The sequence below is a fragment of the Mycobacterium sp. ML4 genome (genome assembly GCF_054515735.1).
Genome location: NZ_JBTNSY010000004.1, coordinates 57,672 through 172,319, shown reverse-complemented (window position 1 = coordinate 172,319; position 114,648 = coordinate 57,672). Strand labels below are relative to the sequence as shown.

At 66.9% G+C, this 114,648-nt stretch carries 101 protein-coding genes, 1 tRNA gene and 1 pseudogene (2 of these 103 running past the window's edge); 56 read left to right on the top strand and 47 right to left on the bottom strand.

All coding sequences use genetic code 11. The features are described from left to right. The 4 genes and pseudogenes from ACX9NE_RS05975 to ACX9NE_RS05960 form a co-directional block, all read right to left on the bottom strand. Positions 1 to 59, bottom strand: the 5' portion of a protein-coding gene (locus ACX9NE_RS05975) for an acyl-CoA dehydrogenase family protein (protein WP_459360721.1). Its footprint begins 1,099 nt before the window's first position; the window shows 59 of its 1,158 coding nt (coding positions 1-59); the start codon lies at positions 57 to 59; its stop codon lies beyond the left edge, outside the window. A 39-nt stretch (positions 60 to 98) separates the two neighbouring features. Then, positions 99 to 410 (bottom strand): DUF3618 domain-containing protein, encoded by a 312-nt coding sequence (locus ACX9NE_RS05970; protein ID WP_459360722.1) that lies wholly within the window; start codon positions 408 to 410, stop codon positions 99 to 101. Continuing rightward, positions 397 to 755: pseudogene (locus tag ACX9NE_RS05965) on the bottom strand (phage holin family protein). Before ACX9NE_RS05965 ends, ACX9NE_RS05970 begins: the two are co-directional and overlap by 14 nt. Before the next feature lie 72 nt (positions 756 to 827). Then, the gene (locus ACX9NE_RS05960; protein WP_459360863.1) at positions 828 to 1,607 is read right to left on the bottom strand and encodes an SDR family NAD(P)-dependent oxidoreductase; all 780 of its coding nucleotides are present in this window, start codon (positions 1,605 to 1,607) and stop codon (positions 828 to 830) included. 141 nt (positions 1,608 to 1,748) lie between these two features. On the opposite strand from ACX9NE_RS05960, the gene ACX9NE_RS05955 reads away from it, so the two are divergent. Genes ACX9NE_RS05955 through holA form a run of 3 tightly spaced genes read left to right on the top strand, consistent with a single transcriptional unit; the run spans position 1,749 to position 5,143 of the window. After that, positions 1,749 to 2,597, top strand: a complete 849-nt coding sequence (locus tag ACX9NE_RS05955; RefSeq protein WP_459360723.1) for a helix-hairpin-helix domain-containing protein — start codon at positions 1,749 to 1,751, stop codon at positions 2,595 to 2,597. A 44-nt stretch (positions 2,598 to 2,641) separates the two neighbouring features. Further along, positions 2,642 to 4,153: a ComEC/Rec2 family competence protein gene (locus ACX9NE_RS05950; protein WP_459360864.1), complete on the top strand. Its 1,512-nt coding sequence runs from the start codon at positions 2,642 to 2,644 to the stop codon at positions 4,151 to 4,153. A gap of 12 nt (positions 4,154 to 4,165) precedes the next feature. Then, entirely contained in the window at positions 4,166 to 5,143 is a 978-nt protein-coding gene (holA, locus tag ACX9NE_RS05945) for a DNA polymerase III subunit delta (protein ID WP_459360724.1), read from the top strand. A 28-nt stretch (positions 5,144 to 5,171) separates the two neighbouring features. Here the strand turns inward: holA and rpsT are convergent, their stop codons facing one another. Next, entirely contained in the window at positions 5,172 to 5,435 is a 264-nt protein-coding gene (gene rpsT / locus ACX9NE_RS05940; protein ID WP_459360725.1) for a 30S ribosomal protein S20, read from the bottom strand. A gap of 150 nt (positions 5,436 to 5,585) precedes the next feature. Between rpsT and ACX9NE_RS05935 the strand changes: the two genes are divergently transcribed. The 3 genes from ACX9NE_RS05935 to ACX9NE_RS05925 are packed head-to-tail and all read left to right on the top strand — an operon-like array spanning position 5,586 to position 9,102. Next, complete coding sequence (locus tag ACX9NE_RS05935) at positions 5,586 to 7,277, top strand: circularly permuted type 2 ATP-grasp protein (RefSeq protein WP_459360726.1); 1,692 nt, start codon at positions 5,586 to 5,588, stop codon at positions 7,275 to 7,277. Continuing rightward, complete coding sequence (locus tag ACX9NE_RS05930) at positions 7,277 to 8,263, top strand: alpha-E domain-containing protein (protein WP_459360727.1); 987 nt, start codon at positions 7,277 to 7,279, stop codon at positions 8,261 to 8,263. Before ACX9NE_RS05935 ends, ACX9NE_RS05930 begins: the two co-directional genes overlap by 1 nt. Then, a complete protein-coding gene (locus ACX9NE_RS05925) occupies positions 8,263 to 9,102 on the top strand; it encodes a transglutaminase family protein (protein ID WP_459360728.1) in 840 nt (279 codons plus the stop codon). The genes ACX9NE_RS05930 and ACX9NE_RS05925 overlap by 1 nt, the downstream gene beginning before the upstream one ends. Here ACX9NE_RS05925 and ACX9NE_RS05920 read toward each other — a convergent pair. After that, positions 9,099 to 10,499, bottom strand: a complete 1,401-nt coding sequence (locus ACX9NE_RS05920) for a PE family protein (RefSeq protein WP_459360729.1) — start codon at positions 10,497 to 10,499, stop codon at positions 9,099 to 9,101. The two genes, ACX9NE_RS05925 and ACX9NE_RS05920, sit on opposite strands and share 4 nt — an antisense overlap. 142 nt (positions 10,500 to 10,641) lie before the next feature. Then, the gene (locus ACX9NE_RS05915; RefSeq protein WP_459360730.1) at positions 10,642 to 11,484 is read right to left on the bottom strand and encodes a ribonuclease Z; all 843 of its coding nucleotides are present in this window, start codon (positions 11,482 to 11,484) and stop codon (positions 10,642 to 10,644) included. 186 nt (positions 11,485 to 11,670) lie between these two features. On the opposite strand from ACX9NE_RS05915, the gene ACX9NE_RS05910 reads away from it, so the two are divergent. Together ACX9NE_RS05910 and ACX9NE_RS05905 are read left to right on the top strand one after the other, a co-directional pair. Further along, on the top strand, positions 11,671 to 12,099 hold the full coding sequence (locus ACX9NE_RS05910; protein WP_459360731.1) for a CBS domain-containing protein: 429 nt from the start codon (positions 11,671 to 11,673) through the stop codon (positions 12,097 to 12,099). A 217-nt stretch (positions 12,100 to 12,316) separates the two neighbouring features. After that, positions 12,317 to 13,822, top strand: coding sequence for a PE family protein (locus ACX9NE_RS05905; protein WP_459370703.1), 1,506 nt, complete (start codon positions 12,317 to 12,319; stop codon positions 13,820 to 13,822). Between the two features lie 108 nt (positions 13,823 to 13,930). Here ACX9NE_RS05905 and ACX9NE_RS05900 read toward each other — a convergent pair whose 3' ends face one another. Then, positions 13,931 to 14,542 carry a type II toxin-antitoxin system PemK/MazF family toxin gene (locus tag ACX9NE_RS05900; RefSeq protein ID WP_459360733.1) on the bottom strand — a complete coding sequence of 204 codons (612 nt, stop codon included), beginning with the start codon at positions 14,540 to 14,542 and terminating at the stop codon, positions 13,931 to 13,933. Here ACX9NE_RS05900 and lepA point away from each other — a divergent pair. The 3 genes from lepA to ACX9NE_RS05885 are packed head-to-tail and all read left to right on the top strand — an operon-like array spanning position 14,509 to position 17,983. After that, a complete protein-coding gene (lepA, locus tag ACX9NE_RS05895) occupies positions 14,509 to 16,473 on the top strand; it encodes a translation elongation factor 4 (RefSeq protein ID WP_459360734.1) in 1,965 nt (654 codons plus the stop codon). The genes ACX9NE_RS05900 and lepA overlap by 34 nt on opposite strands. A gap of 2 nt (positions 16,474 to 16,475) precedes the next feature. Next, positions 16,476 to 17,216, top strand: coding sequence for a sensor domain-containing protein (locus ACX9NE_RS05890; protein ID WP_459360735.1), 741 nt, complete (start codon positions 16,476 to 16,478; stop codon positions 17,214 to 17,216). A 20-nt stretch (positions 17,217 to 17,236) separates the two neighbouring features. After that, positions 17,237 to 17,983, top strand: coding sequence for a sensor domain-containing protein (locus ACX9NE_RS05885; RefSeq protein ID WP_459360736.1), 747 nt, complete (start codon positions 17,237 to 17,239; stop codon positions 17,981 to 17,983). Positions 17,984 to 17,985: 2 nt separating this feature from the next. Here the strand turns inward: ACX9NE_RS05885 and ACX9NE_RS05880 are convergent, their stop codons facing one another. Next, entirely contained in the window at positions 17,986 to 19,938 is a 1,953-nt protein-coding gene (locus ACX9NE_RS05880; protein WP_459360865.1) for a glycoside hydrolase family 15 protein, read from the bottom strand. A 317-nt stretch (positions 19,939 to 20,255) separates the two neighbouring features. Between ACX9NE_RS05880 and ACX9NE_RS05875 the strand changes: the two genes are divergently transcribed. From ACX9NE_RS05875 to ACX9NE_RS05855, 5 genes are all read left to right on the top strand, one after another. Beyond that, positions 20,256 to 20,459, top strand: coding sequence for a hypothetical protein (locus ACX9NE_RS05875; protein ID WP_459360737.1), 204 nt, complete (start codon positions 20,256 to 20,258; stop codon positions 20,457 to 20,459). A 349-nt stretch (positions 20,460 to 20,808) separates the two neighbouring features. Continuing rightward, entirely contained in the window at positions 20,809 to 21,843 is a 1,035-nt protein-coding gene (locus ACX9NE_RS05870) for a sulfate ABC transporter substrate-binding protein (protein WP_459360738.1), read from the top strand. Continuing rightward, the gene (gene cysT, locus ACX9NE_RS05865) at positions 21,840 to 22,721 is read left to right on the top strand and encodes a sulfate ABC transporter permease subunit CysT (protein ID WP_459360739.1); all 882 of its coding nucleotides are present in this window, start codon (positions 21,840 to 21,842) and stop codon (positions 22,719 to 22,721) included. The genes ACX9NE_RS05870 and cysT overlap by 4 nt, the downstream gene beginning before the upstream one ends. Then, on the top strand, positions 22,718 to 23,530 hold the full coding sequence (gene cysW, locus ACX9NE_RS05860) for a sulfate ABC transporter permease subunit CysW (protein WP_459360740.1): 813 nt from the start codon (positions 22,718 to 22,720) through the stop codon (positions 23,528 to 23,530). Before cysT ends, cysW begins: the two co-directional genes overlap by 4 nt. A 19-nt stretch (positions 23,531 to 23,549) precedes the next feature. Then, the gene (locus tag ACX9NE_RS05855) at positions 23,550 to 24,608 is read left to right on the top strand and encodes a sulfate/molybdate ABC transporter ATP-binding protein (protein WP_459360741.1); all 1,059 of its coding nucleotides are present in this window, start codon (positions 23,550 to 23,552) and stop codon (positions 24,606 to 24,608) included. Between the two features lie 183 nt (positions 24,609 to 24,791). Here the strand turns inward: ACX9NE_RS05855 and ACX9NE_RS05850 are convergent, their stop codons facing one another. The 4 genes from ACX9NE_RS05850 to ACX9NE_RS05835 all read right to left on the bottom strand — a co-directional run bounded on the left by ACX9NE_RS05850 (position 24,792) and on the right by ACX9NE_RS05835 (position 28,121). Further along, positions 24,792 to 25,502, bottom strand: a complete 711-nt coding sequence (locus tag ACX9NE_RS05850) for a sirohydrochlorin chelatase (protein ID WP_459360742.1) — start codon at positions 25,500 to 25,502, stop codon at positions 24,792 to 24,794. Beyond that, entirely contained in the window at positions 25,499 to 26,239 is a 741-nt protein-coding gene (locus ACX9NE_RS05845) for a phosphoadenylyl-sulfate reductase (protein WP_459360743.1), read from the bottom strand. The genes ACX9NE_RS05850 and ACX9NE_RS05845 overlap by 4 nt, the downstream gene beginning before the upstream one ends. Then, on the bottom strand, positions 26,236 to 27,906 hold the full coding sequence (locus ACX9NE_RS05840; RefSeq protein ID WP_459360744.1) for a nitrite/sulfite reductase: 1,671 nt from the start codon (positions 27,904 to 27,906) through the stop codon (positions 26,236 to 26,238). The genes ACX9NE_RS05845 and ACX9NE_RS05840 overlap by 4 nt, the downstream gene beginning before the upstream one ends. A gap of 113 nt (positions 27,907 to 28,019) precedes the next feature. Further along, positions 28,020 to 28,121 carry an Ms4527A family Cys-rich leader peptide gene (locus ACX9NE_RS05835; protein WP_459370698.1) on the bottom strand — a complete coding sequence of 34 codons (102 nt, stop codon included), beginning with the start codon at positions 28,119 to 28,121 and terminating at the stop codon, positions 28,020 to 28,022. Between the two features lie 148 nt (positions 28,122 to 28,269). Here ACX9NE_RS05835 and hemW point away from each other — a divergent pair, with 148 nt between their 5' ends. After that, positions 28,270 to 29,442, top strand: a complete 1,173-nt coding sequence (hemW, locus tag ACX9NE_RS05830) for a radical SAM family heme chaperone HemW (protein ID WP_459360746.1) — start codon at positions 28,270 to 28,272, stop codon at positions 29,440 to 29,442. A 6-nt stretch (positions 29,443 to 29,448) separates the two neighbouring features. On the opposite strand, the gene ACX9NE_RS05825 is transcribed toward hemW, so the two are convergent. Continuing rightward, on the bottom strand, positions 29,449 to 30,702 hold the full coding sequence (locus ACX9NE_RS05825) for a sodium-dependent bicarbonate transport family permease (RefSeq protein WP_459360866.1): 1,254 nt from the start codon (positions 30,700 to 30,702) through the stop codon (positions 29,449 to 29,451). A 297-nt stretch (positions 30,703 to 30,999) separates the two neighbouring features. Then, a complete protein-coding gene (locus ACX9NE_RS05820; RefSeq protein WP_459360747.1) occupies positions 31,000 to 31,215 on the bottom strand; it encodes a hypothetical protein in 216 nt (71 codons plus the stop codon). Between the two features lie 352 nt (positions 31,216 to 31,567). Here ACX9NE_RS05820 and ACX9NE_RS05815 point away from each other — a divergent pair, with 352 nt between their 5' ends. Beyond that, a complete protein-coding gene (locus ACX9NE_RS05815; RefSeq protein ID WP_459360748.1) occupies positions 31,568 to 32,938 on the top strand; it encodes a salicylate synthase in 1,371 nt (456 codons plus the stop codon). Positions 32,939 to 32,948: 10 nt separating this feature from the next. Here ACX9NE_RS05815 and ACX9NE_RS05810 read toward each other — a convergent pair whose 3' ends face one another. After that, entirely contained in the window at positions 32,949 to 34,589 is a 1,641-nt protein-coding gene (locus ACX9NE_RS05810) for a (2,3-dihydroxybenzoyl)adenylate synthase (protein WP_459360749.1), read from the bottom strand. A gap of 99 nt (positions 34,590 to 34,688) precedes the next feature. Between ACX9NE_RS05810 and ACX9NE_RS05805 the strand changes: the two genes are divergently transcribed. From ACX9NE_RS05805 to ACX9NE_RS05795, 3 genes are all read left to right on the top strand, one after another. Next, positions 34,689 to 38,189, top strand: a complete 3,501-nt coding sequence (locus ACX9NE_RS05805; protein ID WP_459360750.1) for a non-ribosomal peptide synthetase — start codon at positions 34,689 to 34,691, stop codon at positions 38,187 to 38,189. A 167-nt stretch (positions 38,190 to 38,356) separates the two neighbouring features. Next, complete coding sequence (locus ACX9NE_RS05800; RefSeq protein ID WP_459360751.1) at positions 38,357 to 39,127, top strand: sigma 54 modulation/S30EA ribosomal C-terminal domain-containing protein; 771 nt, start codon at positions 38,357 to 38,359, stop codon at positions 39,125 to 39,127. 14 nt (positions 39,128 to 39,141) lie between these two features. Beyond that, complete coding sequence (locus ACX9NE_RS05795) at positions 39,142 to 40,158, top strand: acyl-ACP desaturase (RefSeq protein ID WP_459360752.1); 1,017 nt, start codon at positions 39,142 to 39,144, stop codon at positions 40,156 to 40,158. Here the strand turns inward: ACX9NE_RS05795 and ACX9NE_RS05790 are convergent. The 11 genes from ACX9NE_RS05790 to ACX9NE_RS05740 all read right to left on the bottom strand — a co-directional run bounded on the left by ACX9NE_RS05790 (position 40,145) and on the right by ACX9NE_RS05740 (position 52,387). After that, positions 40,145 to 41,056 (bottom strand): MerR family transcriptional regulator, encoded by a 912-nt coding sequence (locus tag ACX9NE_RS05790; protein ID WP_459360753.1) that lies wholly within the window; start codon positions 41,054 to 41,056, stop codon positions 40,145 to 40,147. The genes ACX9NE_RS05795 and ACX9NE_RS05790 overlap by 14 nt on opposite strands. Continuing rightward, positions 41,053 to 42,534: a flavin-containing monooxygenase gene (locus ACX9NE_RS05785; protein WP_459360754.1), complete on the bottom strand. Its 1,482-nt coding sequence runs from the start codon at positions 42,532 to 42,534 to the stop codon at positions 41,053 to 41,055. Before ACX9NE_RS05785 ends, ACX9NE_RS05790 begins: the two co-directional genes overlap by 4 nt. A 2-nt stretch (positions 42,535 to 42,536) precedes the next feature. Beyond that, a complete protein-coding gene (locus ACX9NE_RS05780; protein ID WP_459360755.1) occupies positions 42,537 to 43,457 on the bottom strand; it encodes a ferritin-like domain-containing protein in 921 nt (306 codons plus the stop codon). Between the two features lie 29 nt (positions 43,458 to 43,486). Next, positions 43,487 to 44,356 (bottom strand): SDR family NAD(P)-dependent oxidoreductase, encoded by an 870-nt coding sequence (locus ACX9NE_RS05775; protein ID WP_459360756.1) that lies wholly within the window; start codon positions 44,354 to 44,356, stop codon positions 43,487 to 43,489. Beyond that, positions 44,356 to 45,348: an alpha/beta hydrolase gene (locus tag ACX9NE_RS05770; protein ID WP_459360757.1), complete on the bottom strand. Its 993-nt coding sequence runs from the start codon at positions 45,346 to 45,348 to the stop codon at positions 44,356 to 44,358. Before ACX9NE_RS05770 ends, ACX9NE_RS05775 begins: the two co-directional genes overlap by 1 nt. Positions 45,349 to 45,419: 71 nt before the next feature. Next, positions 45,420 to 47,171 (bottom strand): PE family protein, encoded by a 1,752-nt coding sequence (locus ACX9NE_RS05765; protein WP_459360758.1) that lies wholly within the window; start codon positions 47,169 to 47,171, stop codon positions 45,420 to 45,422. A 367-nt stretch (positions 47,172 to 47,538) separates the two neighbouring features. Next, on the bottom strand, positions 47,539 to 47,823 hold the full coding sequence (gene usfY, locus ACX9NE_RS05760) for a protein UsfY (protein ID WP_459360759.1): 285 nt from the start codon (positions 47,821 to 47,823) through the stop codon (positions 47,539 to 47,541). A 134-nt stretch (positions 47,824 to 47,957) separates the two neighbouring features. Beyond that, complete coding sequence (locus ACX9NE_RS05755) at positions 47,958 to 48,335, bottom strand: hypothetical protein (protein WP_459360760.1); 378 nt, start codon at positions 48,333 to 48,335, stop codon at positions 47,958 to 47,960. Between the two features lie 298 nt (positions 48,336 to 48,633). After that, entirely contained in the window at positions 48,634 to 51,444 is a 2,811-nt protein-coding gene (locus ACX9NE_RS05750) for an MMPL/RND family transporter (RefSeq protein WP_459360867.1), read from the bottom strand. A gap of 59 nt (positions 51,445 to 51,503) precedes the next feature. Continuing rightward, positions 51,504 to 51,947 (bottom strand): MmpS family transport accessory protein, encoded by a 444-nt coding sequence (locus ACX9NE_RS05745; protein ID WP_459360761.1) that lies wholly within the window; start codon positions 51,945 to 51,947, stop codon positions 51,504 to 51,506. Further along, entirely contained in the window at positions 51,944 to 52,387 is a 444-nt protein-coding gene (locus ACX9NE_RS05740; RefSeq protein ID WP_459360762.1) for a hypothetical protein, read from the bottom strand. The genes ACX9NE_RS05745 and ACX9NE_RS05740 overlap by 4 nt, the downstream gene beginning before the upstream one ends. 353 nt (positions 52,388 to 52,740) lie before the next feature. Between ACX9NE_RS05740 and ACX9NE_RS05735 the strand changes: the two genes are divergently transcribed. Genes ACX9NE_RS05735 through mbtM form a run of 9 tightly spaced genes read left to right on the top strand, consistent with a single transcriptional unit; the run spans position 52,741 to position 71,017 of the window. Next, positions 52,741 to 53,844, top strand: a complete 1,104-nt coding sequence (locus ACX9NE_RS05735; RefSeq protein WP_459360763.1) for a thioesterase II family protein — start codon at positions 52,741 to 52,743, stop codon at positions 53,842 to 53,844. Next, entirely contained in the window at positions 53,834 to 55,156 is a 1,323-nt protein-coding gene (locus ACX9NE_RS05730) for a beta-ketoacyl [acyl carrier protein] synthase domain-containing protein (protein ID WP_459360764.1), read from the top strand. The genes ACX9NE_RS05735 and ACX9NE_RS05730 overlap by 11 nt, the downstream gene beginning before the upstream one ends. Beyond that, complete coding sequence (gene mbtD, locus ACX9NE_RS05725; RefSeq protein WP_459360765.1) at positions 55,156 to 58,158, top strand: mycobactin polyketide synthase MbtD; 3,003 nt, start codon at positions 55,156 to 55,158, stop codon at positions 58,156 to 58,158. Before ACX9NE_RS05730 ends, mbtD begins: the two co-directional genes overlap by 1 nt. Next, positions 58,151 to 63,322, top strand: a complete 5,172-nt coding sequence (locus ACX9NE_RS05720) for an amino acid adenylation domain-containing protein (protein WP_459360766.1) — start codon at positions 58,151 to 58,153, stop codon at positions 63,320 to 63,322. Before mbtD ends, ACX9NE_RS05720 begins: the two co-directional genes overlap by 8 nt. Further along, positions 63,319 to 67,680, top strand: coding sequence for an amino acid adenylation domain-containing protein (locus tag ACX9NE_RS05715; RefSeq protein WP_459360767.1), 4,362 nt, complete (start codon positions 63,319 to 63,321; stop codon positions 67,678 to 67,680). The genes ACX9NE_RS05720 and ACX9NE_RS05715 overlap by 4 nt, the downstream gene beginning before the upstream one ends. Then, positions 67,677 to 68,981 carry an NADPH-dependent L-lysine N(6)-monooxygenase MbtG gene (gene mbtG, locus ACX9NE_RS05710; RefSeq protein WP_459360768.1) on the top strand — a complete coding sequence of 435 codons (1,305 nt, stop codon included), beginning with the start codon at positions 67,677 to 67,679 and terminating at the stop codon, positions 68,979 to 68,981. Before ACX9NE_RS05715 ends, mbtG begins: the two co-directional genes overlap by 4 nt. Continuing rightward, the gene (locus tag ACX9NE_RS05705) at positions 68,962 to 69,177 is read left to right on the top strand and encodes an MbtH family protein (RefSeq protein ID WP_459360769.1); all 216 of its coding nucleotides are present in this window, start codon (positions 68,962 to 68,964) and stop codon (positions 69,175 to 69,177) included. Before mbtG ends, ACX9NE_RS05705 begins: the two co-directional genes overlap by 20 nt. Positions 69,178 to 69,179: 2 nt before the next feature. After that, positions 69,180 to 69,440: an acyl carrier protein gene (locus ACX9NE_RS05700; protein ID WP_459360770.1), complete on the top strand. Its 261-nt coding sequence runs from the start codon at positions 69,180 to 69,182 to the stop codon at positions 69,438 to 69,440. Continuing rightward, positions 69,437 to 71,017, top strand: coding sequence for a long-chain-fatty acid--ACP ligase MbtM (gene mbtM, locus ACX9NE_RS05695; RefSeq protein WP_459360771.1), 1,581 nt, complete (start codon positions 69,437 to 69,439; stop codon positions 71,015 to 71,017). The genes ACX9NE_RS05700 and mbtM overlap by 4 nt, the downstream gene beginning before the upstream one ends. 10 nt (positions 71,018 to 71,027) lie before the next feature. Here mbtM and ACX9NE_RS05690 read toward each other — a convergent pair whose 3' ends face one another. Next, positions 71,028 to 71,648 (bottom strand): GNAT family N-acetyltransferase, encoded by a 621-nt coding sequence (locus ACX9NE_RS05690; RefSeq protein ID WP_459360772.1) that lies wholly within the window; start codon positions 71,646 to 71,648, stop codon positions 71,028 to 71,030. Between the two features lie 211 nt (positions 71,649 to 71,859). Here ACX9NE_RS05690 and ACX9NE_RS05685 point away from each other — a divergent pair, with 211 nt between their 5' ends. Continuing rightward, positions 71,860 to 72,348, top strand: a complete 489-nt coding sequence (locus ACX9NE_RS05685) for a hypothetical protein (RefSeq protein ID WP_459360773.1) — start codon at positions 71,860 to 71,862, stop codon at positions 72,346 to 72,348. Here the strand turns inward: ACX9NE_RS05685 and ACX9NE_RS05680 are convergent. From ACX9NE_RS05680 to ACX9NE_RS05670, 3 genes are all read right to left on the bottom strand, one after another. Next, positions 72,345 to 73,220: a sigma-70 family RNA polymerase sigma factor gene (locus tag ACX9NE_RS05680; RefSeq protein ID WP_459360774.1), complete on the bottom strand. Its 876-nt coding sequence runs from the start codon at positions 73,218 to 73,220 to the stop codon at positions 72,345 to 72,347. The genes ACX9NE_RS05685 and ACX9NE_RS05680 overlap by 4 nt on opposite strands. Beyond that, complete coding sequence (locus ACX9NE_RS05675) at positions 73,213 to 73,812, bottom strand: carboxymuconolactone decarboxylase family protein (protein ID WP_459360775.1); 600 nt, start codon at positions 73,810 to 73,812, stop codon at positions 73,213 to 73,215. Before ACX9NE_RS05675 ends, ACX9NE_RS05680 begins: the two co-directional genes overlap by 8 nt. A 68-nt stretch (positions 73,813 to 73,880) precedes the next feature. Continuing rightward, positions 73,881 to 74,189, bottom strand: a complete 309-nt coding sequence (locus tag ACX9NE_RS05670) for a type II toxin-antitoxin system VapB family antitoxin (protein ID WP_459360776.1) — start codon at positions 74,187 to 74,189, stop codon at positions 73,881 to 73,883. Positions 74,190 to 74,385: 196 nt separating this feature from the next. Here ACX9NE_RS05670 and hrcA point away from each other — a divergent pair, with 196 nt between their 5' ends. From hrcA to era, 7 genes are all read left to right on the top strand, one after another. Beyond that, positions 74,386 to 75,417, top strand: a complete 1,032-nt coding sequence (gene hrcA, locus ACX9NE_RS05665; RefSeq protein ID WP_459360777.1) for a heat-inducible transcriptional repressor HrcA — start codon at positions 74,386 to 74,388, stop codon at positions 75,415 to 75,417. 71 nt (positions 75,418 to 75,488) lie between these two features. Next, positions 75,489 to 76,637: a molecular chaperone DnaJ gene (dnaJ, locus tag ACX9NE_RS05660; protein ID WP_459360778.1), complete on the top strand. Its 1,149-nt coding sequence runs from the start codon at positions 75,489 to 75,491 to the stop codon at positions 76,635 to 76,637. Between the two features lie 15 nt (positions 76,638 to 76,652). Continuing rightward, positions 76,653 to 77,438 (top strand): 16S rRNA (uracil(1498)-N(3))-methyltransferase, encoded by a 786-nt coding sequence (locus tag ACX9NE_RS05655; protein ID WP_459360779.1) that lies wholly within the window; start codon positions 76,653 to 76,655, stop codon positions 77,436 to 77,438. A 304-nt stretch (positions 77,439 to 77,742) separates the two neighbouring features. Further along, the gene (locus tag ACX9NE_RS05650) at positions 77,743 to 78,801 is read left to right on the top strand and encodes a PhoH family protein (protein ID WP_459360780.1); all 1,059 of its coding nucleotides are present in this window, start codon (positions 77,743 to 77,745) and stop codon (positions 78,799 to 78,801) included. Between the two features lie 18 nt (positions 78,802 to 78,819). Next, a complete protein-coding gene (gene ybeY, locus ACX9NE_RS05645) occupies positions 78,820 to 79,356 on the top strand; it encodes an rRNA maturation RNase YbeY (protein WP_459360781.1) in 537 nt (178 codons plus the stop codon). Beyond that, complete coding sequence (locus ACX9NE_RS05640; protein WP_459360782.1) at positions 79,353 to 80,636, top strand: hemolysin family protein; 1,284 nt, start codon at positions 79,353 to 79,355, stop codon at positions 80,634 to 80,636. The genes ybeY and ACX9NE_RS05640 overlap by 4 nt, the downstream gene beginning before the upstream one ends. Positions 80,637 to 80,709: 73 nt before the next feature. Then, on the top strand, positions 80,710 to 81,609 hold the full coding sequence (gene era / locus ACX9NE_RS05635; protein ID WP_459360783.1) for a GTPase Era: 900 nt from the start codon (positions 80,710 to 80,712) through the stop codon (positions 81,607 to 81,609). Positions 81,610 to 81,868: 259 nt separating this feature from the next. Here the strand turns inward: era and ACX9NE_RS05630 are convergent, their stop codons facing one another. Next, entirely contained in the window at positions 81,869 to 83,368 is a 1,500-nt protein-coding gene (locus tag ACX9NE_RS05630) for an amidase (protein WP_459360784.1), read from the bottom strand. 61 nt (positions 83,369 to 83,429) lie between these two features. Here ACX9NE_RS05630 and recO point away from each other — a divergent pair, with 61 nt between their 5' ends. Genes recO through ACX9NE_RS05615 form a run of 3 tightly spaced genes read left to right on the top strand, consistent with a single transcriptional unit; the run spans position 83,430 to position 85,518 of the window. Then, positions 83,430 to 84,227 (top strand): DNA repair protein RecO, encoded by a 798-nt coding sequence (gene recO, locus ACX9NE_RS05625; protein WP_459360785.1) that lies wholly within the window; start codon positions 83,430 to 83,432, stop codon positions 84,225 to 84,227. Positions 84,228 to 84,229: 2 nt separating this feature from the next. Next, positions 84,230 to 85,120 (top strand): decaprenyl diphosphate synthase, encoded by an 891-nt coding sequence (locus ACX9NE_RS05620; protein WP_459360868.1) that lies wholly within the window; start codon positions 84,230 to 84,232, stop codon positions 85,118 to 85,120. Then, complete coding sequence (locus tag ACX9NE_RS05615; protein WP_459360786.1) at positions 85,120 to 85,518, top strand: hypothetical protein; 399 nt, start codon at positions 85,120 to 85,122, stop codon at positions 85,516 to 85,518. The genes ACX9NE_RS05620 and ACX9NE_RS05615 overlap by 1 nt, the downstream gene beginning before the upstream one ends. A gap of 82 nt (positions 85,519 to 85,600) precedes the next feature. Here ACX9NE_RS05615 and ACX9NE_RS05610 read toward each other — a convergent pair whose 3' ends face one another. The 3 genes from ACX9NE_RS05610 to ACX9NE_RS05600 are packed head-to-tail and all read right to left on the bottom strand — an operon-like array spanning position 85,601 to position 86,473. Further along, positions 85,601 to 85,990 carry a Fur family transcriptional regulator gene (locus ACX9NE_RS05610; RefSeq protein ID WP_459360787.1) on the bottom strand — a complete coding sequence of 130 codons (390 nt, stop codon included), beginning with the start codon at positions 85,988 to 85,990 and terminating at the stop codon, positions 85,601 to 85,603. Then, on the bottom strand, positions 85,990 to 86,376 hold the full coding sequence (locus ACX9NE_RS05605; protein ID WP_459360788.1) for an ArsR/SmtB family transcription factor: 387 nt from the start codon (positions 86,374 to 86,376) through the stop codon (positions 85,990 to 85,992). Before ACX9NE_RS05605 ends, ACX9NE_RS05610 begins: the two co-directional genes overlap by 1 nt. Next, positions 86,345 to 86,473 (bottom strand): hypothetical protein, encoded by a 129-nt coding sequence (locus tag ACX9NE_RS05600; protein WP_459370697.1) that lies wholly within the window; start codon positions 86,471 to 86,473, stop codon positions 86,345 to 86,347. The genes ACX9NE_RS05605 and ACX9NE_RS05600 overlap by 32 nt, the downstream gene beginning before the upstream one ends. A gap of 112 nt (positions 86,474 to 86,585) precedes the next feature. Here ACX9NE_RS05600 and ACX9NE_RS05595 point away from each other — a divergent pair, with 112 nt between their 5' ends. The 7 genes from ACX9NE_RS05595 to ACX9NE_RS05565 all read left to right on the top strand — a co-directional run bounded on the left by ACX9NE_RS05595 (position 86,586) and on the right by ACX9NE_RS05565 (position 95,389). After that, positions 86,586 to 87,983 (top strand): glycine--tRNA ligase, encoded by a 1,398-nt coding sequence (locus ACX9NE_RS05595; protein WP_459360790.1) that lies wholly within the window; start codon positions 86,586 to 86,588, stop codon positions 87,981 to 87,983. A gap of 95 nt (positions 87,984 to 88,078) precedes the next feature. Continuing rightward, complete coding sequence (locus ACX9NE_RS05590; RefSeq protein ID WP_459360791.1) at positions 88,079 to 89,896, top strand: PPE domain-containing protein; 1,818 nt, start codon at positions 88,079 to 88,081, stop codon at positions 89,894 to 89,896. Between the two features lie 25 nt (positions 89,897 to 89,921). Continuing rightward, a complete protein-coding gene (locus tag ACX9NE_RS05585; RefSeq protein ID WP_459370696.1) occupies positions 89,922 to 91,814 on the top strand; it encodes a PPE family protein in 1,893 nt (630 codons plus the stop codon). Between the two features lie 276 nt (positions 91,815 to 92,090). Then, a complete protein-coding gene (locus tag ACX9NE_RS05580) occupies positions 92,091 to 93,272 on the top strand; it encodes a PPE family protein (protein WP_459360792.1) in 1,182 nt (393 codons plus the stop codon). Positions 93,273 to 93,324: 52 nt separating this feature from the next. Next, entirely contained in the window at positions 93,325 to 93,621 is a 297-nt protein-coding gene (locus tag ACX9NE_RS05575; protein ID WP_459360793.1) for a WXG100 family type VII secretion target, read from the top strand. Between the two features lie 14 nt (positions 93,622 to 93,635). Continuing rightward, a complete protein-coding gene (locus ACX9NE_RS05570) occupies positions 93,636 to 93,920 on the top strand; it encodes a WXG100 family type VII secretion target (RefSeq protein ID WP_459360794.1) in 285 nt (94 codons plus the stop codon). Positions 93,921 to 94,210: 290 nt separating this feature from the next. Beyond that, entirely contained in the window at positions 94,211 to 95,389 is a 1,179-nt protein-coding gene (locus tag ACX9NE_RS05565; protein ID WP_459360795.1) for a PPE family protein, read from the top strand. Between the two features lie 108 nt (positions 95,390 to 95,497). Here ACX9NE_RS05565 and ACX9NE_RS05560 read toward each other — a convergent pair whose 3' ends face one another. After that, positions 95,498 to 96,214, bottom strand: coding sequence for a GAP family protein (locus tag ACX9NE_RS05560; RefSeq protein ID WP_459360796.1), 717 nt, complete (start codon positions 96,212 to 96,214; stop codon positions 95,498 to 95,500). Here ACX9NE_RS05560 and ACX9NE_RS05555 point away from each other — a divergent pair. The 5 genes from ACX9NE_RS05555 to ACX9NE_RS05535 all read left to right on the top strand — a co-directional run bounded on the left by ACX9NE_RS05555 (position 96,213) and on the right by ACX9NE_RS05535 (position 99,898). After that, the gene (locus tag ACX9NE_RS05555; RefSeq protein ID WP_459360797.1) at positions 96,213 to 96,431 is read left to right on the top strand and encodes a hypothetical protein; all 219 of its coding nucleotides are present in this window, start codon (positions 96,213 to 96,215) and stop codon (positions 96,429 to 96,431) included. The two genes, ACX9NE_RS05560 and ACX9NE_RS05555, sit on opposite strands and share 2 nt — an antisense overlap. 462 nt (positions 96,432 to 96,893) lie before the next feature. Continuing rightward, positions 96,894 to 98,435 (top strand): phospholipase C, encoded by a 1,542-nt coding sequence (locus ACX9NE_RS05550; protein WP_459360869.1) that lies wholly within the window; start codon positions 96,894 to 96,896, stop codon positions 98,433 to 98,435. A 362-nt stretch (positions 98,436 to 98,797) separates the two neighbouring features. Then, the gene (locus ACX9NE_RS05545) at positions 98,798 to 99,127 is read left to right on the top strand and encodes a hypothetical protein (RefSeq protein WP_459360798.1); all 330 of its coding nucleotides are present in this window, start codon (positions 98,798 to 98,800) and stop codon (positions 99,125 to 99,127) included. A gap of 128 nt (positions 99,128 to 99,255) precedes the next feature. Then, entirely contained in the window at positions 99,256 to 99,552 is a 297-nt protein-coding gene (locus ACX9NE_RS05540) for a WXG100 family type VII secretion target (RefSeq protein WP_459360799.1), read from the top strand. A 61-nt stretch (positions 99,553 to 99,613) separates the two neighbouring features. Next, positions 99,614 to 99,898 carry a WXG100 family type VII secretion target gene (locus ACX9NE_RS05535; RefSeq protein WP_055579135.1) on the top strand — a complete coding sequence of 95 codons (285 nt, stop codon included), beginning with the start codon at positions 99,614 to 99,616 and terminating at the stop codon, positions 99,896 to 99,898. 129 nt (positions 99,899 to 100,027) lie between these two features. Here the strand turns inward: ACX9NE_RS05535 and ACX9NE_RS05530 are convergent, their stop codons facing one another. Together ACX9NE_RS05530 and ACX9NE_RS05525 are read right to left on the bottom strand one after the other, a co-directional pair. Continuing rightward, entirely contained in the window at positions 100,028 to 102,025 is a 1,998-nt protein-coding gene (locus tag ACX9NE_RS05530) for a TPM domain-containing protein (RefSeq protein WP_459360800.1), read from the bottom strand. Positions 102,026 to 102,083: 58 nt separating this feature from the next. Further along, positions 102,084 to 103,034, bottom strand: a complete 951-nt coding sequence (locus ACX9NE_RS05525; RefSeq protein WP_459360801.1) for an esterase family protein — start codon at positions 103,032 to 103,034, stop codon at positions 102,084 to 102,086. Between the two features lie 232 nt (positions 103,035 to 103,266). Between ACX9NE_RS05525 and ACX9NE_RS05520 the strand changes: the two genes are divergently transcribed. Both ACX9NE_RS05520 and dnaG read left to right on the top strand, forming a co-directional pair. Further along, positions 103,267 to 104,541, top strand: coding sequence for a deoxyguanosinetriphosphate triphosphohydrolase (locus ACX9NE_RS05520; protein ID WP_459360802.1), 1,275 nt, complete (start codon positions 103,267 to 103,269; stop codon positions 104,539 to 104,541). A 9-nt stretch (positions 104,542 to 104,550) separates the two neighbouring features. Then, positions 104,551 to 106,470, top strand: coding sequence for a DNA primase (dnaG, locus tag ACX9NE_RS05515; protein ID WP_459360803.1), 1,920 nt, complete (start codon positions 104,551 to 104,553; stop codon positions 106,468 to 106,470). A gap of 6 nt (positions 106,471 to 106,476) precedes the next feature. Here the strand turns inward: dnaG and ACX9NE_RS05510 are convergent, their stop codons facing one another. Beyond that, positions 106,477 to 106,770, bottom strand: coding sequence for a hypothetical protein (locus ACX9NE_RS05510; protein WP_459360870.1), 294 nt, complete (start codon positions 106,768 to 106,770; stop codon positions 106,477 to 106,479). Between the two features lie 175 nt (positions 106,771 to 106,945). Here ACX9NE_RS05510 and ACX9NE_RS05505 point away from each other — a divergent pair. Then, positions 106,946 to 107,018, top strand: a tRNA-Asn gene (locus ACX9NE_RS05505). A gap of 23 nt (positions 107,019 to 107,041) precedes the next feature. On the opposite strand, the gene ACX9NE_RS05500 is transcribed toward ACX9NE_RS05505, so the two are convergent. The 8 genes from ACX9NE_RS05500 to ACX9NE_RS05465 form a co-directional block, all read right to left on the bottom strand. Continuing rightward, positions 107,042 to 107,320, bottom strand: coding sequence for an ANTAR domain-containing protein (locus ACX9NE_RS05500; RefSeq protein WP_459360804.1), 279 nt, complete (start codon positions 107,318 to 107,320; stop codon positions 107,042 to 107,044). Between the two features lie 275 nt (positions 107,321 to 107,595). Beyond that, entirely contained in the window at positions 107,596 to 108,048 is a 453-nt protein-coding gene (locus ACX9NE_RS05495) for a DUF4395 domain-containing protein (RefSeq protein ID WP_459360805.1), read from the bottom strand. A gap of 17 nt (positions 108,049 to 108,065) precedes the next feature. Then, complete coding sequence (locus tag ACX9NE_RS05490; protein WP_459360806.1) at positions 108,066 to 108,485, bottom strand: thioredoxin family protein; 420 nt, start codon at positions 108,483 to 108,485, stop codon at positions 108,066 to 108,068. A 32-nt stretch (positions 108,486 to 108,517) separates the two neighbouring features. Next, the gene (gene cysE / locus ACX9NE_RS05485) at positions 108,518 to 109,222 is read right to left on the bottom strand and encodes a serine O-acetyltransferase (RefSeq protein ID WP_459360807.1); all 705 of its coding nucleotides are present in this window, start codon (positions 109,220 to 109,222) and stop codon (positions 108,518 to 108,520) included. A 2-nt stretch (positions 109,223 to 109,224) separates the two neighbouring features. Beyond that, entirely contained in the window at positions 109,225 to 110,157 is a 933-nt protein-coding gene (cysK, locus tag ACX9NE_RS05480) for a cysteine synthase A (RefSeq protein WP_459360808.1), read from the bottom strand. 559 nt (positions 110,158 to 110,716) lie between these two features. Beyond that, positions 110,717 to 112,363: an NAD-dependent malic enzyme gene (locus tag ACX9NE_RS05475; RefSeq protein WP_459360809.1), complete on the bottom strand. Its 1,647-nt coding sequence runs from the start codon at positions 112,361 to 112,363 to the stop codon at positions 110,717 to 110,719. A 65-nt stretch (positions 112,364 to 112,428) separates the two neighbouring features. Further along, entirely contained in the window at positions 112,429 to 112,725 is a 297-nt protein-coding gene (locus ACX9NE_RS05470; protein ID WP_459360810.1) for a hypothetical protein, read from the bottom strand. A 112-nt stretch (positions 112,726 to 112,837) separates the two neighbouring features. Further along, positions 112,838 to 114,648, bottom strand: the 3' portion of a protein-coding gene (locus ACX9NE_RS05465) for a molybdopterin-dependent oxidoreductase (RefSeq protein ID WP_459360811.1). The gene runs 2,332 nt beyond the window's last position; only the last 1,811 of its 4,143 coding nucleotides appear in the window; its start codon lies beyond the right edge, outside the window — the gene reads right to left on this strand; it ends in the stop codon at positions 112,838 to 112,840.

Sequence of the window (114,648 nt, the reverse complement as noted above, 5' to 3'; positions counted from 1 at the left end):
AAGAAGGTTCGCAGCTCGTCGCGGAACGCGGCTTCGTCGGGCGTGAGCGCCAGCTTCATCGGCAGCCTCCTGTATCCGGGTCACCGCCGACACCGGGGTTACGGCGGTCCTGCACTGCACGTTAGGCGCTGTGCGGCAGCATTCGGCAACCGGGTCGTGCACCGAGACCTCACCGCCGCCGGCGTCGCCACCACAGCAGCGCCACCAGGGCCACGCCGGCGGCCGAGGCCGCCACTATCAGCATTGGTTGTGCAGCGCGCGGTTTCCTTCGCCCGCGCCGGGACGTCCATCTTGGCCGAGAGAGCTGCGACCGTCTGGCCGAGCTCGGCCCGAGTGCGTTCGATATCGTCTCGGATGTCGTCAACGCCGGCGTCGGGGCCGGGCTCGGGCGTGCCTTCAGCTCCGGTCATGGCGGGCGGTCACTTCCTGGAGGTCCTTTTTCACACTTTCGACCGTCTGCGGGGCGGCAGGCGTCACCTCTTCGACTTGTCGCCGGCTGACCAGCGCCGCCACGCCGGCGGCGGCCAGCAGCACCGCACCCACGATCAGCCCCGCGGCCCAGGTCGGCAGCACCAACGCCAGCGCGGCGACGGCGGCGGTGATGAGGCTCGCTGCACCGAAAAACGCCAGTAGACGGCCGCGCCGAACAGGCCGGCGCCCGCGCCCGCGCGCTTGGCCGATTGCACAATCTCCCTTTGCGCCAACCGCATCTCGTCTCGGACGAGTCGTGCGGTTTGCGAAGACAGTTGGGACATCAGCTCGCCGAACGTCGCGTCGGCGTTGGGTCCCGAGTTGGTCCCTGTGTTCGTGCTCACCGGTGACCTCCGTCAGTTCCGCGCCGGCACCGAGATCACCCGGTTGGCCGCGGCCTTGACCGAATCGGGCAGCAGCCGGTTGCCGATGCTCATCGCCTTCGTCAGCAGAGATTCCGCGACGACTTTGCGGTCGCCGTCCATCAGGGCCTCGAAGCCGTGCCTGGCGACCTCGGCGGGGTCGTCTTTGAGGCTCATGCGGCCAACGCGGGTGTTGGCCATTCCTGCGCGCCGAAAGAAGTTGGTGTCGGTGACGCCGGGCATCAGCGCTGTGACGGTGACGTCTGTCTTGCGCAATTCGTCGTGCAGCGCTTCCGACAACGACTGGACGAATGATTTGGACGCGTTGTAGACGGCCTGATGGGAGCCGGGCATCGTCGAGGCGATCGACGACGTGAACAGCAGCTTGCCGCTGTTGCGTTGCACCATGTCCGGGAGAATCAGCCTGGCCAGGTGGACGACCGAGCGCACATTGAGGTCGATCAGCGAAAGCGCGTCCTCCACCGAGCTGTCCACAAAGGATCCGCCGAGGCCCACGCCGGCGTTGAGCGCCGCCGCGTCCAGCGGCCGGCCCTCGGCGCTGACCTGCCGGTAGAGCTTCTCCACCTCTTTGCCGGTGCGCAGGTCCACCCGGATGGGACGGACGTGGACGCCGCATCGCCGCAGCCGGGTGGCGGCGTCGTCGATGCCGGCGTCCTCGGCGGCGATCACCAGGTCATAGCCGTGCTCGGCGAAGCATTTCGCCAGCTCGAAGCCGATTCCACTTGATGCGCCGGTAATCATTGCCAAACCCATGGCGTCGTGGCTACCCGCGGGGTGGGGCATCAAACCTGCCCGGGGAGCGGCTTTTCCACACAACCGGATCGATCCACAGACGGCCCGGGTGACGTGATCACGCGGGTCGGTCGTGGCGGTAGTCGCGCATAGCGTCGCGGCATGCGAACCGAACTACCCGCCGAGCGATTGCAGCGCCGGTTGGCCGCGGACCCGGACCCGCAGCCCGAAGTCTCCGAAGACGCCGAAGACGCCGAAGACGCCGATGAGGCCGATGACCCGAATTCGCTGCTGCCACGATGGCTCCCCGACGGGTCTGCGCAGCACAATTGGATCGCCCGGCTGCGCGCCGATCCCGGCCGTACCGGCGCCATCGCGTTGGCGGTCATCGCCGCGCTCGCGGTGCTGATCACAGTCTTCACCGTCGTGCGCGACCGGCCGGCGCCGGTGACTTCGGCGAAACTTCCACCCGTGGAACGGGTTTCGGTCAGCCCGAAGCCCTCGTCCAGCGCGGGCCCCGATCGGCCGGTGGTCATCAGTGTGGTCGGGCTGGTGCGCAAGCCCGGGCTGGTCACCCTGGCGCCGGGCGCGCGGATTGCCGACGCGCTGCAGGCGGCCGGCGGACCAGTCGACGGCGCCGACACTATCGGACTCAACATGGCGCGCCCGCTCGGCGACGGTGAACAGATCGTGGTCGGGCTGGCGCCGACGTCCGGCAAACCAGCGGTACTGGGCAGCTCGGTAGGCACCGGCAACCCCTCCCGGCCGCCACCCTCGGGCGGACCGAGCACGTCGGGAACGCCGCGTGCCGCTCCCAGGGAGGCGCTTGACTTGAATACCGCGACCGTCGAACAACTGGACGACCTGCCCGGGGTCGGCCCAGTCACCGCCGCGGCGATCGTGGCGTGGCGCCAGGCCAACGGTCGGTTCACCAGCGTCGATCAGCTCGCCGAGGTCGACGGCATCGGGCAGGCGCGGTTGGGCAAGCTGCGTTCGCTGGTTCGCGTCTGAGTCCGGTGGCGCAATGTCTGGACGCCGCGGCCCAGCCCCTGGATGTGCGACTGGTCCCGGCCGCGCTGACCGCCTGGGTCGTGACGGCGGCCGGGACCGTGTGGCCGGTCGGCGGCGCGCTGGCCGGATGTTGCGCGGTACTGGCCGTCACCTCGGGTGCGCTGTGGCGTCGGGCGCGCTGTACGCCTGCCACGTGGCTGGCGCCGATCGGTGCCGGGCTGACCGCGGTCGGGGTGGTGGGCGCTGGGTACGGGCTGGCGATCGCGTTGCGCGCCGATGCGGTCGCCGGCCACCCGATCACCGCGGCTTTCGGCACCGTTGCCCCGGTGACTGTCGTCCCCAGCGAGACGGGCCGGCCGCTGGGTCGCGGCCGGCTGATGTTCCGGGCCACCCTGCGGCGCTTTCGCGACGACGAACTCGCCGGCTGTGTAACGGTTTTCGCCAGCGCCGCGGATTTCGGAGAGGTGCTGGCGGGTCAGCCGGTACGGTTCACCGCCCGCATCAACCGACCTGGCCGCCGTGATCTGACCATCGCGGTGCTCGTCGCTACGGGCCGGCCGGAGCTCGGCCGCGCCCCGCCCGTGTACCGGGCGGCGCACACCGTTCGCAGCCGGTTTGCCGCCGCGGTGCACCAGGTGCTGTCCGCGGATCAGGCTGCGATGCTGCCGGCACTGGTGCTTGGTGACACCTCGCTCGTTCCCGCGCAGACCAGCGGCCAATTCCGCGCGGCGGGAATGACGCATCTGACCGCGGTGTCGGGGGCCAACGTCACGATCGTCTGTGCCGCAATGCTGTTGTCGGCGCGGCTGATCGGGCCACGCCCCGCGGTACTGCTGGCAGCGCTGGCGCTGGCCGCGTTCGTGTTTGTGGTACAGCCGACGGCCAGCGTGCTGCGGGCGGCTTTGATGGGCGCCATCGCGCTGGCGGCGATGCTGTCGTCGCGGCGGCGCCAAGCGATTCCGGCGCTGTCGGCAACCGTGCTGGTGTTGTTGGTGGCGGCTCCACAACTGGCGGTCGACGCCGGTTTCGCCCTCTCGGTGATAGCCACCGGCGCCCTCGTGGTTGTCGCACCGGGCTGGTCGCGCCGGTTGGTCTTGCGGGGCTGGCCCAAACCGCTCGCCGACGCGGTCGCTGTTGCCGGGGCCGCCCAGGTGCTGACGGCGCCGCTGGGCGCCGCCATCTCGGGCCGGTTCAGCGCGGTGGCGGTCCTCGCCAATCTGGTGGTGGCGCCGATAATCGCGCCGATCACCGTGCTCGGTACCGCGGCCGCGGTGTTGTCCGTGTGGTGGCCGGCCGGTGCGCAGCTGCTGATCCGGTTCACCGGGCCCGAGGTGTGGTGGGTGCTGCGCGTCGCGCACTGGGCCGCCGGTTTCCCGGGAGCGAGCGTGCCGGTTCCGGACGGAGCGGCCGGCCTGCTGGTGGTCGGCTGTGTTACGGCGCTGATCGTCGTGCTCACCCGGTGGCGCGGGTTTCGCAGCGTGCTGGCGGGCCTCAGTGCTGCGGCCGTCGCCTGCACATTGGCGTGGTCGGTGTCGGAAGCCGTCGCACCCTCGTGACACCATCATGGGGTGAGCGAGGTTTCGTCGTTGCACCTGGTGTTGGGGGAAGAGGAACTGCTGATCGAGCGGGCCGTCGCGCAGATATTGCGGTCGGCCCGGCAGCGGGCCGGCGCCACCGCGGACGCCGGAATCGCCGACGTCCCGGTCAATCGGATGCGGGCGGGTGACATCAGCACCTATGAGCTCAGCGAGTTGCTGAGCCCGTCGTTGTTCGCCGAAGAACGGATCGTGGTGCTCGAGGCCGCGGGCGAGGCGGGCAGGGATGCGGTCGCGCTGGTGGCGTCGGCCGCCGCCGACCTGCCTGCGGGCACTGTGTTGGTGGTGGTGCACTCCGGTGGGGGGCGGGCGAAGGCGCTGGCCGCCGACCTGCGCTCGTTGGGTGCCCAGGTGCATCCGTGTGCCCGAATCACGAAGGCGAGCGAGCGCAGCGACTTCGTCCGCGGTGAATTCCGCACGCTGAAGGTCAGGGTCGACGACGAGACCGTGACGGCGCTGCTGGATGCGGTGGGCTCCGACATCCGGGAGCTCGCCTCGGCCTGTTCGCAACTGGTGGCCGACACCGGCGGGCATGTCGATGCCGCCGCGGTGCGTCGATATCACAGCGGCAAAGCCGAGGTGAAGGGCTTCGACATCGCCGACAAGGCCGTGGCCGGAGATGTGGCGGGGGCTGCGGAGGCACTGCGGTGGGCGATGTTGCGCGGCGAACCTCTGGTGGTGCTGGCCGACGCGCTGGCCGAGGCGATTCACACGATCGGCGTGGTGATGCCCCAGTCGGGCGACCCCTACCGGCTGGCCGGGCAACTGAAGATGCCGCCCTGGCGGGTGCAGAAAGCGCAGAAGCAGGCCCGGCGCTGGTCGCGCGATCGGCTGGCCGTCGCTTCGCGGGTAGTGGCCACGCTCAACGCGAATGTGAAGGGGGCTGTGGTCGACGCCGATTATGCGCTGGAGTCTGCGGTGCGTCAGGTGGCGGAGCTGGCCTCGAACTGAGGGCGCCGCGGAGTTAGCCGGAGAAGCGTCAGCCGAGCTTGTTCAAGGAGCGCGCCAGCGCCGACTTCTTATTGGCGGCCTGGTTCTTGTGGATCACGCCCTTGCTCGCCGCCTTGTCCAGCTTGCGGCTGGTCGACACCAGCAGTTCGGCCGCCTTTTCCTTCTCCCCGGCGTGGGTGGCCTGGCGGAAGGCGCGGATGGCCGTGCGGAGCGAAGACTTCACCGACTTGTTGCGCAGCCGGGCGCGCTCGTTAGTGCGGTTGCGCTTCTGCTGCGACTTGATGTTGGCCACGCGTCAGTTCCTTATTCCGTTTCGGTTTGGCTTTGCTCGGGGTACCTGCATCCCGACAGCGACTGCTCAGGTTATCAGTCGGTTACGTTTTCGCCCAAAAGCGCAACTCTTGGTCTGCCGAGATGGGGGAATTGAGGCAGCATGTGACAAGTGAGTCTTCCGAACCAGATCGAGGCCAATCAGCGGCGCCCCCCCGTCCGTTCCGAGCGCATCTTCGAGGGCTACAACACCTCGGATGCCTACTCGCTGGCCTTCGACGAGATGTTCGACGCTCAGGGCAACGTCCGCGGTCCCTACAAGGGCATCTACGCCGAGCTCGCCCCCACCGATGCCTCCGAACTCAAGGCCAGGGCCGACGCGCTGGGCCGTGCGTTCATCGACCAGGGCATCACCTTTTCGCTGTCGGGCCAGGAACGACCTTTCCCGCTGGACCTGGTCCCCCGGGTGATCTCGGCCGCGGAATGGACGCGGCTGGAGCGCGGCATCACCCAGCGCGTCAAGGCTCTCGAGCTGTATCTCGACGACATCTACGGCGACCAGGAGATCCTGCGCGACGGGGTGATTCCACGCCGGCTGATCACCTCCTGCGAGCATTTCCACCGAGAGGCGGTCGGCATCGTCCCGCCCAACGGTGTGCGGATCCATGTGGCCGGCATCGACCTGATCCGTGACGACAAAGGCGACTTCCGGGTTCTCGAGGACAACCTGCGCTCGCCGTCGGGTGTGTCCTATGTGATGGAAAACCGGCGCACCATGGCGCGCGTCTTCCCGAACCTGTTCGCCACCCACCGCGTGCGCACCGTCGACGACTACTCCGCCCATCTGCTGCGGGCGCTGCGCAACTCGGCGGCCACCAATGAGGCCGACCCCACCGTGGTGGTGTTGACCCCCGGCGTCTACAACTCCGCGTACTTCGAGCACTCGCTACTGGCCCGCCAGATGGGTGTGGAGCTGGTCGAGGGCCGCGATCTGTTCTGTCGCGACAACCAGGTGTACATGCGCACCACCGAGGGCGAGCGCCAGGTCGACGTGATCTACCGGCGCATCGACGACGCCTTCCTGGACCCGCTGCAGTTCCGGGCGGACTCGGTACTCGGCGTGGCCGGGCTGGTCAATGCGGCGCGCGCCGGCAACGTCGTGATCTCCAGCTCGATCGGCAACGGCGTGGGCGACGACAAGCTCGTCTACACCTACGTGCCCACCATCATCGAGTACTACCTCGGCGAGAAGCCGCTGCTGGCCAATGTGGACACCTACCGCTGCTGGCTGGACGACGAACGCGAGGAGGTGCTCGACCGGATCCGCGAGCTGGTGATCAAGCCCGTCGAGGGTTCCGGCGGTTACGGAATCGTGTTCGGCCCGGAAGCCTCCGAGAGGGAGCTCGCCGCGATCAGCAAGAAGATTCGAGACGATCCCCGCAGCTGGATCGCCCAGCCGATGATGGAACTCTCGACCGTGCCCACCCGCGTCGAAGGAACTTTGGCGCCGCGCTATGTCGACCTGCGGCCGTTCGCTGTCAACGACGGCGACGCGGTGTGGGTGCTGCCCGGCGGACTCACCCGAACGGCCCTGGTCGAGGGCTCGCGGGTGGTCAACTCCAGCCAGGGCGGCGGCTCGAAGGACACCTGGGTACTGGCCCCGCGTACCTCAGTAGCCGCCCGTGAGCTGGGGCGAGCCCAGGTGGTGCGGTCGCTGCCGCGGTCGGTGCCTGAACAGCACCCCGATGGTGCCCGGCCGGCGCAGACCCAGCCCCAGCAACAGCCGCGCGAGCCTTTGAACGGCCGCGTCGAGCCGCAGCAGGAGCAGCAACAGCAGCAGCAACAGCAGAGAACGGCCGACTGATGCTGGCCCGCAACGCCGAGGCGCTGTACTGGATCGGCCGCTACGTGGAGCGTGCCGACGACACCGCACGGATTCTTGATGTTGCTGTGCACCAGCTGCTCGAGGACTCGAGCGTCGACCCCGACCAGGCGTCCCGGCTGTTGCTGAAAGTGCTCGGCATTCAACCGCCCGAGCACCAACTCGATGTCTGGTCGTTGACGGACCTGGTGGCGTTCAGTCCGAACACCGAAGGCGGATGCTCGATCGTCGATGCGATCTCGGCGGCCCGGGAGAACGCGCGGTCGGCCCGGGAAGTCACTTCCAGCGAGACCTGGGAGTGCATCAACACCACCTACCACGCGTTGCCGGAACGTGAGCGCGCCGCCAAACGCCTTGGGCCGCATGAGTTTCTGTCGTTCATCGAAGGTCGCGCCGCGATGTTCGCCGGTCTGGCCGACTCCACGTTGTCCCGCGACGACGGGTACCGCTTCATGGTCCTGGGGCGCGCGATCGAGCGGGTCGACATGACGGTGCGGTTGTTGCTGTCCAGGGTGGGGGACAGCGCGTCGTCGCCGGCGTGGGTGACGCTGCTGCGGTCGGCGGGTGCGCACGACACCTACCTGCGCACGTATCGCGGTGCGATGGACGCCGGCAGGGTGGTCGAATTCATGTTGCTGGACCGGCTTTTCCCGCGCTCGGTCTTCTACTCCCTCAGGCTTGCCGAACACAACCTGGAGGAGTTGCTGCACAATCCGCAGAGCCGGATCGGGGCTACCACCGAGGCCCAGCGGCTACTCGGCCAGGCGCGTAGTGAATTGGAGTTCGTCCAGCCCGGGGTGCTGCTCGAAACTCTGGAGATCCGGCTCGGCGGGCTGCAGCGTACCTGCCGCGATGTCGGAGATGCCTTGGCGCTGCAGTACTTTCACGCCGCACCGTGGGTGGCGTGGACGGACGCGCGGCAGCGGGACGTGCTGGCCGACACCCTGCAAAGCCAAGGAGAATCCTGATGTGGCGGATGCGGGTGGTGCACACCACGGGGTACGCGTACCGGTCTCCGGTGACGGCGTCCTACAACGAGGCTCGGCTGACTCCGCGTTCCAACACGCGCCAGAACGTCGTGCTCAATCGGGTGGAGACCATTCCGGCCACCCGCTCCTACCGCTACATCGACTACTGGGGGACGGCGGTCACGGCCTTCGATCTACATGCCCCCCACATCGAACTGACGGTCACCTCCTCCTCGGTGGTCGAGACCGAGCGGCCGGAACCACCTGCGGCGAAAACCAGTTGGGAAGAGCTGAAATCGGGGGCGGTCATCGACCGCTTCGACGAGGTGTTGCGGCCTACCGCGTACACGCCCAACAGCAAACGTGTTGCCGCCGTGGGCAAGCGGATCATCAAAAACCACGAACCGGGTGAGGCCGTCGTTGCCGCGTCCCGCTGGGCCCGCAGCGAGCTGGATTATCTGCCCGGTACCACCGGCGTGCATTCCTCCGGCCTGGATGCGCTGGAAAAAGGCAAGGGCGTCTGCCAGGACTTCGCTCATCTGACGCTGATCTTGCTGCGCAGCATGGGAATTCCCGGACGCTATGTATCGGGATACTTGCACCCCAAGCGGGACGCGGTGATCGGCAAGACGGTGGCGGGCCGCAGCCACGCCTGGATCCAGGCGTGGGTCGGCGGCTGGTTGAACTACGACCCGACCAACGACACCGAGATCACCGAGCAGTACATCAGTGTGGGTGTGGGCCGCGACTACGCCGACGTCTCGCCGTTGAAGGGTATCTACTCCGGTCTCGGAGCGACGGACCTCGACGTGGACGTCGAAATCACCCGGCTCGCTTAGCCGTTCGGGCCGGTCGCACCGCTGACACCGAGAACGCCGGGGTTGCCGCCTGGCCCGCCCGGACCGGGCGTGCCGCCCGGGGCCGCTATCCCGCCGGCACCGCCGTTGCCGCCGTTACCGATGAAGCGGGCATCGCCACCGGCCCCGCCCGGGCCACCGTTGGTGCTGGCGGCATTGCCCGCGCCGCCCGCCCCGCCGGCGCCCCCGTTGCCGATGATGAACGCGCCCTGTCCACCGGCGCCGCCGAAACCGCCGCCCGACCCGCCGTTGCCGCCGTGGCCGGCGAAGCCGAACAGCCCGGCCCCGCCGCCTTCGCCGCCGCTGCCGCCCGTGGTGCCCCCGCCAACGCCGCCCGCGCCGCCGTCGCCGGCGAAGCCGAAGATCACCGCGGACCGGCCACCCCCGCCGCCGTTGCCGCCAAAGCCCGTAATGCCGTTGCCGCCGGCGCCGCCGGCACCACCGTTGCCGAACCCGAAACCGGAGGCACCTCCGTCACCGCCGGCTCCGCCGACGACGCCGCTTGCGCCGCCGCCGCCCAGACCGCCATTGCCGACAAGCGCGCCGCCGCTGCCGCCGTTGCCGCCTTGGCCGCCGGGGGCCGTGGCGTTGCCGGCCCCGCCCTGCCCGCCTACTCCACCGTTGCCGAAGAACTGCGCGTCGCCGCCCAAGCCGCCGACTCCGCCCGCGTTGAATCCGGCGCCGGCCCCGCCGGCGCCGCCCGCGCCACCGTCGCCGTAGAACAGGCCGCCCGTGCCGCCGTTGCCGCCGATGCCGGCCAGGACGCTCGCGCCGGCGGTGCCGCCGGTGCCGCCGGCCCCGCCGGCGCCGAGCAGCCAGGCGTTGCCGCCGAGTCCACCCGCGGCGCCCAGAGCGCCGGTGCCACCCGCGCCGCCGTTGCCGATCAGACCCGCCGCGCCGCCGTTGCCGCCCGGGACATTCGACAGCGTGCTGTCGCCGCCACGGCCGCCGCTGCCCCAGAGCAGCCCGCCGTCCCCACCGCCCTGACCGATGCCGCCGACGGTCCCGCCGTTGGCGCCGTCACCGATCAACGGTCGCCCGAGCACCTGCTGAGTGGGCGCGTTGACGATGCCGAGCAGCTCCTGCAGAGGTGAGGCCGCCGCCGCCTCAGCGTTGGCGTAAGCAGCGCCGCTGCCGGACAGGGTCTGCACGAACTGGTCGTGAAACGCCGACATCTGGGCGCTGATGTTCCGATAACCCTGCGCGTGCGAATCCCAGAACGTCGCGACGGCCGACGAGACCTGATCGGCAGCGGAAGCCGGGATGCCGGCCGTCTGAAGTGCCGCGACGAGGTTGGCCTCGTTGATCGTGGAGCCCACGTGCGCCAGGTCGCCGGCAGCTGCCGCCACCGCTTCCGGCCCCACGGCGAACCACGACATGCGGAACCTTTCGATAGAACGGCAGGAGCGGATCGTACCGCGATGTCAGCGCGAAATCATCCCTTTCTACCTGCGCAAAGGCGACGTGGCACGTGTCGAGGAAGTTGACAACCGCGAGTCTGAAACGGCGTTCTGCCGGTCGCTACCGCTGTGCCGAGACCTCGACACGGTGCAGGTCATCGCCGACCTCGATCCGCCCGCCGAACTCAGTGGCGGCCAAAGCCCGCCACTGCTCCTCCTGGCCCGGCGCGACAGCGGGTACGTAATGGGTCATGATCAGGGTGCCCACGCCGGCGCGAGAGGCGGTTGCGGCGGCCTCCTGCACCGACGAGTGATAGTCGCACACGTCCTTGACCCGCTGCTGCGGGACATGCGTGAGAATGTCCTTGCGTATCACGGTGTGCACCAGTGCGTCTGCGCCAGAAGCTAATTGGTCGAGAGTGGCGCAGGGTACCGTGTCGCCCGCGAGCACCACGGACGCGCCGTCGAACTCGATCCGGAACCCGATCGTCGGTGCCACCGGTCGGTGATCGGTGGGAGCCACCCGGATCGCGACGCCGTCGCGGTCCCACACGGGCCCCTCGGTGTGCTCATGGACCTCGACCGGCGGCGGCGCGTTCAGGTCGGCATGGTGGGCGATGCGGTACCCGATGTCGTGGCCGAAGGCCTTGAGTGTCGCCTGCACCACTTCCGCGATTCCAGGCGGCCCGATGACCTGCAGTGGGGGCGGATCCGGGGCGAAGTTGGTCACCCAATTGGTGATGAGCACGTCGCCGAGTTCGGCGATGTGGTCGCTGTGCAGGTGGGTGATCAGCAGCGCCGACAAGCCGGCGGCGCCAACGCCGACCGCTGCCGCGCGCTGTAAGACCCCGCGCCCGCAGTCCACCAAAAAGACCTGGCCGCCCGCTCGCACCAGAGTGGCGGGTCCGGCGCGGTTGGGATCGGGGATGGGGCTTCCGGTTCCGAGCAGGGTGACTTCGATCATGGCCCCATCCTTACAAGACGAGTCGTGGTTATCAGCGCAATCCGCCGATTCGGGTACGTGTGACGCTGCCGTCAAGTTGACGTGCCGGTTTGGCCACCACCGACCGCGGGTTCGGCTGTTTGCTTTCCCGCCGCGCGAGTTAGTCGTAGCCTGTGTGAATCGGATCACAAGCGACGGGAGGCTTGCATGCGGATCGCGGACGTCCTGCGGAACAAGGGTGCGGCGGTGACCACGATCAACCCCGACGCGACCGTCCGGGAACTGCTCGCCGGCCTCGCCGAACAGAACATCGGCGCGATGGTGGTGATGGGCGATGAGGGCGTGGTCGGCATCGTCTCGGAACGCGATGTTGTGCGCCAACTGCATGTGCACGGTCCCAGCGTGCTGTCGCGCCCTGTCTCCAAAATCATGACCAGCGCCGTGGCCACCTGTACGAAGGCCGACACGGTGGACAGCATCAGCGTGTTGATGACCGAGAACCGGGTGCGGCACGTGCCGGTGCTCGACGGCAGGAAGCTGATCGGCATCGTCAGCATCGGTGATGTGGTGAAGACGCGGATGGGTGAGCTCGAAGCCGAGCAGCAGCAGTTGCAGTCCTACATCACGCAGGGCTGACTTCGGATACGGCGGCGTTTCCGCTGCACTGGTCGTCGCGGCAGCAAGCGAAAACCGTACGAACGCACCGCGTCGCAGGCGAATGACGCGTTATCACATGATCTAGGTCGCACTCCATCGTAATCGGCTAGGAGCAGCACATGTCATTTGTCTCTGTCGTGCCGGATCAATTCAGTTCTGCTACAGCGATTTTGACTGATGTCGGGTCGGCGGTCAGCTGGGCCAACTCAGTCGCGGCGGTCCGACGACAACGCTGGTTGCCGCGGGCGCCGACGAAGTGTCGACGGCTGTCACCGCCCTTTTCGGCCGACACGCCGCTGCTTACCAAGCATTAGGCATCCAAGCGGCCGGCTTTCACGAGCAATTCGTTCGAAACCTCGTAGCGGCCGCGACTTCCTATGCCGGCGCCGAAGCTGCCACTGCCGCACCGCTGCAAACGCTGGGGGAGAACGTCCTCGCGGCGATCAATTCGCCGACTCAAGCCCTGCTGGGTCGCCCCGTGATAGGCAACGGCGCGGACGGCGCCCCGGGATCGGGCGCTGACGGCGGACCCGGCGGACTTCTGTACGGAAATGGCGGGAATGGGGGCTCCGCCTCTGCTCCGGGCCAGAGGGGCGGCAATGGTGGGGCCGCCGGACTCATCGGAAACGGTGGAGTAGGTGGCGCCGGCACGCTTGCAACGGCGCAGACCAGCGGTCCCGGTGGCAACGGCGGGGCCGGCGGTCTACTGTTCGGCAACGGCGGAGCGGGCGGGTCCGGCGGCATCTATTCGGACGGCGGCCGGGGTGGCGCCGGTGGTCTGCTGTTCGGTACCGGCGGCACGGGTGGCCCCGGCGGATTCGGGTTGGGCGGCACCGCCGGCAGCGGCGGCACGGGCGGACCGGGCGGGCTCTTTTTCGGCCGCGGCGGCGTCGGTGGCGCCGGCGGTCTGGGCGGGTCTGACACAGGCGGTACCGGCGGAGCCGGCGGCCCGGGTGGGCTGCTGTTCGGCAGCGGCGGCTCAGGTGGGGACGGCGGTCAGGGCGATGCCCGCGGTGGTGCCGGCGGCGTGGGCGGATCCGGCGGAGCCGGCTACTTCGGCGACGGGGGCAGCGGTGGATCGGGCGGAGCCAGCCTTGCCATCGGGGGTACCGGGGGCGCCGGAGGCGCCGCAGGTCTGCTGATGGGCGCCGGCGGTGCAGGTGGTGGCGGCGGCAGCGGTCTGTCAGCTACCGGCACCGGCGGCACCGGTGCGACCGGCGGCAGGTCAGGCTACCTGTTCGGCGACGGTGGCGCCGGCGGAGCGGGCGGGGATGGCGAACTCACAGGGGGCTCGGGAGGAGCCGGCGGTAAGGCTGCGGGGCTGATCGGCAGCGGGGGGAATGGCGGTTACGGCGGCACCGGCTCCGGGGGCGGCGGCGCCGGGGGGGCCGGCGGAGCCGGGGCATCGCTGATCGGCAATGGTGGCGGCGGCGGGTCCGGCGGATCGACGCAGACGAAGGCTGCGGGTAACGGCGGTGCGGGCGGCGACTCGGGGCTGATTGGAAGCGGCGGCACTGGTGGTTCCGGCGGAAACAGCATCGGCGGCACGAGCGGTGATGGCGGAAACGGTGGCAATGCCCAGCTGATCGGAAACGGCGGCAACGGCGGGAACATCGGATTGGGCTTGAATCTTGGGTTCAAGGCGGGGACCGGCGGGGCGGGCGGGCTGCTATTCGGAGAAATGGGGACGAACGGCTCGTAGCCGAACGAGGTGCTTGCCCAATCGCCCACCCTCCAGCCCCGCGAGCAGACGCGAAATCCGGTGGGAGCGATCGCTCCAGCGCGATTTCGCGTCTGCTCGCCGGAAGGCTCAGCGCCAAGCGTATTCCGCGCGCAACCGGGCGGCCACCACCTCGAAGGTCTCGCGCTCGAGGATCGCGCCCTCGCGGCGGATGCCTTCCTCGGGCACGTCGAGCACCCGGTCCAGTCGCACCCAGCTGGGCCTGCCTTCGTAATCCCAGTCACCCGGACCGATTGCGACCCAGTCCCGTTCGTCGGCGTGGCGTTCCTGGCTGGACAGCATGAGGCCGAGCAGCACGCTGCGGTCCCGGCCCACGACCAGCACCGGCCGGTCTTTGCCTCGGGACGGGTCGTCCTCGTAGACCACCCACGTCCACACGATCTCGCCGGGATCGGCCCGGCCGTCGAGGTCGGGGGCGTAGACCACCTTGCGGGCCCGCTGCGCCGTCGGGAAGCTCGTCTTGGTCACCGGTCGTCCGGCGGTGATCTCGGCGGGCGGAGCGGGCAAACCCATCGCCATGATGTTCGCGGTGATCTTCACCGCCTGCTGGATGGTCTTCAGCGTCTCCTGCGTGTTCTGCAGACGCTGAACCACCCTGGGAGCCTCGTTGACCAAGTTCTCCGCGAACCGCTGAAACGTCTTCCACTGTGACTTGCCGGACGACTTCTTACCCGGTGCCATGTTCGCAGCATAACTGCGTGATTGTGTCTCGGCTGTTCTGCCCGGATACGCTGGGCATACTCGCAAACCGCTCAACCAGGAGATTTCCCATCGCCAGTTTCGCCGACACGACGTTCACCCCGCCGGCGCAGATTCGGAACTTCTGCATCATCGCTCACATCGACCACGGCAAGTCGACGCTGGCCGACCGGATGCTGCAGCTGACCGGGGTGGTCGACGAGCGCTCGATGCGGGCCCAGTACCTGGACCGGATGGACATCGAGCGTGAGCGCGGCATCACCATCAAAGCGCAGAACGTCCGGTTGCCCTGGAAACTCGATGACACCGAGTACGTCCTGCATCTCATCGACACCCCCGGCCACGTCGACTTCACCTACGAGGTCTCCCGTGCTTTGGAAGCCTGCGAGGGTGCGGTGCTGCTGGTCGACGCCGCCCAGGGCATCGAAGCCCAGACGCTGGCCAACCTCTACCTGGCGCTGGATCGTGACCTGCACATCATTCCGGTTCTCAACAAGATCGACCTGCCGGCCGCCGACCCGGATCGCTATGCGGGTGAGATCGCGCACATCATCGGCTGCGAACCCGGCGAGGTGCTGCGGGTGTCCGGGAAAACCGGGGAAGGTGTCGCAGATCTCCTCGACCATGTGGTGCGCGAGGTACCGCCGCCGCAGGGCGACCCTGACGCCGCGACTCGCGCGATGATCTTCGACTCCGTCTACGACATCTACCGCGGCGTGGTCACCTATGTCCGGGTGGTCGACGGAAAGATCACGCCGCGCGAACGCATCGCCATGATGTCCACCGGTGCCACCCACGAACTGCTCGAGGTGGGCATCGTCTCGCCCGAACCGAAACCCAGCCAGGGACTCGGGGTCGGGGAGGTGGGCTATTTGATCACCGGGGTCAAGGACGTGCGCCAGTCCAAGGTCGGCGACACGGTCACGACGGCCCGCAACGGTGCCAAGGAAGCACTCACCGGCTACCGCGAACCCAAGCCGATGGTCTACTCGGGGCTCTATCCGGTCGACGGCTCGGACTACCCGAATCTGCGCGACGCTCTGGACAAGCTGCAATTGAACGACGCGGCGCTGACCTACGAACCAGAGACGTCGGTGGCGCTGGGCTTCGGCTTCCGGTGCGGCTTCCTGGGTCTGCTGCACATGGAGATCACCCGTGAGCGCCTCGAGCGCGAGTTCGACCTGGACCTGATCTCCACCTCACCGAACGTCGTCTACCGGGTCATCAGAGAAGATGACACCGAGATCGTGGTGACCAACCCGTCGGACTGGCCCGAGGGCAAGATCCGCACCGTCTACGAGCCCGTCGTCAAGACCACCATCATCGCGCCCAGCGAATTCATCGGCACGATCATGGAATTGAGCCAGTCACGCCGCGGCGAGCTCGGCGGTATGGACTATCTTTCGCCCGAGCGGGTCGAGCTGCGCTACACAATGCCGTTGGGGGAGATCATCTTCGACTTTTTCGACTCGCTGAAGTCGCGCACCCGGGGATATGCCAGCCTCGACTACGAGGAGGCCGGCGAACAGGAAGCCCAGCTGGTAAAGGTCGACATTCTGCTGCAGGGCGAGGCGGTGGACGCGTTCAGTGCGATCGTCCATAGGGATTCGGCGTTCGCCTACGGTAACAAGATGACGACCAAGCTCAAGGAACTCATTCCGCGACAGCAGTTCGAGGTGCCGGTACAGGCCGCGATCGGCTCGAAAATCATTGCGCGCGAAAACATTCGCGCGATCCGCAAGGACGTGTTGTCCAAGTGCTACGGCGGTGACATCACCCGCAAGCGCAAACTGCTGGAAAAGCAGAAGGAAGGCAAGAAACGGATGAAGACCATCGGGCGGGTCGACGTGCCGCAGGAAGCGTTCGTGGCCGCGTTGTCCACCGAGGCTCCAGGAGACAAGGGTAAGAAATAGCGATGATTTTCGCCGGCCTCGCGCGCATCGTCACCGTGTTGGGCGTCGGCGTGCTCGGAGCCGGGTGCGGCACCTCGATGGACGGCGCATCGGTGCGTACGTCGCCGCGCTCGAGTGCAACGACGTCGGCACTGGCTCAGATCATGCCTGACGATGCAGAGATCCGTGCCGTGGTGGGAAACGATCCGGGACAGAGCCCGGGCCTCCACGTGGGCGGTATCGAGGTGCTGCCGGACGGATTCCGCAGCAACGCCGACGCCTCACCGATCGACTGCATCGGCCCGACGTATAGCGGCCTGCGTGTGGTGTACGAGAAGGGACCGGTTCGCGAGGTCGCGATGCAGAATTACTGGAATTACGACCTCGGCGTGACGGCGTTGGGCTCGACGGTGGCCGCGGTACGACTGGCCTCGGCGGCCGATGCCCAGCGGCTGTTCACGTCATTCGTCGCGCAATGGCAGACCTGCGCGGGTACCACTGTCACCACGCACACCCTGGATTCCACCAAGATCGACTGGTTCGAGAGGATCACCGGCGTCGAGTCGCGCCGCGCGATGCTTTCGACCGTCATCGAATCATGGGATACGAATCAAACGCCGCCGACCCGGGTCGAGCGGGCGGTGGGTGTGGTCTCCGACGTAATCGTCGACGTCAACGTCACACTTGGACCGCGGATCCAAACCGGCAGCAGGGCAATTGATCTCGTCAAGCTGATGATGCGCAAGCTGGCCAGCACGAACTGATCCGGCGGGAGGGCGACACGATGCGTTTCCGCTGGGCCGCCGTCATCACCGCGGCCGCCGTGGTGGCCGCGGGATGCGCGGTCGACGGGACGGCGCGCCCCGCGCCGGGGCTCAAGCCCAAGCCGGTGATCGGGGAGGACATCAAGCAGGTGCTGCTTGACGGTGCCGTTCTGAACCGCATGCTCAATCAGCCCTTCAAGAGTGACGCCAACATTCCGCCGCGCTTCGGCGGGCCGGAAAAGTTGCAGTCTGGAACCGGTGACATCTCGCCGATCGAGTGCGCCGGTGTCACCATGATGACCGTCAAGAGTGCGTACGACTCCGCCAGAGTCGCCAACGTGGCACGTGAGACATGGTGGGCCGCAGGCAGTTCCGGGAAAGTGATCGACGTTTCCGAGGCGGTGGTCGCACTGCCCACCGCTGCCGACGCCGGCGCGTTGTTCGACCAGTTCGCCGAGCAGTGGAACAACTGTAAAGGCGCGACGGTGATGATTTCGGGCGGTGTGCTCAGCTACACCGACGAAGTGGCCGACGTGCGGGTCGACAGCTCGCTGCTTGCGGCAACGGTATACATGCAGGTCAACGGCGACTCCGGTGGCCGCCGGCCGGAGGCACGTGCCATTGGGATCCGGGTGAATTGCCTTATCGAGGTGGAGGTCTCGTTTTTCGGCGGGCAACTGCCGCCAGACTCGGGGACGGCGGACGTCAACTCGACCGCCACCGACATCGCGCGCGCGATGATGGACAGGGTGAGTGCGCGCAGCTGAACTCACACCGGAGCGTTGGCGGGCTGGAAGGCCCCGGAGCCGTCGGCCTCCTCCTCCGCCCTGATCACGTGCACCACCGCGTTGATCAACGCCAGGTGGGTAAACGCCTGCGGGAAGTTGCCCAGGTGCCGCCCGGTCCGCGGCTCGATCTCCTCGGCGTACAGGTGCAGCGGGCTGGCATAAGCTAGCAGCCGCTCGCACAGTCGCTTGGCGCGGGCCACCTCGCCGATCTCGACGAGCGCCGACACCAGCCAGAACGAGCAGATGGTGAACGTGCCTTCCTCACCGGACAGGCCGTCGTCGGTCTCATGGACCCGGTAGCGCAGCACCAGACCCTCTTCGGTGAGTTCGTCGGCGATGGCCAGCACGGTGGCGCGCACCCGCGGGTCGTCGGGTGGCAGGAACCGGGTCAGCACCACCAGCAGCAGCGACGCATCGAGTGCGTCGCTGCCGTAGCGCTGGGTGAACACGCCGCGGGAATCCACGCCGTGTTCGAGGATGTCGGCCTTGATCTCGTCGCCGATGGCGTGCCACTGCTGGGCGTAGCTCACCTCGCCCTGGCGTTCGGCCAGCTTCGCACCGCGGTCCAGGGCTACCCAGCACATCACCTTCGAGGAGGTGAAGTGCTGCGGTTCGCCGCGCACCTCCCATATTCCGCGGTCGGGCTCGCGCCAGTGCTTGACCGCCTCCTCCACCTGCTTCTTCAGCACCGGCCACAGCGTCTCGGGTACCTGTTCGCGAGACTTGGCGTGCAGATAAAAGGAGTCCAGCACCGAACCCCAGATGTCGTGCTGCACCTGGTCGTAGGCGCCGTTGCCGATCCGCACCGGGCGCGCCTGGTCGTAGCCGGACAGATGGTTCAGTTCCTCTTCGACCAGGCTGCGCTCGCCGCCCACGCCATACATCACCTGCAGCGGGTGGCGTTCGTTGCTGTTGGCGCCGGACACATCGGCGATGAAGGCGAAGAAGTCGTCGGCTTCGCGGTCCAGGCCCAGGGTGTAGAGCCCCCACAGTGCGAAGGTCGAGTCGCGAATCCAGGCGTAGCGGTAGTCCCAGTTACGTTCGCCGCGCGGCGTCTCGGGCAGCGACGTGGTGCTGGCCGCCAGCAGCGCCCCGGTGGGCGAATAAGTCAGCCCCTTCAGCGTCAGCGCGCTGCGCTGCAGGTAGGCCCGCCACGGGTGGTCGGGGAAGTTGCCGATGTTGATCCACTGCCGCCAGCACTCGGTGGTCTGCCACATCTTGTCGGCGGCGTCTTTATAGGTCTGCGGCGCCGGGTGCTTGGTCCAGCTCAGCGCGACGAACACGTCGTCGCCGTCTTTCATCCTGGTGCGGGCTCGCGCTTCGCGTCCCTCCAGCCCGATGTTGAGATTGGTGGTCAGTCTCAACGTCGGGTGGGCATCGGGATGCTTGCTGGCCCGGGCGATGGCTTCGCTGTAGGCATTGGCCGAGTATTCCCAGGTGGCGCCCTCACGGTGGTAGTCGAAGGCGGGCTCGCAGCTCATCATCAGTTCGACCGTGCCGCTGACGCAGCGCACCGTGCGCAGCAGGATGTGTTCGGCGTCCCAGTCCATCGGGGTGCGCCGATGGGTCCGGGAACGCCGTTCGATGTCGTGCCACGGTCCCATCACCAGGGCGTCGCGCACGATCAGCCAGCCGGTATGGGTCTGCCAGGTGGTCTCCATGATCAGGCTGCCGGGCAGGTAGCGGCGCGCCGAGGGCACCGAGACGCCGTAGGGGCCCAGTCGAAAGTGCCCTGCGCTGCGGTCCAGTATCGCGCCGAACACGCTGGGGGAGTCTGGCCGCGGCACGCACAGCCATTCCACCGAACCGGCCGGGGAGATCAGGCAGGTCGTCTCCCAGTCGGACAGGAAGGCGTAGTCGGCGATCGGCGGGAAGGGGTTGCGCGTCGGGGAGATGGACAGAAAGGGCGCGCCCGTCTCCGCAGCGACCGGCATCGCGGGGTCGAACGGTTGAACAGCGGTGCTCGTGTGGATCGTGGGGGACTCGTCGACCGACGGGGCCACTTCGTCGTCGGCTGAGCCGGCGTTGTCGTTGGCCGAATCAGTGGTATCGGCGTGCAGAACCATCCCGACATCATCGACCGTCGAACTGCTCTGCGTCCACCACCGCAACCGAGGTGTTACGTCGGCGCCAACCGCGCCGCGACGGCGCCGGGCGGCGCGAGAGGTACCCGGATACACCGGGCAGGCACACAGGAACACAGGCACATCCCAACCCCGCCTCGTTGGCGTCGGCAGTCACGACCAATAGGGTGGTCTCGGTGAACGGCTTTCTGAACTGGTGGGACGGCGTTGAGCTGTGGCTGTCCGGGCTGCCGTTCGTACTTCAGGCACTCGCGGTGATGCCGGTGGTTCTGGGCTTGGCATACGTGCTGGCGACGTTGCTCGACGCAGCGCTCGGCAAGGGAATCCAGCTTCTGCGCCGCGCTCGCCACTCCGATGAGAGTTCCGGATAACGACGATGCCGCGTTCTCACGTCACGCTCGTACTTGTCGCGCTGCTGACACTGGTCATCGTCACATGGCTCGCCACCCACTGATCGCCCGCCGAATTGCCGGTCGCGCGAACTCTGTTAGGCTTCGCCCCATGCAGGCAGCGGCCACCGCTTCGATGCGCCGGCTTTCGGCGCTCGGCCGCGTGCCTTTCGCCGTGGTGAGTTGCGCCGCGGTTGACGCACACTGTTGTCGCTGACTCCCCGACCCGTGCGCGGTCTGGTGTGGAGTTCGTGATCTCCGGCATTCACTGACTGACGCCTTCCGCAAACACGGGACCGCAACCCACACGTCCCGCACCGAAAGGTCCCCAATGTCGCAGAGCTTCTCCGGCATCGGCTGGCGTCAGCTGACCGCTCTTGTGCTGATCGCCGGTGTCGTTGGCGCCTGCAGCGGCGGTCCCAGCGACGTCGTGGGCGGTGGCGGACTCGCCGACGCGAAGTCCAGCATCACGCTGGTGGCCTATTCGGTTGCCGAACCTGGCTGGAGCAAGGTCATTCCGGCGTTCAACGGCTCCGACGAAGGCAAGGGCGTACAGGTCATCACCTCGTTCGGCGCGTCCGGTGACCAGTCGCGCGGGGTGGCCGAAGGCAAGCCGGCCGACCTGGTCAATTTCTCCGTCGAGCCCGACATCACCCGGCTGGTCAAGGCCGGCAAGGTCGCCAAGGATTGGGATACCGGCGCCACCAGAGGCATTCCGTTCGGTTCGGTGGTGACGCTGGTGGTGCGTAAGGGGAACCCGAAGAACATCCGCGACTGGGACGACCTGTTGCGGCCCGGCGTCGATGTGGTGACCCCCAGCCCGCTGAGCTCTGGTTCGGCGAAGTGGAATTTATTGGCCCCCTACGCCGTCAAAAGTGAGGGCGGCAGAAATGGCCAGGCCGGCATCGAGTTTGTCAATCGACTGGTGAGGGAACACGTGAAGTTGCGTCCAGGATCAGGTCGAGAGGCGACGGACGTTTTCGTCCAGGGCAGTGGAGATGTTCTGATCAGCTACGAGAATGAGGCCATCGCCGCCGAGCGGTCCGGTAAACCGGTCGAACACGTCACCCCACCGCAGACCTTCAAGATCGAGAACCCCATGGCGGTGCTGAGCACCAGCACCCACCTGGCTGCGGCCGTCGCATTCAAGAACTTCCAGTACACCGCGGCGGCGCAAACCATATGGGCGCGAGCCGGTTTCCGGCCGGTCGACCCCGCGGTGGCGGCGTCGTTCCGCGATCAGTTCCCGGTGGCGCTGAAACTGTGGACCATCGCCGACCTCGGCGGTTGGGGCACCGTCGATCCGCAACTGTTCGACAAAAACTCCGGCAGCATCACCAAGATCTACACGCAGGCCACCGGATGACCGTGACCACAACCCCGAATCCCGAGGCTATCCGACCGGAGCTCGAGCCGGCCGAGCCTGCCGCGCCGGTCAACGGACACGGTGGGCGCGCCGGCAGTACCTCGTTGCGTGTCGGCGTCGCGACGGTCTGGCTGTCGGTGATCGTGCTGCTGCCGCTGGCCGCCATCGTCTGGCAGGCCGCGGGGGGCGGGTGGGAGGCCTTCCGGCTGACGGTCACCTCGCACGCGGCGCTCGAGTCGTTCCGGGTGACGCTGACCATCTCCGCCGGTGTGACGCTGCTCAACACGGTCTTCGGCTTGCTGATCGCCTGGGTGCTGGTGCGGGACAACTTTTTCGGCAAGCGCATCGTCGACGCGGTGATCGACCTGCCTTTCGCACTGCCGACCATTGTCGCCAGCCTGGTGATGCTGGCCCTCTACGGCAACCACAGCCCGGTCGGACTGCATCTTCAGCACACCCAGTGGGGCGTCGGGATCGCGCTCGCGTTCGTCACGTTGCCGTTCGTGGTGCGCGCCGTCCAACCGGTGCTCCTGGAGATCGACAAGGAATCCGAGGAGGCGGCGGCATCGCTGGGAGCCAGCGGCCCGAAGATCTTCACCTCGGTGGTGCTGCCGGCGCTGTTGCCCGCGTTGCTCTCCGGCGCCGGCCTGGCATTTTCCCGCGCCATCGGTGAATTCGGTTCGGTGGTGCTGATCGGCGGCGCGGTGCCGGGCAGGACCGAAGTGTCCTCGCAATGGATCCGGACCCTGATCGAGAACGACGACCGTACCGGCGCTGCCGCGATATCCATTGTGCTGCTTTCTCTTTCATTCATCGTGTTGTTCATCCTGCGGATCATCGGTTCGTGGGCGGCCAAGCGGGAAGAGGTGTCCGCGTGAATTCGTCTCGGACGGTTCGTTACCTGCTCCGCTACACCGCGCTGGCCTACATCTCGGTGCTGCTGCTTGTCCCGCTGGTGCTGATCCTGTGGCGCACGTTCCGGCCCGGGCTGGGCCAGTTCTACGACTGGGTCAGCACCCCGGCAGCCGTTTCGGCACTGAATCTGTCGTTGCTGGTGGTGGCGATCGTGGTGCCGCTGAATGTGGTGTTCGGGATCCCCACGGCATTGGTACTCGCGCGCAACCGTTTTCGCGGCAAGGGCGTGCTGCAGGCGATTATCGACCTGCCGTTCGCGGTGTCGCCCGTCATCGTGGGTGTGGCGTTGATCGTGCTGTGGGGTGGCGCCGGCGCCCTGGGCTTTGTCGAGCGTGACCTCGGGTTCAAGATCATTTTCGGCCTGCCCGGCATCGTGCTGGCCAGCATCTTCGTCACCCTGCCCTTCGTGGTGCGCGAGGTCGAACCGGTGCTGCATGAACTGGGCACCGATCAGGAACAGGCCGCCGCAACGCTGGGTTCCGGTTGGTGGCAGACGTTCTGGCGGATCACGCTGCCGTCCATCCGGTGGGGCCTGACCTACGGCATCGTGCTGACCGTTGCGCGCACTCTCGGCGAGTACGGCGCGGTCATCATGGTGTCCTCGAACCTTCCCGGTCGGTCACAGACGCTGACGCTGTTGGTTTCGGACCGCTACAACCGCGGTGCCGAATATGGCGCGTACGCGTTGTCGACGTTGCTGATGGGGGTCGCGGTGTTGGTGCTGATCGTTCAAGTGGTGCTCGATGCCCGCCGGGCAAGAGCAAGCAGGTAGCCGGACAAGGAGATTCAACATGACCGACGCCGGGACGGGTCAGGGCAGCAACGCCATCGTCGTGCGGGACGCCTACAAGCATTACGGCGACTTCGTCGCTCTGGACCACGTGGACTTTGTCGTACCCACCGGATCGTTGACCGCGCTTTTGGGCCCCAGCGGCTCAGGCAAGTCGACGTTGTTGCGCACCATCGCCGGCCTCGACCAGCCCGACTCCGGCACCGTCACCATCAACGGCCGCGACGTCACCCGGGTGCCGCCGCAGCGCCGGGGCATCGGGTTCGTCTTCCAGCACTATGCGGCGTTCAAGCACCTGACCGTGCGCAACAACGTGGCTTACGGCTTGAAGATCCGCAAGCGGCCCAAGGCTGAGATCAATGAAAAGGTCGACCATCTGCTACAGGTGGTGGGACTCAGCGGCTTTCAGAACCGTTATCCCAACCAGCTGTCCGGCGGGCAGCGTCAGCGCATGGCGCTGGCCCGGGCGCTGGCCGTCGACCCGGAGGTGCTGCTGCTCGATGAGCCGTTCGGCGCCCTGGACGCCAAGGTCCGCGAAGATCTGAGGTCGTGGCTGCGGCGCCTGCATGACGAGGTGCACGTCACCACTGTGTTGGTCACCCACGACCAGGCCGAGGCGCTGGACGTGGCCGACAGGATCGCGGTGCTCAACCACGGCCGCATCGAGCAGATCGGTTCACCCACCGACGTCTACGACGCTCCCGAGAACGCGTTCGTCATGTCCTTCCTGGGCGCGGTGTCGGCGCTGAACGGCGCACTGGTCCGCCCGCACGACATCCGGGTAGGCCGCAATCCCGAGATGGCGATTGCCGGCGGTGACGGTACGGCCGAGTCGATCGGCGTCGTGCGCGCCACCGTCGACCGCGTCGTCACGCTCGGATTCGAGGTTCGGGTCGAATTGACCAGCGCCGCCTCCGGGGGCCCGTTCACTGCTCAGATCACCCGCGGCGACGCGGAGGCGCTGGCCCTGAAGGAGGGCGACGTGGTGTACGTGCGCGCCACCCGCGTGCCACCCATCAACGACGAGGTTCAAGCGGAGTCGACGCTCACCACAGCGTGAGTATCCGCTTCGGGCGTGGTTGCTCCGCTACTTGAGCTGGATTCGGATCTGGTGGCATCGCCGTCACGGGTGCGCGGGTACCCCGTCGCGCGCGCAACAGCGTTGCGGCCGTGCGTCATTGAGCCTGCGTTCTTGGCGGGGTCTACTCGCACTTTAGCTGCAGATCTGCAGTCTCCGCGGCCCTCAGGCCGCGAAGCGCTGCGCGGCGGCCTGATCGAAGCGGTCCAGCACCGTCTGGGCGACCAGCGGATGGGCGCCCAACGGCGCAGCCATGCCAACCCCTGCCTCGGTCGCGAAGCGTTCAACCCGGTCCGGTATCCGCCCGGGCGCAAGGAACCACGGCGCGATGATCACCCGCCGGGCGCCGCGCTCACGCAGCCGTTGCACGGACACGGCCAGCGACGGTTCCCGATGGGTGGCGAACGCGGTTGCGACTGCGGCCCAACGGGTTCCGGCTGCGAGCCGAGGTGCCACCTCGGCCGTCCGGGCGTTGGCGGCCGGTTTCGAAGATCCGATGGCAACCACCAGCACACCCACGGTGTCGTCGTCCCCGCGGACGCCGGCCTGCACGACGCGCTGACGTGTCACCGAGATCAGCCGGTCGTCTTCACCGAGGACAGCGGCCTGCCGAACCCGGTCGCTGACCGCGCAACCGGCGATCTGAGCGGGAATGTCGACGCGCGCGTGATAGGCATCGGCCAGCAGCAGGGGAGTGACCACTGCCTCGCCGGGACAGGCATTGAGCACCTCGACCAACCCCGGCGCATTGTGCTCGCAGAACGCGACGCGGATGTCGAGCCCCGGCCGCAACCGTGCCGCCTGGCGGGCGACGGCCCGGGCATTGGCCGCCGAACGAGGGTCCGCACTGCCGTGCGCGGTCAGAACGAGAGTCATGACGCGTGCAGACCACACTCGGTCTTGGCCATCCCCTGCCAACGTCCGCTGCGCGGATCGGCGCCCTCCACCGGCTTGGCCGTGCACGGCGCGCAGCCGATCGACGGATAACCCTCGTAGACAAGAGGATTGACCAGAACATCGTGCTCGTCGATGTAGTCCTGCATGTCCTGATCCGACCAGGCGGCAAGCGGGTTGATCTTCACCAGCTTGAAAGCCTCGTCGAAGCTGATCAGCGGGGCGTTGGCGCGGGTCGGCGCCTCGACCCGACGAATGCCCGTCACCCACGCCGAATAACCGCGCAACGCCTTGCCGAGCGGCACGACCTTGCGCAACCGGCAGCACTCGCCGGGATCACGGGCGAACAGGTCCTTGCCCATCAGCTTGTCCTGCTCGGCGACCGTGTGCTCCGGGGTGACGTTGACGACCCGGATGTCGTAGACGGATTCGATGGCATCACGGGTGCCGATGGTTTCGACGAAGTGGTAGCCGGTGTCCAGGAACATCACCGGCACGCCCGGTCGCACCTTGGCCGCCATATCCACCAACACCGCGTCCTGCATGTTGGAGGCCACCACGTAGTTGCACGTCGCCCAGCCACGCGGTCCGTTGACGCCGCCGAAATTGTCTTCGGTCCACTGCAGTAACTCGGTGGCGTCGGCGCCTGCCAGTTCCGCCGCGCCGCGGGCGGCCAATGCGCGCAAATCTGCCTCGGTTCGTTTGGTCGCCTCACTCATCGCAATTCGTCCTCGTCGGCCCGGATCGCCCACTGCGCGAAGCGTTCGCCCTGGTGCCGCTGCTTGAGGAAGTTGCGGGTCACCCGGTCGATGTAGTCGCCCAGCTCGTCGCTGGTGACCTTGTGCTGACGCAGTTTGCGGCCGAACCCGCTGTCCAGGCCGAGGCCGCCGCCCAGGTGCACCTGGAAACCCTCGACCGAGCCGCCGTTCCCGTCGTCGACCATCTGGCCCTTGAACCCGATGTCGGCGATCTGGATTCGCGCACACGAGTTGGGGCAGCCGTTGATGTTGACGGTAATCGGCACGTCCAGAAGGGAGTTGATGTCTTCCAGCCGGCTCTCCAGCTCCGGAACCAGAGACTGTGCACGCACCCGCGTTTCGGCGAACGACAACTTGCAGAATTCGATCCCACTGCAGGCCATGAGATTTCGCCGCCACTGCGACGGCTGCACTTGCAGGCCAAGGCTTTCCAGGCCGGCGACCGTCTGGTCGACCTTGTCGTCGGGTACGTCGAGCATGACCAGCTTCTGGTAGGGGGTGAAGCGGATCCGGTCGGAGCCGGCCTGCGCCGCCAGGTCGGCGACCGCGGTGAGGATGCTGCCGGACACCCGCCCGGCGATCGGGGCGGCCCCGATGGCGTTGAGTCCGTTCTTGAGTCGTTGCACACCGACGTGGTCGATCGGATGCGCGATCGGCGCGGGCGCCGGGCCGTCGATCAACGGGCGCTTGAGGTATTCGGTCTCGAGAACTTCACGAAACTTTTCGACACCCCAGTCCTTGACCAAGAACTTCAGCCGCGCCTTGGCCCGCAGCCGCCGGTAGCCGTAGTCGCGGAAGATGGACGTCACCGCCTCCCAGACCTCGGGCACTTCCTGCAGCGGAACCCAGACACCGAGCCGTTGGGCCAGCATCGGATTGGTGGACAGCCCGCCGCCGACCCAGAGATCCAGCCCCGGTCCGTGCTCGGGATGGTTGACGCCGATGAACGCGATGTCGTTGATCTCGTGCGCCACATCCTGCAGGCCCGAGATAGCGGTCTTGTACTTGCGGGGCAGGTCGGCGAAATCGGGCTTGCCGATGTAGCGGCGCACGATCTCATCGATGGCCCAGGTCGGGTCGATCACCTCGTCGAGCGACTCGCCGGCCAGCGGCGAGCCCAGCACCACGCGGGGGCAGTCGCCGCAGGCCTCGGTGGTCTGCAGCCCCACCTCGTCGAGGCGGCGCCAGATCTCGGGGACGTCCTCGACCTCGATCCAGTGGTACTGGATGTTCTCCCGGTCGGAGATGTCGGCGGTGTCGCGGGCGAACTCGGTCGAGATCTCGCCCAGAGTGCGCAGCGCGGCCGTCGAGATCGCTCCGCCGTCGCAACGCACCCGCAACATGAAGTACCGGGCCTCGAGCAGGTCGGTGTTGTCGTCGCCGGTGTAGGAGCCGTCGTAGCCCTGTTCGCGCTGGGTGTAGAGACCCCACCACCGGAAACGCCCGCGTAGGTCGCTCTTGTCGATGCTGTCGAATCCGCCCTTGGCGTAGACCTTCTCGATGCGTTCGCGCACCTCGAGTGGCGCGCCTTCCTTCTTCATCTCTTCGTTGGGGTTCAGCGGCTCGCGATTACCCAACGCCCACTGGCCCTCGTTGCGGGGCGCCTTAGCGGGGCGTGCAGTGGTCATGGGTCGGTTCTCCTTCGCGAACAATGCCGACCGCGGCGCGCGCATACACCGGTCCTTCCGGCGGCGCAGATCCGGTGGCCAGCTGGAGTTACAGGTGGGCTGGGTCTACGACATCAAGGCAGACAGCAACAGCTGCAAACGCGCTTGAGGTCGATATGCCGTCGCACCACCAGTGCTATCCGCAGGGTCGTGTCGGCGACGGTCACGGGTGCCATTCTGCCATGAATACCCACCAGCCTCGCCACCAGGTCAAATTTCTTCTCACAGTGATTAAAACTACGGGCCGAACCTGAGCGGTTCGGTAAATGAAACCGGGAACAAGCTGGGAAGACGCCCCTGGCGCGCGTCGTGCCAAGATTTGGCATGACTGCTCGCGAGTTTCCGGTAAAGCTGCCGCCGATCCAGACCACTGCCGGACGACCGTTCGGGCTCTACGTCCATGTCCCGTTCTGCATCACCCGGTGCGGTTACTGCGATTTCAACACCTACACCCCGGCCGAGCTGGGCGGTGTCAATCCCGACGCGTGGCTGAGCGCGCTGCGCACCGAACTCGAACGGGCCGCCGCACGGTTGGGCGGACCGACGGTGGACACCGTGTTCGTCGGCGGCGGTACTCCGTCGTTGCTCGGCGGAGCGCGCCTGACGACGTTGCTGGACATGGTGCGTGATCACTTCACGCTGGCACCGGGCGCCGAGATCACCACCGAAGCCAACCCCGAGTCGACGTGGCCGGAGTTCTTCGAGGCCATCCGGGAGGCCGGGTACACGCGGGTGTCGCTGGGCATGCAGTCGGTGGTGCCCCGGTTACTGGGTGTATTGGACCGGGTGCACACTCCCAACCGCTCGGCCGCCGCCGCCCGCGAGGCACTGGAGTTGGGCTTCGAGCACGTCAGCCTCGACCTCATCTACGGCACGCCCGGAGAGTCCGACGACGACCTGCTGCGCTCGGTGGATACGGCGGTCGAGACCGGCGTCGACCACGTATCGGCGTACGCGCTGGTGATCGAAGAGGGCACGGCGATGGCCCGGCGGGTGCGCAACGGTGAACTGGATCCCCCCGATGACGACGTGCTGGCGCACCGCTACGAGCTGGCCGACGAGCGCCTTTCGGCAGCGGGGCTGGGCTGGTACGAAGTGTCCAACTGGGCCCGTCCCGGCGGGGAGTGCCGGCACAATCTCGGCTACTGGGACCGCGGTGAATGGTGGGGTGCCGGACCGGGCGCGCACAGCTACGTCGGAGCCACCCGGTGGTGGAATGTCAAACATCCCAACACCTATGGCGCCAGACTTGCCGAAGGAGAACTACCGGTGGCCGGCTTCGAGGAGTTGGGCGCCGAGGCGCTGCACACCGAGGAGGTGCTGCTGCAGATCCGGCTGCGCCAGGGGCTGCCGCTGGCGCGGCTGGGTGCTGCCGAACGTCAACGCGCTGAGCAGGTGGTCGCCAACGGGTTGCTGGAGTCTGACGGCGACCACCTGGTCCTCAGCGACCGGGGCCGATTGCTGGCCGACGCGGTCGTGCGCACGCTGCTGGATTGACGCCCCTCAGACGCCGAACCACTGCTCGAAGACGCGCGCGATTTCGATGTAGAGCGGAATTCCGATGGTGACGTTGTAGGAGAACGTCAGGCCCAGCGACGCCGCCAACGGCAGGGTCGGGCTCGCTTCCGGGATCGCCAGGCGCTGTACCGCCGGCACGGCGATGTAGGAGGCGGCCCCGCACATGACCGCGAACAGCACGTAGGTGCCCGGCTTGAAGTCGGTGTGGGTGAGGGCGGCGTAACTGCAGGCGGCCGCGATCCCGATGGTCGCGAAGAGATTGGGCGCCAGCACGCCGAAGGCGATGAAGCCGATGCCCGCCGATCGCAGGTCCTTGAGTTTGCGCGACGCCGTCATCCCCATCTCCAGCAGGAACAGGCACAGGACCCCCTGGAAGGCCAGGACGAAGAACCTGTCGTCGTCGGCCACCACCTTCTGCCCCTGCAGGCCACTGATCAGCCCGATGACGATGCCGCCGATCAGCAGCACCAGGCCGGGGTTGAGGAAGACCTCCTGAAAGAGTTCCCGCGAAAAGATCGGCATCCGCTTGCCGCGCGGCGGGGGTGGCGTCTGGTCAGGCTCCCAGTCCGGGTGGTCCAGCTTCTCCATCGAGATTTCCCGCTCCAGCTCGATTGCGCGCTGGGCCGCTCGTTCGGTCTCCAGGTCCAGGCTCTGGCCGGGCGCCGGCTTGGCGGGGGTTCCTGGGCCGATCGCAGCCTTGACCGGTGGGGTGTAGCCGGCTTCGTGGGGCATGTAGCCCGCCGCATCCAGGCCGCGGTGTCGCAGGCGCGCCACCAGATACAGTGCGACCAGACAGCCCGGGATCTCCATCACCGCCAGCATGACCGGCATGTAGGCGTTGAACGCGATGTTGACGGCGGTCAGGACCGCGACGCAGGTGGCGAAGGTTCCTGCCGAGTCCGACCCGTAGTAGCCGGCGACGGTTGCCTTGTCGACGGCACGCATGCCGCTCAGCCTGCTCAGCAACAGATATGCCAGTCCGCCGATCAAGAAATTCAGCACGAAGCCGAGCACCATGAACCCGACGATGACGCCGATGCTGGAGGCGTTGATCTGGGCCAGTTCCTCGCCGCCGTGCCAGCCGATGGCCAGCAGCAGGTACATGGTGAGGCCTTGATAGATCACATAGGGAAACTCGAACCGCACCTTCAGAATCGGGATCAGGAAGCCGAAGTAGAAGAACAGCAGCAACGGCTTGAACAGGTTGTGCGTGAAGTTCTCCCAGAACTCATGCAGCATCGAGCACCTCCCGAGCGTCATGCGGCGATTCGAAGGAAGTACTGACCGTCCAGGCTATTTCAAGGCGACCACGTACATCCCAGATAACGCTGCGAATTTAGCCTGGGCCATCGGCCGGCCGCCACTCAGAATGTGCGTCTAACAGCCCTTTTGCAGGCAGTTTTCCCGGTGTTGCGATCGTTGCAACACCGACGTAACGGGCGGAAAGCAAAAGTGCGCAGGCTAAGGCGTTTTGTGCGGCTCGGTGTGCGTTAGGTACCAATTACCTGTTAATTCGCTGGGAGATTACGTGTCGCGTCAGCGCACAGAGGAAAGGCGGGACGACTTGACATCGACATCGACGTCGCGCTTGCGGTGCGTCACCGACAGCCATGCGGCAGGCGAGTAATGGGTCGTCGTCTCTTCGAAGCCATCGACGGTGCAGATCGTGAGCACCCCGGTCTCCTGATTGAACGACAGGTTCTCGACGTCGCCTTTGATCTCTTCACCGTCGGTCATCCGGATGACGAACATAGGGCAGTCCTTCCGTGTGGTGACGGATGCGGCGGGACTCGATCGAATCCCCCCACGGTTCCCGTTGTGATGCTATAAGCGCGCGGGGGTACCGGTTTGTCGCGACGGCAGACAGCGGGTGAACGGTGGGGAAACGTTAGTGCGTAGCGTTCATTGGCTGAAGCTCGCCCTGCGACCCAACTCCCGCCTTCTGCCTGCAGAAACAGGCCTTCGCCGGTCCGGTGGCGCCGGTTCCGGCAAGCGCTGGCCGGATATGAGACGGCTATTAATTCCCTATGAGTCTTTCTCGGCGCGCTGTACGCGCACGCTGCGGGGTGCGCATCTGGAAGTAGGTTAGGCTACATTTACTTGTGTGGCGGAGACCGGTGTAGAGACAACTCCAGTCAGTCCGGCATCGGTCTGCCCGGAGCCTCTGTCATTTCCCCTCCCTGCCGATGTCGAACCGGCTGATCTGGCGGCCGAATTGGCCGCGGCGCTGTTCGAACCGATCGGTGATGAGTATGTGCTGTACGAACACGACGGTCAGTGGTTGCTGGCCGGTGGCGTGCAGGCGATGGTGGAGCTCGACAGCGACGAGCTGCGGGTCATCCGGGACGGCGTGACGCGGCGGCAACATTGGTCGGGGCGCCCGGCCGCGGTTCTGGGTGAGGCGGTCGACCGCCTCTTGCTGGAGACCGACCAGGCCCTGGGCTGGGTGGCCTTCGAATTCGGTGTTTACCGGTACGGGCTGCACCGGCGGCTCGCGCCGCGAACACCGCTCGCCCGGATCTTCTGGCCCCGGTTGCGCATCGGGATCACCCGGGACGAGATTCGTCTTAGCGGCGCCGGAGCCCCTGAGCGCGAGGTGGTGCGGGAGTTGCTGAGCCACGGGTTGCGCACTGTGCGGGACTCCCGCGCGCTCGATCCATCGATCGACCTGTCCGGGTACCGCGAACGGGTGGCGAGGGCCGTCGGTGAGATTGTTGCGGGCAGTTATCACAAGGTGATCCTGTCCCGTTGCCTGGAAGTACCCTTCGCGCTGGACTTTCCCTCCACCTACCGGCTGGGGCGGCGGCACAACACCCCGGTACGGTCATTTCTGTTGCAGCTTGGCGGTATCCGCGCACTGGGTTACAGTCCGGAGCTCGTCGTGTCGGTCCGGGCCGACGGTTTGGTGGTCACCGAGCCGCTGGCCGGCACCCGCGCGCTGGGACGTGGTCCGGTGCCGGACCGGCAGGCTCGCGACGATCTGCAATCGAACTCCAAAGAGATTGTCGAGCACGCGATTTCGGTCCGCACCTCGCTGCAGGAAATGGCCGAGATCGCGGCTCCCGGCACGGCGGCCGTTACCGACTTCATGGCGGTGCGCGAGCGCGGGAGCGTTCAGCACCTCGGCTCGACGATCACCGGGCGGCTGGATCCGTCTTGTGACCGGATGGACGCGCTGGAGACGCTCTTCCCGGCAGTGACCGCGTCGGGAATTCCCAAAGCACAAGGCGTGGAGGCCATTCTGCGACTCGACGAGAGTCCGCGGGGCCTGTATTCCGGTGCGGTCGTGAAGTTTTCGGCGGATGGTGCACTCGATGCGGCATTGGCGTTGCGGGCCGCGTACGAACGCGACGGGCGAACCTGGCTGCGGGCCGGCGCCGGGGTCATCGAAGCCTCGGCGCCCGAGCGGGAATTCGAGGAGACCTGCGAGAAACTCTCGACGCTCGCGCCCTACCTGGTCGAGCACCGGCAATAGCCCCGCCCGGTCAACGCCGCGCCAGCGCCGCGACGATCTGCTTCTTGTCCACCTTGCCGACTGCGGTCATCGGCAGCGACGCCATCGAGACGAGCATGTCCGGCCGCGAGTGCGCGGCCAGGCCGCGGTCCTCCAGGAACCGGTTGAGTTCGGCCAGCTCGATTCGATCGCCGCGGAATACTACTGCGGCGCAGATCTTTTCGCCCAGAAACTGGTCGGGCAGCGCGACCGCCGCGGCCGACGCGATGTCGGGATGGGCCAGCAGGTGCTCCTGCACGTCGGCTGCCGATATCGTTTCTCCGCCACGATGGATCACGTCTTTGACCCGCCCGGTGACTTCGATGTAGCCGGCCAGCGGACCGTCGGCGAAGATGCGTACCCGGTCGCCCGTCCGGAAGAAGCCGTCGGGACTGAAGGCGCCGGCGTTGGCTTCGGTGGCACGGTAGTAGCCGTTGAAGGTGTACGGTCCGCGCACCAGCAGTTCGCCCTCTTCACCGGCGGCGACGTCGGTACCGGATTCGTCGACCACCCGCATCTCATCGTGTGGCGACAACGCGCGGCCCTGTGTGTTTTCCACGACGTCGTCCGGGTCATCGGGGAGGGTGTAGTTCAGCATGCCCTCTGCCATGCCGAAGACCTGCTGAAGTCCCGGTGTCAGTGCCTTCCGTAGGGAGCGGGCGTCCTCCGCGGACAACCGCGACCCTCCTACCTGCAGCAGTCGCAATGAGCGGGGTGGCAAGGGTTCCCATTCACACGCCTGTGCCCACAACGTGGCCAGCGAGTTGACCAGCGCGGTCACCGTGACCTGGTGCCGGTCGATGATCGCGAACGCCGACTCGGGGCTGGGGTCGCGGGTGAAGACGGCGGTGGCACCGGCGGTCATCGCCCCCAGCAGTCCCGGACAGGCCAGCGGGAAGTTATGTCCGGCCGGCAGGGCGACCAGATAGACGTCGTCGCGGGTGAGCCGGCACAGCCGTGCGCTGGCGAGCGCGTTGTACCCGTAGTCGTCGTGGGTCCGGGGGATGAGCTTGGGCAGTCCGGTCGTGCCGCCCGAGACCAACAGCAGGGCCGGAAGCCCAGGGTCGACGGCCGGTCGCGGTGGTGGCCGTCCGCCGTGGCCCGCATCGAAAGCGGCCAGCGCCGACCACGAGACGAAGCGCCCGGGATCACCGACCACCACCACATGCCGCAGGTGCGGGTGCTTGGCGACAAGGCGGCCCGCCATCTCCCGATAGTCGAAACCGCCTGTCCGATCAGGAATTATCAGGGCAACCGCCTGGCTGACCGCGGCGAAGCGACTCAGTTCGGCGATGCGGTGGCCCGGCAGGCACATCACCGGAACGGCACCGGCGCGCAGCAGTGCGAACAACGCAACGGCGAACTGGCAGCAGTTGGGCAGCTGCAGGAGCACGCGGTCTCCGGGGTTGATGCCGAGATCGGTCAGTGCTGTGGCGATCCGGTCAGCCTCGGCGTCCAGCTCGGCGAACGAGTACGTCCGCTCCCCGTCGATGATGGCGGGCCGTTGCGGCCACTGGGCCGCCGCATCCCCGAGGATCGAGTCAAGCGGGCGTCCGGTCCAGTAGCCGGCCCGTCGGTATGTCTGGGCACGATCGGCCGGAAACGGCACGAAACCTTCTTCGAGTCCATTCATCGAGTCGCACCTGCCCCCTGGCCGGCCTGGTATTCAGCGGCGACCCTGAGGTAGCCTTTCGCAAGTTAGGACACCCTACACTAACTTCGGCAAGGGGGCGTGGTGCGCGCTGGCGCGACGAATCCGCAGAGTGTCCGCGCCGAGGTCGCCCAGCTCCTGGGCGTCGGCGCGGACGCCGTCGACCCAGATGCCGACCTGATCGCCTCGGGTTTGGACTCCATCCGGATGATGTCGTTGTCAGGACGCTGGCGTAAGCAGGGCATCGAGGTGGATTTCGCTGCGCTGGCGGCCAATCCCACCTTGCGGGCATGGTCGGCGCTGGTGGCCGAGCGCAGCCCCTCGGAGGATATGCACCCCCACCAGGGTGTGCCATCGGCCGACGTGCCCGACCCCGGCGAGCCGTTCCCGTTGGCTCCGATACAGCACGCGATGTGGGTGGGGCGCGACGGCGGGCAGCAACTCGGTGGCGTCGCCGGGCACCTGTACGTCGAATTCGACGGCGCCGCTGTCGATCCCGTACGGTTGCGCACCGCGGCCGCCCAGCTGGCGATGCGCCACCCGATGCTGCGGGTCGAGTTCCTGCCCGACGGCCTGCAGCGAATCGGTGACCGCGAGCTTGCGGTCAAGATCACCGATCTGCGTGAGCACGACGCCGAGTCGGCCGCCGCTGCGTTGCTTGCCATCCGTGCGGCCAAGTCCCACCAGTTGCTGGAAGGGGAGGTGCTGGAACTGGCGTTGTCCCTGCTGCCGGACGGACGTACCCGGCTGCACGTCGATCTGGACATGCAGGCCGCCGACGCGGTGAGCTATCGCAACCTGATGGCCGATCTGGCAGCGCTGTACCGGGGTGTGCCGTTGCCGGGGCTGCAGTACACCTACCGCGAGTATCGCGCGGCGCTGGCCGCCAGCGCTGACGAGGCGAAAATAGACGAAGACCGTCAGTGGTGGGCGCGGCGCATAGCCGATCTGCCCGCGCCGCCCGCTCTGCCGTTGGTTCCACCGCCCGAACAGGCGAACCCGCGCCGCACCACCCGACGCTGGCACTGGTTCGACGCTACGGCACGCGACGCGTTGTTCGCCGCGGCCCGCGGTCACGGCATCACGCCGGCGATGGCTCTGGCGGCATCGCACGCCGGAACGCTGGCGCGGTGGTCCACCAGTCGCCGCTTTCTGTTGAACCTGCCCATGTTCGGGCGCGACCCGTTCCACCCCGACGTCGACAAGCTGGTCGGGGATTTCACGTCATCGCTGATCCTCGACGTCGACCTGACGCAGGCTCACACCGCCCTGGCGCGCGCGCGGGTGTTGCAGGAGACATTGCATGCCAGCGCCCGCCACCGGCACTATTCGGGGCTCTCGGTGTTGCGCGATCTGAGCCGTCACCGCGGCGCGCTGACCCTTGCGCCGTTCGTCTACACCAGCGGCCTCGGCCTGGGTGACCTGTTTGCCGACGCAGTGACCACCGAGTTCGGTACCCCGGTGTGGATCATCTCGCAGGGGCCCCAAGTGTTGCTCGACGCGCAGGTGACACCGCTCGACGGTGGCTTGCTGGTGAACTGGGACGTCCGCGAGGAAGCCTTCCGGCCGGGCGTCATCGACGCCATGTTCGCCTACCACCTCGACGAGCTGAACCGGCTCGCCACCAATGACGACGCGTGGAAAATTCCGGACTCACCGGCCCCACCGGCGGATCAGCGTGCCGTACGAGCCGCGCTCAACGGCACGGTCACGCCACCGTCGGGTGATGGGCTGCACGACGGGTTCTTCCGTCAGGCCCGGCGACAGCCCGACGCGCCTGCCGTGTTCGCCAGTTCCGGTGACCTGACCTACTCGCAGCTGCGCGGGCAGGCCCACGCGGTGGCGGCGGCGCTGCTGAAGGAAGGGGTGGTCGCCGGAGACACCGTCGCAGTGATGGGACCCAAGACCGGCGAACAGATACCGGCGTTGCTGGGCATCCTGGCGATCGGCGCCGTTTACCTGCCCATCGGCATCGACCAGCCCACCGACCGCGCGCAGCGCATCCTCACCACCGGTTCGGTGCGTACCGCCGTCCTGTGCGGCGGCCGGCCCCTGCCGTTGCCGGTGCCCTCGCTGGTGCTTGCCGACGTGCTGAACGAGTCGGCACCCACCGAATTCGGAGCGCTGCCAACAGATCCCGCTGCCCTGGCCTATGTGCTGTTCACCTCCGGTTCGACGGGGGAGCCCAAAGGTGTCGAGGTCACCCACGACGCCGCCATGAACACCGTCGAGTTCTTCATCCGGCACTTCGAACTCGGCGCCGACGACCGCTGTCTGGCGCTGTCGACACTGGAATGCGACCTGTCGGTCCTGGACATCTTCGCCACGCTGGGCTCAGGCGGGTCGATCGTGGTGGTGGACGAAGCGCACCGCACCGATCCGTACGTCTGGGCACGGCTCATCGACACACACCGGGTCACGGTGCTGCAATTCATGCCCGGGTGGCTGGAGATGCTGCTGGAGGCCGGGCGTGGCCGGCTCTCGTCACTGCGGGTGGTTCCCACGGGCGGGGACCGGGTACGCACCGAGCTGGCCCGCCGCCTGCACGAGCAGGCGCCCGGCCTGCACTTCGCGGGTCTTGGCGGCGCCACCGAAACCGCGGTCCATGCAACGATATTCGACGTTCGCGACCCCGCTGAACTCCCCGCACACTGGACTGCGGTTCCGTACGGAATCCCGTTGTCCAACAACGCTTGCCGGGTGGTCGACGAAACCGGCGCGGAGTGCCCCGACTGGGTTTCCGGCGAGCTCTGGGTCGGCGGTCGTGGTATCGCGCGCGGTTACCGGGGCCGACCCGACCTGACCGCTGAGCGCTTCGTCGAGCACAACGGCCGCACCTGGTACCGAACCGGGGACCTGGTCCGTTACCGGCCCGGCGGCACGCTGGAGTTCGTCGGCCGCGCTGATCATCGGGTCAAGATCAGCGGCTACCGCATCGAACTCGGCGAGGTGGAGGCCGCGATCGGGCGCGTCCGGGGTGTGCGGATGGCGGTGGCGACGACACTTTCCGTAGCCGGCGGAGCCGACATGCTCGCCGCCGCGGTGTCCGTGGCCGGCGACGGGCCCACCCCGGAGCAGATACGCCGCAACTTGGCCGAACTCGTTCCCGTTCATATGATTCCGACCCGCATAGTGCTGGTCGAGCGGATCCCGTTCAGCAACGCCGGCAAGATCGACCGCAAGGCGATCGCCACCGTGCTTGCCACCGCCGATGGTGCCGATGACGAATCGGCAAGCGTGGCACCGCGAACCACGGTGGAGCGGGCCCTGTGCCACATCGTCGCGGGTGTCCTGGGCCGCTGCGCAGTTGGAGTGCACGACGACTTCTTCGGCCTCGGTGGCGATTCCGTGCTCGCAACGCTGACCGTGGCCAGGATCCGGGAGTGGCTCGACTCGCCGACGCTGATGGTCGCCGACGTCTTTGCCGCCAGGACGGTGGCCGGGCTGGCCGAGTTGCTGATCGGCCGGGAGTCCGGCGGCGACCGGCTGGAACTTGTAGCCGAGATGTACCTGGAGATCACCGAAATGCCCGAAGGCGAGGTGTTGTCCGCACTGGATGCGACCTCGGCGACTGCGGAGTGACCTACCTCACGTGCTGACGTTTTCGCTGCGTTTTCACCCCGGCCGGGGACTATTGCATCCGCGCGCAGGGACTTTCGGCTCTATTTGCCGGCGGCGTAGTCCAGCCAAAATACAGTCCGCGGCATTCCGTGTCGCCAGAATTAAGGAGAAAGCGGGGTCGCTGCGGCGTGGACGCACTCAAGTCGGGGCCGGTGCGGGAATTCCCGGGCATCAGCGTGATGTCCACCGGTTGGCTGACCCCTGCTCAACGCGAGAACGTGTCGCACGCGGTCGGTGCGGTGCTGGCCTCCCACGAGATCACCGGCGGCGCCCGGGTGCGCGTCAAGACGGGATCGTGCGGTCGGGGTCCGATGGTGCTGCAGGTCAACCTGTCGGTAGGGGAACTGCCGGCGCGAGTGGCCGCCGTCACCGCCGGCATCGATGATCTGTCACCGGCACTGGACAGGCTGGACACGCACATCGCCCGGATGCTTGCCCCGTGGCGGCCCCGGCCATGGCCGGACGCGAGGCGCAGGATATTGACGGTGGACGGGCACGCCGATGTGGCTCGCCGGAAATCAGTGGTGCTGCAACGCACCACACCCGTGCAGGCAGTCGCGGTGATGGACGGCATGGACTACGACGCGCACCTGTTTCTCGATATGGAGACCGGCGAGGACGCGCTCGTCTACCGGGCCGGGCCATCGGGGTTGCGCATGGCCCGCCAGCGGCATGTGTTCCCGCCGGGGTGGTCCTGGTCGCCGGGTGTTCCCGGACCACGGGTGCCGTTGATCGTGAATTCCGCTGCTACGCCGAGGCTTACCGAATCCGCAGCAGTACGACGTGCGCGCGAGCACAACCTGGGACTGTTGTTCTACACCGACCGCGAAACCGGTCGCGGTCATCTGTTGTATCCCCGCCATGACGGCAACCTCGGCCTGATCGTGCCGACCAAGTAACCCTGGAGATATGTGTGCCCAAGGAATTGACGAATCTGCAACTGCTGCAAGAACTTGAACCCGTCGCCGAACGCCTGCTCAACCGGCACCTGTCGATGTTCAAGGAATGGAGCCCGCACGACTACATCCCCTGGTCGGACGGCAAGAACTACTACGCCCTCGACGGTCAGGACTGGGAGCCGGGGCAGAGCCGGCTCTCCGATGTGGCCCAGGTGGCGATGGTGCAGAACCTGCTGACCGAGGACAACCTGCCCTCCTACCACCGTGAGATATCCATGAACTTCAGCCTGGATGGCGCGTGGGGGCAATGGGTCAACCGGTGGACCGCAGAGGAGAACCGGCACAGCACCGCGTTGCGCGACTACCTCGTGGTGACCCGCGCGGTCGACCCCGTCGAGTTGGAGAAGCTGCGGATGGAGCAGATAACCCGCGGCTTCAGCCCCGGCCAGAACCAGCAGGGTGACATGTTCGCGGAAAGTCTGTTCGACTCGGTGATGTACGTCTCCTTCCAGGAACTGGCCACCCGGGTCTCGCACCGCAACACCGGAAAAGCCTGCGACGACGACATCGCCAACCAGTTGCTCGCCCGGGTGTCGGCGGATGAGAACCTGCACATGATCTTCTATCGCGATGTGAGTGCAGCCGGCCTCGACATCGCCCCCAACCAGGCGATGAAGTCGGTGCACAGGATCCTGCGCAACTTCAAGATGCCCGGATACACGGTGCCGGAGTTCCGCCGCAAGGCGGTCGTCATCGCCGTCGGCGGTGTCTACGACCCCCGGATCCACCTCGAGGAGGTGGTGATGCCGGTGCTGAAGAAGTGGCGGATCTTCGAACGCGAGGATTTCACCGGCGAGGCCGAGCGGATGCGTGACGATCTCGCGGTGCTGATCAAGGAACTCGAGGCGGCCTCGGAGAAGTTCGAGGAGTCCAAGCAGCGCTACCTGGACCGGGAGGCGCGCAAGGCCGAGCGCATCACCGCCGCCCGGGTGCTCAGAACCGAAGGGACGCTGACGCTCAGCGGGCACTGACGTCGGGTTCAGCCGAGCGTTCGAGGTATTCCGACAGCAGGCGGCTGACCAGCGATTCGATGTTCGACTCGATCGAGGACGCGAGGGTGGCGGTCACGGTCGCCACCGCCTGCGTGCGGAACCGAACCAGCATGGTGATCAGTTCGGCGACCTCTGCGTCAGCGGGCAGGGCCTCGCCGGGCTTGATCCGGTCCGCGACGTGCTCGAACCCGGCGCGCACCAGCAGGTCGCTGATCTCGTCGACCTTGGGCAGGATCTGCTCGTGCAGGTCGATGAGCTTGTCGATGCTCACCCCGTAGCCGCGGACCTCGTTGAACGCCTCGATGAGTTTGGGTCGGGTGACGGTCGCCCGCTCACCGTCGACACGGATGACGTGCAGTGCCACCAGCCGATCGAAAGCCTGTGCGTCGTCCACGAGTTGGCGCGCCTCGGCCAGCGACATGGTCTGAGACTTCTCGGTGGTCCAGGTGCCGACGATCGCGGTTTCCAGTCCCAGGACATCGCCCAGGTTCTTGCCCTGTTCCCACGCGCTGAGCATCTCCCGGACGTGGGCGATGTTGTAGCCGCGGTCGAGCATCGAGGTGATCAGTCGAAGCCGGGTGAGGTGGGTGTCGTTGAACAGCGCGATCCGCCCGACCCGCAGCGGTGGCGGCAACAGGCCGCGGTCCCGGTACACCCGGATGTTGCGCGTGGTGGTGCCGGCCAGCCGGGCCAGTTCCTCGATGCGGTACTCGCCGGACGTCGTGGTGTCCTGCGGGTGCCGGACGGCGGCGTCGAAGAGCTGCGCGACGGCCGTCTCGACGAAGTCGCGGGACTGGCGTCGCACGCGCTGCGGCGCACGCCGCACGTTATGCAGCACGCTGGCGATCGTGCCGGGTTCGGGCCTGGGGGCGGTCATGCGCCGACGCGGTGGGGCACGGCGTCGTAATGCCGGTACCGGAAGTCACCCATCTGGCGAAGATACTGGGTGGCCGTTCCCGGGAACATGGACCCGTTGTACCCGTCCTTGGTCAGATACCAACTGCGGCATCCGGACATCCACGTCGTCTTGGTCAGGCGGCGCTGGATGTGCTGATTGTGGCGACGCTGGATGTCCCGGCGCACGTCGAGATAGCAAAGGTCGTCGTTCAGGATGGTGGTGATCGCGCGCACCGCGTATTGCAACTGTCCTTCGATGTAGACCAGCAGAGAGTTGTGGCCCGGACCCGAGTTGGGACCCGTCATGAAGAACAGGTTCGGGTATCCATGGACGCTGATGCTCTTGTAGGCCTGCGCCCCGCCGGCCCAGTCCTCGGACAGCGACCGGCCGCCGAGGCCGGTGACCGTGAAAGGGGGCCCGGTGAGATGGACGTTGTAGCCGGTGGCGAACACGATGCAGTCCAGGTGGTGTTCAATGCCGTCGCTGGTTCGGATACCGACCGGGCTCAGCGTCGCGATCGGCCAGTCGATCAACTTGCAGTTGTCGCGTTGCAGCGCCGGGTAGTAGTCGCTGGAGATGAGCATGCGTTTACATCCTGGCGCGAAGTCGGGCGTCAGTTGGCGGCGCAGCCAGGGGTCTTTGACCTGGGCGCGGATGTGGGCCCGGCCCAACCGGGCCACCAGTGCGGTCAGCGGGGTGTTCCACACCAGTGCCGTGGCGCTGGCTTCATGACCCCAGAACAACATCTGGCGGGCAAGTTGTTGGGTGGCAGGGACTTTGGTGAACAGCGCCCGCACTGCGGGCGGTGTGGCGACGTCGAGCCGCGGCAGCACCCAGCCGGGCGTGCGTTGAAAGACCTTGACGTGGCCGGCTTGCTTCACGAGTTCGGGGATGATCTGAACCGCGCTGGCGCCGGTGCCGATGACCCCGACGCGTTTGCCGGTGAAGTCGTAGTCGCAGTCCCACCGGGCGCTGTGGATCTTGTGCCCTTCGTAGCTGTCCAGCCCGCGTATGTCGGGGAAGCTGGCGTCCGACAACGGCCCTGAGGCCAGGACGACGGTGCGTGCCCGAAACCTGTTGCGCTGCTTCGTCGTTGCGGTCCACACGCCGGCGTCCTCGTCGAACGTCAATCCGGTTACGTCTTGACCGAACCGGATACGTTCCCGGATGTCGAACCTGTTCGCCATGTCCTCGAGATGACGGTAGATCTCCGGGGCAGGGGAGTAGGTTCGCGACCACTTGGGGTTTTTGACGAACGAGTACGAGTACAACAACGACGGGACGTCACAGCTGGCGCCCGGATACCGCGTGTCGCGCCAGGTTCCGCCCACCCGGTCGGAACGTTCCAGGACGATCACATCGTCTGGTTTGTTCAGGCCGGCTTCGGCCAGTTTGATGGCCGCGCCGAGTCCGGTGAAGCCCGCGCCGATGATGAGCGCGGAATGGACACCCGTCATGATCAGGCCGCCGGTTCGTGGGTGAGTTCCCGCGACCAGCTCGGCATCGACTTCAGCAGCGGTTTGGGATAGTAGTCCGACAGCCACACCATGGAATTGGCCAGCAGTTGATAGGGGTGTCGCGGATTGACCACCCACGACGCATGCCGCTTGAGCAGCTTGTAGGTGGGCACCCGGGGGGTGCGGGCGCCGCGTTCACCGAGCTGCCTGAAGCGGTTGACCGCATTGAACAAGCGCTCAGGTTCCATTCCCATCTCGGCCATTTCGTTGCGCACCCGACTGAGCAACGGCACGTACATGACCAGTCCGATGATCAATCCCGGTGAGGCGAACCGCCCGACGAGTTCGATGGCCAGCCTACGGGCGGTCGCGTGACCGATCATCTCGAGGACTTCGAAATCGACGGCGATATGCCGTGACTCGTCGTTGTTGATCTTCTCGAACACCTGATGACAGACCGGATCTTGCACCGAGTCCAGCAGGAACTTCAGCAGCGCCCCGTCCAGTGCCACCTCCAGCATCGGGATCACGGTGCCCAGCACCGACAGCGGCATGTCGTCGGCGAAGGCGTCCAGCCACTCGATGGCCAGCCGGATGTTGACGTTCGGCTCCGGGATCTCACCCTCGTCGAGCATGCCCCAGCGCTTCATCAGCGCCAACTCCGCGTTGGCATGGCGCTGCTCCTCGGCGTGGAAGTAGCGGTAGATTTCTGCGATGGTCGGAGTCGGCGCCTTCTTCGCCAGCGCCGCGAAGCCCCGGGCGCCGATGTTCTCGATCCAGCACAGGTCGGCCATGAATGCTTTGAGCTTGGGCCGGAACTCGGGCTGGATGGTTTCGGCCCCCGGCGCGGCCCAGTCGATGTCGGCGAGTGCCCACTGACGATCCTTGATCTTGGCGAGCATGGCTTCCATTTCGATGGCCACTGGACCCTCCTTTCAGTTGGACGGGCGTTCTAGTGACTGGTCACCCGCGATACCAGGCCGGCCGCGCGCGTATATGCGCCCGGCGCAAGGCGTTTGATATTCCAGCCGATCTTGGCCTCCAGCTGGGGCATGCAGTACAGGTCGCCGCGGTCGTGGGCGTCCAGGCAGGTCCGGGCGACCCTTTCCGCCGAGAATCCGGACCAGCGCATCAATGTGTTGGCCAGCTCACTGGACTCCTCGCTGATGCGTCCGGCCGCCAGACCCGACTCGACGATGTTGGTCTTGACGAAGGTGGGGCACAGTACGGTGACTTTGATTCCGGAGCCGGACAATTCGGCCGCCAAGGTCTCAGAAAGCGAAACCACCCCGGCCTTGCTCACGTTGTAGGCGGCCATGCCCGGTGCCGATCCGAATGCCGCCGCCGACGCGACGTTGATGATCCCGCGCGGTGTCGACGACGAACCGGCCTCCCGCATGATGGGGGTGAAGACGTGACAGCCGTAGATGGGACCCCACAGGTTGACACCCAGCGTCCGTACCCAATCCTCAAGCGGGACATCGCCGATGGGTTCGCCGCCGGCTCCCACGCCGGCGTTGTTGATGACCAGCGTCGGTGGTGCGCCGAACCATTGCTGCGCGCGGTCGGCCAGGGCGTGCACGTCGTCGATCAGGGACACGTCGCAGTGCACCGCCACCGCCCTGGCACCGTCGGCGTTGAGCTCGTCGACGGTCCTTTGAGCGGCGGTCTGGTCGATGTCGCTGCAGACCACCTGGCCGCCGCGGCGGCCGAGTTCGGCGGCGAACGCCGCGCCGATTCCGCTACCCGCGCCGGTGACCACCGCGAGAGCGCCGTGACTCGGCGCCTTCCTGCCCAGCAGCCTGTCCAGTGGTCCCAGCATCAAACCGCCTCTGTCGCAGTGTCGTTCCGCAATGATTCGGTGATGAATCGCGTGGCGTGCGCCATGGCCTTTGCCGCATCCGGTGACATGCGGGGGAGTGCCTGGAATACGTGCATCTGGTGAGGCCAGATCTGCAGTTCGCAACTGCCGCCCGCCGCCTGGATATCGGCGGCAAGCTGACGTGCGTCGCCCTGGAGCATCTCGGCCCCGCCGGCCTGGATGAGGGTGGGCGGCAGCGGGGGCCCGGCGCCGACGTTCAGCGCCAGACGGTGGTGGGTAGGGTCCACCCCGGCGTGATACAAGGCAACTATTCTGGCGGCGGCCGCCGCGCGGAGCGCCGGATCGCGACGTTCCAGCTCGCGGGCGGCGCTCAGCCGGAATGTGAGGTCGATCAGCGGGGAGAACAACACCAACGAGGCGGGCGGGCGGGCGGCGACGTCGGGTTGTAGCAGCAGGTCAACCGAGAGGTGGCCGCCCGCCGAATCCCCGGCAATCGCAATGCGTTCCGGGGGTAACCCGGTCGCGTGAGGTAGCCAGTCCCATGCGGCGCGCACGTCGTCGGCGGCGGCCGGGAACCGGTGGCGGGGCGCGAGCCGGTAATCGACGCAGAACACCGGCAACCCGGTCAGCGACGACATCCACGACGTCAGCCTGCGATGGGTCCGGGGTGAACACATGGTGTATCCGCTGCCGTGCACGTAGTAAATCGCGCCGTTCACCCGACCCGTGCCCGTCGAGATGTGCGGTCCGCACACCCATTCGCCGATGACCCGACGGCCGTCCGGCAGAACCGAATTGACCTGTTTCACATGGGTACCGGCGAGCGAAGGTCCGAAAGTGCCCATCAGCCTTGCGATGAGCTGGCGCGTCATCCACATGCCCCAGGTCCGCTCCGGCGGTATCGCCGCCGTGATCGGTCGCACCATCACCGTGCTCACCGCTATCGCAGTGCGCGAACGCAGTGACCCCCGCGCCGGAACGCCGTAAGTCATGCGACTGAGTCAATCGCAAATGGTGACATTCGTCAATGGCAGGTTTGCGGCGGGGATCCGGTGTACCGGAACTACAGCCAGCCGGCGAGCATTACCTCAGCGCCGTCGCTGCCATCGCTCCCGTCGACGCCGTCGGCGCCTGCAGCGCCGGCGCTGCCGTGCGTGCCGATCATGCCGCCGCGCGTGGTGCCGGAACCGCCTTTGCCGCCCGGACCGAAGTCGCCTCCCATTCCGCCTGTGCCTGCGCGTCCGCCGCCGCCACCACCGCCGGCTTCGCCGGCCGCGCCGATCAGCCCGCCAGCCCCGGCGTTGCCGCCACTTCCGCCGTTGCCGCCATCGCCGCCGGCGCCGCCGACTCCCCCGTCACCGCCCCGTCCACCCGAACCTCCGGTGCCAGTTCCGAATAGCCCCGTGCCCAGGCCCGGGCCGCCGTCGCCACCCAGCCCGCCGGAGCCGCCGACGTCGCCGTTACCGCCGATCGCGCCCGCGCCGCCGTGTCCACCGTTGCCGCCGATGCCGACCAGCAGGCCGCCGCGACCTCCCACGCCGCCGGCGCCGCCGTGGCCGCCGGCATGGCCGGCAGTGCCGGCGCCCCCGGTTCCCCCGGCGCCCCCGGTTCCGCCGACGTTAGTTGCCCCCATGCCATAGCCGATGCCGCCGCTGGCGCCCGCCCCGCCCTGACCGCCACCGGCGCCGCCATCGCCGCCGGCCCCGCCGTTTCCGCCGGTCCCACTCTGACCGATCGTGCCTAGGCTCTGTCCGTTACCTCCTTGACCGCCCGCACCGCCGGCGGCGCTCGCGCCGCCGGTACCCCCGGCGCCGCCGGTGCCGCCGTGGGCCGCGGGCCCTGTGCCGCTACCGCCTGCGCCGCCCTGGCCGCCGACAGTTCCGCCGCCGGCGCTCGTGCCGCCATTACCGCCGCGTCCGCCGTCGCCGCCGGTGGCTGTGCCGGCGCTGCTGGTTCCGTTGCCGCCGGCGCTGCCGGTTCCGCCGGCCTGTGTGGGGGAGCTGCCGTCTACCCCTGGCACGCCATGTTGCCCGGTGGGTGTGCCGTCCGGTGCGGGGTCGCTGATCGATGCGGGGGGTCCGACGGGCGCGAGGCCGGTGGGGTTCATCCCATGGACGCCACCGCTGCCGTCGCCGCCAGGTCCACCGGCCCCGCCATTGCCGTACAGCAACCCGGCTGCTCCACCGCCACCGCCGTTCCCGCCGTTCGCGCCAGGCGTGCGGGCGGCGCCGCCGGCTCCGCCGTTGCCGCCGTTGCCGAACAACCAGCCGCCGGCCCCGCCGTTGCCGCCGTTGCTGCCGTCGACTCCTGCTCCGCCGTTGCCTCCGTTACCGCACAGTCCGGCAGCACCGCCGGCGCCGCCGGCGTAACCGCCGATTGCAGCGCCACCGTTGCCGCCATTGCCATACAACAAGCCGCCGGCCTGGCCGGCCTGGCCCGGAGCGCCGTCGGCACCGTTGCCGATCAACGGTCGGTTCAACAGCGCTTCGGTGGGTGCGTTGACCAGGTTGAGAACCGCCTGCAGTGGGTTCGCGCTGAGGCCCTCGGCGCTGGCGTAGGAGTCTGCGGCTGAGCTTAGGGCGCGCGTGAATTCGTCGTGCAACAAGGTCAGTTGAGTGCTCAGGGTCTGATAGGACCGGCCGTGCTCGGCGAACAATTCCGCGATTGCGGTCGAAACCTCGTCCGCCGCTGCGGAAGTCACCGTTGTCGTCCGGGCTGCCATGGCGGCGTTCGCCGAGCTGATCGATGAGCCGATACCCATGAGATCGTCCGCTGCCATTCCCAGCGATTGCGTTGCCGCCACCAAGAACGACATGGCGATACCTCCATCCGGCCACAGCGCGAGTGCTTGAAGGCGACGATAATGACGCAATCGCTCCAAAAATATGGAGCTCAAATGGCACGGGCGGCCGGCACATCTACCGCCTCAAACGTAAATCCAGGGCGGCGACACGCCGGTAGCAGTCGCCCTGAGTGCACGTGGGAAGACCCGCAGCGTCCCCGGCCGCAGCCGAGCCCCACTGAAGGATTAGCGACGCACCGTCCTTGCCGACGACGCGGCTGGAGCGCAGCGCCGTACACATGCACCGCCCTGCGGTGTTGACCTGACATTCGATCGGGATCGGCCTTAAATGTCCTCGTGTCGGCTTCCGAACAGTCGTGAAGACGGACGACGACAAAAGTCAGTGGTGAGTCGTCCACCGCTTTTCGATATGCGTCACGTAACGAAGCTCCACCACGAACCACAGTGCTCCGGCAACCGTGGCCAGCGCGGCGATGACCACGGTAGCCAAAACCCAATCGTGATGCCCATAGGCGGCCACGGCCACAGTGGAAATGAGCGCGGCAACTGCTACGGCCAAGAGAATCAACCCCGGCCACAGTAAATTGTCCTTCAGCGTAAGACCGGCACGCGGTTGCGTCGTCCGAAAACGGTCTGACGGGTCTCGATGCGTGTCTCCCATCATTACCCCAATCTGCGGTCGTCGCGCCGGCTAGTCCTGATGTTACTTGAGGCCGTAAACGCGAGCGAGACGCAATTTCTCCGGTACGTGGCGGCGTGGCAGCCGGCCTTACTCCGAAATGGCTTGGCTGCCCCTGCTCAGATCGACCCGACTTCGTCGCGGACAAACACCGGCCACAAGATCGCTCCGATGGTGGTCACCAGCCACACGACAACGGTGGTGGCGACCCAGGCTTCAACGCCACGCAGATCCAGACCATGTGTGAACACCGCTGACAGCCATAACGCGACCACGGTTAACGCCAGGCCGGTGCCGCCGAGCACTAGCGAGGCGTATCTGTGCGGCAGCTTCAAGATCCACACCGACAGCGTCGCCTGGGCCGCGGAAAACAGCGCTACCGCGAGAATGAACGCCCCTGGGGATAAAGAGACCCCTGGAACCACCGACGCGGCGAGTAGGAGTCCGATCGCCCACGCCGTCATCAATACCAAATCGCGAATCAATCCATGCCTCATTGATTAAGTCTAGGACTCTCACGAAGCGCGGCCCATAGTCGGAGAACAATTGATCGCATGAGCCAAAAATCGTTGACGACCGGGACAAAAAGCTCAGATACTCGGGCCGGCGCTCATGGCGTGGGGTCGTTTTCGTGCTGGTCGAGCCTGGGAGTTTGACATTTTCGGATGCCGCGGGCCTGCGCCGAGTAAATCGGTACGTCGGAGGCAGGCGGTGCTGACCGGTGATCGGCGACGGTGGCGCCAATTTCATGGTCGACTTCCTACGAGGCCGGCGCCCCCGCCGTCCGCTGGATGATCACCGCGGGCCGGTGGCGGGCTGCGCGACGCCTTCCCCCGAGTGCCGCAGCGGCCGGGAACGCACCAGCGTCGGCCACCAGAACCAGGGCCCCAGGATGCGAAGGATGCACGGCACGACGAACGAACGCACGATGAGCGTGTCCAGCAGCAGACCGATGCACACCGTGGAACCCACCTGGCCGATCGTGCGGAGATCGCTGGTCAGCATCGCCAGCATCGTGAAGGCGAACACCAAACCCGCCGATGTCACGACACCACCGGTGCTTCCGAGCGCGCGGATGAGACCGGTGTTGATCCCGGCATGCACTTCCTCTTTGACGCGGGCGATCAACAGCAGGTTGTAGTCCGAACCCACCGCAACCAGGATGATGAAAGTCAGCGGCAATACCAGCCAGTGCAGGTGCAGCCCGATGAGATGCTGCCAGATGAGCACAGAAAGCCCGAATGCGCCGGCGTACGAGAAGGCCACCGTCGCGGGAATGACGAAGGCGGCGAACAGACTTCGCGTGATGAACAGCATGATGAGAAAGATCAGGACGAATGCCGCGATCGCCGCGATGAGCAGATCGGACATCGCGTATTCCCTGATGTCCTTGTCGTTGGACCCCGAGCCGCCGATATAGACCCGCGCGCCGGTCAGCGAGGTCTCTTTCAAAATGGTGGTTATCGCTTCGGGGAACTTCTCCACGTGCTGCACGCCTTCGGGGCCCATCGCGTTCCCCTCGTGAGTGACGATGAACCGGGCGGCCTTGCCGTCCGGCGACATCAGGAGTTGCATCCCGGTCTTGACGTCTTCGTTGTCGAAACCTTCGCGGGGAATGTAGAAGAAGTCATCGCTGCGGGCCGCGTCGAAATCGAGCCCGACGTTGACCAGGTCGTCGAATGTCTGGTCCGTCTGCACGGCCTGCAGATCCGCGGAACCATAGGACTTGATCAACAGCGCGGATAACGCCTCGGTGTCGTCGGCCGTGAGCTTCAACTGGACGATGATCTGCGGCACGATCCTGTCCAGGGCCTCGATGGACGTCTTGGCGGCGGTGATGTCTTCGGCCAACTTGTCGATGTTGTCGAGCGCGTCGAATACCGATCGGAACGCCCAACACAGCGGCACATCGAAACAGTGGCGTTCCCAATAGAAGTAGCTCTTGATCGGCCGGAAGAAATCGTCCAGGTTTGAGATCTGCGAATTCATCTGGTCGGTGATCCTCTGCAGATCCTCGATCGTGAGTGCCGTCTGGTGCAGCTGATCGGACATGTCTTGGAAGAAGCCGATTTCTTTCCGCAAGACCGCAACGGAGTGCATCTGGATCTCGGCCTGCTCATTGGTGTTGGCGTTTTGCTGCCTGTTGAAAGGTAGCTGCTGACCATTCCCGCTGCCCTGTGTGGTGAACAGATAGGGAATCTTGGCTCGTTCCAGAGGCCGTCCCATGGGCCTGGTGATGCTTTGCACCATCGCGACGCCGGGCAGGCGAATGAGACTCCTGGCCACCCGGTCCAGCGAGATGAAGTCGGCCGAGTTTCGCATGTCATGATCCGTCTCGACCATCAGCATCTCGGAGAACAGCTTGCTCTTCGGGAAGTGTCGATCCGCCGCCGCGAAGCCGAGGTTGGCGGGCGCACCGGCTGGCTGGTACTGACGGTCGTCGTAGTTCTGCCGATAGGTCGGCACGAAGATCGCCCCGATCATGACGACAGCGGAACTGGCCACCAGGATCGGCACCGGCCACCGCACTACGCTCGCCCCGATCCGCCGATACAGATGTGCCTTCGCCTTCGATTCCGGATCGAAGAGCCCGAACAGGCTGCCCACGGTCAAGATGGCCGGGCCGAGCGTCATCGCTGCCGCGATGGTGAACAGCATGCTGATGGCGACGGCCGGTCCCATGGTGTGGAAGTAATTGAGTCGGGCGAACGTCAGGCAGTAACACGCGCCCGCGATCGTCAGGCCCGAGCCGACAATGATGGGGGTGACGCCCTTGTATGCGATGTAGTAGGCGTCTTCTCTGCTTTCGCCGGCCCGTCTCGCCTCGTGATATCGGCCGAGCAGAAAGATGCCGTAGTCCGTCCCCGCTCCAAGGGTGAGCGCGATGACGATGTTGACGGCGAATGACGAGAGTTCGATGTAGCCGAGATGTCCGAGAGTTGACACGATCCCTTTTGCCACCAGCATCTCGATCAGAACTCCCGCCAGCGGCACCAGCAGGGTGGAGAAGCGGTGATAGACCAGGAGCAGCATCGTGAGGATCAGGAAAATGGTGACGATCGTGACGTTGTTCAGGCTGGCGTTCGCGATAGTCAAGGTGTCCGACGCCAGGGGAGCCGCACCGCTCACGTAGACCTTGAGCCCGGGCGGTGGTGTGTCCTTCTTGATGATGTCCCGCACGGCGTTGACCGACTCGTTGGCTTGTATTTGGCCGATGTCGCCCGCCAGACGCATCAGCACGTAGGTGCACTTGCCGTCCACGCTCTGCGCTCCCGCCGCAGTGAACGGCTTGCCCCACAGATCCATCACGTATTGCACGTGCTTGGTGTCACGCTTGAGGCGAAGCATCAGATCGTCGTAGTAGCGATGGTCCTGATCGGCCAACAGCCGGTCGGCTTCGAATACGACCATGGTCAAGTTCGTCGAGTTGGACTCGCGGAACTTCTCCCCGATGTGCAGTAGTGCCCGTTGCGAGGGCGCGTAATGCGGAACCATCGGTCCGGCCAGCTCTTCTGCGACTTTCTCTACCTGAGGCATGAAAGTGTTGGTCGTGACCGCGATCAGTGCCCAGCAGACGATGATCGGGATGGCGAGGACGCGGACCATCCTGGGGAAGAATGGTCGTGTCACTCGGGGCTCGTTCAAGGTCTCGTTCGCGCGCTCGCTCATGCGGATTTCACTATGCAGTAGACGTGCGCATCCTGGTGATCATCGGACTGTTCGTTGCGGACAACGCCGTCCACCCGGATACGGCAGCCCACGTGACCACCGTGAACCTGCGCCGAGATGCTGCCGGACACCACAGTGAGCGTCGTCGTCTCGGTATGCGACCACGGCAACGTCGTGACATCGACCCGATGCGGATGCCCGTCGACGTCGGCGTAGACCAGCATGCCCCCGTCCCCGGCGGAGCCGAACAACTCATAGGTGAGCTGTTTGGGATTGAAGTCCGGAGGTGCTTGCGGCCCATTGACGGTGGGGACAGGCGCGGGCTCGGAGAATTGGTGCACCTTCCACATGCACACCAGGCCCGCGCCCACCGCAACGACGGTGACCAGAGGCAACCAGGCCCGCTGCAGCACTTTCCTGCCGACCGAACGAGGACTCATCCGATCACGCTGCCTCGCGGTACTTCTCGAAGGCGCCTCTTCAACCGCACGTGGCTGAGCATGCGAAGGGCCAGGTTGGTCGACGTCAACATGGGGATCAGCCCGAGAAAGGTCCGCTCGGACGGCCTGGCTCCGTGCAGGTGTTCGAGACTGCCGAACACGTAGAAACATCCCAGCATGAAAATCATGCCGGGGATGGAAAGTGCCATCAGTGAACCGCGATCAGCAGCGACCTGCTTGGCGTAGTTCAGCTCCTCGGCCGACATCGGCAGGCGTCTGCGCACCTTGCGCATGACGACCTTGGCGATGCCCACCTGCTCACCGATCGGGGTCGATTGCCGGCGGCTGAGGCGGTTGACGTAGAACGACGCCACAGTCGCCATCACCAGCACCAGCGCGAGGGACACCAGCGTCAACATCCCGAACAGACCCGAAAGCATGCTGGGACCTCCCCTCCGCCGGATGAACTTAGAGAACACTACCGTCTGCTATCGGGACAGCTCAAGGGGTACCCCGGCCGGTCGGTCATCGGGGTCTGCTGCGAGGGGCCAAACCGCACGCACGAGTAATCCGGCCTGCTGTGGATTCGGTTGGTCTTGCCGGGCGGGGCCGCATTCGCCGCCGGGTTGCCGAGTAACGGCCTGCCCCGAAGTGGCGCGACCAGGGATTACGCCGCGGACCGGACCGGACGTCGCCTTTTGCCACCGGGTTGCTGGCGGCAAGGGGTGGGCGGCAGTTAGGGTGAACCCACTTAGGGAAGCCTGTGCTAATTCCATGGAGGGGTGAGAGTGCCGTGGCGAATGTGGAGGTCATCCGTGCCGCCGGGGCGCCCCGCTCGCTGCTGGAGCGGGCGCTGTGCGACATCGTCGCGACCAGCTTGGGGCGCACCGCGGTACACCGCGACGAGGACTTCCTCGCCCATGGCGACGCCGGGTCGGCGGCACGAGTCGCGACGCACGTCGCGGAATTGCTCAATTCACCGAGCCTGACGGTGGCGGACCTGTTCGCCACCCGCACGGTCGAGCGGCTGGCGGGGTTACTGCTGAGCCGGGAAGCCGAGCCGCAACGGCTGGAGCGGGTCGCCGCGGTGTATCGGGAGATTGCCGAGATGGAAAGCGCCGACGTGATCTCGGCGCTCGGTCCGGCGCCCGCGACCGCGCCGCCACCGGTTTTTCAACCCTGGATCAAGACATTCACCGGGAGCGCCAGCGGCGGATCGGTGGTGCTGTTTCCGCACGCCGGCGGCGCCGCCGCGGCCTACCGAGCGCTGGCGAAAGCGTTGTGCGACAACGACCTTCACGCCTACGTGGTGCAGTACCCGCAGCGCGCCGACCGGCGTGCCCATCCGGCGCCGGACAGCATCGAGGCGCTGGCCAGGGAGCTGTTCGAGGCCGGCGACTGGGCGGCGGCGGCGCCGCTGAGTCTGTTCGGCCACTGCATGGGCGCGGTGGTGGCCTTCGAGTTCGCCCGTGTCGCCGAGACCCGCGGCGTGCCCTTGCGAGCGGTGTGGGTGTCCTCAGGCCAAGCCCCGTGCACCGTCGCCGCCTCCGGGCCGCTTCCGACCTCCGGCGCGGACGTACTGGCCGACATGGTGGACCTCGGCGGCACCGATCCGGTGCTGCTCGAAGACGAGGAATTCGCCGAACTGCTGATTACGGCGGTGCAGGCGGACTACCGGGCGCTGAACCTTTATTCCTGTCCGCCCGGCGTGCGGATCCGTGCCGACATCCATGCGATCGGCGGAAACAGCGATCACCGCATCAGCCCGGACATGTTGAACAGCTGGGCAACACACACGTCTGGCCGCTTCACCCTGTCGCAGTTCGACGGTGGTCACTTCTATCTCAACGACCATCTCGACGCGGTCGCGCAAATGGTGAGTGCCCATGTCCGATAACGATCCGGTCGTCGTCGTCGGATTGGCCCTCGAGGCGCCCGGCGGCTGCGACACCGTCGACGCTTTCTGGTCGCTGCTCGCCGAACAGCGTGAGGCGCTCAGCCCGTTTCCCACCGACCGGGGCTGGGCCCTGGGGGACCTGTTCGAGGGGTCGCGCCGGCAGGGCTTCAAGGCCGTCCACAACCTCGGCGGTTTCCTTTCCAGCGCAACGGAATTCGACCCGGAGTTCTTCCGCATCTCGCCACGCGAGGCGGCGGCGATGGATCCGCAGCAACGAGTGGGGTTGCGCGTGGCATGGCGGGCCGTGGAGAACAGTGGCATCAACCCCGACGACCTGGCCGGCCATGATGTCGGCTGCTACGTGGGAGCCTCGGCGCTCGAATACGGTCCGGCGCTTTCGGAGTTCTCACACCACAGCGGTCACCTGATCACCGGAACATCGCTGGCAGTCATCTCCGGGCGCATCAGCTACACCCTGGACCTGGCCGGGCCGGCCCTGACCATCGACACCTCGTGCTCGTCGGCACTCGCCGCGTTCCACACAGCCCTGCACGCCCTCGATGCCGGGGACTGCGACCTGGCGCTGACCGGCGGGGTCGCGGTGATGGGCTCACCCGGATACTTCGTCGAGTTCTCCAAGCAGCACGCGTTATCCGACGACGGCCACTGTCGCCCATACAGCGCGCACGCCAGCGGAACGGTCTGGGCCGAGGGCGCGGCGATGTTCCTGCTGCAGCGCCGCTCCAGGGCCCGCGCCGACGGCCGGCACATCCTCGCACAGGTGCGGGCCAGTTGTCTGAACGCCGACGGACGCAGCAACGGTCTGACGGCGCCCAGTGGCGATGCGCAGCAGCGGCTGTTCCGGCGGGCCATCGCACGGGCCGGCGTAGACGTCGCCGACATCGGGATGATCGAAGGACACGGCACCGGGACCCGGCTGGGTGACCGTACCGAATTGCGGGCGCTGACAGCCGCCTACGTCGGTGCGCCGCCCGGGCGTCAGCCGCTTTTGGGCTCGGTGAAATCCAACATCGGGCATGCCCAGGCCGCGGCCGGCGCACTGGGCCTGGTGAAGGTCATCGCCGCCGCAGAGCACGGCGCGATCCCGCCGACGTTGCACGTCGACGAGCCGAGTCGCGAAATCGATTGGGAACAAAGCGGTCTGCGGCTGGCCGACAAACTCATGCCATGGCCGGCAGTCAACGGACAGCGAACGGCGGCGGTGTCCGCCTTCGGGATGAGCGGCACCAACACGCACCTTATCGTCTCGGTGCCGGACGCCGTCGCCGCATCCGGGTGCGTGGTGGCCTGATGGGCGCCAGGCGACTGCCGGACGGGCGGGTGGCGGTGCTGCTGAGCGCCCACGCGGAGGAACTCGTCGAAGCCGACGCCCGCGCGATCGCTGACTATCTCGACCGCTTTCCCGCCACCACCGTGACTCAGGTTGCCGCGCAGCTGAGCCGGACCCGACGGGTGCGGCGGCACCGGGCGGTGCTGCGGGCAGCCGACCGGCCCGAACTGCTCGACGCGTTGCGCGCGCTTGCCGCCCGACTCGATCATCCGCTCGTGGCCCGGTCGGCGCTGGCTACGCCTGCCCGGCAGGCGTTCGTGTTCCCCGGCCAGGGTTCCCAACGCCCAGGCATGGGTGCGGATTTCGATGAGTTGCCCCCCTACCGGGCGGCGGTCGAGCGCTGTGCCGCGGCACTGCATGCGGCCGGCGCTCCCTCGCCGCTGCGCTATCTGCTCGCTGCGGGAGAGCATGACCAGGCGTTCTCGGGCATGGAGATTCAGGGAGCCCAATTCGCCCATGCCGTCGGGCTGACCGAAGTCTGGCGCTCCTGCGGGGTCTTCCCCGACCTCACTGTCGGGCACAGCCTCGGGGAGGTGGCGGCGGCCTACGTCGCGGGCACCATCTCCCTGCCCGACGCTGCGGCGGTGGTGGCGGCACGCGCCGGGGCGGTGGCCCGATTGCCGGGTCGCTATGCTGCGGCCGCCCTGGGACTCACCGAGCAGGCCGCACGCGACGCGATCGAACGCGCCACCGGCTGGCTGGAGCTGTCCCTGGTCAACTCGGTGTCCACCGTGGTGGTGTCCGGGGACCGCGACGCGGTGCTGACTCTTGTCGACGCGGTCCGCGCCGACGGCACGTTCGCCCGGGAGATCGCGGTGACCTTTCCCGCGCACACCAGCCTGCTCGAGTCGCTGCGCGGTGAATTGCTGGCACGGCTGCCCGACTCGCAATTCGCCGACACTTCAGTGCAATTCATCGGCGGCACCAACGGTGGTCTGGTTGCGGCGGACACCGCTTTCGGGGATTACTGGTATGCCAACCTGCGTCGCACGGTCCGCTTCGATCGTGCCCTCGAATCGGCTATGGGTTGTGGGGCAACATCGTTCATCGAGATGTCGACGCCGCCGGTGCTGCTGTTCGCGATGTCCCAGCACTTCGAGTCCGCCACCGGGGTGACCGACCGCCCGGCCGTGTTGGTCGGGTCCGGGCGCAAGGGCGAACCGTTGCTCGATGCATTGTCGGCGAGTGTTCTCACCGCGGCGGTGGCAGATCCCGGGTACGCCTGGAACGAGCTGATCGACGACGACGCCCTCGGCAGCCCCGGTCTGCGCGGATTTCCGAATGCGCCGATGCGGGCGGTCCCGATGTGGGCGCACCCTGAACCGCTGCCCCGACCGTCCGGGCCGGGCGTGACCATTGCCCACGAGCGGTGGGAAACAATGGTGCCCGCCAGGGGGCCCGGACGCCGGCGCGTCGCCGTGATCGGCCTCGGCGGGGGCATCCTCGACCGGTCGCTGCGCGCAGCGATCGACCTGCACCCCGCCACCGAGCTCACCACGGCCCGCGAGGCGCAGTTGGTGATGGTTGTCGCACCCCCGTTCGACTGCGTCGCGCCGGACCGGGCCCCCGCCGCGCTGGCCGGTCTGATCGATGCCGGTCTGCTGGACTATCCGGCCCAGGTGGGACCGCACTGCCACACGGTGTGCCTGGTGACCGTCGGCGCCGAACAGCTCGACCCGGCGGATCCGGCGCCCGCCGCCTGCCACGCCGGTCTGAGCGCTATGCACCGAAGCATCGGGTTCGAGCACCCCGACCGGGCTTTCAGCCATCTGGACCTGCCGTCCTGGGAGCTGGGACCTGCTGCCGCCGCCGCGGCGCTCGACACGGCGCTGACCGGAGCCACCGAGGCTGCGCTGCGTTACCGGGATAGTGGGTATGTGACCCTGGTTCGCGCCGTCGCCGATATCCCGGCCGGCCGCGAGTGGTCGCTGCATACCGGTGTGCTCGACGAGGTCGTCATCACCGGCGGTGGCGGGATGATCGGCATGTACTACGCCCGGTATCTGGCCGAACGCGGGGCGCGCCGCATCGTGCTGCTGAGCCGTCGCGGCGCAGACCCGGCAGCGTTGGCTACGCTGTCGGCGCGATGTCGAACGGTTATGCTGGCGCCGCCCTGCGACATCACCGACCCTGCCCAACTGGCGGACGTGGCAAGCGAATACGGCGCTGCCGGTGCCTCACTGGTGATCCATGCGGCCGGTGCCGCGAGTTTCGAGGAGGCCGCCACCACGTCGTCGGACGCCCTGACTCGCGCGTGCGCAGCGAAAGTCGTCGGCCTGGCCCGGATCAGCGAGCTGTGGCCGCTGCGTCCCGACGCGCGAATGCTGTTGTGCTCCTCGGTGTCCGGGGTGTGGGGTGGACGCACTCATGTCGCCTACTCCGCCGCCAACCGACTGCTCGACGTGCTGGCCGCGCGCCTTCGCGCCCGCGGCACCCGCTGCACGTCGGTGAAATATGGCTTGTGGCAGAGCGTTTCAGAGAGCAACCGGGGCATCGTCGGCGCGGCCGGAATCGGGCAGATCGAGCGCTCCGGTCTGCGCCCGATGGCTCCGCAGCGGGCGATCGAGGCGAGCCTGTGCGATTACGGGATCGACCCTCTGATCTTCGCCGCCGATCCGGCCCGGTTCCGGATCTTCCTGGGCGGCGCGCAACCGCCGGCCGCCGAGCCGACGGACCAGGGGTACGGGTCGGTCGCGGTGGCCGATACGGTGCGCGGCGAACTGGCGGCGGTGCTCGGAATCCGGCCCGCGGAAGCGGTCAGCCTGCAGGAATCGCTGTTCGACCTGGGCGTGGACTCGCTGTTGGCAGTTGATCTGCGTTCCCGACTCAAACGGGTGCTCGGCCGCACGGTGCCCCTGAGTCTGCTGCTCGACCAGATCACCGGCGACGGCATCGTCGCGATCCTGGAAAGTGCCGACGGGCACCGCACCGCCGCAGAGAAAGCAGAAATCTCGCGTGACTGAAACGCACAGCGGACTGCACGATGCTCGGCTGGAGCTGCTACGCCGCAGGCTCGCCGACCGTGGCTTATCGTCTCCGGTTGCAGCAACCCGCCCGTCGGCCGCAGCTGAGCTATCCGAAGGTCAGGCGCGGATGTGGTTCGTGCAGATGGCCGATCCGACCGGCACGCTGCTCAATGTCTGTGTGTCCTATCGCGTCACCGGCCACGTCGATCTGAACCGGTTGCACGAGGCGCTCGACGCCGTCGCCCGCCGCCATCCGCTCCTGCGCACCACCTATGCCGCCGGCGACGATGGTGTTCCGAGGCCGACGACACACACCGACCTGCGGCCGGCCTGGACCCAGCACGATCTCAACGACCTGCCCGAGCACGCTCAGCGGCTGCGGCTGGAAGTGCTGGCCCAACGCGAATTCGCCTCCCCGTTCGACCTTTCCCGCGACGCCCCGCTGCGGATGACGGTGGTGCGTACCGCCGCCGACGAGCACGTGCTGCTGCTGGTGGTTCACCACATCGCCTGGGACGACGGTTGCTGGCGGATATTCTTCACCGACCTCACCCGGGCCTACTGCGGCACCGGCATCGGGCCGGAGTTGCCCCGATCGGTGCCGGCTGCATCAGACACCACGGCAGTCGATCTCGCCTACTGGCGCGCCGTCATGGCTGATCCGCCGGAGCCCCTGGAACTGCCCGGTCCGGCCGGAACGATGGTGCCGACCAACTGGCGGGCGGCCCGCACCACGCTGCGTTTGCCCGGCGGCACCGTCGCGGGGGTGACGGCGGTCGCCAGGGAAACCGGTTGCACGCCATACATGGTGCTGCTGGCGGCATTCGGCGCGCTGCTGCACCGCTACACCCACAGCAGCGATTTCCTGGTCGCGGCGCCGGTGCTCAATCGCGGCGCCGGAACCGAGGACACCATCGGATACTTCGGCAACACCGTGGCGATGCGGTTGCGCCCGCAGCCCACGATCACGTTCCGCGACCTGCTGGTAGCGACCCGCGAAGTCGCTGCCGGGGCGTTCGCCCACCAGCGGATCGATCTCGATCATGTAGTGCGCGAACTGAACCCGGATCGCCGCCACGGCACCGAGCGCCTGACCCGGGTCAGCTTCGGCTTCCGTGAAGCAGACGGCGGTGGCTTCAACCCGCCGGGCATCGAGTGCCGGCGGCACGAACTGCGCGGCAACGTCACGCAGTTGCCGCTGGGACTGATGGTCGAATTCGACCGCACCGGAGCACTGATCGAGGCGGAATGCCTGCTGGAGATTCTGGAACCGGCGCTGGCGCATCAGCTGCTCGAACACTTCGCCGTACTCCTTGACGCCGCGCTGGCGGCGCCGGACACACAGTTGTCGCGGCTGGCCCTGACGACTGATCTCCAAGCTCGCTGGCTGCACGACATGACGCACGGGGAGAGGTTCGGCAGCCCGGCCAAGACCCTCGTGGATGTGGTGAGCGAACGGACCCGGCGCCAACCCGAAGCGACGGCAATCGTCTACGAGGGTAGGCACCTGAGCTACGAGGAGTTGAATGTTGCCTCGAACCGGTTGGCGCACTGGCTCATCGAGCAGGGCATCGGCAGCGAAGACCGTGTCGCGGTGTTGTTGGACAAGTCGACGGACCTCGTCGTCACAGCCCTGGGGGTGGTCAAGGCCGGTGCCGTCTACGTCCCGGTGGATCCCACCTATCCGCGGGACCGGCTGGACTTCATCCTCGAGGACTGTGACGCGAAACTGGTTGTGCGTGAACCGGTGCGCGACCTCGAGGGCTACTCCGCCGACGACGTCGGTGACCGCGACCGCGTACGCCCGCTGCGGCCGGACAACATCGCCTACCTGATCTACACCTCCGGCACCACCGGTCAGCCCAAGGGTGTCGCGGTGCCCCACCGTCCGGTCACGGAGTACTTCACCTGGTTCAAAGACGAGTACGACGTTGACGACGCCGATAGGTTGCTGCAGGTCGCCTCACCGAGCTTCGATGTGTCCATCGCAGAAATCTTCGGCACCCTGGCGTGCGGCGCGCGGATGGTGATCCCCCGACCCGGCGGCCTGGCCGACATCGGCTATCTCACCACACTGTTGCGCGACGAGGGCATCACTGCCATGCATTTCGTGCCGTCGCTGCTGGGGCTGTTCCTTTCGCTGCCGGGTGTCAGCCAGTGGCGTACCCTGCGCCGGGTACCAATCGGCGGAGAGCCGCTGCCCGGCGAGGTGGCCGACCGCTTCCATGCGACCTTCGATGCGCTGCTGCACAACTTCTACGGTCCGACCGAAACCGTCATCAACGCAAGCCGGTTCAAGGTCGAGGGCCCGCAGGGTACCGGAATCGTGCCCATCGGCCGACCCAAGATCAACACCGCCATGTATCTGCTCGACGACTCGCTGCAACAGGTGCCCGTCGGCGTCATCGGCGAGATCTACATCGGCGGAACGCATGTGGCCTACGGATACCATCGCCGCACCGCACTGACCGCGCAACGCTTCGTCGCCGACCCGTTCAACCCCGGGGCGCGCATGTACCGATCGGGAGACCTGGCCCGCCGCAATGCCAACGGGGACATCGAGTTCGTCGGCCGCGCCGACGAGCAGGTCAAGATCCGCGGATTCCGGATCGAACTGGGTGATGTCGCGGCGGCCATCTCGGTCGATCCCGCCGTGGGGCAGGCCGTCGTGGTCGTCAGCGACCTACCCCGCCTGGGTAAAAGCCTGGTGGGCTACCTCACGCCGGCCCTCGGCGAGGACGGCCCGGCCGTGGTCGACCTGGACCGGATCCGGGCCCGGGTCGCGGCCGCCTTACCCGAGTACATGGTTCCGGCCGCCTACCTCGTGCTGGACGAGATCCCGATCACCACGCACGGCAAGATCGACCGCGCCGCGTTACCGGATCCCGAAGTGGCCGTCGGGGCCGAGTTTCGCGAGTGCCGCACCGACACCGAGCGGCGCGTCGCCACACTGTTCGGGGAACTGCTCGGCCGGGACCGGGTGGGTGCCCACGACTCCTTCTTCGAACTCGGGGGCCACTCCTTGCTGGCCACCAAACTGGTTGCAGCGCTTCGCAATACGTTCTCAGTCGACGTCGGGGTGCGGGAGGTCTTCGAACTGGGGACGGTGGCACGGCTGGCCGCACACCTGGACACGCTGGACCCGGACTCGGCGCGGCCACGGTTGACACCGGCCAACCACCCCGGGCCGGTGCGGCTGTCGTCCGCCCAGCTGCGAACCTGGTTCAGCTACCGCGTCGATGGACCGAACCCCTACACCAACATCCCCTTCGCCGCCGCGCTGCACGGCCCCTGCCGAGCCGATGCGCTGAAGGCGGCGATCACCGACGTCGTGGCGCGACACGAGATCCTGCGTAGCACCTACCGCGAAATCGGTGGAGTGCCGCACCAGGTCGTCAACCCGCCCCGAGAGGTACCGGTGCGAGACGCGCACGGACCCGACCAGGACTGGCTGCACGGACAACTGGACGATGAGCGCACTCAGGTCATCAACCTGGAAACCGACTGGCCGATCCGTGCGGCATTGCTGAGCACACCCGAACAGACCGTGCTCTCGCTGGTGCTGCACCACATCGCGGGCGACCAATGGTCGGCCGGGGTGCTGTTCAGCGATGTGCTGGCCGCGTACCGGGCCCGCAGTACGGGTCGGCAGCCGGCGTGGGTGCCGCTACCCGTGCAGTACACCGACTACGCCGCCTGGCAGGCCAAGCTGCTGGAGGATGGCGGGGAAATTGTTGCCTCTCAACGTGATTACTGGATCCGCCAACTCGACGGGCTGCCCAGCGACACCGGTCTTCGCCCCGACTTCCCGCGCCCGGCGGTGCTCAGCGGCGCCGGCGACGCCGTGGAGTTCCGCATCAGCGGGGCCACCCGGGACAAGCTCGCCGCGCTGACTCGCGAACTGGGCATCACCGAGTTCATGGTGCTGCAGGCCGTGGTGGCGGTGGCCCTGCACAAAGGCGGTGGCGGCACCGACATTCCTATCGGCACCCCGATCTCCGGGCGCAACGAGCCCGATCTGGACCGCCTCATCGGATTCTTCATCAACATCCTGGTGTTGCGTAACGACCTGAGCGGCAACCCCAGCCTGCGCGAGATACTGCAGCGCACCAAGGATGTGGCGCTGACCGCCTACGAACATCAGGATCTGCCCTTCGATCAGGTGGTGGACGCGGTCCGCCCGGCGCGCTCGCTGTCCCGGAATCCGTTGTTCGACGTCGTGGTGCATGTCCGGGACCCGTTGCCCGACAGACAGGTAATCGAGACCGGCCCGAATGGCGACACCACGTTCACCGCGTTGGAGCCGCCGTTCGACGCCGCGCATGCAGACATCTCGGTCAACTTCTTCGCCTGCCGCGACGGCTACCGCGGCCACGTCATATACCGCGCCGAGTTGTACCGGCGCAGCACCGGTCAGCGCTTCGCCGACTGGGTGGTGCGGGTGGCCGAGGCCTTCGCCGACCACCCGGACCGGTCGCTGCGCGACGTCGAGATCGCCGATTCGCAGGAACTGCAACGCATTCTGGACCGGTGCAACGCGGGCGGGGGTACCGGCCGGGTGTATCTCCTGGACGAGTCGCTCAAGCCGGTTCCACCCGGGGTCGTCGGCGATGTGTACCACGGCGGTGGTGTGGCGGTGAACGGCCGGTTGACACGCCCGTCGTCGACCGCCGCGCGGTTCGTGGCCGACCCGTTCGGTGAAGCCGGATCGCGCCTCTACCGTACCGGCGAGCGCGGTGTATGGGATGCCGACGGCCAGCTGGAACTGCTTGATAAAGGCGACGTCGCGCAGCCCGCGCCGGCGCCGGACGCCACGGTCTCCGAGCCGCCCCGCACCGCCACCGAACGTCTGCTGGCAGACGTTCTGACCGCCGTGCTCGACGACGCCGCGAACGTCGGGCGCCACGACGACTTCTTCAACCTCGGCGGCGACAGCATCCTGGCGGTGCGGGTCGCCGCGCAGGTACGCGACGCCGGGATGCCCCTGACGCCGCGGATGATCTTCGAGCATCCCGTGCTGCATGAGCTCGCCGGCGCACTGGACGCCAAGTCGCGAACCGAAACCGGTTCGACGGCAACGTATCACGCACCGATGAGCACCTCGGGGCTGTCCGCCGAGGAACTGGCGGATCTGACCGCGTCCTGGGAGCGGCAGCCGTGACACGAGCCGACGCGGGACCGGCCATCGAGGATGTGATGGCGCTCAGCCCGCTGCAACGTGGACTGTTCTCCATGGCATCGCTGCTCGATGCGGACTCCGGCGCGGTCGACCCCTACGTCATCGCGATGGCGGCCGACGTCACGGGCCCACTGGACGTGTCGTTGCTGCGGGACTGCGCCTCGGCCCTACTAGACCGGCACCCGAACCTACGAGTGAGCTTCGTACACGGCAACCTCAGCCGCCCGGTACAGGTGGTTCCCGCCGCGGTCGAGGTGCCCTGGACGGAGGTGGCCGCACTGCCGGACGAGGTGGCCGCGCTGGAGACTGGGGAACGGCAACGTCCTTTCGACCTCGCCCGCGGCCCGCTGATCCGGTTCCTACTCATTGAGTTGCCGGGCCGCCATTGGCATCTGGTGATCGTCGCGCACCACATCGTGATCGACGGATGGTCGCTGCCGCTGTTGGTCTCCGAACTTCTCGACCTGTACCGCGCCGGTGGGGATTGCGCGGCATTACCGCCTCCGCCGCGGCCGTACCGTGACTACATCGGCTGGCTGGCGGGCCGGGACGAGACCGCCAGTCGCACGCTGTGGGCCGAGCACCTCGCGAACCTGGACGGCCCGACCCTGCTGTCCCCGGCACTGGCCGGCAGCCCGCCGCAGGCCGGGACGCCGCGCCGGACCGAATTGCGGCTGGACCGGGTGGCCACCACCGCGCTGACCAGCGCCGCCCGCGCCCGTGGCGTCACACTCAACACCCTCATGCAAATGGCATGGGCGACAGTCCTTTCGGTACTCACCGATCGGACCGACGTGACGTTCGGTGTCACGGTGGCCGGCCGGCCCAGCGAGCTGGCGGGCGTGGAAGCAATGGTGGGCCTGTTCATCAACACCGTGCCGCTGCGGGTTCGGCTGCATCCGGTACGGACGGTCGGCACGCAATGTCTGGCGTTGCAGCGTGAATTCGCGACGCTGCACGATCACAGCTATCTCGACCATGCCGCGTTGCGCTCGATCGCGGGGGTCGGTGAGATGTTTGACACTCTGCTGGTTTACGAGAACTTCCCGCCCGGGGAGATTGTCGGCGGCACGGAATTCCAGGCTGGTGCGGTGACTTTCCGGCCCGTCGCGCTGGAAAGCCTGTCACACTTCCCCGTGACCGTCGCCACGCACGTCAGCGGCGGCGAACTCGTCGTGCTGGTGGAGGTCCTCGACGGCGCGCTGGGTGCCACGGCGCCCGGCCATCTGGGCGGGCGGCTGCTCGCAGTGGCGCAACGCCTGATCGACCGCTGGGACTCGCCGCTGCGTGGCGTCGACGTCCTGCTGGACGGTGAACGAAGTAACACCGATGCGCCCGGTCCGCCGGGTTCCGGCGCCGGTGTGCATATGAGATTCGCTGAAACGGCTGCGCGGCAACCCGACTCGGTCGCGCTCAGCTGGGCTGACGGCCAGATGACCTACCGCCGGTTGGACGCCCTGGCAGATCGGGTGTCCGTCGCGCTGCGCAGCGCCGGGGTCACCTCCGAGGCGCCGGTGGCGATCGCGCTGACGCGCGGCCCGGAATATGTGATCGCGATGCTGGCCGTCCTCAAGGCCGGCGGCATGATCGTGCCACTGGACCCGGGGATGCCCGACGCGCGGATCGCCGAAATACTATGGCAAACCGGCGATCCGGTCGTCGTCGACGAAGAGTTGTTCACCAGGGCGGCTGCCGCCGAACTTCCCGCCGATTATCAGCCGCAAGCCGTGCCGCCCGAGCAGGCGGCGTACGTCGTCTTCACCTCCGGCACCAGCGGGACACCCAAAGGAGTCATCGGTACCCACCGGGCGCTGTCGGCCTACGCCGAAGACCACATCGTGCGCATGCTGCGGCCGGCCGCCGGGCGGATCGGGCGGCCACTACGGGTGGCGCACGCCTGGTCTTTCACGTTCGATGCCGCCTGGCAGCCGCTGGCGGCGTTACTCGACGGCCACTCGGTACACGTCATCGACGATGAGCGTCGGCGTGACGCCGAAGCGCTCGTCGAGGCCATCGGCCGATTCGGTGTCGACATGATCGACACCACGCCATCGATGTTCACCCAGCTGCACCACGCGGGACTGCTCGACCATGTCCCGCTGGCCGTGCTCGCCCTCGGTGGCGAAGCCGTGGGCGCCGCGTCGTGGCAGCGGATCCGGGAGCAATGCGCGCGCACCGGCATGACGGCATTCAACTGTTACGGGCCCACCGAGACCACCGTGGAAGCCGTGGTGGCCGCCGTCACTGAGCACCCGCACCCGGCCATCGGGTGCCCCACCCGCGGGACCCGCGCCTACGTCATGGACTTCTGGCTGCGCCCGGTGCCAGTCGGCGTCGCCGGCGAGCTTTATCTGGCGGGGGAGCAGCTGACCCGCGGCTACCTCGGGCGCCCGGGTGAAACCGCGGCACGGTTCGTCGCTGCACCCGGCGGAACCGGCAGCCGGATGTACCGGACCGGAGACGTCGTGCGCCGCCTGCCCGACGGCGGTCTGCAGTTCCTGGGCCGCAGCGACAACCAGCTGAAGATCCGGGGATTTCGCGTGGAACCCGGCGAGATCGCCGCAGCGCTCAACCGACACGACCGGGTGCGCGCGACGCACGTCTCAGCACACAGTCATGCCACCGGCCCGCAGCTCACCGCCTACGTGGCGGGCGGCCCAGAGCCGTTGTCGGTAGCGGAGCTGCGCGCCATGCTGTTGCGCGAGCTCCCGCGTTATCTGGTCCCGCACCACATCGTCGTCGTGGACGAGTTGCCATTGACTCCGCACGGCAAGATCGACGAAAGCGCCCTGGCGGCAATCGGTCTGACGTTCGCATCGGCGACCCCACCGGCAACGCCGACGGAGCGGGCGTTGGCCGAGGCGTTCGGTGCGGTGCTCGACACGGCCCACATCGATGTCACGGCAAGCTTGTTGGACCTCGGCCTGGACAGCATCGTGGCCCTATCAGTGGTACAGAACGCCCGGCGGCGCGGCATCGCGCTGCGGGCCCGGATGCTGGTGCAGTGCGACACCATCCGCGAGCTGGCGACCGCCGTCGACACCCACGACCCGCGGCCGGCACCCGGCGACCACGACGACGGGCCGATTCCGGTGCTGCCCAACGTGCACTGGCTCTACGAGTACGGCGATCCGCGCCGGCTGGCACAGACCGAAGTGATCAGGCTGCCCGCTTCGATCACCCGCGAAGCGCTGGAGGCGGTGCTGGACGCCGTCATCGAGGCACACGAGGTGCTGCGCTGCCGGCTCGACCTGGACGCGATGGCACTGCTGCCACAACCGGAGCGCAGCGTGCTGCGTGAGGCGTCGATCAGCGGCGAACTCGTCAGCGAGGTCGCCGAGCACACGCGAAAGTCGTTGGCGTATATGGATCCGCAGGCCGGGCGCTTGCTGTCGGCGGTGTGGCTGCGGGAACCGGCCGGCCCCGGCGTGCTGATCCTGACCGCGCATGTGCTTGCGATGGACCCGGCGTCGTGGCGCATCGTGCTCGGCGAACTCGACGCGGGGTTGCACACACTGTCCGCCGGGCGCCCGCTCGCAGCCCACGGTGAGCACACCACTTACCGGCAGTGGTCACGGCTGCTCCTGAAGCGGGCCCGTTCGCTGAACAGCCTCGATTTCTGGATTGCCGAGCTCGAGGGCGCCGACCCGCCCCTGGGGGCCCGCCGGCTGACGCCGCAACTCGACCGGGCCGGGAATCTTGCAATCAGCGTCTCGGTCTGTGACGCGGATCTGACTGCGCGACTGCTGTCTTCGGCGCAGCCCGTCACAGATCTGCTGGCCACCGCCGCCGCGCGAATGGTGACCGCCTGGCGGCACCGGCGCGGCCAGCAGACGCCGGCGCCGCTGCTCGCCCTCGAGACGCACGGCCGCGCGGACGCGGTCGTCGGCACTACCGTCGACACCGTCGACACCGGTGAGACCGTCGGTCTGCTCAGCGCGATCTACCCGCTGCGCATCCATACCGACGGCGCCACCGATCTGGCACGGATACCGGGCAGCGCCATCGATTACGGCCTGCTGAGGTATCTACGATCCGATACCGCCCAACGGCTGCGCGCACTCCCCGAACCGCAGCTGCTGCTGAACTATCTCGGGAGCATGCACGTCGGCGTCGGTGACCTGACAGTCGACCGCCGCTTGCTCGCCGGACTCGCACACCTGCCCGAGCCCGGCCAGGCGGTGCGACACGAATTGACGGTGGTCGCCGCTCTGCTGGGCTCCGCAGACGGACCCGTGCTCGCCACCCAGTGGCGCGCACTACCCGACATCCTCACCGCAGAGGACATCACGATGCTGCAAACGCTCTGGCAGCAAACATTATTGGAGATGGCGCCATGAATTCGACCCTCGCTGTCCTGGGTGCCGGAGCCAAAGCGGTCGCGGTGGCGGCGAAGGCGTCCGTGCTCCGCGACATGGGCGTGGACGTCCCGGACATCGTCGCCGTCGAACGCCTCGAGATCGGCGCCAACTGGCTCGCGGACGGTGGCTGGACGGACGGGGCGCATCGGCTGGGCACCAGCCCGGAGAAGGATGTGGGCTTTCCCTACCGCTCGGCGCTGATACCCCGCCGCAACGCGGAGCTCGACGAACGGATGACCCGCTACAGCTGGACGGCCTTTCAGATCGCCGTGGGTTCGTTCGCCGACTGGGTCGATCGTGGCAGGCCGGCGCCGACGCACCGCTGCTGGAATCACTATCTGAACTGGGTTGCTCGCCAAGTGGGACTCAAGGTGGTGTGTGGCGAAGTGGTAAAGCTCGCGTTGGCCGGCGCGCGTTGGGAATTGCGCACCCGTGACACTTCGGTGCAGGCAGACGCCTTGATGATCACCGGCCCCGGCCAGGCCGAGAAGTCGCTGCTGCCGGGCAATCCGCGCGTACTGTCCATCGCCCAGTTCTGGGACCGTGCCGCCGCCCACGACCGGATCAACGCCGAGCGGGTCGCGGTGATCGGCGGCGGCGAGACGGCCGCCTCAATGCTCAATGAACTTTGCCGGCACCGGGTTTCGACCATCACCGTCATCTCCCCGCAGGTGACCCTGTTCACCCGGGGGGAAAGTTTCTTCGAGAACTCCCTGTTCTCCGACCCCACCGACTGGACCGCACTGACGCTCAGCGAGCGGCGCGACGCGATGGCACGCACCGACCGCGGGGTGTTCTCGGCCAACGTGCAGGAAGCGCTGCTGGCCGATGACCGCATCCATCACCTGCGCGGCCGGGTCGCCCATGCGGTGGGGCGGCAGAATCAGATCCGGCTGACGCTCAGCACCAACCGGGGCACCGAAAATTTCGAGACGGTCCACGGTTTCGACCTCGTGATCGACGGCTCCGGCGCCGACCCGCTGTGGTTCACCTCGCTGTTCAGCCAGGATGTGCTCGATCTGCTGGAACTGGGGTTGGGCGGCCCGCTGACCGCCGACAGCCTGCAGGAGGCGATCGGCTACCACCTGGCGGTCAACGACGTCACGCCCACACTGTTCCTGCCGACGCTGTCCGGCCTCACCCAGGGCCCCGGGTTCCCCAACCTGAGTTGTCTGGGATTGCTGTCCGACCGCGTGCTGGGTGCCGGCATCTCTTCCTCGCCCCGTTCGAAATCCAGCGACCCCTTCATGAGGAGCAGCGATGAGCACCAACCCCTTTGACGACGACGACGGCCGCTTCTTCGTGCTCGTCAACGACGAGGGCCAGCACAGTCTCTGGCCGGCCTTCGCGCAGATTCCGGCCGGCTGGCACACCGTGTACGGCGAGGCCGGCCGCGCGTCCTGCCTGGACTACGTCGAGCAGAACTGGACCGACATCCGCCCGCAAAGCCTGCGCGACGCAATGGCCGGGAACTGACCGTGGACCTGTCGGCACCCGCCGCCGTGAGCGCGGCGCTGAAGGAAATCCTGCGTGACGATCTTCGGGTCGACGTGCGCGGCGTCACCCGGGACTCCCGGCTGATCGACGACGTGGGCCTGGACTCGGTGGCGTTCGCGGTCGGCATGATCGCGATCGAAGACAAGCTGGGGGTGGCGCTCTCCGACGAGGACCTGCTCAGCTGCGACACCGTCGGCGACCTGGAGGCCGCCATCCTCGCCAAGACCTCGGCGGTCGGATGAGCGAGTTGGCCGCCGCCCTGTCCCGGGCGATGAAGTCATCACCTCACGACCTGGTGGTGCTCGACCAGGTCAGCGGCGACTGGAACCGCTATCCGTGGCCGGAGGTTGCGGCCCGCGCGGAACTGGTCGCCGCCGAGATACTCAGCGCGGACAGCGTCGGTGCGGTCGGCCTGGTCGGTGAGCCGACGGTCGACATGGTCGCCGCGATCCAGGGTGCCTGGCTCGCCGGGACGAGCGTGGCGATTCTGCCGGGCCCGGTGCGTGGTGCCGATCCGAACCAGTGGGCGCGGGCGACGCTGACCCGGTTCCTCGGACTCGGAGTCGCCACGGTGTTCAGTCACGGATCGGTGCTGGACCTGCTGGGCGGTGCCGATCCGCGGCTGCGGGTGCATGACGTCACCGCGGCTGCCCGTCGCAGTGGTTCGACCACCGTGGAGCCGGTCGCGGCCGCCCCGGACACACCGGCTGTGCTGCAGGGCACCGCCGGGTCCACCGGGACGCCGCGCACCGCAATGCTCCCCCCGGCGGCCGTGCTCAGCAATGTCAGCGGCCTGCTGCAGCACGTGCGCATCGACCAGTCGAACGACGCGGGCTGCACCTGGCTGCCGCTCTACCACGACATGGGTCTGGTATTTCTGCTCAGCGGCATGCTTTCCGGCGTCCCGGTGTGGTTGGCGCCCACGGCCGCGTTCGCCGGCTCCCCGTTCCGGTGGCTGAGGTGGCTCGACGAAAGCCGGGCCACCCTGACCGCGGCGCCCAACTTCGCCTACGCCGTGATCGGCAAATACGCGCGCCGGGCTCCCGACGTCGACCTCGGCCGGGTGCGGGTCGCCATCAACGGCGGTGAGCCCGTCGACTGCCTGGCGCTCGAGCGTTTTACCTCGGCGCTGGGGCGATTCGGTTTCGATCCCGGGGCCGCCACCCCTTCTTACGGGCTCGCCGAAGCCACCTGCGCGGTCACCGCACCGCAACCGGGCTCCGGTCTGCGCTACGACGAAATCGCTTCCACCACGGACGAGCCGGGGGTGCGCCGACATGCGGTGCTGGGCGAGGCGATTCCCGGCATGCAGGTCCGGGTCACCCCGGTCGAAGACAACCGCCCCCTGGCCCGGGCGCGCGGCATCGGCGAGATCGAGATCTGCGGCACCTCGATGATGTCGGGATATCTCGGCGAAGCACCGCGTGATCCGGACAGCTGGTTCAAGACAGGCGATCTGGGCTACTTCGCCGACGGTGGACTGGTGGTGTGCGGGCGGGCCAAGGAGGTCATCTCGGTCGCTGGACGCAACATCTTTCCCAGCGAGGTCGAACAGATCGCCGCCGAAGTGCGCGGTGTGCGGGAGGGGGCGGTGGTGGCGATCGAGGCAGACGATTCGGCCCGCCCGGGGCTCATCATCGCCGCCGAGTTCCGCGGTCCGGACGAATCCACTGCCCGCAGTGAGCTGGTGGCGCGGATTGCGTCCAAATGTGGTGTCGTGCCGTCGAATGTCGTGTTGCTGGCACCGGGATCGTTGCCGCGAACCTCTTCCGGCAAGCTGCGCCGACTTGAGGTCAGGCGAAACCTGAGCGGCCGATAACCTCCGAGCGCTAGCCGACTTCCGGCAGGTCGTCGGGGGTTCTGAGCAAGGCGTACAGCGCAACCCGGCGGTGATTCATCGCGTGCTCGCCGAGAAACACGCAGCCGGTGAACTCACACAACCGGCGTGCCGCTGTGTTGTCGTGATCGGGCTCGAAAATGATTCTCCGACAACGCTCTTCACGTTCGAATACACTGGCGGCGATGCGCGGGAACAAGATCGGGCCCAGGCCGCGGTTGAGGATCCGCAGATCGGCGATAGCGGCGTGCAGGCCCACGTCATAGGGGTCGGCCGGATACAGGCCTGCCACCGAATCCTTTGCCGCGCGGTATAACTCGACATAGCCGAGATCCTGGCCGTGCCGGCTGCCGATGAACGGGCGGGAATAGCTGCCGTCCAGCTGGGCATGCAGATAGCGACGCCAGCGCGGCACCGGCCAGGCGTACTCCCACGCCTGAGCCAGATGCGGCCGGTTCATCCATTCCGCGATCATCTCCGCATCGACGTCCGGATCGGCGACACGAAAAGCGTACGGCTCGGCCACGATCGGAGTCGGTGGCGCCGGGACGGCGCGGACCTCGTCGGAAATCACGGTCAGCTCACGCGCAAGGACCGGTTCGGCATCAGTCATGTCGACGTGTGAGCCTACCCAAGACGTGTCGCCGCACGTCGAGCACCGGTAAGTCGGGTGTTTCGTGGCCGACGCATAGCTGGGACACAGGTAGCACAGCGATGTCCAGGTAGCGTGATGTAACGAAACAGGCCGCTACGACGAAACAACCGCACAGGGCACCACGTTTCACGGAGCGTGCCAGTGTGCCGATTCACAACGGAGGAAACCCATGAAATCCATCGTCATCGGTGCTGCGGCTGTCGCCGCGATCGGCGCCGCAGCCGCGGGGGTGACGGCGGTCACCAACCCGGCCGCCTACCAGGTGCAGCCCGTCGTCTTCGGCGCGCCGCTGCCGCAGGACCCGGCGCCGGCCGCGCTGCCCAGCCCCGCCCAGCTGACCGGCATCCTCACCAGCCTCGCCGACCCCAACGTGCCGTTCGCCAACAAGAGCGACCTGGTCGAGGGCGGTATCGGCGGCACCGAGGCGCACATCGCCGACCATCAACTGAAGAAGGCCGCCAAGAACGGCGATCTGCCGCTGGCCTTCAGCGTCGCGAACATCCAGCCGGCCGCGGGCAACTCGGCCACCGCCGATGTGTCGGTCTCCGGTCCCAAGCTGACGCCGCCGGTGACCCAGAACGTCACGTTCGTCAACCAGGGCAGCTGGGTGCTCTCGCGCGGTTCAGCCATGGAGCTGTTGCAGGCCGCCTCGCGCTAGCGGTCCAACGCGCTCAGGATTGTGCTGAGGCGCTGCGGGTCGGCCAGGACGTCGATCGCGGCGATCCGCCCATCGCGGACCACGAATCCCATAACTGCGACCGGCGCGCCCGCGACCAGGATCACCGCTCCGGCGGCTCCGTTGACGGTCACAGGACGCACCTGCCGCTCCGGCCCGGCGTAGCCGTGGGCCAGCCCGGCGACCCGGGCTGCGCCCGCGGTGCGGAACACCGGGGTGCCGGCGCCCAAATCGCCGCGCAACACGACGTCCGGGTGCAGCACGGCCACCAGGCGTTCGAAATCCCCGCTGCGTCCCGCGGCGAAGAACGCGGCGACCGCCTCGTGCTGCGCCACGATGTGGTCGTCGGGATCTGGGTCGGCCTGCTGGATGCGGCGCCGTGCGCGGCTGGCCAGCTTGCGGGTCGCCTCCGGTGATTTCTCGACGATCGCGGCGATCTGGTCGAACGGGACGGCGAATGCGTCGTGCAGGACGAACGCCAACCGCTCATCAGGGGGCAGCGTGTCCAGCACCACGAACAGCGCCAGACCGACCGCGTCGGCCAGCATCGCGCGGTGTTCCGGGTCGACTGGGTCCGCGGCATCGACGAGCGGGTCCGGGAGCCGCGCGAGCTGCTCCTTGTCGGCTCGGGTACGCCGCGCCCGCAGCGCATTGAGGCAGATCCGCGCCACCACGGTGGTGAGCCATGCATCCAGGTTCGCGATGCCGTCAGCCGCGCTGCTGGACAGCCGCAGCCAGGCTTCCTGTACTGCGTCCTCAGCGTTGTCGAGGGAGCCCAGCATCCGGTAGGCGAGCGCGCCGAGGCGGGGCCTGGCGGCGTCGAATCGACCCGCCAGCCGCGCGACCTCAGTCATGGCCGGCATCTGGCAGCGCGCAGACCATGCCCTGCGACAGACCCGAGGACCCGATTCCGAGCGCAAGGTTGAATCGTGCCCGCAAGTTGCCCAGCGTGACGACGTGGGTCAGGGCTACCAACTGCGCGGTGTCGAAGTGCTCGCGCAGCGCATCGAACAATTCATCGCTCACCTCCACCTGGGTACGGGTTATCGCGGTGGCGTAGTCCAGGACGAGTTTCTCGACGTCGGAAAAGCACGCCGAGTTCCGATAGTCCGAGAGCGCCAGCAGCTCGTCGTCGGTGAAACCCAGGCCGCGCGCGATCTGCGAGCCGAGGTCGATGCAGAACTCGCACCGCGCGGTGGCCGCCGACCTGAGTTCGGCCAGCGCCCGCTGACGCGGGCTGAGCATGTCCAGTTTCGCCTCGGCCTGCTCCAGGCGGCCGTAGGCCCGCAGCAGGTGGGGGATGTGGGCATACATCCGCAGCGGTTCGAGCATGGTGGCGGTCTCGCGTCCGGTCATTTGCCGGAAGCGCCGTCTGGTGACGAAAAAGGCGATTCGGGCGCCGATTCCGGCGTCGTGGTCGCTGACTCCGGTGAGCCGTGGTTTCATCGCTGCCTCCCGTGGGTGTCCGTTGCTCCCTCACTAGATCGACACCCCGCCGCGGGCAAACGTGACCGTTAGTTCGGCGCGGCCATGTCCATGTCGTAAACCCGGGCGTGCAGCACGACCCGGTTTCGCAGTGCCGCACGCACCGCGCGGTGCAGGCCGTCCTCGAGGTAGATGATGCCGCGCCATCTCACCGCGTGCGGAAAAAGGTCTCCGTAGAACGTGGAGTCCTCCGACAGCAGGCGATCCAGGGCCAGCACCGTGGTGGTGGTGACCAGTTCGTCGAGTCTTATCTGCTGCGGCGGTATCTGCGACCAGTCCCGGTAAGACAGACCGTGATCGGGGTACGGCTTGCCGTCACGCACGCCTTTGAAAATCATTCGTCGTCGCTTTCAGTCGCTATCGCCTGAGTTGGGCTCGACGTGCCCCTCGACCGGCCGGACCACCCTGGAAAGGCTATCTGTCGAGGCGGCCCATCGGCGAGTAAGCCACAGATCGCTCCGGGTTGGCAGGCCAGATCCTGGTGAGACCGTAAAATGAACGCGGCCGGGTACTCGAAGACGGGGGTGATGGGCTATGGGTAGCGCCGACGAGCGTCGCTTTCAGGTGTTGCACGCCATCGTCGCCGACTTCGTCGCCACCCACGAACCGATCGGGTCCAAGTCACTGGTGGAGCGGCACAACCTGGGGGTGTCCAGCGCGACCATCCGCAACGACATGGCGGTGCTGGAAGCCGAGGGTTACATCGCTCAGCCGCACACCAGCTCCGGGCGGGTTCCCACGGAGAAGGGCTACCGCGAGTTCGTGGACCGCCTCGACGATGTCAAACCGCTGTCGGCGGCGGAGCGACGCGCGATACAGGGGTTCCTGGAGTCCGGGGTCGATCTCGACGACGTGCTGCGTCGCGCGGTACGGCTGCTGGCGCAGTTGACCCGCCAGGTCGCCGTGGTGCAGTACCCGACGCTGTCGACGTCGACCGTCCGGCACCTGGAGGTGATCGCGCTGACCCCGGCCCGGCTGCTGATGGTGGTGATCACCGATTCCGGCCGGGTGGACCAGCGCATCGTCGAACTCGGCGACGTCATCGACGATCACCAGCTCGCCCAACTGCGCGAGATGCTCGGGCAGGCGCTGATCGGCAAGCGATTGAGCGCGGCCTCGGTCGCGGTCGCCGATCTCGCCGGGCGTCTGCACCACGGGGACGGTCTGGGAGACGCCGTCGGGCGCTCTGCGACGGTGTTGCTCGAATCGCTGGTGGAACACACCGAGGAACGCCTGCTGCTGGGCGGCACCGCCAACCTGACCCGCAACGCTGCCGATTTCGGCGGGTCGCTGCGCTCCATCCTGGAAGCCCTGGAGGAGCAGGTCGTGGTGCTGCGGTTGCTGGCGGCCCAACAGGAAGCGGGCAAGGTCACGGTGCGCATCGGCCATGAGACGGAGGCCGAGCAGATGGCCGGCACCTCGATGGTGTCGACCGCCTACGGCACCAGCGACATCGTTTATGGCGGCATGGGTGTGTTGGGGCCCACGCGCATGGACTATCCGGGAACTATGGCCAGTGTTGCCGCGGTTGCTATGTACATCGGCGAAGTTCTGGGTGCTCGATGACCGCGCACCCGCTACAGAATTTGTGGATGGCCGCCTGACGGGCGGCCACAATAAGCCTAGAAAGGCGAATCGTGGCACGCGATTACTACGGGCTACTCGGCGTCAGCAAGGGCGCCAACGACGCGGAGATCAAGCGCGCCTATCGCAAGCTGGCGCGCGAGTTGCATCCCGACGTCAACCCCGATGAAGCGGCGCAGGCGCGTTTCAAGGAGATCAGCGTCGCCTACGAGGTGCTCAGCGATCCGGAGAAGCGGCGCATCGTCGACCTGGGCGGCGATCCGCTGGAAAGTGCGGGCGCCGCCGGGGGCGGTTTCGGCGGTTTCGGCGGTCTGGGCGATGTCTTCGAGGCTTTCTTCGGAGGTGGTTTCAGCGGCGGCGCGGGTTCGCGTGGCCCGATCGGCCGGGTGCGCCCGGGCTCTGACTCGCTGCTGCGGATGCGCCTGGACCTCGAGGAGTGCGCGACCGGGGTGACCAAACAGGTCACCGTCGATACCGCGGTGCTCTGCGACCGATGCCAGGGCAAGGGCACCAACGGCGATTCCGCACCGGTGCCGTGCGACACCTGCGGCGGCCGGGGCGAGGTACAGACCGTCCAGCGTTCGCTGCTGGGTCAGATGCTGACCTCGCGTCCCTGCCCCACCTGCCGCGGTGTCGGCGTGACCATTCCCGACCCCTGCTACCAGTGCATGGGCGACGGCCGGGTGCGGGCCCGCCGGGACATCACGGTGAAGATCCCGGCCGGCGTCGCCGAGGGGATGCGGGTCCGGCTCGCCGCACAGGGCGAAGTGGGACCGGGCGGCGGACCGGCCGGCGACCTGTACGTCGAGGTTCACGAGCAGGCGCACGACATTTTCGCCCGGGAGGGCGACGACCTGCATTGCACGGTGTCGGTGCCGATGATTGACGCCGCCCTGGGGGTGAGCGTCAGCCTGGACGCCATCCTGGACGGTCCGAGCGAGATCGTCATCCCGCCGGGCACCCAGCCGGGGGCGGTGATCACCCTGCGCGGCCGAGGAATGCCGCAATTGCGGTCCAGCACCCGCGGCGACCTGCACGTCCACGTCGAGGTGGTGGTTCCCACCCGGCTTGATCACCACGACACCGAGCTGCTGCGCGAGCTCAAGAACCGCCGCAGCCGTGACGTCGCCGAGGTCCGCTCCTCGCACGGGCACAACGGCGGGTTGTTCAGCCGGTTGCGCGAGACCTTCACCGGCCGCTGATTCTCGGCCGCGCGCATGGTCGCCACGCTGTTCTACGTCGACGTGCTGCCCGACACCGGCGCTCTGGCGATGCTGGACGGCGACGAAGGTTTCCACGCGGCTACCGTGCGGCGGATCCGTCCCGGCGAAGAGCTGGTGCTCGGTGACGGCGCGGGCGAGCTGGCTCGTTGCCGGGTGGAGCATGCCGGACGGGACGGATTGAGCGCCCGCGTGCAGGCTCGCTGGACCGTCGGATCCGGTGAGCCGCCGGTGACCGTGGTACAGGCTTTGCCCAAGTCGGAACGGTCCGAGCTGGCCGTCGAGTTGGCCACCGAGGCCGGTGCCGACGCGATCGTGGCGTGGCAGGCCGCGCGCTGCGTCGCCACCTGGGAGGGCGGCCGCGTCGACAAGGGGCTGCGCCGGTGGCGAGCGGCGGCGCGCTCCGCGGCGCGGCAATCGCGCCGGGCGCACATCCCGTCGGTCGACGGGGTGCTGACCACCAAAGCGTTGATCGCGCGAGTTTGTGCCGAGGTCGGGGCCGGTGGCGCAGTGCTGGCTTTGCACGAGTCGGCGACCGGCCGCATTGCCGATAGTGCTGTGACTCAAGCGAACTCGCTGACGATTGTGGTGGGCCCGGAGGGCGGGATCGCACCGGAGGAGATGGCCGCGCTGATCGCGGCCGGTGCCGTCGCGGTCCGGCTGGGACCGACCGTGCTGCGCACCTCGACGGCGGCCGCGGTCGCGCTGGGCGCCTTGGGTGTTCTGACGTCCCGCTGGGACCGCAGTGCCGACTGTGAATCTGGCGACACGACACGCCGGTGATGCGTCGCCAGATTCACAGCCGCGATCGCAACGCTCGGCCACGCCGTCGCCAACCAGCCGATCGAGCTGCGGCCAGCACCGGCTAGGCGCGCTGGCCGGCGCCGAACACCCCCACATCGCGGCTCTGGCGCAGGTCAGCCAGCGATCGACGGCGACCGCCGATTTCGAACGCGGTCTCGGCATCCTGCTGAGAGGCATTGAAGCACTGGGAAGCGCCAAGGGGACGGCGGTAGACTGAGGCCGTCGTCTTCATCGTGCCCGTTACGCAAGTCCTATACGCCAGAAAGCAGGCAGCAGAAACCACGTGACGCCCCGCGAGACCCGCGCCGCTGATACTGGTGTAGCCAGGCAGACCGACGCTCAAGTTCGCAGTAGCATCGATGTTCCGCCCGACCTCGCGGTGGGCCTGCTCGGTTCGGCCGACGAGAATCTGCGCGCCCTGGAACGCGTCCTGACGGCCAACCTGCATGTGCGCGGGAACACCGTCAGTCTGTCCGGTGAGCCGGCCGATGTCGCGCTCGCCGAACGGGCCGTCTCCGAATTGGTCGCCATCGTCTCCAGGGGCCAGGCGTTGACGCCGGAAGTGGTGCGGCACAGCGTCGCCATGCTGGCCGGGACAGGCAACGAGTCGCCGGCCGAAGTGCTCACGCTGGACATCCTGTCCCGCCGCGGAAAGACCATCCGCCCCAAGACGCTCAATCAGAAGCGCTACGTCGACGCGATCGACGCCCACACCATCGTGTTCGGCATCGGCCCGGCCGGCACCGGCAAGACCTATCTGGCCATGGCCAAGGCGGTGCATGCGCTGCAGACCAAGCAGGTGACACGCATCATCTTGACCCGCCCCGCCGTGGAAGCCGGTGAGCGCCTAGGGTTTCTGCCCGGGACGCTGAGTGAGAAGATCGATCCCTATCTGCGTCCGCTCTATGACGCGCTCTACGACATGATGGATCCCGAGCTGATCCCCAAGCTGATGTCGGCCGGAGTCATCGAGGTGGCGCCGCTGGCATACATGCGGGGTCGCTCGTTGAACGACGCGTTCATCGTGCTCGACGAAGCGCAGAACACCACCGCCGAACAGATGAAGATGTTCCTCACCAGGCTGGGCTTCGGCTCCAAAATGGTGATCACCGGGGACGCCACCCAGGTCGACTTGCCCGGCGGCGCGCAGTCGGGTCTGCGGGCCGCGGTGGACATCCTCGAGGACATCGACGACATCCACATCGCCGAGTTGACCAGCCAGGACGTCGTCCGGCACCGGCTCGTGTCGGAGATCGTCGACGCGTATGCCCGATACGAGGACCCGGGTTCGCGTCTGAACCGGGCGGCTCGGCGGGCGTCCGGCAGCCGCAATCGTCGATGATGAGGGCGTGAGCGTCTCATGAGCATCGAAGTGTCCAACGAGTCGGGCGTCGACGTCTCGGAGGCCGAACTGGTCAGCGTCGCGCGTTTCGTCATCGACCGGATGGACGTCAACCCGGCGGCCGAGCTGTCCATGGTGTTGCTGGACACCGCGGCGATGGCCGACCTGCACATGCGCTGGATGGATCTGCCAGGCCCCACGGACGTGATGAGCTTTCCCATGGACGAGCTCGAGCCGGGCGGTCGGCCCGATGCGCCGGAGCCGGGCCCGGCCATGCTCGGCGATATCGTGCTGTGCCCGGAATTCGCCGCTGAGCAGGCCACCGCGGCCGGCCACAGCCTCGGGCACGAACTGGCGTTGCTGACCATCCACGGCGTGTTGCACCTGCTCGGTTACGACCACGGTGAGCCCGACGAGGAACGAGAGATGTTCGCGCTGCAGGGCCGGTTGCTCGAGGAATGGGTGGCCGAGCAGGTGCAGGCGTATCACGAAGACCGGCAGAACGAGCGGGACCGTCGGCTCCTGGACAAGTCAAGGTACTTCGACCAGCCGTGACAAGCTTTTATCAGCTGCTCGGTGCCATCGTGCTGATCGGTCTGGGCGGGCTCTTCGCCGCGCTCGACGCCGCCGTCAGCACCGTGTCGCTGGCCCGTGTGCAGGAGTTGGTCCGTGACGAGCGGCCCGGCGCGAGATCCCTGGTCAAGGTGATGGCGGACCGGCCCCGCTACATCAACCTGGTGGTGCTGCTGCGCATCGTCTGCGAAATCACCGCGACGGCACTGTTGGTGGTGTATTTCCAGCAGCACCTGAGCGTGGGCTGGGGTTTGTTCTGGGCCGCGGCGATCATGGTGGTCATCAGCTTCGTCGTCATCGGCGTGGGCCCGCGCACCCTCGGTCGTCAGAATGCCTATTCGATTTCTCTGGCGACCGCGCTTCCGCTGCAAGCGATTTCGTGGCTGCTGATGCCGATCAGCCGGGTGCTGGTGTTGTTGGGCAACGCACTGACTCCCGGCCGCGGTTTGCGAAACGGGCCCTTCGCGTCCGAGATCGAGTTGCGCGAAGTCGTCGATCTGGCCCAACAGCGCGGCGTGGTCGCCGCGGACGAGCGCCGGATGATCGAGTCGGTTTTCGAGCTGGGCGACACTCCGGCGCGGGAGGTGATGGTGCCGCGCACCGAAATGGTCTGGATCGAGGGCGACAAGTCGCCGAGTCAGGCGATGGCGCTGGCGGTACGCAGTGGCTATTCCCGGATTCCGGTGATCGGCGAGAACGTCGACGACATTCTCGGCGTGGTGTACCTGAAAGATCTCGTGCGGCAGACGTTCTACTCGACCGAAGGCGAGCGCGGAAGTACGGTGGCGCAGGTGATGCGGCCGGCGGTGTTCGTGCCGGACTCCAAGCCGCTGGATGCGCTGTTGCGGGAGATGCAGCGCGACCGCAACCACATGGCGCTGCTGGTCGACGAGTACGGCGCGATCGCCGGGCTGGTAAGCATCGAGGACGTGCTCGAGGAGATCGTCGGTGAGATCGCCGACGAATACGATCAGGCCGAGACCGCACCCGTGGAAGATCTGGGCGACAAGCAATTTCGAGTCTCGGCGCGGTTGCCGATCGAGGACGTGGGCGAGCTGTACGGGGTCGAGTTCGACGACGACCTCGACGTCGACACGGTGGGTGGGCTACTCGCATTGGAGTTGGGCCGGGTGCCGCTGCCCGGCGCCGAAGTGGTGTCCCACGGGCTGCGCCTGCGGGCTGAAGGCGGCCGCGACCATCGGGGCAGGGTGCGCATCGGCACCGTGCTGCTGAGCCCGGTCGAAACCGAGGAGGACGAGTGACGGCGAGCGTGAACCCACGGCGGAAAATCGCGCCGCAAACCGCCCTGAGTGCACGTTCGGTGGAGGCTGCGACGTGAGCGAGTTCCGTTCGGGCTTCGTGTGTCTGGTGGGTCGGCCGAACACCGGCAAGTCGACCCTGACCAACGCCCTGGTGGGCGCGAAGGTGGCGATCACCTCGATGCGTCCGCAGACCACCCGGCACACCATCCGCGGCATCGTGCACCGGAAGAGTTTTCAGATCATCCTCGTCGACACCCCCGGCCTGCACCGGCCGCGCACCCTGTTGGGCAAACGGCTCAACGACCTGGTCCGCGACACCTACACCGAGGTCGACGTCATCGGACTGTGCATTCCGGCCGACGAGCCGATCGGGCCCGGCGACCGCTGGATCGTCGAGCAGATCCGCTCGATCGCGCCGAAAACCACCCTGATGGTGATCGTGACCAAGATCGACAAGGTCCCCAAGGACAGGGTGGCCGCCCAGCTGGTCGCGGTGAGCGAATTGGCGCCGGGAGCCGCTGAAATCGTGCCGGTGTCAGCGGTTTCGGGTGCACAGATCGACGTGCTGATCGACGTGCTGGCTGCCGCAGTGCCGCCCGGCCCGGCGTACTACCCTGACGGTGAGCTCACCGACGAACCCGAAGAGGTCCTGATGGCGGAGCTGATTCGCGAGGCCGCGCTCGAAGGGGTGCGCGACGAGCTGCCGCACTCGCTGGCGGTGGTGATCGAAGAGGTCAATCCGCGGGAAGGCCGCGACGACCTGATCGATGTGCACGCCGTGCTCTACGTCGAACGGGACAGCCAGAAGGGGATCGTTATCGGTAAGGGCGGCGCCCGGCTGCGTGAGGTGGGTACCGCGGCCCGCAACCAGATCGAGAAGCTGCTCGGCACCAAGATCTACCTGGACCTGCGGGTCAAGGTCGCCAAGAACTGGCAACGCGATCCCAAACAGCTTGGCCGACTGGGATTCTAGCGCCGCGTGCGGTTCACTGCCGAGCGCGGCGACCGGTGAGGCTATCGAAACCATCACGCGTCGTGTCGGATTCGTTTCGGCAGCGAACTTTGTGAGCAGTTTCGCCCCCGGGCCTATCCGCGTCTACGACAAGAGCGGGATCAGTCGCCTTTCACGTACCGCCGCCATCGAGCTCAAAACCGGTCTCACGCGGCGATCCGTTCCACCCGGTCAAATGCCCCGCACCAGGATCGCCAAACGCGATGTGAAGAAACGGGTTTCAGCGTCGAGGCTCGGGCACGCTGTGGACAGGGGGTGTGCTGTCGCCAGTGTTCCACCAAACCTTTGGCTGCTTGGCGGCCCAGCCGCTGAACGCCTCCAGTTCGGCGGCCAGCGAGATCAGCATGCCCTCGCTGTTGGCCGGGCCCATCAGCTGCACCCCGATGGGTAATCCGTCCGAGGTGAATCCCGCCGGCACGTTGATGGCCGGCCAGCCGAGCACGTTCCACGGCCAGGCGTACGGGCAGGCGGCGATGACGGCGCGGTCGGTGGCCACAGTGCTCAACCGGTCGAAGGCGCGCGCCAGCGGCGGGGGCTGCGCGGTGGTCGGTGCCAGTACCACGTCGACGATGTTGAAGATCGATCCCACGCGACGCTGGTCGGCGGCCTCGTGGCGCCGCGCGGCCCGCAATGTCGCCTGCGACAACATGTGGCCGGTGCGCATGTTGGACAGGGTGCGCGGATCCCAGTTGACGTTCTCACCGAGCCGTTCGCCCCAGTCCCACAGGCCCGCCATCGACCTGGCCAGAAAATCCCACGACAGCCGTACGCCGTAGTCCGGGTTGCCCGTCACCACGGTGTGGCCGAGCAGTTCGAGTTGTTCGCCCACCTTTTGTATGGCGGCCAGAATCTCCGGATGCAGCTTGGCCCGGAAGAAGGTGTAGGGAATGCCGGTCGACAATGCGACCTTCAGTGGACCGGGCGCGATGCCGACGTAGTCCGATGCCGACAGGGGGGGCGGCTTGTGCCGATCACCCTCGACGTTGCCGGACGCGGCATCCAGCACCAGCGCCGCGTCGGCGACGGTACGGGCCAGCACGCCGTTGACGGTGAGGCCGTTGAACGACTCCGGCTCGGGCCAGGTGGAGATGCGCCCGCGCTGGGGCTTGATGCCCACCAGGTTCGTCCACGCGGCCGGAATCCGGACGCTGCCCGCGCCGTCGGAGCCGATCGCGGCCGTCACCAGTCCCGCGGCCACCGCTGCTGCGCTGCCTCCCGACGAGCCGCCCGGCGTGTGCCGGCGAGACCAAGGGTTTCGGGTGTGCCCGAAGCCCGGCCCGCTGGTGAACGGCCACTGACCCAGTTCGCACGTGTTGGTCTTCCCGACGATCACCGCGCCGGCGGCTTTGAGGCGCCGCACCACCTCGCTGTCCTGGGCGGCGGGCCGGACATAGCCGTCGGTGCCGTAGGCCGTGGGTACGCCGGCAACATCGACGTCGTCCTTGACCGCGATCGGGATGCCCAACAGCGGCGCTGTGTCGCCGGCGGCACGCCGGCGGTCGGCCGCCGCGGCGTCGGCCAGCGCCGACTCGGTGAGCACCACCCGGAAGGCGTTCAATGTGGACTGGCTCACACCGATGGCGTGCAGCGAACGACGGACCAGCTCGGCGGCCGTGACCTTCCTGCTCGCGAGCTGGTAGAGCAGGTCGGTCAGCGTGGGCAAGCGCTGCTTACCGGAGCCCGAATCGACCCCGGGAGCGAACTCGGAAGCGCCAACCACGGGGTACGAGACTATCGGCGCGGATACCCGTAATGTCGCGGTGGGGTGCAAAACTGTTGTGATGCGGCTATATCGAGACCGGGCTGTTGTGCTGCGCCAGCACAAGCTCGGTGAAGCCGACCGGATCGTCACTTTGCTGACCCGTGATCACGGGCTGGTCCGTGCGGTGGCCAAGGGGGTGCGGCGCACCCGCAGCAAATTCGGCGCCCGGTTGGAGCCGTTCGCGCACATCGACGCGCAGCTGCACCCGGGCCGCAATCTGGACATCGTCACCCAGGTCGTCTCGATCGACGCGTTCGCCACCGACATCGTCAGCGACTACGGCCGTTACACCTGTGGTTGCGCGATGCTGGAAACCGCTGAACGTCTTGCCGGTGAGGAGCGGGCGCCCGCCCCGGCTCTGCACCGGCTCACCGTGAGCGCGCTGCGGGCGGTCGCAGACGGGCGCCGCCCCCGTGAGCTGTTGCTGGACGCCTATCTCCTGCGTGCCATGGCCACCGCCGGATGGGCGCCGGCATTGACCGAATGCGCCCGCTGCGCCACCCCCGGTCCGCATCGCGCGTTCCACGTCGCCGCCGGGGGCAGCGTCTGCGCGCACTGCCGGCCGGCCGGCGCCACCACGCCGCCGCTGGGCGTGGTGGATCTGATGTCCGCATTGCACGACGGCGATTGGGAGGCCGCCGAGCAGTCGCCGCCGGCGCACCGCAGCTATGTCAGCGGACTGGTGGCCGCGCACCTGCAATGGCATCTGGAGCGACAGCTTAAAACACTGCCACTGGTGGAGCGGGTCTACCAGATGGATGCACGGTCTGTGAACCGCGACCAGGCCAGCGCCGGGTTGATCGGGCAGGATAGGTGAGTGTGGCTAAGAAGGCCGAACGACTGAATTCCACGGACTTCCCGCAACTGCCTCCGGCTCCGCCGGACTATCCGACTTTCCCCGACACCTCGACGTGGCCCGTCGTCTTCCCAGAGTTGCCCCCGGCACCCGGCGGAGGGCCGCGGCGGCCACCGCAGCACACCTCGAAAGCGGTCGCCCCCCCGATCCCGGCCGCGCAGATGCCCAACCACGTCGCGATCGTGATGGACGGCAACGGCCGGTGGGCCACCCAGCGCGGGCTGCGCCGCACCGAGGGACACAAGATGGGTGAGGCCGTCGTCATCGACATCGCTTGTGGTGCAGTCGAGATCGGCATCAAATGGCTCAGCCTGTACGCCTTTTCCACGGAGAACTGGAAGCGCTCGCCCGAAGAGGTGAAGTTCCTGATGGGTTTCAACCGCGACGTGGTGCGGCGACGGCGGGAGATCCTGAACGAGATGGGGGTGCGGATCCGCTGGGTTGGCTCGGCGCCGCGGCTGTGGCGCAGCGTCATCAACGAACTGGCGATCGCCGAGGAGGTGACGAAGAACAACGACGTCATCACCATCAACTACTGCGTCAACTACGGGGGACGAACCGAGATCGCCGAGGCCGCCCGGCGGATCGCCGCCGAGGCCGCGTCCGGTCGGCTCAAGCCCGAACGCGTCAACGAGTCGACGATTTCCCGCCACATGCAGCGACCCGATATCCCTGACGTCGACCTGTTTCTGCGGACCTCCGGCGAGCACCGCTCCAGCAACTTCATGCTGTGGCAGGCGGCCTACGCCGAATACGTCTTTCAGGACAAGCTGTGGCCCGACTATGACCGCCGGGACTTGTGGGCGGCCTGCGAGGAGTATGCGTCGCGCAACCGTCGGTTCGGGAGCGCGTGATGGCGTCTTTGCCGGATCGGCTGGCCTCGATACTCGGCGACGTCGTCTCGGTGGAGGCTGAGCCCGACGGCGCGCTCACCGTTCGCCACGCCGGCACATTCGCGTCCCTGCGGGTGGTGACAATCGTCGAGGACCTCGAGCTGATGTCGCTGACGCAGGTACTGGCGTGGGATCTGCCGCTGACCAAGAAGATCCGCGACAAAGTCGCCAGAGAGGCGCGCGAGCTGAATTTCGGCTCGGTGAGCGTGCTGGAGAAGGGCACGAGAGCCGCCAAGACCGGTGACGTGATGTTGCGCTACAACTTTCCCGGCGCCGGCCTGACCGACGACGCTCTGCGCACGCTGATCCTGCTGGTGCTCGATACCGGGGCGCGGATCCGCAGCGAGCTGACCGCTTAACCTGCGCCGAACGTGCGGCTAGCTTCACGCTCGGCGCCCAATGTGCGGCCAGCTTCACGCTCGGCGAAGACTCGACCCAGGGTCAGCGGCAGTCCGCGCAGGTGCCGAAGATCTCGATGGTGTGGCTGACGTCCGAATAACCATGCTTCGCGGCCACCTCGGCGGCCCAAGATTCCACCTCGTGGTCACCGACCTCGATGGTGGAGCCGCAACTGCGGCACACCAGATGATGGTGGTGGTGTTCTGAACACCTGCGGTAGACCGATTCGCCGGTGTCGGTGCGCAACGTGTCGACCAGGCCCGCCGCCGCCATCGACTGCAGGGTGCGGTAGACCGTGGTCAGGCCGATGTTCTCACCGCGTCGGCGCAGTTCGTCGTGCAGCTCCTGCGCCGAGCGGAACTCGTCGAGGGTTTCCAGCAGCGTGGAGATGGCCGCCCGTTGCCGGGTGGAACGAACGCTGGTGTTGGTCATTAGTCGTCCTCAGCGGCATGGGCCACGGCGTCGACCACGATGTGGGCCAGGTGATGGTCTGCGAGCCGGTACAGCACCTCACGTCCGGATCGCTCTCCGGCGACCACCCCGGCGGCCTTCAGGATCTTGAGGTGCTGGCTGACCAGGGGCTGCGGCACCCCGAGCGCATCGACCAATTCGTGCACACAACGCTGCGATTCGCGCAGTTGCAGCACGATGGCGATCCGCACCGGCGCAGCCAGCGCGCGCAGTAACTCACCGGCGGCGTCCAGGATTTCCCTCGGCGGCGGCGTCGGATAGGCAGGGTGCTCCGCAAAATCGTCAGCGATGTGCTCGTGATGACCAGCCAGTTCGTCATCGGCGGTAGGTGTCGTCGGCGATGTCACCGTGGGGAGTCACCTTCTTTGGAAGATCGAGGCTGCGGACCGCTCCGGGCGCGGCGGTCGGCACCTGCCAGCGGCTGCCCTCCACTGTCACATGCATGATGATGCATGTCAAAGACCCCCACGCCGATCGCTACCATGACTGATGATTTGCGGGCAGTAATCATCGCCGCCCGTCTCCGCCAGATCCTCCGAAGGGAGCGCACACCCCCGTGGCGTCCGTCATCGAAACCGTAGTCAACCTGGCCAAACGGCGCGGCTTCGTCTTTCCCTCAGGTGAAATCTACGGCGGCACCAAGTCGGCCTGGGACTACGGCCCGCTCGGTGTGGAGCTCAAGGAGAACATCAAACGACAGTGGTGGCGCTCGGTCGTCACCGGGCGGGACGACGTCGTCGGGCTCGATTCGTCGATCATCCTGCCGCGTGAGGTGTGGGTGGCATCCGGTCACGTCGAGGTTTTCCACGACCCCCTGGTCGAGTGCCTCAACTGCCACAAGCGGCACCGCCAGGACCACATGCAGGAGAACTACGCGGCGAGGAAAGCGAAGGGCGATCCCGCTATTGATCCAGATTCGGTGCCGATGACCGAAATCGTCTGTCCCGACTGTGGAACCAAGGGCGAGTGGACCGAACCACGCGAGTTCAACATGATGCTCAAGACCTACCTCGGCCCGATAGAGACCGAGGAGGGACTGCACTATCTGCGTCCGGAAACGGCGCAGGGCATCTTCGTCAACTTCGCCAACGTGGTGACGACCTCGCGTAAGAAGCCCCCCTTCGGTATCGGCCAGATCGGCAAGAGCTTTCGCAACGAGATAACCCCGGGCAACTTCATCTTCCGTACCCGCGAGTTCGAGCAGATGGAGATGGAGTTCTTCGTCGAACCGTCCACGGCCAAGGAATGGCACCAGTACTGGATCGACACCCGGCGCCAGTGGTACATCGACCTCGGCATCGACCCGGAGAACTTGCGGCTCTACGAGCACCCCAAAGAGAAGTTGTCGCACTACTCCGACCGCACCGTCGACATCGAGTACAAATTCGGTTTCCAGGGCAACCCGTGGGGTGAGCTGGAGGGCGTCGCGAATCGGACCGACTTCGACCTGTCGACTCACAGCAAGCATTCCGGAACCGAACTGTCGTACTACGACCAGGGCACCGACGTCCGTTACACCCCGTACGTCATCGAACCGGCAGCGGGCCTGACCCGCTCGTTCATGGCGTTCCTCGTCGACGCTTACACCGAGGACGAGGCGCCCAACGCCAAGGGCGGGATGGACAAGCGCACCGTCCTGCGGCTGGACCCGAGGCTCGCGCCGGTCAAGGCCGCGGTGCTCCCGTTGTCCCGGCACGCCGACCTGAGCCCGAAGGCGCGCGATCTGGCCGCCGAGCTACGCAGGTCCTGGAACATCGAGTTCGACGACGCCGGCGCCATCGGCCGGCGCTACCGGCGGCAGGACGAGGTCGGCACGCCATACTGCGTGACCGTGGACTTCGACTCGCTCGAGGACAACGCCGTCACCGTGCGCGAGCGCGACGCCATGACGCAGGAGCGGGTCGCTATCGACAAAGTCGCCGACTATTTGGCCGTGCGCCTCAAGGGCGCCTGACGGGTCGTACGACGGCCGCGGCGGCTGCGCGTGTCGCTTGCGGTAACGCGCTGGCGCGCGGTTGAGAATAACCCCCAGAGGAGGGGCTTTCGGCGATGAATTTTCTGGTGTTGCCACCTGAGGTCAATTCGTGGCGGATGTTTTCGGGTGCGGGGCCGGGGCCGTTGCTGGCGGCGGCGGCGGCGTGGTCGGGGTTGGCCGATGAGTTGGGGGCGGCGGCGGATTCGTTTGCGTCGGTGACGTCGGATTTGGTGGATGCTGGCTGGCAGGGTGCGGCGGCGCGGGCGATGGCGGCGGCGGCGGCGCCGTATGCGGGGTGGTTGGGTGCGGCGGCCGCGCGTGCTGCGGGGGCGGCGGGGCAGGCCGGTGCTGTGGTGAGTGCGTTCGAGGCGGCGCGGGCGGCGACGGTGCATCCGGGGGCGGTGGCGGCCAATCGTGATGCGTTGGTGCGGTTGGTGTCCTTGAATGTGTTTGGTCAGAATGCGCCGGCGATCGCTGCCGCTGAGGGTGTGTATGAGGAGATGTGGGCTGCTGATGTAGCGGCGATGGTGGGGTATCACGGGGGGGCGTCGGCGGCGGCGGCTCAGTTGGCGTCCTGGCAGAGCGCCTGGCAAGGTGCGCTGCAGGGTGTGCTGAGCGGCGGCACACGAGCCGCGCCCGCGGCCGTCAGCGACCTGATACTGAACCTGGGACTGGGCAACATAGGCTCGTTCAACCTCGGCAGTGGCAACATCGGCGGCCTGAACCTGGGTAGCGGCAACATCGGCAACCTCAACCTGGGCAGCGGGAACTTCGGCGACTACAACCTGGGTGGCGGAAACATCGGTACCGGCAACCTGGGCAGCGGCAACGCCGGGGATTTCAACCCCGGCAGCGGTAATTTCGGTGCCGGCAATCTGGGCAGCGGCAACATCGGCAGCCTCAATCTGGGCAGCGGCAACTTCGGCACCGTCAACCTCGGCAGCGGCAACAAGGGCGACCTGTCGTTGGGCAGCGGAAACGTCGGCACTTTCAACATCGGCAGCGGGAATTTCGGCGGCAGCAACATCGGCTTCGGAAACCTGGGTTCCGGCAACATCGGGTTCGGGAACAACGGCAACGACAACATCGGTATCGGGCTCACCGGCAACGGCCAGCGCGGCATCGGAGCGCTGAACTCGGGCGCCGGGAACTTCGGCCTGTTCAACTCGGGCAACAACAACATCGGCTTCTTCAACTCCGGCGACGGCAACGTCGGCTTCTTCAACTCCGGCAACGGCAATACCGGTTTTGCCAACTCGGGCAGTTTCAACACCGGCTTCTGGCATTCCGGCGATTCCAACACCGGCATCGGCAGCGCCGGCAGCGGCAACTTGGGGTTCTTCGATGCCGGTAACTCCAACGCGGGCAGCTTCAACGTGGGTACCGAAAGCACCGGTTTCGGCAATTCGGGAGCCGGAAACACCGGGTTCTGGAACTCCGGAAATTCCAACACGGGTTTCTTCAACGCGGGCAGCGTCAACACCGGCCTCTTCAACGCGGGCGACACCAACACCGGCGGCTTCAACGGGGGCAACCTCAACACCGGATTCTTCAGCGCAACTGACCAGCCCGTCGCCAACTCCGGTTTCGGCAACCTGGGAACCGGAAACTCCGGCTGGGGTAATGGCAATCCGAGTGGAAATTCGAACTCTGGTTTCTTCAATTCCGGCAGCGCTAACTCAGGTTTCTCCAACTCCAGTCCGGTGCTGCTCCCGGGCTTCAATTCCGGCTTCGCAAATATCGGCACGAACAATGCGGGGATAGCGAATTCGGGTAATCGCCTGGCCGGTTGGTCCAATACCGGCAACGATAGCTCCGGGATTCTGAACTCGGGTGACGCCAACTCCGGCGGGTTCAATTCCGGAACCGGACTGTCGGGTTTCTTCCGCTGACGCACATGCTGAGAGGCGTTTGACGATGAATTTTCTGGTGTTGCCGCCTGAGGTCAATTCGTGGCGGATGTTTTCGGGTGCGGGGCCGGGGCCGTTGCTGGCGGCGGCGGCGGCGTGGTCGGGGTTGGCCGATGAGTTGGGGGCGGCGGCGGATTCGTTTGCGTCGGTGACGTCGGATTTGGTGGATGCTGGCTGGCAGGGTGCGGCGGCGCGGGCGATGGCGGCGGCGGCGGCGCCGTATGCGGGGTGGTTGGGTGCGGCGGCCGCGCGTGCTGCGGGGGCGGCGGGGCAGGCCGGTGCTGTGGTGAGTGCGTTCGAGGCGGCGCGGGCGGCGACGGTGCATCCGGGGGCGGTGGCGGCCAATCGTGATGCGTTGGTGCGGTTGGTGTCCTTGAATGTGTTTGGTCAGAATGCGCCGGCGATCGCTGCCGCTGAGGGTGTGTATGAGGAGATGTGGGCTGCTGATGTGGCGGCGATGGTGGGGTATCACGGGGGGGCGTCGGCGGCGGCGGCTCAGTTGGCGTTCTGGCAGAGCGGCTGGCCGGCTGCATTGCGCGATCTGCTTGCGCTGCAAGGACTTTCGAGCCTGAAGGATGAGTTCCGGACGACGTCGGCACGCGCCCAAGCCGCAGCCGCGGCCGCGGCCGCCGGCATCGTGCCCGCCCCACTGCAGGGCATCAACCTTGGTCTGGGGAACATCGGTTCGCTGAACGTGGGCAGCGGCAATATCGGTGACACCAACCTGGGCAGCGGCAATATCGGCAGTTCCAATCTCGGCAGCGGCAATATCGGGAACGCAAACCTGGGCAGCGGCAACACCGGCGATACCAACTTCGGTAGTGGCAATACCGGCAACCTGAACCTGGGCAGCGGCAATTTCGGCAGTCAGAACCTGGGTGGTGGGAACATCGGTAGCGCCAACCTGGGACTGGGCAACATCGGCAACACCAACCTCGGCGGCGGCAATATCGGCAGCACCAACGTCGGCTCCGGAAACAACGGCTCGCTCAATGTCGGTAGCGGCAACTTCGGCAGCGGCAACTTCGGCTTCGGAAACACCGGCAGCGGTAACGTCGGTTTCGGTAACACCGGCAACAACAACATCGGGCTCGGACTCACCGGTGACAACCAATTCGGCTTCGGCGCACTCAATTCCGGTAGCGGCAACGTCGGTCTGTTCAATTCCGGTACCGGCAACGTCGGTTTCTTCAACTCCGGCACCGGCAACGTCGGCTTCGGCAACTCCGGCGTCGGCAGCTTCGGGTTCGGTAACTCCGGCGACGTCAACACCGGCTTCTGGAACGCCGGCGACACGAACACCGGCGCCGCCAACGCCGGCGCCGGCAACTTCGGTTTCTTCGATTCCGGGAATTTCAACGGCGGCAGCTTCAACTCCGGCTCGTCGAACACCAGCTTCGGAAACTCCGGGAACGTCAACAGCGGATTTCTCAATGCGGGTGATGTCAACACGGGCTTCGCCAACGGGGGCAATGTCAACACCGGCTTCGGAAACGCCGGCGACACCAATACCGGGGCCTTCAATGCCGGCGGCCTCAACACCGGAATCTTCAGCGCGGCAACCCAGGCCGGACCCAATTCGGGCTTCTTCAACGTCGGCACCGGCAACTCGGGTTTCGGCAATAACGACCCCGCGGGCAGTGGCAACTCCGGCTTGCAGAACTCGGGATTCGGCAACTCGGGCTACGTCAACACCAGCACCACGCTTGCCTTGGGCGGCAACTCGGGCATTCTCACCACCGGATACGGCAACGCGGGTATCTACAACGCGGCGGTCCAGAATGCGGGGTTCTTCATCGCGGGTGTCACGAGTTCCGGAATCCTGGTCTTCGGAACCGGCAGCTCAGGCCTGCTGGTTTCGGGTGACGGTGTCGCGGGAATCCTCAAAGGCTTCGTCTGACGCCGGCAGCGACCATTCTGGAATGCCGTTTTAGTGGCATATTCTCGGATAGCGATGCACCCACATTATTGCAACATTGTTGTCGAATAAGTTGACAATCAACTGGACAGCTGTCCAGTCACGCCGCGGGTGCGGCTTCCCTTATCAAATTCATCAAGACGGATTGGCCAAAACTACAGACTTTCACTGTGATCTGTCTTACGATCCGCCCATGGGCTGTTTCGCAGCGCGAGCGGTCCCATCTGAGTCGGAGCGGCTTGCTGGTTTGGGGTTGTGATGTTTCTGGACTTTGCATGGTTGCCGCCGGAGGTCAACTCCGCGCGGATTCATGGTGGAGTGGGGTCCGGCACGCTGCATGTGGCGGCCGCCGCGTGGGAGGGTCTGGCCGCTGACCTGTCCGCGTCGGCGTCGTCGTTCAACGACGTGATCGTGAGTCTGGCCGGTGGGCCTTGGGCCGGTCCGTCGTCGGCGGCGATGGCGGCCGCCGCCACACCGTATGTGGGGTGGCTGGGAGATGCGGCGGCTCAGGCGCAGCTGGCGGCCGGTCAGGCGCGGGCGGCGGCGTCGGCGTTCGAGTCGGCGTTGACCGCGACGGTGCATCCGGCGGTGGTGACGGCCAATCGGACGTCCCTGCTGACGTTGATCGCGACGAACTTCCTGGGATTGAACACTCCGGCGATTGCGGCCAATGAGTTCGATTATGTGGAGATGTGGGCCCAGGATGTCGCCGCGATGGTGGGTTATCACGGGGGTGCGACGGCGGTCGCGGCCAGCCTGACGCCGTTCGCGCTGCCGCCGGTGGACCTGGTCGGGTTGGCGGCCAACGTCGGGGCCGGGTTCACCGGGTTGGCGACTTCGGCATCGGCAGCGATCAGCCCGGCCGTGCAGGGCACGCTCTCGGCGGTGCCCGCCCTGGTCACCGGGGTGCAGTCGGCGGCGTCCGCCCTACCGCTGCAATCACTTGCTTCAGTGGCCCAGCTTGGGGCGATGCCGGCGAGCATGCTGATCGGCCCGCTCGTGCAAGCAGGGCAATCGGCCACCGCGAGCACGGCCGGACTGGTTGGGGCAACGGAAGCGGGCTTGGCGGACGCGCCTAAGTTCGTCGGCGACCTCGCCCCCGCGGCCAAGGGGCTGGGCGGGGCCGGGCTGGGCGCCGGAATGGCAGGCGATCTCGGCAAGGCGCACCTGGTCGGCGCGATGTCTGTGCCGCCCACCTGGCAGGGTTCGGTGCCCAAAGCAATGGGCAGTTCGGCCATGTCGGGTCTGGGTGCGACGCCCAACCCGGCAGCGCTGGCACAGGCCGCGGGAGGCTCCGGCATGGGCATGATGCCGATGCCGATGGGTATGGGCGGCGGCGCAGGAGCAGGTATGCCCGGCGGCATGATGGGGCGTGGCGGAGCAAGCCCGCATGTAGTGCAGAACCGGCCCAGTGTCGTCCCGCGGACCGGCGTCGGATAAGACCAGCGACCATCGAATTCTGACTTTTTATTTCTGAGGAAAGGACATCAAATTGGCTACTCGTTTCATGACCGATCCGCACGCGATGCGGGACATGGCCGGACGTTTTGAGGTGCACGCCCAGACGGTTGAGGACGAGGCGCGTCGCATGTGGGCGTCCTCGCAGAACATCGCCGGCGCCGGCTGGAGCGGTCTTGCTCAGGCGACCTCGCTGGACACCATGGGCCAGATGAATCAGGCCTTCCGCAACATCGTGAACATGCTGCACGGTGTGCGCGACGGGCTGATCCGCGACGCCAATAACTACGAGCAGCAAGAGCAGGCGTCCCAGCAGATCCTGAGCAGTTAGAGAGGTCCCGGACGATGACGATCAATTACCAGTTCGGGGATGTCGACGCGCATGGTGCGCTGATCCGCGCACAGGCCGCCAGCCTGGAGGCCGAGCACCAGTCCATCGTTCGCGATGTGCTTGCGGCGGGCGACTTTTGGGGCGGCGCCGGTTCGGTTGCGTGCCAGGAGTTCATCGCCCAGTTGGGCCGTAACTTCCAGGTGATCTACGAGCAGGCCAACGCTCACGGCCAGAAGGTCCAGAGCGCCGGCAGCAACATGGCTCAGACCGACAGCGCCGTCGGGTCCAGCTGGGCGTGACCCTCGACCGGGCTGAGGAACCCGGCGATGACAGATGAATGACACACAGTGGCAGGTCTCAGACACCGAAGCACAGCGCAGTGCCTCATTGGTGTCACGAGCCGGTCACAAAACCGAATACACTGAACAAGTAACTAAGTCGATTTCGCGTGCGAATACCTGAATGCAGCCAGTTTGGCCAAAGCCCAGACTGCTGCGGAGGATTGTTTTACGATCCGATATAGGCGGGCCCGCAGGTCGGGTAGACGAATGTTGGTGCCGTGGACGCGGCTGGTTGAGTTGGGGATGCGATGTTTCTGGACTTTGCGTGGTTACCGCCGGAGGTCAACTCGGCGCGGATTCATGGTGGAGTGGGATCAGGTCCGCTGCATGTGGCGGCCGCGGCCTGGGAGAGCCTGGCCGCTGATCTGTCCGCGTCGGCGTCGTCGTTCAACGGCGTGATCGTGAGCCTGGCCAGTGGGCCATGGGCCGGTCCGTCGTCGGCGGCGATGGCGGCCGCCGCCACACCATATGTGGGGTGGCTGGGAGATGCGGCGGCGCAGGCGCAGCTGGCGGCCGGTCAGGCGCGGGCGGCGGCCTCGGCGTTCGAGGCGGCGATGAGCGCGATAGTGCATCCGGCGGCGGTGACGGCCAACCGGGTGTCGTTGATGACGTTGATCGCGACGAACTTCCTGGGGTTCAATACTCCGGCGATCGCGGCGACCGAGTTCGACTACATGGAGATGTGGGCGCAGGACGTGGCCGCGATGGTCGGTTATCACGGTGGCGCGACGGCGGTCGCGGCCAGCCTGACGCCGTTCGCGCTGCCGCCGGTGGACCTGGCGGGGTTGGCGGCCAACGTCACTGGCCTGGCGACGACGGCCTCGGCGGCGATTAGCCCGGCGTTACAAGGCGTGGTGTCGGCGGCTCCCGGAATCGTGGCCGGCGCGCAGTCGGCTGCGGCGGCTTTGCCGATTCAGTCGATCGCATCGTTGGCCCAGCTCGGGGCGATGCCCGCCAGCATGCTGATCGGCCCGCTGATGCAGGCCGGCACCTCAGCGACCAGCACGGCCGGACTGGCCGGCGCATCGACGGCCGCGGGGCTGGTGGACGCGCCGAAGTTCGTCGGAGACGTCAATCCGATGAAGGGCCTCGGCGGCGGTGCAGGACTGGGCGGCGGGATGTCCGCAGGGCTGGGCAATGCCCGCTTGGTGGGTGCGATGTCGGTGCCGCCTACCTGGCAGGGTTCGGTGCCCAAGGGAATGGCCAGCACGGCGATGTCGGGTCTGGGCGTCAACGCCGCCGAGATGGCGCAAGCGGCGGGAGCCGCCGGTGCGGGTGCCGGTGGCGGCATGCCGATGATGCCGATGCCCATGGGCGGCGGCGGCGCTGGAGCGGGTATGCCCGGCGGCATGATGGGCCGTGGCGGTGCGAGCCCCCACGTGGTGCAGAACCGGCCCAGCGTGATCCCGCGGACCGGCGTCGGATAGGCCGCTTGATCTCAGGCGCGGGTGACGTACGGGGGTTGCGTTGCCCGCGTCTTTTTCGTGCCTGTCTCTATTGAGTTGGGTTGTGCTGCACTGTGATCGGCCGTTCGGTTAGGCGTGGCCGAATCCCCGCGTCAGCAGAAAGACGCCGAGCAACCCGAGCACGAACGCGAATACCTGCTTCCGGCGGGCCTTTGCCCACCGGTTCACCGCGGCCATCACGCGATCGGTCTGTGCCGGTGCCGCCAGCTGACTGACGAGGGGAAGTTCGACGAAGGTCAGTGCGACCAGGGTGTACACACCCGCTGCGCAGACCTGGGCGCCGATAGCGGCTCCGGAAGCCAGGATGGCGGTCAGTGCGGCCAGGAACCGGAAGTCCACCAGCATTCCCACGCCCAGAGCGAACGCCACCCCGATCGGCCTGGCCTGCAAGGCATTCTGGGCGCGGGCGGACCATGTCGAAAGGGTCGCCGCCGACGACCGGTGGGTGCTGTGACCGTCGGGCAGGCCCGTTCGCGAGGGCCCAGACGGTGGAAACCCGATCGCTGTCCCCGCGATGAGCAGAGCGAACACGCCCATCCCGATCTGGAGATGGCCGGCGGTCGGGGTGGCGGCCGCCAGTTGCACCCGGTGCATCGTGGTGAGGGCGACGTCGCGCAGGCCGAACAACACACCGGCGGCGAGGACGATGCTTATCGCAACGCCGCCCAGCCAGAAGGCGAGCAGGGCTCTGGAAGCCCGTGGGCGAGATGACAACGCAACGCTAACACCGACCCGTATCGGGTCCACAGTCGCCACAAGAGCTAACACCAGCACCGTGAGCCACATGGCATCGGAGGCTACAACGTGGTCGAGGACCGCGGAAGACGTGCGCGACCGTCTATTTTGCGGCCGGCTGAGCAAAACGTGCGACGCCAATCTTTTCTGGCGCCGGAATAAGAACGTCGCCGCCGCCGACAGTATCGGCAACCGGCCGCGCGGGGCGCTGACCTCGCAGGATCCTGCGGCCATGATCGTTGTGGCGGTGACCGAAATGGCTTTCTGAGGGATCGATCAGGAATGCGGGAATATCTAAATTTTTTCGCCGCCACCATTTATGCGCCGTTTTTCCGCCGACGGCTGGGCCCGCCGGCGGGCACGACCCGGTTGCCGTCCGGCGCGTGGTGCGCCGGGCGGCCTGCGACAACGGTCTCAGGATCCGCGCATTCGCATGACGACCGGAACACATTTCCGAATGTGATTCCAGAACCGGAACCGGTGTTGCCGGCAATTCCGTGCCGTCTGCCGATCGCCATTTATGCGGATTCGAGAAACTCCGGGACCCGTGGACTCTCGAGCATTCCATCGGCAAAGGCGCGCTGCCGATATTTCGACCCGGCGAACCGATTCAGCACGACACGCCGGTCGACGTGCCCGGGCTGATTGCCCGCGCATCTATACCGTGATCAGCAAACGGCGCGAGTAGCCTCCTGGAGGGCGTGTGGGGACCGAACACCCGGTCGACGGAATGACCCGTCGGCAGTTCTTGGCGAAGGCCGCCGCCGCCACCACCGCGGGTGCGTTCCTGGACCTGGCGGGTCCCATTATCGAAAAAGCCTATGGTGCGGGTCCGTGCAGCGGCCATCTCACCGACATCGAGCACATCGTGTTGTTGATGCAGGAAAACCGGTCGTTCGACCACTATTTCGGCACCATGTCCGGCGTCGCGGGCTTCCAGGACCCCAGTGCGCTGCCCGGCGTTTTTCAGCAGAAGGGCTGGAACCCGGCCACCCAGGCAAACGACCCGGCCGGGGTCACGATGCCGTTCCGCTTCGACACCACCCGGGGCCCGCTGGTGGCGGGAGAATGCGTCAACGACCCGGACCACAGCTGGATATCTCAGCATCAGTCGTGGAACAACGGCGCCATGAACGGCTGGTTGCCGGCCCAGGCCGCGTTCAGCGCGGTACAGGGCAACGTGCCGGTGACCATGGGTTACTACACGCGAAACGACCTCCCGATTCATTACCTGCTCGCCGACACGTTCACCGTCTGCGACAACTACCACGCCTCGTTGCTGGGCGGTACCACTCCGAACCGGCTGTACTGGATGAGCGCGTGGATCGACCCGGCAGGTACGCAGGGCGGGCCGGTGATCCTGGAACCGAACATCCAACCGCTGCAGCATTACAGCTGGCCCATCATGCCGGACAACCTGGAAGCCGCAGGCGTGAGTTGGAAGGTCTACCAGAACAAGCTGCTCGGTCCGCTGAACAACACCGTCATCGGCTACAACGGCTTGGTCAACGATTTCAGGCAGGCAGCCGATCCCCGTTCTAATCTGGCCCGCTACGGCGTAGCCCCCACCTACCCCCTGGACTTCGCCTCCGACGTCAGGAACAACAGGCTGCCCAAGGTGTCGTGGCTGTTGCCGGGCTTTCTGCTCTCGGAACACCCGGCCTTCCCGGTCTCGATCGGTGCCGTCGGAATCGTCGACGCGCTGCGGATACTGCTGTCCAACCCGGCCCTCTGGGAAAAGACCGCGCTGATCGTGAACTACGACGAAAACGGCGGCTTCTTCGACCACGTCGTCCCTCCGACGCCTCCGCCAGGCACCCCGGGCGAGTTCCTCACGGTGGCCGATATCAATTCGGTGCCCGGTTCGGGCGGAATTCGTGGACCGATCGGACTGGGGTTCCGGGTCCCGTGCATCGTGATTTCGCCCTACAGCCGCGGGCCGTTGATGAACCACGACACCTTCGACCACACCTCCACGCTGAAGTTGATCAGCACCCGCTTCAATGTGCCCGTCCCGAATCTCTCGGCATGGCGAAACGCGACGGTCGGCGACATGACCTCGACCTTCAATTTCGCCCAGCCGCCCAACCCGTCGAAGCCGAACCTGGATCACCCGCGCCTGCAGGCTTTGCCCAAACTGCCCCAGTGCGTGCCGAACGCGATATTGGGCACGACGACCAAGACGTCCATTCCCTACCGGGTGCCGTTCCCGCAAATGATGCCCACTCAGGAAACCCAGCCGGCGCGGGGTATTCCCAGCGGTCCCTGCTGACCCGGCGACAATCGCCGAACGCCAGGGGATCGGTGGCGATCGCGCGTGGTGCCCGGTCTGAGTGCGCGGGCGAGGTGACCGCGCGAACCGTGGGGAGCCACCGAAACTCCTTCGGCTCAGCCCGATGTCAGGGACGGCAGCTGTCCGCTGGCTGCCACGGCGGAGCCCACGGCAACCGCGTTGCGCCGCACGACATGGCGGTCGGCCCGGGGTGGGAGGTGCAGACGGGACGAATACGGCGTTTGAGCGACACGAAATCCGGCATTTGGCTGAAATTCGTCGCGGGATTGTCTTACGATGCTCGTGCTCGGGTGCATACCATGGAGCATGAAGTTGTGATTCGGCACTGAAAGGGGACAGGCGTGCTTTTGCCTCTTGGTCCACCCTTGCCGCCCGATTCTGTGGCGGCAAAACGGGGCGAGTCAGGCATGCTCGGCGGACTATCCGTTCCGCTCAGCTGGGGTACTGCTGTCCCACCGGACGACTACGACCACTGGTCGAAGGAGTCTGAATCAGGTGTCGAAGAGGTCGTCGTGGTGCCAGGTGCGGTCGATCCGGAACCGATCGAACAGGGCAACGACGAGTGGGATGAGTGGGCGGAGTGGAAACAGTGGGAAGCGGAGAACGCTGAACCTCGTTTCGAGATGCCACGCGGTAACAGCGTGGTCCCGCATTCGCCGGCAGCCGGATGAGAGAAAGGGACAGACTGTCGATGTCTACGGGTGATTAACGGTTCCGGACAGTCCGGACCCGGTGATCACATCAATCAAAACTGGTTGAGATTTCCAAGCAATCCACGAACCCAAAGGAGATAGCCAAGATGGCAACACGCTTTATGACTGACCCGCACGCGATGCGGGCCATGGCGGGCCGCTTTGAGACCCACGCCCAGACCGTCGAGGACGAGGCCCGTCGCATGTGGGCGTCCTCGCAGAACATCGCCGGCGCCGGCTGGAGCGGTCTCGCTCAGGCGACCTCGCTGGACACGATGGGCCAGATGAACCAGGCCTTCCGCAACATTGTGAACATGCTGCACGGAGTGCGTGACGGACTGATCCGCGACGCCAACAACTACGAGCAGCAAGAGCAGGCTTCGCAGCAGATCCTCAGCAGCTAGCCCGATGGCGGCGAAAGCCGCTGCAGCTTAAAAACTTTCACAAACTAAGGAGACCAGTTCAATGACCATTAACTACCAGTTCGGTGACGTCGACGCGCACGGCGCGTTGATCCGCGCGCAGGCCGCCAACCTGGAGGCCGAGCACCAGGCCATCGTTCGCGATGTGCTGGCTGCCGGTGACTTCTGGGGCGGCGCCGGTTCGGTGGCTTGCCAGGAGTTCATCGCCCAGTTGGGCCGCAACTTCCAGGTGATCTACGAGCAGGCCAACGCTCACGGCCAGAAGGTCCAGAGCGCCGGCAGCAACATGGCGCAGACCGACAGCGCCGTCGGGTCCAGCTGGGCCTGAGAGAAGTTCTCGGTTCGCGGCGGCGCACCGGCTTCAGCCCGGTGCGCCCGTCGTGAATCACCTGAACTGACAAGCTGCGCACGCCCGCCACCGGTGGGCGTGCGCAGTTTTTTGTGGGACGGGTTCGGCTCAGAACCGCCCGCCGCCACCCATGAAGCCACCGCCGGACGACCCACCCGACGACGATCCGCCGAACGACGTCGGGCTCCACCCTCCGAATCCGCCGCGCAGACCTCCGCTGAGCAGGTCGCCGATAATGATGCCGCCCAGCATCGCGCCGGTGTCGCCTCCGCTGCGACGGGCGTAGGCGCGCTGGGCCGCCTGCACGTCGGCATTGGCCAGCGACTGCGCTTGAGCGGCCAGAGTGGAAGCGCCGTTGGCATACGCGATTGCTTCGGGCAGATTGGACGACTTGCGGGCGTGTGCGGCTTGTAGTTGACGCCGTGCCTCGGCCAGGCGGGTCCGGGCTTCGGGCCCTATGCTGCCGCGCCGGGTGTCGATGTACTCCGACACCGCGTTCACTCGCGCTTCCGCCGTGAAGAGCGCCTGGTCGAGAGACCGGGTGAGCCGTTCGGCGTTAGCCTGCTCCTGCGCCACCGTCGTCAGCATCCGGTTGAGCTCCGCGTCGGCCTTGGTCAGTCGGGCGAACGCGGCCAACGGGTCGGCGGTGCCTTTGGCGCTGCCGGAGTCGTCCAGCGCCCGTGCCGCCGCGTCGCGCGCGGCGATCAACTCGCCGGTGTGCGCCGACCTGTTGCCCTGGGTCTTCTGCAACTCCTCATTGGCACGCTTGATGGCCATTTGGACGTCGGCCAGCACCGACGGCAGATTTGCCACCGCGTGCCGAATATCATCGGCTGCACTGTCCACCGCGTCCAGCAGGGAGCGTGCCTGCCCGAGAGCGGATTCGGCGGCACGCACCGCGTCCACCAAGCGGCTCTGCTGTCCGCTGACGGCCTGCCCGGCCAGCTCGCGCGCCACGCCTATGTTGCGGTCGGCGAATTCCAGGCGCTCCTTGGCGGTGCTGACGTTGCTGGAAACCGAATGGAGAGCGGCAGCGCCGAATTCGGTGTGCAACTCGGTCAAGTGCTGTTCCGCCGGGTCGATGCGGGTGGTGAGTTCGACGTACTGCCGGGTCAGCGCGTCGAGCCGGTTCGGGGCGTTGATCACCAGGTCACGCAGCTGCTCGAACGCATCTGTCTGCGACTCCAGTTCGCGGTCGGCGTCGGCTGCCGACACGATTACCCGGGTGAGCATCTCACGACGCTGCGCGGGCGTCTCGGGTGCGCTGTCGTCGAGCTGTTGACGCACCGTGAATGCTTGCGACAGAGCGGCTTTGGCATTGTTTACCGCCTGGATGAAGGGTGCGGTGCGCTGTTCGCCGAACTCCTCGATCGCCAGCGCGAGTTCGTTGGAGCTGGTGCGCACCGCATTGTCGACCTCCACGACCTTCGACCGGGACAAGTCGTCGAGGATGTCCAACGGAATCTCTGCCAGTGCCGCCGCATCGGTGGGATCCACCCGCCGGGCCGCCGCAACCGCGTCGGCGCGGCGCCGGCGCGCCCGACGGCGCATGACGAACAACAGAATCAGCACCGCAAGGACGATGATGCCGAGTGCGCCCAGCAGCAGATAACGACCCGTCGAACTCGGCGATTCGTCGAGGCCGTTGGCCGCGGCGATCGCCGCAGCACTCCACTGGGCATTGCGCAGCGCGGGCTCGATCTGGTTGTGCCGCAGGTTGTCGACTTGACTCGGGGTGACCCCCTGCATTCCATTCGGCACCAGGAACGAGTACGCCCGGCCGGTCGTGGACACCGCCAGCAGCGCGTCGTAATTGCCCAGATCGCTGGTCCGGAAGGTGCGTTGGCCCCAGTTCTCAGCGCTCTGGCCGGAGAAGTTGTCGACATAGACCACCCAGAGACGGATGTGCCGGTCGGCGTAGAGCCGGTCGACCGCGGCAATGACGGCGGCACGATCGGAATCGCTCAGCACGCCGGCATTGTCGGTGACGTAACCGGCCAACCGGAAGGGTGGCTGGGCAGTGGCGGGGGGCGCCAGCAGCAGCCCCCCGCCGAGCCCCACGGTCACCATGGTCAGGAACACGCCGATCAGGCGAGCAATGCGCATACCGCTCATTAAACTGCGGCAGCCATCGACTCAGCGACGGCGGTGCCCGGTGTACGGATTAAGCCGGACCGCCGCCGCTGGCCCCCAGGGTGCGCTGCATGTCTGCCTTCATGGCGACCAACTGCGCGTTCCAGTAACCCCAGGCGTGCTGGCCGCTGCCGTCGATGTTGAACGTGGCGTTGTGGCCGCCGGCGGCGTTGTACGCGTTCTTGAAGTCGACGTTGCTCTGCAACACCACCTGCTCGATGATCTGGCCCGGCAGGCTGCCACCGCCGCCCAACTCCGACGGGGTCCCATTGCCGCTGTAGATCCACAGGCGCGTGTTGTTGCCGGCCAGCCTGCCGGCCTGCACCGTGGGATCGTGGCGCTGCCAGCCCGGCCCGCCGGACGGGCCCCACATGTCTTCGGGGTTGTAGCCGCCTTCGTCGTTCATGGCCAGCTTGATCAAGGTGGGCCCGTTGCCGCTGGAGGGAGTCAGGTACGCCGACAGCGCGCTCGCATAGGCGAACTGGCCCGGGTGATAAGCGGCCAGGATCAGTGCCGACGATCCGGACATCGACACGCCGACCACGGCGTTGCGCGTGGACCGGACACCCTTGCCCGCCAGGAAGCCGGGCAGCTCGCTGGTCAGGAAAGTCTCCCACTTGTAGGTGGCCCCGTTGGCCGACCCATACCAGTCGGCGTAAAAGCTGGAGCGGCCGCCGACCGGCATCACCACCGATATGCCCGAGCCCTGGTATTCGTCGAATGCGTTGGTCTCGATATCCCAGCCGTTGCGGTCATCGCGGGCACGTAAGCCGTCCAGCAGATACACCGCCGGCGCCCCGCCCTGCTGGAACTCGACGGTGATGTTGCGGCCCATCGCGGCCGACGGAACCTGCAGGAACTCGGGCGCAGCGGCCCGGGCGGTCGGTTCACTGCCCGTGATTCCCAGCAGGCCGGGCAGCGCGGCCGTTGCGACCGCCGTAGCCGTCAGACGACGCATCCAGCGCCTCTTGATCTCATTCATGTGTGACTCCTGTTATCCGCGGGACCTGTGGCCCAGCGGCTCGCCATGGTTGCCCGTCGCCACCCGACTGGATCACGGCACGAACGATGTGCGTTCCGTCCCGCTGGCTTTCTGCAACCGTGGATCCGACCCAGTGACCGAGTTGTTACCCATAACCAGGCGGTCTAACCGTCCTGGCATGCCGGTGGCTCGGGACACACCGGCCGCGTTCGCCCTGGCAGACTGTGGGTCGGTGAGCACCGAACAGCACGACCCCTACGACGACTTCGACCGCGCACGGCGGGTACTCGAAGCGCCGAAAACCGCGGGTCTGCCGGGCACCGAAGGTCAGCACCGCACGGACTTCGCCCGCGACCGGGCGCGGGTGCTGCACAGCGCCGCACTGCGCCGCCTGGCCGACAAGACACAGGTCGTCGGACCGCGCGAGGGCGACACCCCGCGCACCCGGCTGACCCACTCGTTGGAGGTGGCCCAGATCGGGCGTGGCATGGCGATCCCGTTGGGCTGCGACCTCGATCTGGTCGAATTGGCCGGCCTGGCCCACGACATCGGGCACCCGCCGTACGGCCACAACGGCGAGCGGGCGCTCAATGAGGTGGCCGCCGCTTACGGTGGCTTCGAGGGCAATGCGCAGAACTTTCGCATTCTCACCAGCCTGGAGCCGAAAGTCCTTGACGCACAGGGGTGCAGCGCCGGATTGAACCTGACGCGCGCTGCCCTGGACGCGGTCACGAAGTACCCTTGGGAGCGGACCGGGGGAGTGCGCAAGTTCGGGTTCTACGACGACGACCGCGCCGCGGCCTCCTGGGTCCGCCAAGGCGCTCCGGCGGGGCGGACTTGTTTGGAGGCACAGGTGATGGACTGGGCCGACGACGTCGCCTACTCCGTCCATGACGTCGAGGACGGGGTGGTCTCCGGACGCATCGACCTGCGGGTGCTCGCCGACGAGAACGATTCGGCTGCGCTGGCCAAGCTGGGGGAGAGCGAATTCCCCCGGATCAGCGCCGGGGAATTGATGGAGGCCGCGCGCCGGCTGTCGGGCCTGCCGGTGGTCGCCGCGGTCGGCAAGTACGACGCCACCTTGACCGCTGCCGTGGCGCTCAAGCGGCTGACCAGTGAGCTGGTCGGCCGGTTCGCCACGGCCGCAATCGCCACCACCCGCGCCGCGGCCGGACCCGGGCCGCTGGTGCGCTATAACGCCGACCTGCAGGTGCCGGCCATGGTGCGCGCCGAGGTCGCGCTGCTCAAGATTCTGGCGCTGCAGTTCATCATGTCCGACCCTCGGCATCTGCAGACCCAGGCCGAGCAGCGCGAACGGATTCACGGGGTGGCGCAGTGGCTGCACGCAGGCGCACCGCATACCCTTGATCCGGTCTTCGCGGCGGCGTTCAACACGGCAGCCGACGACGGTGCCCGCCTGAGGGTCGTGGTCGATCAGATCGCGTCCTACACCGAGGGCCGGCTGGAACGCATCGACGCCGGCCAACTCGGCGGACCAACGGCCTAGACTGAGCCCGTGGCCGGCCGGATCCCTGATCGCGACATCGCCGCCATCCGCGAATTGGCCCGCATCGAGGACGTCGTCGGCGACTATGTCCAGCTGCGCAATGCCGGTGCGAACTCGCTCAAGGGCCTGTGCCCCTTCCACAACGAGAAGTCACCGTCTTTCCACGTGCGGCCCCTGAACCATCAGTTCCACTGTTTCGGCTGCGGCGAGGGCGGCGACGTGTACGCCTTCATCCAGAAGATCGAACACGTGAGCTTCGTCGAGGCCGTCGAACTGCTCGCCGACCGGGTCGGCTACACCATCACCTACAGCGGTCCGGCCACCAGCGTCCAGCGCGACCGGGGCAGCCGCAGCAGGCTGGTCGCGGCCAACGCGGCCGCCGCCGAGTTCTACGCGCAGGCGCTGCAGTCCGACGAGGCCGCGCCGGCCCGCAAGTATCTGAGCGATCGCAGTTTCGACGCCGAGGCCGCCCGCCGGTTCGGCTGCGGCTTCGCGCCTTCAGGTTGGGAAACGCTGACAAAGTATCTGCAGCGCAAAGGGTTTGAGTTCAAAGAGCTGGAAGCGGCCGGCCTTTCCCGGCAGGGCCGTCGTGGCCCGATGGACCGCTTCCATCGGCGGCTGTTGTGGCCGATTCGCACCGCCTCGGGTGAGGTGATCGGGTTCGGGGCCCGGCGGTTGTTCGACGACGACCCGATGGAAGCCAAGTACGTCAACACCCCCGAAACGCTGCTGTACAAGAAGTCGCAGGTGCTGTTCGGGCTCGACCTGGCCAAACGTGACATCGCCAAGGGTCACCAGGCGGTGGTGGTCGAGGGTTACACCGACGTGATGGCGATGCATCTGGCCGGGGTCACCACCGCGGTGGCGTCCTGCGGCACCGCCTTCGGCGATGAACACCTGGCCATGCTGCGCCGGTTGATGATGGACGACAGCTTCTTCCGCGGCGAGCTGATCTATGTTTTCGACGGCGACGAAGCCGGCAAGGCCGCCGCGCTCAAGGCGTTCGACGGAGAGCAGAACCTGGCGGGGCAGTCGTTCGTAGCGGTGGCCCCCGACGGCATGGACCCCTGCGACCTGCGGCTGAAGTCCGGTGACGGAGCCCTGCGCGATCTGGTGGCCCGGCGAACCCCATTGTTCGAGTTCGCTATTCGCACCGCGCTCGGCGAACTCGACCTGGACAGTGCCGAGGGCCGGGTGGGCGCGTTGCGCCGTTGTGTACCGATGGTCAGCCAGATCAAGGACCCGACACTGCGCGACGAGTATGCCCGCCAGTTGGCCGGCTGGGTCGGGTGGGACGACGTCGCCCAGGTCCTCGACCGGGTGCGGACCCAAGCCAAGAAATCCGGCCGGGTCGTGGCGAGGACTCCGCGCCGCGGCGCGCCGCAGCCCGCTCAGGCGGCGTCCGACGCGGTCGCCGCGACGCCCGCCGTCGCCCGCCCCGACCCGCGCGATCCGACGCTGTGGCCGCAGCGTGAGGCCCTCAAGTCCGCGTTGCAGTTCCCGGCGCTGGCCGGCCCGGTGTTCGACACCCTGACCGTCGAGAGCTTCACTCACCCCGGGTATGCCGCCGTGCGGGCGGCCGTCGAGGCGGCCGGCGGCACCTCGGCCGGGGTCAGCGGGGCGCAATGGCTGGACATGGTGCGCCAACAGACCAACTCGGCGCTCACGGCCGGTCTGGTCAGCGAATTGGGGGTCGAAAGTATCAACGCTGAAGACGAACAGCTGCCCCGGTATATCTCCGGGGTGCTGGCGCGGCTGCAGGAGGTCTGGATGGGCCGCCAGATCGCCGAGGTGAAGTCCAAGCTGCAGCGAATGTCACCGATCGAGCGGGGCGACGAGTATCACGCGCTGTTCGGCGACCTGGTCGCGATGGAGGCCTACCGGCGCAGCCTGCTGGAACAGGCCAGCGGCGACGATCTCACCGCCTGAGTCTGGTCAACGCGCCGCGTTCACCCGCGGCTCGACCACCTCGGCGTCGAGGTCGTCCACCGGTGCCTGGTCGTCGCGTTGGACGATGGCCGTCTGGCTGTCTATCTCGGTCAGCGTCACAAAGCCCGTATCGGGGGAGATGCGATTCGCGATCTTGCGACGCCCTCCTTCGATCATCGATCTGGCGATGGGGCTGCCGGTCAGCGCGCGATACGTGCCCGCGATCTGCTCGTAACGGCGGCGTCCGGCCCTGGTTCCCAGCACATAACCCACGCCCAACACGGCGACATACCCGATCAATGCGATCCCTCCGAGAAGAAGTGCGTTGGCTCCATCCTGCCTCATCGGGCCGCTACCTGGCGCGCCCGATCCGGGTGGCGGCCCGAGATGGTTCAGCCGGTGCCGGTTGGCTGCGCGCGGAGCCAGTACGCTAGAGTCGTCCCGCGGTCAGCACCAGCGTTCGCTGGACTGATAGTCCCCTGTAGCTCAACTGGCAGAGCATTCGGCTGTTAACCGAAGGGTTGAAGGTTCGAGTCCTTCCGGGGGAGCAGTCGGACGTCGTCGCGCCCTCTCAAAGCCACCTGTCCACCTTGGGTGCAACGTCGCCGACGTCCAGAAACTCCTCACCCCACTCGCGTAGCACACCCTGCTCGGCGGCCCCGCCGCCCTCCGGTGCGTTGGTGTGCCCGCTGGTCAGCTCGACCAGCGCCCGGGCTACCGCGAACAGCGGAACCTGCTGCCGCTCGCTGGCGCTGAGGAGCTCACGAAACGCCGTTTGCGTGCCGCACCGGCGCCACCCCACCAGAATGCCCACCGCCGTGTCGATCGCGCGGGTGCTTTCCTCGCTCATGTCTCAACGTCCTGTCGTTGATAGAAACAGCGAATACATTGCCGGGCAATGATTTACGATTATCGCCGTATGCCGCTGAATAGAGACGTTCAGCAACGACAGCTCGTCGAGCGCAGCGTGACCCAACGCAACGTAGTGACCCCCAGCATGACTTCACAATAAGCCATCAGTTTTGACGGCCGGTGGATTTCAATGTGTATGGCTTACAAGCGATTTATCCCTTGCGCCGCGAGCCACTACAGTACTTGACCACTGCCGCTTGAAGATTCGCCCGATCAGGCGGCTGGAGCGCGCCGCAACCGAGCGACCAGCGGGTACATCTGGCAACCCAGGCAGACGCCGAAGGCGGCGTTGAGGAAGGCCGCGAACAGCGCGAAGGCGGTCGCGATGACGCCGACGAGCTGCAGCCCGACCGCGAACCCGAACACCCCGATCATCGCGAAGATCAGCCCGACCAACTGGGCGAACTTCAGCGGCGCCACCGGCTCGCGCTCACTGACCGGACTCAGCCGCGGCGCCACCAGCTTGGCGAACAGCAACCCGTAGGGGCCGTTGCGCGGTCCGCGCACGGCGCTGATCGCGAAGACAACGGCCTGGGCGGCCAGGATCACCGCAGCCGCCGGGCGGCTGACCAGGGACACCGCCAGCGTCACCACCAACACCGTGGTGGTGATCCACGCCGCGAACCGCGGTCCCCGCACGTCGACCTGGTCGATCTCCAGTGACATCAATCGCTCCTTTCAGCTCAAACTCGTAGTGGTTGCAATGCCGTGTGCAGTTCGGCGGCCTTCGGCACGCCCGCGGTGCGATAACGCTGCTGGCCTTGCGCGTCGAATATGAAGGTGGTGGGCAGCGACAGTACCGACAGGCGTTTGGCGGCCGCCGGGTTGGCATCGATGTCCAGTTCGACGTGTGCGACGTCCGGCAGATCGGCGCACACCTGATCGACGACGCGGCGCACCGCGGCGCACGGTCCGCACCAATCGGCACTGAAATGCAGCACGGTCGGACCTGTCTCGGACAGGCCGAGGTCGGAGTTGTCCTGCCCCGTCTGGTCTTTGGCGGGCCGCAGCACGCCGGAGCGCTGATTGACCACACCGCCGATCAGGCAGGCAGCAACCAGGGCTGCGGCAATCGCCAAGACCGCGATGACAACTGAACTCACGAGCGCACCAACACTTTTCCGACCCGTATTCCCTAGATCGAGAAGTCCTCGCCGTACCAAACGCCCGCCTCCGGCGGCCGGATGACGCGGTCGGTGAGTTCACCCTGTTGACCATTCAGGGAGCCCGACGAGTTGCCTTCCAGCCTGGCGACCCGGGTAAGCAGCGACTTCAGGCTGACACCCACCAGGTCGGGCAGCTTCGATTCATCCTCGCTGGCCGGGCCGGGACGGCTGACGACCTGCCCGGGAACACCGACCACTACGGCACTGGCCGGTACCTCCTTGACGACGACGGAGTTGGCGCCGATTCGGCTGTCTTCCCCGATCTTGATCGGGCCGAGAATTTTCGCCCCCGCGCCGAGCGTTACCCGATCGCCGATCGTCGGGTGTCGTTTGCCTTTGTCCCTGCCGGTGCCGCCGAGGGTGACGCCGTGAAAAATGGTGACGTCTTCGCCGACCTCGGCGGTTTCGCCGATCACCACCCCGGTGGCGTGGTCGATGAACAACCCCTGCCCGATCTTGGCGCCAGGGTGGATATCCACGCCGGTCAGAATTCGGGTGAGCTCGCCCAATGCCCGTGCGGCCAGTCGAGCGCCGCGCCGCCACAGCCAGTGGCTGATCCGGTAACCCCAGATCGCGTGCACTCCTGGATAGGTGAGGATCACTTCCCACGCGGTCGGTTCGGCCGGATCTCGCTCCCTGGCCACTCGTATGTCGCGCCGTATGGCGTTCAGCATGGCTAGTCGCTCAGATCGGAAAAGAGGACGGTGCTCAGATAGCGCTCGCCGGACGAGGGCAGGACAACGACGACAAGCTTGCCGGCGTTCTCGGGCCGGCGGGCCACCGCCAGCGCCGCGGCCACGGCCGCTCCCGACGAGATGCCGACCAGCAGTCCCTCCTCGATTGCCAGCCGCCGGGCCAGCGTCAGCGCATCGTCGTTCTCGACGGTGACGACCTCGTCGACGAGTCCCATGTCCAGCACCGGGGGAATGAACCCGGCACCGATGCCCTGGATCGGGTGTGGTCCCTTCTGACCGCCGGACAGCACCGGCGAGGCCGAAGGTTCTACCGCGACGAACTGCACCGAGGGCTTGCGTTCTTTGATGGTGTGCGCGACGCCGGTGATGGTGCCGCCGGTTCCGACCCCGGAGACGAAGATGTCGATCTTGCCGTCGGTGTCTTTCCAGATCTCCTCGGCGGTGGTGACGGCGTGCACGGCCGGGTTCGCCGGATTCTCGAACTGCTGGGGCATGAAGTAACGCTCGTCGCTCTTGGCCAGTTCCTCGGCTTTGGCGATGGCGCCGGCCATGCCCTCGGGGCCCGGAGTCAGAACGAGTTCGGCGCCATAGGCCCGCAGCAGTATGCGCCGCTCGTTGCTCATCGTTTCGGGCATGGTCAGCACGCACTTGTAACCGCGTGCGGCCGCCACCATGGCCAGTGCGATACCGGTGTTCCCACTCGTGGGTTCGACGATGATCGTGTCTGATTTGATCAGGCCCGCCTTCTCGGCGGCGTCGATCATCGCCACACCGATCCGGTCTTTCACGCTGCCGCCCGGATTGAACGACTCCAGCTTGGCGACCACATCGGCCACCGCACCGTCGGTGACTTTGCGCAGCCGCACTAGCGGCGTGTTGCCGATCAGTTGGGTGATGTTCTCCGCGATGGTCATCCACATCCTCCAACGACGTCGGGGCAGGGCTGGTCGGTATCCCAGGTGATGTCGAGCTCAATGGTCATGTGCGTGTGTATGTTGCGGCCATCCGATGTTCGGCGTCGGCTTGTGCCAACCGGCGACGCCCCCGGCACCGCCCGTTCGCTGATAGAAACGGACGCACCATGCGCTGTTGTTATTCCCGAGGTGACTGGCGTGAAACACGAGCAGACGTAAGCTGCTCGCCGCCGAGTCTCCCGCTGTTCGGCCACGCGTGCCAGAAGCCGTGGGGCTGCAGCACCGCCCGACGCTGACTGGACAGTCATAGAGGTTGCTCTTCCTGAAGCTGGCTGGCGAGGTCACGGTGCCCATGAGGCCCTCGCGATGATTGCTGAACGGTCAGATTGCGCCAGGAATCAACAACAACAACAGTCCACGGCGGAACAGCGTGTGCGGACAAAGCGCAGCTGAACGGCCTGTTGCATGGTGTCCACTATAGGGCATGAGGAAATCGGGGTGAATTCGCTCGATGCCGGCCGTCCCCGGTTATCAGCCGGAAGTCGCGAGGCGCTGAGGCTCAGTCGTACACCGGCGACCACATGGTGTCCGTTATCGCCCGCTTGACGTCGTCGTGTGTTTTGGTGGCGACCCCGTCGTCGACCGCAGCCTGATACACCGCCTCGGCGACCTTCGCCGAGATGTCGCGCAGATTCTGGACATCGGGTAGCAGCGAGTCCCCAACGGCAACCGGATCGGCCTGCTGTGCAACGGCTTTTGCTGACGCGTGCAGCATGGACGGCGTGAGCCGGCGGGCGCCGGCGACGATGATGCCCAGCCCGATTCCCGGGAACACCAGCACGTTGTTGGCTTGGCCGATGGTGTAGGTGGTTCCGTCGTGCACGACCGGCGCGATCGGGCTGCCGGTGGCCACCAGTGCCTTGCCGTCCGACCACTGCACCAGGTCGGCGGGCATCGCTTCCATGCGCGAAGTCGGGTTGGACAGGGGGAAAATCATCGGGCGCTCGCACCGGGCCGCCATCTCTTCGACGGCCTCATGGGTGAACGCGCCGGGCACCGCGGAGCAGCCGAGCAACACGGTGGGTGCGGCGAGCTTGATCGCGTCGACCAGGTCGATACGCTGCCCTGCGGGCACACCGAGGCCTTCGCGGTTCTTGGCGTAGGGAACCTGGAAGTCGCGCAGATCGTCCATGTCGTCGAACAGCAGGCCTGGACGGTCGATCGGCCAGATCTGTGAAGTGGCCTGCTCGAAGGTGGCGCCGTCGGCGACCATGGCGTCGCGGATCTGGTCGGCGACCCCCAGCCCGGCGGTGCCGGCACCGAATACCACGATGCGCTGCTCGCGCAGTGGTTGCCCGGTGACCCGGCATCCCCCCAGGACCGCGGCCAGTACCACCGCGCCGGTTCCCTGCATGTCATCGTTGAACACGAGGTAGTCGTTGCCGTAGGTCTGCAGCACCTTGCGCGCGTTGGCCGGGCCGAAGTCTTCGAAGTGCAGTATCGCGCGCGGAAACAACCGGTTGGCCGTTTCGATGTAGCGCCTGATGAAGTCGTCGTATTGCTCGCCGCGCCGGCGGGCGTGGCGGTTGCCCAGGTAGAAGGGGTCCTGCAGCAGCTGTTCGTTGTCGGTGCCGACGTCCAGCGACACCGCGAGACAGCGCCGGGGATCGATGCCGCCACCGGCGGTGTAGAGCGCGAGCTTGCCCACCGTGATCTGGATTCCGCCGACCCCCCAGTCACCGATGCCCAGTATCGCTTCGGCGTCGGTGCACACGATGAGGTCGATGTCGTCGGGGCCTTGACCGAGGGTCGCAAAGGCCTCAGCGACGTCGTCCGGCTCGTCGATGCTCAGGAACAGTCCGCGTTGACCGCGGTATTCGTCGGAGAAGCGCTGAATCGCCTCACCTACGGTGGGTGTGTACACCACCGGCATCAGTTCGGGCAGATGATCGATGAGGACCTTGTAATACAACAGCTCGTGGCGGTAGTGCAGTTGTTCGAGCAGCAGATTGCGGCCCAAATCGGTTGCCATGGTTTGCAATTGGTGCCAGACGCGGTCGGCCTGCTGGTCCAGGGTAAACACCGCCGACGGCAGCCGGCCGGTCAGTCCGAGCCGTCGTCGCTGCTCGTGGGTGAACCCCACTCCGCGGTTGAGGCTCGGTGTCGACAGCGCCTCCGGGAACCGGGGCACGCTGGCATCGCTCATCACAGGCTCCGTCCGTGAAAGGGGCGTCACGTCACGGTATCGCCGGCGAATGAATATACGGAGAATTACCAGCCGGAGGCGGACTTGCGCGTGTCCGGGTTGAAGTCCGGGTGGTTCGCGAGCTCGCAGACGCAAACGTCCGCGGCACGCGGGGCCCGGCGGCCCAGGCCGGCGCGCCTGAATTTCAGGTGCTGGGCGTAGACCTTGTCGCGCTGATTCTGGGAGAAAGCGAGGTCGAGATTGACCGGCAGTCCGGCCCAGTCGACCTGCTCGGCAGGTGTTGCGTCCTGGCGGGCGCGACAGTGCAGTGGACAGGCAGTGGGCAGATCGGTCCCGGACGGACCATCCAAATCCCGAGCCACGCGTACGACCCTCCCTCGAGCGAAGATCTCTAGGGTGAATAATGCGACGCCGATGTTTCAGCGAAAAGCGTGTGACGTTTCCGTCAAATTACGTGATTGCCCAGCCAGGGGTTCAGTACACATCGCGGTGGTAACGCTTGTCCGCGCTCAACCCCTGCACAAAAGCCCTGGCCGCGTCTGGATCGAGTTTGCCGTGTTCGGCCGCGATATCGCAGATCGCCTGGTCGACGTCCTTGGCCATCGGGTCGGCACTGCCGCAGACGTATAGCTGGGCACCGTCCTGCAGCCAGCGCCACAGCGCCGCACCACGTCTGCGCATCAGGTGCTGCACATACACTTTCTCCCGCTGGTCGCGGGAGAAGGCCAGGTCCAGCTCGGTCAGCAATCCGTCGGCGTGCATCGCCTGAATCTCGTCGCGGTAGTAGAAGTCGGTGGCGGCGTGCTGCTCGCCGAAGAACAACCAGTTCGGTCCGGTGTGTCCCAGCGCCCGCCGCTCCTGCAAGAAGCCACGGAACGGGGCGATGCCCGTCCCGGGCCCGATCATGATCATCGGGGTCTGCGGATCGGCCGGGGGACGGAAGTTCTTCGCCGTCCGCACGTAGACCGCGATCCGGTCGCTGGGGGAGCGGTCGGCCAGATACGTCGAGCACACTCCCCGGCGCGGGATTCCCCGGAAGTTGTACCGCACCGGTGAGACCGTCAGATGGATCTCCCCGGGGTGCACCTTCGGGCTGGAGGAAATCGAATACAGCCGCGGCTGTAGGGGTTTGAGTACCGAAAGCCACTCGTCGGCCGAGGCGTGCACAGGTGCCTGCCCGAGCAGATCCACCGACTGCCGCCCCCACGACCAATCCGCCAGTGCCGCTTTGTTTTCCGGCTTCATAAGCTCGGCCAGTTCGGCGGCTGCGGCCGCGTCGGCGGTGCGCTGCTGCACGAAACGCAACAGGTCGGGACTGATGTGGACGAGCTCGAAGCGGTCGGTCAGCGCGGTGCGCAGGGACATCGCGCCGTGGTCGGCAACCTCCACCTCGGTGCGCCCGTCCAGACCGGTGACGGTCAGCCAATCGTCGACGAACTGCTCGTTGTTGTGTGGCCACACCCCGAGCGCGTCGCCCGCCTCGTAGTTGACGGTTGCCTCCGGGACGTCAAACACCAACTGGCGCACATCTTTCGCAGACGCGGGGTGACTGAGCGTGGTGTTACGGATCACATCGGTGACCAGTGGGCGCTTCTTCGAGTACTTCTGCGGTGACACCGCGGAACTACATTTTCTCGGTGCGGAGGCCGGGGTCAAGGCGGCCAGAACGTCATCGAGCCACCGCGCGGCGTCGGCGTCGTAGTCGGGTTCGCAGTCCACCCGGCCGGTGATGCGGATCGCGCCCAGCTCGGCGAGCCGCTCGTCGAGCCGGCGCCCGTGTCCGCAGAAGTCGTTGTAGTTCGAGTCGCCGAGAGCCAGCACCGCATAGCGGGTTTCGGTCAGGCGCGGCGCGTCCTCGCTGGACAGTGCCCGCCACAAACCGGCCCCGTTGTCCGGAGGATCACCGTCACCGGTGGTGCTGGTGATCAATAGCAACTCGCGCGTGCCTGCCAGGTCGGCGATGGAGAAGTCGTCCATGTCGCACAGGGAGACCGACAGCCCGGCATCGGTCAGGCGCGTCGCCAAGTCGGCGGCCAATTCCTCGGCGTTGCCGGTCTGGGACGCCCACAACAGCACAACCGGGGCCCGCTCGTCCACGGCCTCGGCTGCCTGCTTGATGTCCGGTGTCGATGCCGGCCCAGAGGTGCGCGAGAAGAGGCCCGCGATCAACCCGTCCAGCCACATGCGGGTCCTGGCGTCAAACGGTGCACTGACGGGCAGTGTGGGTAACCCGGTCATCGGGCGGCCTGCCTCTAGTCGCACCCCGGCCAGCAGACCCGCTAAGT

What these genes read in the sequence shown, in the direction of transcription:
- ACX9NE_RS05540 (WP_459360799.1), top strand. Translation starts at nt 99,256, where the DNA reads ATGGCAACACGCTTTATGACTGACCCGCACGCGATGCGGGCCATGGCG.
- ACX9NE_RS05745 (WP_459360761.1), bottom strand. Translation starts at nt 51,947, where the DNA reads ATGAGTCCTCGTTCGGTCGGCAGGAAAGTGCTGCAGCGGGCCTGGTTG.
- ACX9NE_RS05585 (WP_459370696.1), top strand. Translation starts at nt 89,922, where the DNA reads ATGAATTTTCTGGTGTTGCCGCCTGAGGTCAATTCGTGGCGGATGTTT.
- ACX9NE_RS05850 (WP_459360742.1), bottom strand. Translation starts at nt 25,502, where the DNA reads ATGACTCTCGTTCTGACCGCGCACGGCAGTGCGGACCCTCGTTCGGCG.
- ACX9NE_RS05845 (WP_459360743.1), bottom strand. Translation starts at nt 26,239, where the DNA reads ATGAGTGAGGCGACCAAACGAACCGAGGCAGATTTGCGCGCATTGGCC.
- ACX9NE_RS05915 (WP_459360730.1), bottom strand. Translation starts at nt 11,484, where the DNA reads ATGATCGAAGTCACCCTGCTCGGAACCGGAAGCCCCATCCCCGATCCC.
- ACX9NE_RS05555 (WP_459360797.1), top strand. Translation starts at nt 96,213, where the DNA reads ATGGCATCGGAGGCTACAACGTGGTCGAGGACCGCGGAAGACGTGCGC.
- ACX9NE_RS05885 (WP_459360736.1), top strand. Translation starts at nt 17,237, where the DNA reads ATGCGTTTCCGCTGGGCCGCCGTCATCACCGCGGCCGCCGTGGTGGCC.
- ACX9NE_RS05705 (WP_459360769.1), top strand. Translation starts at nt 68,962, where the DNA reads ATGAGCACCAACCCCTTTGACGACGACGACGGCCGCTTCTTCGTGCTC.
- ACX9NE_RS05670 (WP_459360776.1), bottom strand. Translation starts at nt 74,189, where the DNA reads ATGATTTTCAAAGGCGTGCGTGACGGCAAGCCGTACCCCGATCACGGT.
- ACX9NE_RS05770 (WP_459360757.1), bottom strand. Translation starts at nt 45,348, where the DNA reads ATGACTTACGGCGTTCCGGCGCGGGGGTCACTGCGTTCGCGCACTGCG.
- mbtM (WP_459360771.1), top strand. Translation starts at nt 69,437, where the DNA reads ATGAGCGAGTTGGCCGCCGCCCTGTCCCGGGCGATGAAGTCATCACCT.
- ACX9NE_RS05970 (WP_459360722.1), bottom strand. Translation starts at nt 410, where the DNA reads ATGACCGGAGCTGAAGGCACGCCCGAGCCCGGCCCCGACGCCGGCGTT.
- ACX9NE_RS05475 (WP_459360809.1), bottom strand. Translation starts at nt 112,363, where the DNA reads ATGAGCGATGCCAGCGTGCCCCGGTTCCCGGAGGCGCTGTCGACACCG.
- ACX9NE_RS05790 (WP_459360753.1), bottom strand. Translation starts at nt 41,056, where the DNA reads ATGACCGCCCCCAGGCCCGAACCCGGCACGATCGCCAGCGTGCTGCAT.
- ACX9NE_RS05855 (WP_459360741.1), top strand. Translation starts at nt 23,550, where the DNA reads ATGACCGACGCCGGGACGGGTCAGGGCAGCAACGCCATCGTCGTGCGG.
- ACX9NE_RS05810 (WP_459360749.1), bottom strand. Translation starts at nt 34,589, where the DNA reads ATGAATGGACTCGAAGAAGGTTTCGTGCCGTTTCCGGCCGATCGTGCC.
- ACX9NE_RS05840 (WP_459360744.1), bottom strand. Translation starts at nt 27,906, where the DNA reads ATGACCACTGCACGCCCCGCTAAGGCGCCCCGCAACGAGGGCCAGTGG.
- ACX9NE_RS05820 (WP_459360747.1), bottom strand. Translation starts at nt 31,215, where the DNA reads ATGTTCGTCATCCGGATGACCGACGGTGAAGAGATCAAAGGCGACGTC.
- ACX9NE_RS05955 (WP_459360723.1), top strand. Translation starts at nt 1,749, where the DNA reads ATGCGAACCGAACTACCCGCCGAGCGATTGCAGCGCCGGTTGGCCGCG.
- ACX9NE_RS05730 (WP_459360764.1), top strand. Translation starts at nt 53,834, where the DNA reads ATGTCCGATAACGATCCGGTCGTCGTCGTCGGATTGGCCCTCGAGGCG.
- ACX9NE_RS05610 (WP_459360787.1), bottom strand. Translation starts at nt 85,990, where the DNA reads ATGACCAACACCAGCGTTCGTTCCACCCGGCAACGGGCGGCCATCTCC.
- ACX9NE_RS05565 (WP_459360795.1), top strand. Translation starts at nt 94,211, where the DNA reads ATGTTTCTGGACTTTGCGTGGTTACCGCCGGAGGTCAACTCGGCGCGG.
- ACX9NE_RS05570 (WP_459360794.1), top strand. Translation starts at nt 93,636, where the DNA reads ATGACGATCAATTACCAGTTCGGGGATGTCGACGCGCATGGTGCGCTG.
- ACX9NE_RS05690 (WP_459360772.1), bottom strand. Translation starts at nt 71,648, where the DNA reads ATGACTGATGCCGAACCGGTCCTTGCGCGTGAGCTGACCGTGATTTCC.
- ACX9NE_RS05600 (WP_459370697.1), bottom strand. Translation starts at nt 86,473, where the DNA reads ATGCATGTGACAGTGGAGGGCAGCCGCTGGCAGGTGCCGACCGCCGCG.
- ACX9NE_RS05910 (WP_459360731.1), top strand. Translation starts at nt 11,671, where the DNA reads ATGCGGATCGCGGACGTCCTGCGGAACAAGGGTGCGGCGGTGACCACG.
- ACX9NE_RS05500 (WP_459360804.1), bottom strand. Translation starts at nt 107,320, where the DNA reads ATGAGCGAGGAAAGCACCCGCGCGATCGACACGGCGGTGGGCATTCTG.
- cysT (WP_459360739.1), top strand. Translation starts at nt 21,840, where the DNA reads ATGACCGTGACCACAACCCCGAATCCCGAGGCTATCCGACCGGAGCTC.
- ybeY (WP_459360781.1), top strand. Translation starts at nt 78,820, where the DNA reads ATGAGCATCGAAGTGTCCAACGAGTCGGGCGTCGACGTCTCGGAGGCC.
- ACX9NE_RS05615 (WP_459360786.1), top strand. Translation starts at nt 85,120, where the DNA reads ATGGCGTCTTTGCCGGATCGGCTGGCCTCGATACTCGGCGACGTCGTC.
- ACX9NE_RS05675 (WP_459360775.1), bottom strand. Translation starts at nt 73,812, where the DNA reads ATGAAACCACGGCTCACCGGAGTCAGCGACCACGACGCCGGAATCGGC.
- ACX9NE_RS05685 (WP_459360773.1), top strand. Translation starts at nt 71,860, where the DNA reads ATGAAATCCATCGTCATCGGTGCTGCGGCTGTCGCCGCGATCGGCGCC.
- ACX9NE_RS05930 (WP_459360727.1), top strand. Translation starts at nt 7,277, where the DNA reads ATGCTGGCCCGCAACGCCGAGGCGCTGTACTGGATCGGCCGCTACGTG.
- ACX9NE_RS05655 (WP_459360779.1), top strand. Translation starts at nt 76,653, where the DNA reads ATGGTCGCCACGCTGTTCTACGTCGACGTGCTGCCCGACACCGGCGCT.
- ACX9NE_RS05755 (WP_459360760.1), bottom strand. Translation starts at nt 48,335, where the DNA reads ATGAGGCATGGATTGATTCGCGATTTGGTATTGATGACGGCGTGGGCG.
- ACX9NE_RS05590 (WP_459360791.1), top strand. Translation starts at nt 88,079, where the DNA reads ATGAATTTTCTGGTGTTGCCACCTGAGGTCAATTCGTGGCGGATGTTT.
- ACX9NE_RS05530 (WP_459360800.1), bottom strand. Translation starts at nt 102,025, where the DNA reads ATGCGCATTGCTCGCCTGATCGGCGTGTTCCTGACCATGGTGACCGTG.
- recO (WP_459360785.1), top strand. Translation starts at nt 83,430, where the DNA reads ATGCGGCTATATCGAGACCGGGCTGTTGTGCTGCGCCAGCACAAGCTC.
- ACX9NE_RS05960 (WP_459360863.1), bottom strand. Translation starts at nt 1,607, where the DNA reads ATGGGTTTGGCAATGATTACCGGCGCATCAAGTGGAATCGGCTTCGAG.
- cysE (WP_459360807.1), bottom strand. Translation starts at nt 109,222, where the DNA reads ATGCTGAACGCCATACGGCGCGACATACGAGTGGCCAGGGAGCGAGAT.
- ACX9NE_RS05775 (WP_459360756.1), bottom strand. Translation starts at nt 44,356, where the DNA reads ATGCTGGGACCACTGGACAGGCTGCTGGGCAGGAAGGCGCCGAGTCAC.
- ACX9NE_RS05680 (WP_459360774.1), bottom strand. Translation starts at nt 73,220, where the DNA reads ATGACTGAGGTCGCGCGGCTGGCGGGTCGATTCGACGCCGCCAGGCCC.
- ACX9NE_RS05525 (WP_459360801.1), bottom strand. Translation starts at nt 103,034, where the DNA reads ATGAATGAGATCAAGAGGCGCTGGATGCGTCGTCTGACGGCTACGGCG.
- ACX9NE_RS05785 (WP_459360754.1), bottom strand. Translation starts at nt 42,534, where the DNA reads ATGACGGGTGTCCATTCCGCGCTCATCATCGGCGCGGGCTTCACCGGA.
- ACX9NE_RS05880 (WP_459360865.1), bottom strand. Translation starts at nt 19,938, where the DNA reads ATGCCGGTCGCTGCGGAGACGGGCGCGCCCTTTCTGTCCATCTCCCCG.
- mbtG (WP_459360768.1), top strand. Translation starts at nt 67,677, where the DNA reads ATGAATTCGACCCTCGCTGTCCTGGGTGCCGGAGCCAAAGCGGTCGCG.
- ACX9NE_RS05740 (WP_459360762.1), bottom strand. Translation starts at nt 52,387, where the DNA reads ATGCTTTCGGGTCTGTTCGGGATGTTGACGCTGGTGTCCCTCGCGCTG.
- ACX9NE_RS05825 (WP_459360866.1), bottom strand. Translation starts at nt 30,702, where the DNA reads ATGCTGCATGAGTTCTGGGAGAACTTCACGCACAACCTGTTCAAGCCG.
- ACX9NE_RS05920 (WP_459360729.1), bottom strand. Translation starts at nt 10,499, where the DNA reads ATGTCGTGGTTCGCCGTGGGGCCGGAAGCGGTGGCGGCAGCTGCCGGC.
- ACX9NE_RS05835 (WP_459370698.1), bottom strand. Translation starts at nt 28,121, where the DNA reads ATGGCACCCGTGACCGTCGCCGACACGACCCTGCGGATAGCACTGGTG.
- hrcA (WP_459360777.1), top strand. Translation starts at nt 74,386, where the DNA reads ATGGGTAGCGCCGACGAGCGTCGCTTTCAGGTGTTGCACGCCATCGTC.
- ACX9NE_RS05550 (WP_459360869.1), top strand. Translation starts at nt 96,894, where the DNA reads ATGACCCGTCGGCAGTTCTTGGCGAAGGCCGCCGCCGCCACCACCGCG.
- ACX9NE_RS05890 (WP_459360735.1), top strand. Translation starts at nt 16,476, where the DNA reads ATGATTTTCGCCGGCCTCGCGCGCATCGTCACCGTGTTGGGCGTCGGC.
- usfY (WP_459360759.1), bottom strand. Translation starts at nt 47,823, where the DNA reads ATGATGGGAGACACGCATCGAGACCCGTCAGACCGTTTTCGGACGACG.
- ACX9NE_RS05495 (WP_459360805.1), bottom strand. Translation starts at nt 108,048, where the DNA reads ATGTCACTGGAGATCGACCAGGTCGACGTGCGGGGACCGCGGTTCGCG.
- ACX9NE_RS05750 (WP_459360867.1), bottom strand. Translation starts at nt 51,444, where the DNA reads ATGGTCCGCGTCCTCGCCATCCCGATCATCGTCTGCTGGGCACTGATC.
- ACX9NE_RS05925 (WP_459360728.1), top strand. Translation starts at nt 8,263, where the DNA reads ATGTGGCGGATGCGGGTGGTGCACACCACGGGGTACGCGTACCGGTCT.
- hemW (WP_459360746.1), top strand. Translation starts at nt 28,270, where the DNA reads ATGACTGCTCGCGAGTTTCCGGTAAAGCTGCCGCCGATCCAGACCACT.
- mbtD (WP_459360765.1), top strand. Translation starts at nt 55,156, where the DNA reads ATGGGCGCCAGGCGACTGCCGGACGGGCGGGTGGCGGTGCTGCTGAGC.
- ACX9NE_RS05870 (WP_459360738.1), top strand. Translation starts at nt 20,809, where the DNA reads ATGTCGCAGAGCTTCTCCGGCATCGGCTGGCGTCAGCTGACCGCTCTT.
- ACX9NE_RS05580 (WP_459360792.1), top strand. Translation starts at nt 92,091, where the DNA reads ATGTTTCTGGACTTTGCATGGTTGCCGCCGGAGGTCAACTCCGCGCGG.
- cysK (WP_459360808.1), bottom strand. Translation starts at nt 110,157, where the DNA reads ATGACCATCGCGGAGAACATCACCCAACTGATCGGCAACACGCCGCTA.
- ACX9NE_RS05765 (WP_459360758.1), bottom strand. Translation starts at nt 47,171, where the DNA reads ATGTCGTTCTTGGTGGCGGCAACGCAATCGCTGGGAATGGCAGCGGAC.
- ACX9NE_RS05535 (WP_055579135.1), top strand. Translation starts at nt 99,614, where the DNA reads ATGACCATTAACTACCAGTTCGGTGACGTCGACGCGCACGGCGCGTTG.
- ACX9NE_RS05900 (WP_459360733.1), bottom strand. Translation starts at nt 14,542, where the DNA reads ATGGCACCGGGTAAGAAGTCGTCCGGCAAGTCACAGTGGAAGACGTTT.
- ACX9NE_RS05560 (WP_459360796.1), bottom strand. Translation starts at nt 96,214, where the DNA reads ATGTGGCTCACGGTGCTGGTGTTAGCTCTTGTGGCGACTGTGGACCCG.